At 46.7% G+C, this 115,343-nt stretch carries 119 protein-coding genes, 4 tRNA genes, 1 other RNA gene and 1 other annotated feature (2 of these 125 cut by a window edge); of the genes, 67 read left to right on the top strand and 57 right to left on the bottom strand.

Annotation, left to right across the window (positions count from 1 at the left end; translation table 11 throughout):
• On the top strand, positions 1-1,416 hold the 3' portion of the coding sequence (locus BMX22_RS00820) for a GGDEF domain-containing protein (protein ID WP_074740035.1). It extends 375 nt beyond the left edge of the window; 1,416 of the gene's 1,791 nt are visible here — the last part of the coding sequence; its start codon lies off the left edge, out of view; the stop codon is at positions 1,414-1,416.
• 34 nt (positions 1,417-1,450) lie between these two features.
• On the opposite strand, the gene BMX22_RS00815 is transcribed toward BMX22_RS00820, so the two are convergent.
• The 3 genes from BMX22_RS00815 to BMX22_RS00805 all read right to left on the bottom strand — a co-directional run bounded on the left by BMX22_RS00815 (position 1,451) and on the right by BMX22_RS00805 (position 3,166).
• Complete coding sequence (locus tag BMX22_RS00815; RefSeq protein ID WP_074740034.1) at positions 1,451-1,969, bottom strand: COG2426 family protein; 519 nt, start codon at positions 1,967-1,969, stop codon at positions 1,451-1,453.
• 118 nt (positions 1,970-2,087) lie between these two features.
• Positions 2,088-2,738: an orotate phosphoribosyltransferase gene (gene pyrE, locus BMX22_RS00810; protein WP_074740033.1), complete on the bottom strand. Its 651-nt coding sequence runs from the start codon at positions 2,736-2,738 to the stop codon at positions 2,088-2,090.
• Between the two features lie 83 nt (positions 2,739-2,821).
• Positions 2,822-3,166 carry a zinc ribbon domain-containing protein gene (locus BMX22_RS00805; RefSeq protein ID WP_074740032.1) on the bottom strand — a complete coding sequence of 115 codons (345 nt, stop codon included), beginning with the start codon at positions 3,164-3,166 and terminating at the stop codon, positions 2,822-2,824.
• Between the two features lie 216 nt (positions 3,167-3,382).
• Between BMX22_RS00805 and BMX22_RS00800 the strand changes: the two genes are divergently transcribed.
• The 3 genes from BMX22_RS00800 to nrdG all read left to right on the top strand — a co-directional run bounded on the left by BMX22_RS00800 (position 3,383) and on the right by nrdG (position 7,320).
• Positions 3,383-4,243, top strand: a complete 861-nt coding sequence (locus BMX22_RS00800) for a GDSL-type esterase/lipase family protein (protein ID WP_074740031.1) — start codon at positions 3,383-3,385, stop codon at positions 4,241-4,243.
• Between the two features lie 248 nt (positions 4,244-4,491).
• Positions 4,492-6,810, top strand: a complete 2,319-nt coding sequence (locus BMX22_RS00795; RefSeq protein WP_074740030.1) for an anaerobic ribonucleoside triphosphate reductase — start codon at positions 4,492-4,494, stop codon at positions 6,808-6,810.
• Positions 6,811-6,819: 9 nt separating this feature from the next.
• Complete coding sequence (nrdG, locus tag BMX22_RS00790) at positions 6,820-7,320, top strand: anaerobic ribonucleoside-triphosphate reductase activating protein (RefSeq protein ID WP_074740029.1); 501 nt, start codon at positions 6,820-6,822, stop codon at positions 7,318-7,320.
• Positions 7,321-7,372: 52 nt separating this feature from the next.
• On the opposite strand, the gene BMX22_RS00785 is transcribed toward nrdG, so the two are convergent.
• Together BMX22_RS00785 and BMX22_RS00780 are read right to left on the bottom strand one after the other, a co-directional pair.
• On the bottom strand, positions 7,373-8,224 hold the full coding sequence (locus tag BMX22_RS00785) for a prephenate dehydrogenase (protein WP_074740028.1): 852 nt from the start codon (positions 8,222-8,224) through the stop codon (positions 7,373-7,375).
• Between the two features lie 109 nt (positions 8,225-8,333).
• Complete coding sequence (locus tag BMX22_RS00780; RefSeq protein ID WP_074740027.1) at positions 8,334-10,241, bottom strand: leucine-rich repeat domain-containing protein; 1,908 nt, start codon at positions 10,239-10,241, stop codon at positions 8,334-8,336.
• A 351-nt stretch (positions 10,242-10,592) separates the two neighbouring features.
• Here BMX22_RS00780 and BMX22_RS00775 point away from each other — a divergent pair, with 351 nt between their 5' ends.
• From BMX22_RS00775 to BMX22_RS00715, 13 genes are all read left to right on the top strand, one after another.
• Positions 10,593-12,995 (top strand): ABC transporter substrate-binding protein, encoded by a 2,403-nt coding sequence (locus tag BMX22_RS00775; protein ID WP_074740026.1) that lies wholly within the window; start codon positions 10,593-10,595, stop codon positions 12,993-12,995.
• Positions 12,996-13,150: 155 nt separating this feature from the next.
• Complete coding sequence (locus BMX22_RS00770) at positions 13,151-16,306, top strand: HD domain-containing phosphohydrolase (protein ID WP_074740025.1); 3,156 nt, start codon at positions 13,151-13,153, stop codon at positions 16,304-16,306.
• Positions 16,307-16,441: 135 nt separating this feature from the next.
• The gene (locus BMX22_RS00765) at positions 16,442-17,308 is read left to right on the top strand and encodes an NAD(P)/FAD-dependent oxidoreductase (RefSeq protein ID WP_074740024.1); all 867 of its coding nucleotides are present in this window, start codon (positions 16,442-16,444) and stop codon (positions 17,306-17,308) included.
• Positions 17,309-17,311: 3 nt separating this feature from the next.
• Positions 17,312-17,620: a thioredoxin gene (gene trxA, locus BMX22_RS00760; protein ID WP_074740023.1), complete on the top strand. Its 309-nt coding sequence runs from the start codon at positions 17,312-17,314 to the stop codon at positions 17,618-17,620.
• Positions 17,617-18,072 carry a MarR family winged helix-turn-helix transcriptional regulator gene (locus BMX22_RS00755; protein WP_074740022.1) on the top strand — a complete coding sequence of 152 codons (456 nt, stop codon included), beginning with the start codon at positions 17,617-17,619 and terminating at the stop codon, positions 18,070-18,072. Before trxA ends, BMX22_RS00755 begins: the two co-directional genes overlap by 4 nt.
• 2 nt (positions 18,073-18,074) lie before the next feature.
• Entirely contained in the window at positions 18,075-18,617 is a 543-nt protein-coding gene (locus BMX22_RS00750; RefSeq protein WP_074740021.1) for a glutathione peroxidase, read from the top strand.
• A 192-nt stretch (positions 18,618-18,809) separates the two neighbouring features.
• A complete protein-coding gene (locus tag BMX22_RS00745) occupies positions 18,810-20,195 on the top strand; it encodes an MATE family efflux transporter (RefSeq protein ID WP_074740020.1) in 1,386 nt (461 codons plus the stop codon).
• Positions 20,192-21,019, top strand: a complete 828-nt coding sequence (gene nudC, locus BMX22_RS00740; RefSeq protein ID WP_074740019.1) for an NAD(+) diphosphatase — start codon at positions 20,192-20,194, stop codon at positions 21,017-21,019. The genes BMX22_RS00745 and nudC overlap by 4 nt, the downstream gene beginning before the upstream one ends.
• 64 nt (positions 21,020-21,083) lie before the next feature.
• Positions 21,084-21,158 (top strand) — tRNA-Gln (locus BMX22_RS00735).
• A 143-nt stretch (positions 21,159-21,301) separates the two neighbouring features.
• Entirely contained in the window at positions 21,302-21,784 is a 483-nt protein-coding gene (locus tag BMX22_RS00730; protein WP_074740018.1) for a deoxycytidylate deaminase, read from the top strand.
• Between the two features lie 192 nt (positions 21,785-21,976).
• Complete coding sequence (locus BMX22_RS00725) at positions 21,977-22,669, top strand: iron-sulfur cluster assembly scaffold protein (protein WP_074740017.1); 693 nt, start codon at positions 21,977-21,979, stop codon at positions 22,667-22,669.
• 14 nt (positions 22,670-22,683) lie between these two features.
• Complete coding sequence (locus BMX22_RS00720; protein WP_074740016.1) at positions 22,684-23,682, top strand: GGGtGRT protein; 999 nt, start codon at positions 22,684-22,686, stop codon at positions 23,680-23,682.
• 139 nt (positions 23,683-23,821) lie between these two features.
• Positions 23,822-24,553 carry a zinc ribbon domain-containing protein gene (locus tag BMX22_RS00715; RefSeq protein WP_074740015.1) on the top strand — a complete coding sequence of 244 codons (732 nt, stop codon included), beginning with the start codon at positions 23,822-23,824 and terminating at the stop codon, positions 24,551-24,553.
• 51 nt (positions 24,554-24,604) lie between these two features.
• Here the strand turns inward: BMX22_RS00715 and BMX22_RS00710 are convergent, their stop codons facing one another.
• The 5 genes from BMX22_RS00710 to BMX22_RS00690 all read right to left on the bottom strand — a co-directional run bounded on the left by BMX22_RS00710 (position 24,605) and on the right by BMX22_RS00690 (position 29,493).
• The gene (locus BMX22_RS00710) at positions 24,605-25,432 is read right to left on the bottom strand and encodes an Mrp/NBP35 family ATP-binding protein (protein ID WP_074740014.1); all 828 of its coding nucleotides are present in this window, start codon (positions 25,430-25,432) and stop codon (positions 24,605-24,607) included.
• A 123-nt stretch (positions 25,433-25,555) separates the two neighbouring features.
• A complete protein-coding gene (locus BMX22_RS00705; RefSeq protein ID WP_074740013.1) occupies positions 25,556-26,575 on the bottom strand; it encodes a rod shape-determining protein in 1,020 nt (339 codons plus the stop codon).
• 17 nt (positions 26,576-26,592) lie between these two features.
• Complete coding sequence (locus BMX22_RS00700; RefSeq protein WP_074740012.1) at positions 26,593-28,788, bottom strand: ATP-dependent RecD-like DNA helicase; 2,196 nt, start codon at positions 28,786-28,788, stop codon at positions 26,593-26,595.
• A gap of 66 nt (positions 28,789-28,854) precedes the next feature.
• Positions 28,855-29,181, bottom strand: a complete 327-nt coding sequence (locus BMX22_RS00695) for a hypothetical protein (protein WP_074740011.1) — start codon at positions 29,179-29,181, stop codon at positions 28,855-28,857.
• Between the two features lie 111 nt (positions 29,182-29,292).
• Entirely contained in the window at positions 29,293-29,493 is a 201-nt protein-coding gene (locus BMX22_RS00690) for an alpha/beta-type small acid-soluble spore protein (protein ID WP_074740010.1), read from the bottom strand.
• Positions 29,494-29,922: 429 nt separating this feature from the next.
• On the opposite strand from BMX22_RS00690, the gene BMX22_RS00685 reads away from it, so the two are divergent.
• Together BMX22_RS00685 and BMX22_RS00680 are read left to right on the top strand one after the other, a co-directional pair.
• Positions 29,923-30,279, top strand: coding sequence for a zinc ribbon domain-containing protein (locus tag BMX22_RS00685; RefSeq protein WP_074740009.1), 357 nt, complete (start codon positions 29,923-29,925; stop codon positions 30,277-30,279).
• A gap of 47 nt (positions 30,280-30,326) precedes the next feature.
• On the top strand, positions 30,327-30,704 hold the full coding sequence (locus BMX22_RS00680; RefSeq protein ID WP_074740008.1) for a zinc-ribbon domain-containing protein: 378 nt from the start codon (positions 30,327-30,329) through the stop codon (positions 30,702-30,704).
• Positions 30,705-30,795: 91 nt separating this feature from the next.
• Here BMX22_RS00680 and gap read toward each other — a convergent pair whose 3' ends face one another.
• Entirely contained in the window at positions 30,796-31,833 is a 1,038-nt protein-coding gene (gene gap / locus BMX22_RS00675; RefSeq protein WP_074740007.1) for a type I glyceraldehyde-3-phosphate dehydrogenase, read from the bottom strand.
• A 221-nt stretch (positions 31,834-32,054) separates the two neighbouring features.
• On the opposite strand from gap, the gene BMX22_RS00670 reads away from it, so the two are divergent.
• From BMX22_RS00670 to BMX22_RS00625, 11 genes are all read left to right on the top strand, one after another.
• Positions 32,055-32,801 (top strand): hypothetical protein, encoded by a 747-nt coding sequence (locus tag BMX22_RS00670; protein WP_143055450.1) that lies wholly within the window; start codon positions 32,055-32,057, stop codon positions 32,799-32,801.
• 194 nt (positions 32,802-32,995) lie between these two features.
• Positions 32,996-33,511 carry a hypothetical protein gene (locus tag BMX22_RS00665; protein ID WP_074740005.1) on the top strand — a complete coding sequence of 172 codons (516 nt, stop codon included), beginning with the start codon at positions 32,996-32,998 and terminating at the stop codon, positions 33,509-33,511.
• A complete protein-coding gene (locus BMX22_RS00660) occupies positions 33,511-34,479 on the top strand; it encodes a PhoH family protein (RefSeq protein ID WP_074740004.1) in 969 nt (322 codons plus the stop codon). The genes BMX22_RS00665 and BMX22_RS00660 overlap by 1 nt, the downstream gene beginning before the upstream one ends.
• The gene (gene ybeY, locus BMX22_RS00655) at positions 34,472-34,984 is read left to right on the top strand and encodes an rRNA maturation RNase YbeY (protein WP_074740003.1); all 513 of its coding nucleotides are present in this window, start codon (positions 34,472-34,474) and stop codon (positions 34,982-34,984) included. The genes BMX22_RS00660 and ybeY overlap by 8 nt, the downstream gene beginning before the upstream one ends.
• Positions 34,984-35,877: a GTPase Era gene (gene era / locus BMX22_RS00650; RefSeq protein ID WP_074740002.1), complete on the top strand. Its 894-nt coding sequence runs from the start codon at positions 34,984-34,986 to the stop codon at positions 35,875-35,877. The genes ybeY and era overlap by 1 nt, the downstream gene beginning before the upstream one ends.
• 54 nt (positions 35,878-35,931) lie before the next feature.
• Positions 35,932-36,066 (top strand): hypothetical protein, encoded by a 135-nt coding sequence (locus BMX22_RS16745; RefSeq protein ID WP_318259664.1) that lies wholly within the window; start codon positions 35,932-35,934, stop codon positions 36,064-36,066.
• Complete coding sequence (gene recO, locus BMX22_RS00645; protein WP_074740001.1) at positions 36,020-36,760, top strand: DNA repair protein RecO; 741 nt, start codon at positions 36,020-36,022, stop codon at positions 36,758-36,760. The genes BMX22_RS16745 and recO overlap by 47 nt, the downstream gene beginning before the upstream one ends.
• 9 nt (positions 36,761-36,769) lie before the next feature.
• Positions 36,770-37,687, top strand: coding sequence for a hypothetical protein (locus tag BMX22_RS00640; RefSeq protein WP_143055449.1), 918 nt, complete (start codon positions 36,770-36,772; stop codon positions 37,685-37,687).
• A 22-nt stretch (positions 37,688-37,709) separates the two neighbouring features.
• Complete coding sequence (locus tag BMX22_RS00635; protein ID WP_074740497.1) at positions 37,710-40,103, top strand: endonuclease MutS2; 2,394 nt, start codon at positions 37,710-37,712, stop codon at positions 40,101-40,103.
• A 22-nt stretch (positions 40,104-40,125) separates the two neighbouring features.
• Positions 40,126-42,033, top strand: coding sequence for a diguanylate cyclase (locus BMX22_RS00630; RefSeq protein ID WP_074739999.1), 1,908 nt, complete (start codon positions 40,126-40,128; stop codon positions 42,031-42,033).
• A 280-nt stretch (positions 42,034-42,313) separates the two neighbouring features.
• A complete protein-coding gene (locus BMX22_RS00625) occupies positions 42,314-42,811 on the top strand; it encodes a CarD family transcriptional regulator (RefSeq protein WP_074739998.1) in 498 nt (165 codons plus the stop codon).
• Between the two features lie 117 nt (positions 42,812-42,928).
• On the opposite strand, the gene BMX22_RS00620 is transcribed toward BMX22_RS00625, so the two are convergent.
• From BMX22_RS00620 to BMX22_RS00590, 7 genes are all read right to left on the bottom strand, one after another.
• Entirely contained in the window at positions 42,929-43,771 is an 843-nt protein-coding gene (locus BMX22_RS00620; protein WP_074739997.1) for a CPBP family intramembrane glutamic endopeptidase, read from the bottom strand.
• Positions 43,761-44,468 carry an ABC-2 transporter permease gene (locus tag BMX22_RS00615; protein ID WP_074739996.1) on the bottom strand — a complete coding sequence of 236 codons (708 nt, stop codon included), beginning with the start codon at positions 44,466-44,468 and terminating at the stop codon, positions 43,761-43,763. Before BMX22_RS00615 ends, BMX22_RS00620 begins: the two co-directional genes overlap by 11 nt.
• Positions 44,468-45,244, bottom strand: coding sequence for an ABC-2 transporter permease (locus tag BMX22_RS00610; protein ID WP_074739995.1), 777 nt, complete (start codon positions 45,242-45,244; stop codon positions 44,468-44,470). Before BMX22_RS00610 ends, BMX22_RS00615 begins: the two co-directional genes overlap by 1 nt.
• Positions 45,244-46,122 carry an ABC transporter ATP-binding protein gene (locus BMX22_RS00605; RefSeq protein ID WP_074739994.1) on the bottom strand — a complete coding sequence of 293 codons (879 nt, stop codon included), beginning with the start codon at positions 46,120-46,122 and terminating at the stop codon, positions 45,244-45,246. Before BMX22_RS00605 ends, BMX22_RS00610 begins: the two co-directional genes overlap by 1 nt.
• Positions 46,119-46,499 carry a GntR family transcriptional regulator gene (locus tag BMX22_RS00600; protein WP_074739993.1) on the bottom strand — a complete coding sequence of 127 codons (381 nt, stop codon included), beginning with the start codon at positions 46,497-46,499 and terminating at the stop codon, positions 46,119-46,121. Before BMX22_RS00600 ends, BMX22_RS00605 begins: the two co-directional genes overlap by 4 nt.
• 301 nt (positions 46,500-46,800) lie before the next feature.
• Positions 46,801-47,598 carry an MIP/aquaporin family protein gene (locus BMX22_RS00595; protein WP_074739992.1) on the bottom strand — a complete coding sequence of 266 codons (798 nt, stop codon included), beginning with the start codon at positions 47,596-47,598 and terminating at the stop codon, positions 46,801-46,803.
• Between the two features lie 302 nt (positions 47,599-47,900).
• On the bottom strand, positions 47,901-49,268 hold the full coding sequence (locus tag BMX22_RS00590) for an MATE family efflux transporter (RefSeq protein ID WP_074739991.1): 1,368 nt from the start codon (positions 49,266-49,268) through the stop codon (positions 47,901-47,903).
• Positions 49,269-49,468: 200 nt separating this feature from the next.
• Here BMX22_RS00590 and BMX22_RS00585 point away from each other — a divergent pair, with 200 nt between their 5' ends.
• Positions 49,469-50,710, top strand: a complete 1,242-nt coding sequence (locus BMX22_RS00585; protein WP_074739990.1) for a hypothetical protein — start codon at positions 49,469-49,471, stop codon at positions 50,708-50,710.
• Positions 50,711-50,747: 37 nt separating this feature from the next.
• Here the strand turns inward: BMX22_RS00585 and BMX22_RS00580 are convergent, their stop codons facing one another.
• The 3 genes from BMX22_RS00580 to BMX22_RS00570 all read right to left on the bottom strand — a co-directional run bounded on the left by BMX22_RS00580 (position 50,748) and on the right by BMX22_RS00570 (position 52,647).
• Positions 50,748-51,050 (bottom strand): DUF1292 domain-containing protein, encoded by a 303-nt coding sequence (locus BMX22_RS00580; RefSeq protein WP_074739989.1) that lies wholly within the window; start codon positions 51,048-51,050, stop codon positions 50,748-50,750.
• Positions 51,051-51,148: 98 nt separating this feature from the next.
• The gene (locus BMX22_RS00575) at positions 51,149-52,135 is read right to left on the bottom strand and encodes a tyrosine recombinase XerC (RefSeq protein WP_074739988.1); all 987 of its coding nucleotides are present in this window, start codon (positions 52,133-52,135) and stop codon (positions 51,149-51,151) included.
• Complete coding sequence (locus BMX22_RS00570; RefSeq protein WP_074739987.1) at positions 52,132-52,647, bottom strand: NUDIX domain-containing protein; 516 nt, start codon at positions 52,645-52,647, stop codon at positions 52,132-52,134. The genes BMX22_RS00575 and BMX22_RS00570 overlap by 4 nt, the downstream gene beginning before the upstream one ends.
• Positions 52,648-52,978: 331 nt before the next feature.
• On the opposite strand from BMX22_RS00570, the gene aroB reads away from it, so the two are divergent.
• From aroB to BMX22_RS00545, 5 genes are read left to right on the top strand one after another with little or no spacing between them, the layout of a single operon-like run.
• Entirely contained in the window at positions 52,979-54,022 is a 1,044-nt protein-coding gene (aroB, locus tag BMX22_RS00565) for a 3-dehydroquinate synthase (RefSeq protein WP_074739986.1), read from the top strand.
• 1 nt (position 54,023) lies between these two features.
• A complete protein-coding gene (gene aroA, locus BMX22_RS00560; RefSeq protein ID WP_074739985.1) occupies positions 54,024-55,250 on the top strand; it encodes a 3-phosphoshikimate 1-carboxyvinyltransferase in 1,227 nt (408 codons plus the stop codon).
• Positions 55,231-56,277 carry a chorismate synthase gene (gene aroC, locus BMX22_RS00555; RefSeq protein ID WP_074739984.1) on the top strand — a complete coding sequence of 349 codons (1,047 nt, stop codon included), beginning with the start codon at positions 55,231-55,233 and terminating at the stop codon, positions 56,275-56,277. The genes aroA and aroC overlap by 20 nt, the downstream gene beginning before the upstream one ends.
• Positions 56,278-56,286: 9 nt before the next feature.
• Complete coding sequence (locus BMX22_RS00550) at positions 56,287-56,883, top strand: DUF4364 family protein (protein ID WP_074739983.1); 597 nt, start codon at positions 56,287-56,289, stop codon at positions 56,881-56,883.
• Entirely contained in the window at positions 56,864-57,043 is a 180-nt protein-coding gene (locus tag BMX22_RS00545) for a hypothetical protein (RefSeq protein WP_074739982.1), read from the top strand. The genes BMX22_RS00550 and BMX22_RS00545 overlap by 20 nt, the downstream gene beginning before the upstream one ends.
• Positions 57,044-57,077: 34 nt before the next feature.
• Here BMX22_RS00545 and BMX22_RS15995 read toward each other — a convergent pair whose 3' ends face one another.
• Complete coding sequence (locus tag BMX22_RS15995) at positions 57,078-57,278, bottom strand: hypothetical protein (protein WP_143055448.1); 201 nt, start codon at positions 57,276-57,278, stop codon at positions 57,078-57,080.
• A 76-nt stretch (positions 57,279-57,354) separates the two neighbouring features.
• Between BMX22_RS15995 and BMX22_RS15740 the strand changes: the two genes are divergently transcribed.
• The 7 genes from BMX22_RS15740 (at position 57,355) to ssrS (ending at position 63,066) form a co-directional block, all read left to right on the top strand.
• Positions 57,355-58,197, top strand: coding sequence for a dockerin type I domain-containing protein (locus BMX22_RS15740; protein ID WP_081349002.1), 843 nt, complete (start codon positions 57,355-57,357; stop codon positions 58,195-58,197).
• Positions 58,198-58,289: 92 nt separating this feature from the next.
• Complete coding sequence (gene glyA, locus BMX22_RS00530) at positions 58,290-59,546, top strand: serine hydroxymethyltransferase (RefSeq protein WP_074739980.1); 1,257 nt, start codon at positions 58,290-58,292, stop codon at positions 59,544-59,546.
• 54 nt (positions 59,547-59,600) lie between these two features.
• On the top strand, positions 59,601-59,990 hold the full coding sequence (locus BMX22_RS00525) for a hypothetical protein (protein ID WP_074739979.1): 390 nt from the start codon (positions 59,601-59,603) through the stop codon (positions 59,988-59,990).
• Positions 59,981-60,346, top strand: a complete 366-nt coding sequence (locus BMX22_RS00520) for a hypothetical protein (RefSeq protein ID WP_074739978.1) — start codon at positions 59,981-59,983, stop codon at positions 60,344-60,346. Before BMX22_RS00525 ends, BMX22_RS00520 begins: the two co-directional genes overlap by 10 nt.
• Before the next feature lies 1 nt (position 60,347).
• The gene (locus tag BMX22_RS00515; protein ID WP_074739977.1) at positions 60,348-61,619 is read left to right on the top strand and encodes a replication-associated recombination protein A; all 1,272 of its coding nucleotides are present in this window, start codon (positions 60,348-60,350) and stop codon (positions 61,617-61,619) included.
• An 862-nt stretch (positions 61,620-62,481) separates the two neighbouring features.
• The gene (locus tag BMX22_RS00510) at positions 62,482-62,811 is read left to right on the top strand and encodes a DUF1292 domain-containing protein (RefSeq protein WP_074739976.1); all 330 of its coding nucleotides are present in this window, start codon (positions 62,482-62,484) and stop codon (positions 62,809-62,811) included.
• Positions 62,812-62,881: 70 nt separating this feature from the next.
• Positions 62,882-63,066: non-coding RNA, 6S RNA (gene ssrS / locus BMX22_RS00505), on the top strand.
• Between the two features lie 36 nt (positions 63,067-63,102).
• Here ssrS and BMX22_RS00500 read toward each other — a convergent pair.
• Both BMX22_RS00500 and BMX22_RS00495 read right to left on the bottom strand, forming a co-directional pair.
• Complete coding sequence (locus BMX22_RS00500) at positions 63,103-63,975, bottom strand: DegV family protein (protein WP_074739975.1); 873 nt, start codon at positions 63,973-63,975, stop codon at positions 63,103-63,105.
• A gap of 13 nt (positions 63,976-63,988) precedes the next feature.
• On the bottom strand, positions 63,989-64,486 hold the full coding sequence (locus BMX22_RS00495) for a tRNA (cytidine(34)-2'-O)-methyltransferase (protein WP_074739974.1): 498 nt from the start codon (positions 64,484-64,486) through the stop codon (positions 63,989-63,991).
• Between the two features lie 81 nt (positions 64,487-64,567).
• Between BMX22_RS00495 and BMX22_RS16305 the strand changes: the two genes are divergently transcribed.
• Positions 64,568-64,741: a hypothetical protein gene (locus BMX22_RS16305; RefSeq protein WP_177172944.1), complete on the top strand. Its 174-nt coding sequence runs from the start codon at positions 64,568-64,570 to the stop codon at positions 64,739-64,741.
• Positions 64,742-64,769: 28 nt separating this feature from the next.
• On the opposite strand, the gene ruvX is transcribed toward BMX22_RS16305, so the two are convergent.
• From ruvX to BMX22_RS00455, 7 genes are all read right to left on the bottom strand, one after another.
• Entirely contained in the window at positions 64,770-65,216 is a 447-nt protein-coding gene (gene ruvX, locus BMX22_RS00485) for a Holliday junction resolvase RuvX (RefSeq protein WP_074739972.1), read from the bottom strand.
• 4 nt (positions 65,217-65,220) lie between these two features.
• Complete coding sequence (locus BMX22_RS00480) at positions 65,221-66,132, bottom strand: dihydroorotate dehydrogenase (RefSeq protein WP_074739971.1); 912 nt, start codon at positions 66,130-66,132, stop codon at positions 65,221-65,223.
• A complete protein-coding gene (locus tag BMX22_RS00475; protein WP_074739970.1) occupies positions 66,132-66,902 on the bottom strand; it encodes a dihydroorotate dehydrogenase electron transfer subunit in 771 nt (256 codons plus the stop codon). Before BMX22_RS00475 ends, BMX22_RS00480 begins: the two co-directional genes overlap by 1 nt.
• A 10-nt stretch (positions 66,903-66,912) precedes the next feature.
• Positions 66,913-67,932 (bottom strand): leucine-rich repeat domain-containing protein, encoded by a 1,020-nt coding sequence (locus BMX22_RS00470; RefSeq protein WP_074739969.1) that lies wholly within the window; start codon positions 67,930-67,932, stop codon positions 66,913-66,915.
• Positions 67,933-67,948: 16 nt separating this feature from the next.
• Positions 67,949-68,722 (bottom strand): leucine-rich repeat domain-containing protein, encoded by a 774-nt coding sequence (locus BMX22_RS00465; protein ID WP_074739968.1) that lies wholly within the window; start codon positions 68,720-68,722, stop codon positions 67,949-67,951.
• A gap of 197 nt (positions 68,723-68,919) precedes the next feature.
• Complete coding sequence (locus BMX22_RS00460; protein ID WP_074739967.1) at positions 68,920-71,343, bottom strand: clostripain-related cysteine peptidase; 2,424 nt, start codon at positions 71,341-71,343, stop codon at positions 68,920-68,922.
• A gap of 99 nt (positions 71,344-71,442) precedes the next feature.
• Positions 71,443-72,330 (bottom strand): hypothetical protein, encoded by an 888-nt coding sequence (locus BMX22_RS00455; protein ID WP_074739966.1) that lies wholly within the window; start codon positions 72,328-72,330, stop codon positions 71,443-71,445.
• A gap of 149 nt (positions 72,331-72,479) precedes the next feature.
• On the opposite strand from BMX22_RS00455, the gene BMX22_RS15990 reads away from it, so the two are divergent.
• Both BMX22_RS15990 and BMX22_RS00450 read left to right on the top strand, forming a co-directional pair.
• Entirely contained in the window at positions 72,480-72,683 is a 204-nt protein-coding gene (locus tag BMX22_RS15990) for a hypothetical protein (RefSeq protein WP_143055447.1), read from the top strand.
• A 208-nt stretch (positions 72,684-72,891) separates the two neighbouring features.
• Positions 72,892-75,315, top strand: a complete 2,424-nt coding sequence (locus BMX22_RS00450; protein WP_074739965.1) for a glycoside hydrolase family 9 protein — start codon at positions 72,892-72,894, stop codon at positions 75,313-75,315.
• A gap of 133 nt (positions 75,316-75,448) precedes the next feature.
• Here BMX22_RS00450 and BMX22_RS00445 read toward each other — a convergent pair whose 3' ends face one another.
• Entirely contained in the window at positions 75,449-76,591 is a 1,143-nt protein-coding gene (locus BMX22_RS00445; protein WP_074739964.1) for a glycoside hydrolase family 10 protein, read from the bottom strand.
• A gap of 63 nt (positions 76,592-76,654) precedes the next feature.
• Between BMX22_RS00445 and BMX22_RS00440 the strand changes: the two genes are divergently transcribed.
• The 8 genes from BMX22_RS00440 to BMX22_RS00405 all read left to right on the top strand — a co-directional run bounded on the left by BMX22_RS00440 (position 76,655) and on the right by BMX22_RS00405 (position 83,548).
• A complete protein-coding gene (locus tag BMX22_RS00440; protein ID WP_081349001.1) occupies positions 76,655-77,518 on the top strand; it encodes a ComEC/Rec2 family competence protein in 864 nt (287 codons plus the stop codon).
• 153 nt (positions 77,519-77,671) lie between these two features.
• The gene (gene thyX, locus BMX22_RS00435; RefSeq protein WP_074739962.1) at positions 77,672-78,451 is read left to right on the top strand and encodes an FAD-dependent thymidylate synthase; all 780 of its coding nucleotides are present in this window, start codon (positions 77,672-77,674) and stop codon (positions 78,449-78,451) included.
• Complete coding sequence (locus tag BMX22_RS00430) at positions 78,452-79,339, top strand: DUF2156 domain-containing protein (protein ID WP_074739961.1); 888 nt, start codon at positions 78,452-78,454, stop codon at positions 79,337-79,339.
• A 61-nt stretch (positions 79,340-79,400) separates the two neighbouring features.
• Entirely contained in the window at positions 79,401-79,946 is a 546-nt protein-coding gene (locus BMX22_RS00425) for a DJ-1 family glyoxalase III (RefSeq protein WP_074739960.1), read from the top strand.
• A complete protein-coding gene (locus tag BMX22_RS00420) occupies positions 79,946-80,503 on the top strand; it encodes a 5-formyltetrahydrofolate cyclo-ligase (protein WP_074739959.1) in 558 nt (185 codons plus the stop codon). Before BMX22_RS00425 ends, BMX22_RS00420 begins: the two co-directional genes overlap by 1 nt.
• The gene (gene mltG, locus BMX22_RS00415; protein ID WP_074739958.1) at positions 80,496-81,866 is read left to right on the top strand and encodes an endolytic transglycosylase MltG; all 1,371 of its coding nucleotides are present in this window, start codon (positions 80,496-80,498) and stop codon (positions 81,864-81,866) included. The genes BMX22_RS00420 and mltG overlap by 8 nt, the downstream gene beginning before the upstream one ends.
• A gap of 9 nt (positions 81,867-81,875) precedes the next feature.
• On the top strand, positions 81,876-83,093 hold the full coding sequence (locus tag BMX22_RS00410; RefSeq protein WP_074739957.1) for a peptidase U32 family protein: 1,218 nt from the start codon (positions 81,876-81,878) through the stop codon (positions 83,091-83,093).
• Entirely contained in the window at positions 83,093-83,548 is a 456-nt protein-coding gene (locus tag BMX22_RS00405) for a GNAT family N-acetyltransferase (RefSeq protein WP_074739956.1), read from the top strand. The genes BMX22_RS00410 and BMX22_RS00405 overlap by 1 nt, the downstream gene beginning before the upstream one ends.
• A gap of 167 nt (positions 83,549-83,715) precedes the next feature.
• On the opposite strand, the gene BMX22_RS00400 is transcribed toward BMX22_RS00405, so the two are convergent.
• Positions 83,716-83,791, bottom strand: a tRNA-Thr gene (locus BMX22_RS00400).
• 122 nt (positions 83,792-83,913) lie between these two features.
• Positions 83,914-84,119 (top strand) — a binding site (T-box leader).
• Between the two features lie 42 nt (positions 84,120-84,161).
• Here BMX22_RS00400 and dcd point away from each other — a divergent pair.
• The 3 genes from dcd to tyrS all read left to right on the top strand — a co-directional run bounded on the left by dcd (position 84,162) and on the right by tyrS (position 86,477).
• Positions 84,162-84,695, top strand: a complete 534-nt coding sequence (gene dcd / locus BMX22_RS00395) for a dCTP deaminase (protein WP_074739955.1) — start codon at positions 84,162-84,164, stop codon at positions 84,693-84,695.
• Positions 84,696-84,760: 65 nt separating this feature from the next.
• The gene (locus tag BMX22_RS00390; protein WP_074739954.1) at positions 84,761-85,273 is read left to right on the top strand and encodes a hypothetical protein; all 513 of its coding nucleotides are present in this window, start codon (positions 84,761-84,763) and stop codon (positions 85,271-85,273) included.
• Positions 85,260-86,477 (top strand): tyrosine--tRNA ligase, encoded by a 1,218-nt coding sequence (gene tyrS / locus BMX22_RS00385; protein WP_074739953.1) that lies wholly within the window; start codon positions 85,260-85,262, stop codon positions 86,475-86,477. The genes BMX22_RS00390 and tyrS overlap by 14 nt, the downstream gene beginning before the upstream one ends.
• Before the next feature lie 109 nt (positions 86,478-86,586).
• Here tyrS and BMX22_RS00380 read toward each other — a convergent pair.
• The 4 genes from BMX22_RS00380 to smpB form a co-directional block, all read right to left on the bottom strand.
• Positions 86,587-86,662: transfer RNA gene (locus BMX22_RS00380), tRNA-Pro, on the bottom strand.
• Positions 86,663-86,750: 88 nt separating this feature from the next.
• Positions 86,751-88,424, bottom strand: coding sequence for a DUF6311 domain-containing protein (locus BMX22_RS00375; RefSeq protein ID WP_074739952.1), 1,674 nt, complete (start codon positions 88,422-88,424; stop codon positions 86,751-86,753).
• A 412-nt stretch (positions 88,425-88,836) separates the two neighbouring features.
• On the bottom strand, positions 88,837-89,835 hold the full coding sequence (locus tag BMX22_RS00370) for an SGNH/GDSL hydrolase family protein (protein WP_074739951.1): 999 nt from the start codon (positions 89,833-89,835) through the stop codon (positions 88,837-88,839).
• Positions 89,836-89,890: 55 nt separating this feature from the next.
• Positions 89,891-90,355, bottom strand: coding sequence for an SsrA-binding protein SmpB (smpB, locus tag BMX22_RS00365; protein ID WP_074739950.1), 465 nt, complete (start codon positions 90,353-90,355; stop codon positions 89,891-89,893).
• A 153-nt stretch (positions 90,356-90,508) separates the two neighbouring features.
• Here smpB and BMX22_RS00360 point away from each other — a divergent pair.
• A tRNA-Ser gene (locus BMX22_RS00360) sits at positions 90,509-90,597 on the top strand.
• A gap of 71 nt (positions 90,598-90,668) precedes the next feature.
• Positions 90,669-91,202 carry a hypothetical protein gene (locus BMX22_RS00355; RefSeq protein ID WP_074739949.1) on the top strand — a complete coding sequence of 178 codons (534 nt, stop codon included), beginning with the start codon at positions 90,669-90,671 and terminating at the stop codon, positions 91,200-91,202.
• 46 nt (positions 91,203-91,248) lie between these two features.
• On the opposite strand, the gene BMX22_RS00350 is transcribed toward BMX22_RS00355, so the two are convergent.
• The 5 genes from BMX22_RS00350 to BMX22_RS00335 form a co-directional block, all read right to left on the bottom strand.
• Positions 91,249-92,436, bottom strand: coding sequence for a tyrosine-type recombinase/integrase (locus BMX22_RS00350; RefSeq protein ID WP_074739948.1), 1,188 nt, complete (start codon positions 92,434-92,436; stop codon positions 91,249-91,251).
• A 95-nt stretch (positions 92,437-92,531) separates the two neighbouring features.
• Positions 92,532-92,747, bottom strand: coding sequence for a helix-turn-helix domain-containing protein (locus BMX22_RS00345; protein WP_074739947.1), 216 nt, complete (start codon positions 92,745-92,747; stop codon positions 92,532-92,534).
• Positions 92,748-92,911: 164 nt separating this feature from the next.
• Positions 92,912-93,190, bottom strand: coding sequence for a DUF6809 family protein (locus tag BMX22_RS00340; RefSeq protein WP_074739946.1), 279 nt, complete (start codon positions 93,188-93,190; stop codon positions 92,912-92,914).
• A 439-nt stretch (positions 93,191-93,629) separates the two neighbouring features.
• Complete coding sequence (locus BMX22_RS16740; RefSeq protein ID WP_318259663.1) at positions 93,630-93,758, bottom strand: hypothetical protein; 129 nt, start codon at positions 93,756-93,758, stop codon at positions 93,630-93,632.
• Positions 93,746-94,786 (bottom strand): relaxase/mobilization nuclease domain-containing protein, encoded by a 1,041-nt coding sequence (locus BMX22_RS00335; RefSeq protein ID WP_074739945.1) that lies wholly within the window; start codon positions 94,784-94,786, stop codon positions 93,746-93,748. Before BMX22_RS00335 ends, BMX22_RS16740 begins: the two co-directional genes overlap by 13 nt.
• A 392-nt stretch (positions 94,787-95,178) precedes the next feature.
• Here BMX22_RS00335 and BMX22_RS16300 point away from each other — a divergent pair, with 392 nt between their 5' ends.
• Entirely contained in the window at positions 95,179-95,337 is a 159-nt protein-coding gene (locus tag BMX22_RS16300; RefSeq protein WP_177172943.1) for a hypothetical protein, read from the top strand.
• A 5-nt stretch (positions 95,338-95,342) separates the two neighbouring features.
• Here BMX22_RS16300 and BMX22_RS00330 read toward each other — a convergent pair whose 3' ends face one another.
• Both BMX22_RS00330 and BMX22_RS16295 read right to left on the bottom strand, forming a co-directional pair.
• Positions 95,343-95,582 (bottom strand): hypothetical protein, encoded by a 240-nt coding sequence (locus BMX22_RS00330; RefSeq protein WP_074739944.1) that lies wholly within the window; start codon positions 95,580-95,582, stop codon positions 95,343-95,345.
• A 120-nt stretch (positions 95,583-95,702) separates the two neighbouring features.
• Positions 95,703-95,858, bottom strand: coding sequence for a hypothetical protein (locus BMX22_RS16295; RefSeq protein WP_177172942.1), 156 nt, complete (start codon positions 95,856-95,858; stop codon positions 95,703-95,705).
• 543 nt (positions 95,859-96,401) lie between these two features.
• Here BMX22_RS16295 and BMX22_RS00325 point away from each other — a divergent pair.
• Entirely contained in the window at positions 96,402-96,845 is a 444-nt protein-coding gene (locus tag BMX22_RS00325; protein WP_074739943.1) for an Hsp20/alpha crystallin family protein, read from the top strand.
• 278 nt (positions 96,846-97,123) lie between these two features.
• On the opposite strand, the gene BMX22_RS00320 is transcribed toward BMX22_RS00325, so the two are convergent.
• Genes BMX22_RS00320 through BMX22_RS00310 form a run of 3 tightly spaced genes read right to left on the bottom strand, consistent with a single transcriptional unit; the run spans position 97,124 to position 98,569 of the window.
• Positions 97,124-97,351, bottom strand: coding sequence for a hypothetical protein (locus BMX22_RS00320; protein WP_143055446.1), 228 nt, complete (start codon positions 97,349-97,351; stop codon positions 97,124-97,126).
• Complete coding sequence (locus BMX22_RS00315) at positions 97,348-97,704, bottom strand: hypothetical protein (RefSeq protein WP_074739941.1); 357 nt, start codon at positions 97,702-97,704, stop codon at positions 97,348-97,350. The genes BMX22_RS00320 and BMX22_RS00315 overlap by 4 nt, the downstream gene beginning before the upstream one ends.
• The gene (locus BMX22_RS00310; protein WP_074739940.1) at positions 97,673-98,569 is read right to left on the bottom strand and encodes a hypothetical protein; all 897 of its coding nucleotides are present in this window, start codon (positions 98,567-98,569) and stop codon (positions 97,673-97,675) included. Before BMX22_RS00310 ends, BMX22_RS00315 begins: the two co-directional genes overlap by 32 nt.
• A 243-nt stretch (positions 98,570-98,812) precedes the next feature.
• Between BMX22_RS00310 and BMX22_RS00305 the strand changes: the two genes are divergently transcribed.
• Entirely contained in the window at positions 98,813-99,730 is a 918-nt protein-coding gene (locus BMX22_RS00305; protein ID WP_074739939.1) for a hypothetical protein, read from the top strand.
• A 224-nt stretch (positions 99,731-99,954) separates the two neighbouring features.
• Here the strand turns inward: BMX22_RS00305 and BMX22_RS00300 are convergent, their stop codons facing one another.
• From BMX22_RS00300 to BMX22_RS00280, 5 genes are all read right to left on the bottom strand, one after another.
• Positions 99,955-101,160 (bottom strand): hypothetical protein, encoded by a 1,206-nt coding sequence (locus BMX22_RS00300; protein ID WP_074739938.1) that lies wholly within the window; start codon positions 101,158-101,160, stop codon positions 99,955-99,957.
• Positions 101,161-101,352: 192 nt separating this feature from the next.
• Positions 101,353-101,997, bottom strand: a complete 645-nt coding sequence (locus BMX22_RS00295) for a zinc ribbon domain-containing protein (protein ID WP_074739937.1) — start codon at positions 101,995-101,997, stop codon at positions 101,353-101,355.
• Positions 101,998-102,001: 4 nt separating this feature from the next.
• A complete protein-coding gene (locus BMX22_RS00290) occupies positions 102,002-103,204 on the bottom strand; it encodes a dockerin type I repeat-containing protein (RefSeq protein WP_074739936.1) in 1,203 nt (400 codons plus the stop codon).
• Between the two features lie 120 nt (positions 103,205-103,324).
• On the bottom strand, positions 103,325-104,167 hold the full coding sequence (locus BMX22_RS00285; RefSeq protein ID WP_143055445.1) for a zf-HC2 domain-containing protein: 843 nt from the start codon (positions 104,165-104,167) through the stop codon (positions 103,325-103,327).
• Positions 104,168-104,172: 5 nt separating this feature from the next.
• Complete coding sequence (locus BMX22_RS00280) at positions 104,173-104,652, bottom strand: RNA polymerase sigma factor (protein ID WP_318259662.1); 480 nt, start codon at positions 104,650-104,652, stop codon at positions 104,173-104,175.
• A gap of 244 nt (positions 104,653-104,896) precedes the next feature.
• Between BMX22_RS00280 and BMX22_RS00275 the strand changes: the two genes are divergently transcribed.
• Genes BMX22_RS00275 through BMX22_RS00265 form a run of 3 tightly spaced genes read left to right on the top strand, consistent with a single transcriptional unit; the run spans position 104,897 to position 107,258 of the window.
• Entirely contained in the window at positions 104,897-105,709 is an 813-nt protein-coding gene (locus tag BMX22_RS00275) for a hypothetical protein (protein ID WP_074739934.1), read from the top strand.
• A gap of 1 nt (position 105,710) precedes the next feature.
• Positions 105,711-106,388, top strand: coding sequence for a class D sortase (locus BMX22_RS00270; protein ID WP_074739933.1), 678 nt, complete (start codon positions 105,711-105,713; stop codon positions 106,386-106,388).
• Entirely contained in the window at positions 106,389-107,258 is an 870-nt protein-coding gene (locus BMX22_RS00265) for a hypothetical protein (RefSeq protein ID WP_074739932.1), read from the top strand.
• A 375-nt stretch (positions 107,259-107,633) separates the two neighbouring features.
• Here the strand turns inward: BMX22_RS00265 and BMX22_RS00260 are convergent, their stop codons facing one another.
• Positions 107,634-108,038 (bottom strand): hypothetical protein, encoded by a 405-nt coding sequence (locus tag BMX22_RS00260; RefSeq protein ID WP_074739931.1) that lies wholly within the window; start codon positions 108,036-108,038, stop codon positions 107,634-107,636.
• Between the two features lies 1 nt (position 108,039).
• Positions 108,040-108,453, bottom strand: coding sequence for an HIT family protein (locus BMX22_RS00255; RefSeq protein ID WP_074739930.1), 414 nt, complete (start codon positions 108,451-108,453; stop codon positions 108,040-108,042).
• Positions 108,454-108,773: 320 nt separating this feature from the next.
• Between BMX22_RS00255 and BMX22_RS00250 the strand changes: the two genes are divergently transcribed.
• The gene (locus BMX22_RS00250; protein WP_074739929.1) at positions 108,774-111,206 is read left to right on the top strand and encodes a glycoside hydrolase family 11 protein; all 2,433 of its coding nucleotides are present in this window, start codon (positions 108,774-108,776) and stop codon (positions 111,204-111,206) included.
• Between the two features lie 46 nt (positions 111,207-111,252).
• On the opposite strand, the gene BMX22_RS00245 is transcribed toward BMX22_RS00250, so the two are convergent.
• Together BMX22_RS00245 and BMX22_RS00240 are read right to left on the bottom strand one after the other, a co-directional pair.
• Entirely contained in the window at positions 111,253-112,266 is a 1,014-nt protein-coding gene (locus tag BMX22_RS00245; RefSeq protein WP_074739928.1) for a hypothetical protein, read from the bottom strand.
• On the bottom strand, positions 112,263-112,823 hold the full coding sequence (locus BMX22_RS00240; protein ID WP_074739927.1) for an RNA polymerase sigma factor: 561 nt from the start codon (positions 112,821-112,823) through the stop codon (positions 112,263-112,265). Before BMX22_RS00240 ends, BMX22_RS00245 begins: the two co-directional genes overlap by 4 nt.
• A gap of 427 nt (positions 112,824-113,250) precedes the next feature.
• Here BMX22_RS00240 and BMX22_RS15735 point away from each other — a divergent pair, with 427 nt between their 5' ends.
• Positions 113,251-114,210 carry a dockerin type I domain-containing protein gene (locus tag BMX22_RS15735; protein WP_081348998.1) on the top strand — a complete coding sequence of 320 codons (960 nt, stop codon included), beginning with the start codon at positions 113,251-113,253 and terminating at the stop codon, positions 114,208-114,210.
• Positions 114,211-114,334: 124 nt separating this feature from the next.
• On the opposite strand, the gene BMX22_RS00230 is transcribed toward BMX22_RS15735, so the two are convergent.
• Positions 114,335-115,343, bottom strand: partial view of an MBG domain-containing protein gene (locus BMX22_RS00230; protein ID WP_177172940.1) — the 3' portion only. 4,094 nt of this gene lie beyond the right edge of the window; the window shows 1,009 of its 5,103 coding nt (coding positions 4,095-5,103); its start codon lies off the right edge, out of view — the gene reads right to left on this strand; its stop codon occupies positions 114,335-114,337.

Here is a 115,343-nt window from a genome sequence, read left to right as displayed (position 1 = left end):
TACAGATACGTCCTGAGTCTCGGAAGCGACCTCGCATTTGAGTACAGCTTTGAGACCCGTCATATCCGCATATATATGTTCGACTGCTGCCGTGAGATAGTTCTTGCGGACGAGGAACTTGAAAAGTGGCAGTCCGAAGCAATAGACCGCGGCTGGGTGCTCTCACGGTATATCGAAGCTTTCAATACGCTCTGCCGTGATATCAAGAACGGAGTATACCGTTTCGATTATGAATTCGAGTCCTCGCTCCTCACGGGAGGCAGGAACCGTGAAATGTGCCTTTTCAGAGGCATCACACGCTATGATGCTCCCGACTCAAAAAAGGTCAGCGGTATCATATCTGTTATAAATTCGCGCCAAAAAACCAAAGAAACCAATCTTGCTCTCGAAACCAACAAAGACTCTCTTTCGGGTCTGCTGAACAAGCGGACAGTAACAGCTTTTGCCAAGGGCATACTCTCATCCAAGCCCTCGCACAGCGTAAATATCGTTATCCTTGACATTGACAATTTCACAGACATCAATTCTGGCTACGGACACCTTTTCGGAGATGAGGTCATTTACACTGTAGCAAACATAATCAAACGGCAAATCGGTATTCGCGGAATTGCAGGACGTATCAGCGGAGGCGGATTCTTGATAGTCCTTGAAAATACAAAGGACGAGGAGGATCTTCGCGGAGTTCTTCGCGCGATAAGAACAAACATCGAACTTGCATTCGGCGACCGCTTTGAGAGTTTCCGCGTGACCTGCTCGATGGGAGTATCTACTTATCCGTCGGACAGCTCGGACTATGATGAACTCTTTATGCAGGCTGATAAAGCATTGTATATCGCGCAGCAAAAGGGTCAGAACCGCTACGTGATCTATGACGTCGAGAAGCACGGTCCCGTCGATAAGGACGCAGACAAAAAAACAGTCTACCTTACAGCACAGAAGGACACTTCGGAGAAGCTCGCCTTCGCGCAGAGTTTATCCGAGAGCCTTGTATTAGGCAGGGTCCCCGATATCTCAGTCCTTCTCGAGCAGATACGCTCAGCATTTGACCTTGATGATATCTGTGTATTTGCAGGCAATAAAATGGACCTGATACTGAGCTGCTCCAATGCCTCTTCGAGAAATGCCGCATATCTGCTGAAAGGGGAGTATACTTCTCATTTTTCCGGTGACGGTCTACTCGCGATAGATAATGTCAACGAACTTGAAGGGCGTGAGGACGAGGCTTTCAAACAGCTAGCCGAAGAAAACATCGGCGGCGCAGTACAATATCTTATGACTGACGAAAGCGTGATAAAGGGCATGGTATCTTTCTGCTACGTCGGACGCTTCAAGAAATGGTCAGTATCGGATATGAATTATTTTGCCGTCCTCGGCAGGCTGATAACGTCCATACTCAAAAAACAAGCATTCATATAAAAATCAAGGAGTACCCGACGGTACTCCTTATTCTTTAACCAAACATTTTAGCGAATACCTCGGGGAAACCGTAGCACAGCGTACACATTATCGCAGATGCAAGGCAGAGTCCGAGGAATATAGCGGGAACGCTCTTCTTGAGCGGTATGCGGCGAAGTACAGCTATAAGCGAGCCTGTCCACGCTCCTGTGCCCGGAAGAGGTATCCCTACGAAGAACAAAAGGAAGAAGAACTCGCCACGCTCCATTTTTTCACTTTTGTTGAGAGCCTTGTTTTCAAGGAATCTGACAAAAGGACAGAGCAGAGGTATCTCGTGCTTCTTGATGAATTCAAAGATTTTGTCGATAAACAGCAGTATAAACGGTATGGGTATGATATTGCCTATCATACAAGCCCATATAGCCTTCCAAAGCTCAAGGTCAAGAAGTCGGGCGGCGATTATACCTCCGCGAAGTTCAACTATGGGGAACAGTGATACAAGGAGTGGGATGAGCCACTCGGGTATTCCGTGCTGCGCGAGCCATTCTGTCATTGTCTCGGTGATTTCTCTCATATTTGTTATCCTTTCTTTTTAACGTCTTTTCTATTATGGCATATTTTCGGGAAATAGTCAAGTACCAAAACAAAAAAGAGCGAGAATATATTTTATCCTCGCTCAGCATTTGTAATGTTCACACTCCGTAAGCAGCTCTGTATTCGAGCATTTTGTCAAGGTACTCCTTGCCTGGGACTATGTCGCTGCGGATAGCTTCGATGATATCCTCCATGGTTACGATAGGATATACAGTAACGCCGAAATCACGCTTTACTTCCTGTACGGCTGAAAGCTCGCCCGTTCCCTTCTCCATGCGGTCAACAGTGATGACCATACCTGTAACATCAACATCAGCCGCACCCTTGAGCTTAGGCATTGATTCGCGAAGCGCCTTGCCCGAAGTCATAACATCGTCAATGATAACGACCTTCTCGCCGTCAACGAGGGTCTTGCCGACGAACATTCCGCCCTCTCCGTGGTCCTTAGCCTCCTTGCGGTCGAAACAGTAGTTGACATCGATGCCGAACTTGTTGCTGAGAGCCACAACAGCCGAAACAGCAAGCGGTATACCCTTATAGGCAGGTCCGAAAAGAGTTTCTACAGGGATATTGTTAGCGTGTATGCACTCGGCATAGTACTCGCCGAGCTTTGCAAGCTGAGCGCCTGTCTTGTAGTTGCCGCAGTTGATGAAGTATGGAGCTTTTCTGCCGCTTTTCAGCGTGAATTCGCCGAATGTGAGTACTCCGCACTCAACCATGAATTTGATGAAGCTTTCTTTGTAAGTCATTGAATCTACCTCCGTTTATTTTACGCTGTTTTATAAGCGGTTTTACCGATTTGTATTTTTACGCACTCCGCGGGACAGACGTTTCAGAAAACGTAACCGCACTCGGGACAGCGCGGATAATCTATGTCGAGCTCTGTATGACACTCGGGACAGTTCTTCTTCGGGAGCTTGTCGATATTGTCGTCGATATCGTAGTCGTAATCTTTGGTGAAGCCTACCTGCCGCACGCGGAGGAATACTCCCGCAACGACACCGCAGTCCTGACAGAAGAAGCCCGTTGTCTCGGACTTATCTGTTTCCGCAACAAGTTTATCGCCCTCGTACCATGATATTTTCGGGTATGCATAGCTGCTCATAGCTCCGACACCGTGAACCCCCACAACAAATTTCCCTATTTTCATACGTTTACCGCAGCTGCCGCATATCATTTGCTCACCTCCGAAAGATGGTATATAATAGTATAACACAAAAAAGAAAAGAATGCAAGATTTTACAGCCGAAACCATACAAATAAAAAAATATCCTCAGATTGCAAAATTATACTTGAAAAATTCATTCGGACAGGTTATAATAATAAGGTAATGCTTTTTATAACGGTGTGCCGCGTACCGTAAACGGGCAGCCACGTAAGGCTTGGAGTGAAAATGGGAAAAAAACGTGTAGTACAGCATAAATCAAAGAAAAAAAAGGACAAACCCTTTATAAAATTCAGTGCGGGAATGCTTATATTCCTCTTTCTGTTGTCATTTACAGCCTGTTTTGTGCTGTATATGCTCGCCGCTAACTTCAACAGCAATTTCTTTGCAGACGAATTCGGAACCTCCGAGATCGTGACCGAAGAGGCATCAGATACCACGGAATCCGCCACGGACAGCACAGAAAGTGAAGAGGTCGAGGACGTTCCCGCGCCCGACGGTCTTACCAATCCAGTGCCGCAGTCCTCTGCGATGAGTGCGGACTATCTTGGCGACTGCTGCCTGATAACAGACTCGACTCTTATTCAAATGGCAGACTTCGGAAGCTTTAACAAGGATAACATATTCGGCAGCACGGAACTCACGACCGCAAACTGCGGTACGACAAAGGTCGACAGCAATTTCGGAAACGCTACCGTTTACGATATTGTAAAGAACAAGAAACCGAACGTCGTATACATCATGCTCGGCAGCGACCTCGGAACATCTTCAACTGATGACATGATAGCAAGCTATACGACGCTTGTAAATAATCTCCACGGCTCACTTCCGACTATGGAGATATACGTTATGCAGATACCTCCTGTCATCTACGATTCCGATGTCAAATCCAACGAGAAAGTGAACGACTTCAATAAGAGGCTCCTTGCAATGTGTAATACGATAGGCGTTCACTGCATCGACACAAACACCGCTCTCAAGAATGAGAGTGGGGCTCTCAAGGAAGATTACTGGTCGTATGACACTCTCGCGCTCTCAAAAGAGGCGTATTCGGCTATTTGCGAGTACATACTTACACATACTGCATAATTTCACAGTCCCGAACACAATATATTGTGCTCGGGACTTTACACTCAGTATACAAATACAAGATGACGATATATAGCCAAATTATGGATTTTGACGCATTTTATTGTCGAACAGTACCAGTTTTATCCAACTTTCCACACCTCTGATTTGCTATAACGTACACTTGACATTAGCTTCCTTATGTTTTATACTAATATACATAGACAAGTTTGGAGACACAACATATAGTGATTCAGGAGGTTAAGGAAATGATAATCCATATTATTAAAAGAGACGGCCGAAAAGTCCCTTTTAATATTGAAAAGATCGCTAACGCTATTTTCAAGGCTGCCCAGTCATGCGGCGGCACAGATTTCAGCGTAGCGATGGACACTGCCGCGGAAGTCTGCAAGATATATGAAGACGAAAATCCCGGCAAGGTTCCCACGGTTGAAGAGATCCAGGACCTCGTTGAGAAGACCCTTATCGAAAAAGGCCACGCAAAGACGGCTAAGGCTTACATTCTCTACCGTTACGAGCGCACACGCTCACGCGAGATGAAGACTAACCTGATGTGCGTACTCAACGAACTGACCTTCAGTGCCGCTAAAGACAGCGACATAAAACGTGAGAACGCCAATATAGACGGCGATACCGCTATGGGCACCATGCTCAAGTACGGTTCGGTATCCGCTAAGGAATACTACGGGATGTATGTTCTCGAGCCAAGACACGCCAAGGCTCACCGTGAGGGCGATATCCACATCCATGATCTCGATTTCTATACGCTCACAACTACCTGCACACAGATAGACCTCAAGAAGCTCTTCACCAACGGTTTTTCCACAGGTCACGGCTTCCTGAGAGAGCCTAACGACATATCGAGCTACTCTGCTCTCGCTTGTATAGCGATACAGTCCAACCAGAATGACCAGCACGGCGGTCAGAGCGTCCCCACCTTCGACTACGCTATGGCGGACGGTGTAAGAAAGACTTATGTAAGCCGCTATATCGCAAATGTGGGAAGAGCTCTCCAGCTCCTCGCGGGCAAAGATGACGGAAACAGCATCGCCAAAGAGATCAAAAAGGAAATACTCGAAAAATACGGACTCGTACCTGTCCTTGCGAACGACAACGGCTACAGCGATAAAGAGTTCGAGCTTCTCCTCAAGCAGACCGACGAGGACACTGCAAAGAGAATACAGGAATTCTCACGCAAGAACGCTGAAAGCGAAACTGACCGAGCTACATATCAGGCTATGGAAGCACTTATCCACAACCTGAATACCATGAACAGCCGTGCAGGCGCTCAGACTCCGTTCAGCTCGATAAACTACGGTACAGATACTACTCCCGAAGGCAGAATGGTCATCAAGAACGTTCTCCTCGCACAGGAAGCAGGTCTCGGAAACGGCGAGACACCTATCTTCCCGATTCATATTTTCAAGATAAAGGATGGCATAAACTACAATCCGACCGATCCGAACTATGACTTATTCAAGCTCGCTTGCAGAGTATCTGCAAAGCGTCTGTTCCCTAACTTCTCATTTATAGATGCTCCCTATAATCTCCAGTATTATAAGGAGGGCAATCCCGATACCGAGATCGCGTACATGGGCTGCCGTACAAGAGTTATCGGCAACAATTACGACCCCACGCGTGAAATAGTTACAGGCAGAGGAAACCTCAGCTTTACATCTATCAATCTTCCGCGTCTTGCTATCAAGTCAGACCATAACGTCGGTCTGTTCTTCGACAAGCTCGATGAGATGATGGATCTCGCTATCGAACAGCTCATGCACCGCTTCCGCATCCAGTGCCAGAAGCACGTAAGGAACTTCCCGTTCCTCATGGGGCAGGGTATTTGGATAGACTCCGACAAGCTCGGTCCCGATGACACTGTTGAGGAGGTGCTCAAGCACGGTACTCTCTCCGTCGGATTCATCGGACTCGCTGAGACACTCAAGGCGCTCATCGGCGCTCACCACGGCGAGAGCGAAGAAGCCCGTGAGCTCGGACTTGAGATTGTCGGTGCTATGCGTAAACGCCTCGACGAGGAGGCAAAGCGCACAGGTCTCAACTTCTCGCTGCTTGCAACTCCCGCAGAGGGACTCTCCGGACGCTTCGTTCGTATGGACGCAAAAAAGTACGGCATAATCGAAGGCGTCACCGACCGCGACTACTACACAAACTCATTCCATGTACCCGTATACTATCCTATCAGCGCTTTTGAGAAGATAAAGATAGAGGCTCCCTACCACGCTCTGACGAACGCAGGTCACATAAGCTATATCGAGCTTGACGGCGACCCGCTCGAGAACCTCGCAGCTTTTGAAAAGATCGTACGCTGCATGAAGGAATCAGGTATCGGTTACGGCGCTATCAACCACCCTGTTGACCGTGACCCGTGCTGCGGCTACACAGGTATAATCGGCGATGTATGCCCGTGCTGCGGACGAAAGGAGCACTCAAACGATGTTGCCTTCGACCGCATCAGACGTATCACAGGCTACCTCGTAGGCACGCTCGACCGCTTCAACGACGGCAAACGCGCCGAGGAGCACGACAGAGTTAAGCACAGTGTTTAAGGTGATAGAATGGAACTGAGGATCGCGGGAACTGTCAACGACTCGATCGTTGACGGTCCCGGAATAAGATTTACGATATTCACTCAGGGCTGCCCGCATAACTGCAAGGGCTGCCATAATCCGCAGACTCATGACTTCAACGGTGGTGAGGTCGTGGATACCGCCGAACTGCTTGAAAAAGCAAAAGGTAATCCGCTGCTGGACGGCGTTACATTCAGCGGCGGTGAACCATTCTGTCAGGCGGAGGCGCTCGCAGAGCTCGGGGAGCAGCTTAAAACTCTCGGGCTGAACATAATCACTTATACAGGCTACACCTTCGAGCATCTCTATGAACACCGTGCCGAGAATGGCTGGGGCAGACTGCTCGGAGTGACCGACTACCTCATTGACGGTCCCTTTATCCTTGAACAGAAGGACTGGGAGATAAAGTTCAGAGGCAGCAGTAATCAGCGGTATATCGACTGCAAGGCAAGCATGGAGCAGGGCAGGGCAGTGGAGTGTGAACCGTAAGACTTAAAAGATAAAAGGTATCGTTATGAAAACGATACCTTTTTTAATTATATCAGTTAGGCTGACCAACTCTGTGACGGAGATTATCCTCCTTGAGTTTACGCCCCTCGGCAATAAGAGCAAGCATTTCTTCGGCATCACCAAAACGAAGAGCATGGCTGTACTTGTTGAGATTCTCAATAAGAGTATCAAGCTCGAATATAAGGTTGTCTCGGTTCTGCATGAACAGGTCGGTCCACATCTTCTCGTTCATAGTTGCGATACGGGTCATATCCTGAAAACTTCCACCGCTGAAGCCGCACTCAAGACCAAGCTCAGGGCTCTTTACATATGCGCTCGAAACGATATGTGCAAGCTGTGAGGTATAAGCTATCATCTTATCATGGTTTTCAGGGGAAGTAACGACTATCTTTCCCGCACCGAGTTCCGAAGCAAGACCTTTTAAAAGCTCAACATCAGCGTCATTACTGTCCTCAAAAGGAGCAATTATAAAATTTGCACGCTGAAAGAGGTCGGCGTTGCTGTTAGCGTAGCCTCCGAATTCCTTGCCTGCCATAGGGTGGATACCGATATAGCGCATACCGTTTTCATCAGCAAGCTCCTTAACGCGTTCGGAAAAGCTGCCTTTTATGCCGCACACATCGGTAATAAGTGTAGATTTGTCAAAACGCGAAATGTTTTCTTTCAGATATTTCTCGGTCTGCTCAGGAAAGAGCGACATTATCACAAGGTCAAATCCTGAAAAATCACCGCTGAACTCTTCATCAATCGCAACATCTCGCAAAGCTGCAAACTCGATATCATGCTTGATATCACAGCCGACAACATAATGTGTGGAGTATTTTTTTAAAGCCTTGCAAATAGAACCTCCGATAAGTCCCAAACCAACAACAAGTATTTTCATATTATGCAGCACCTTTCTGTCGTGTTTTTTACAGTATAGCACTTTAAACAAAAAAAGTCAAGAGACAGAAAACAGGGTGGTCAAACGACCACCCTGACTTTATATATATTTAGAGGAAAAGTGTACTCATACCGTGGTCGGTGGCATAGCGTTCAGCCTTCTTGCGGTTTATCTGCTTCAATATCCTGATGACCTGCTTGTGACACTTCTTTACTTCGTTCATCGAAATATTATTATTGTCAAACTCTGCAATATGTACATCGAAAACGTTTTCACACCCGCTGAATGCATCATCCTTGATGTCTTTGGTGAGCACACTCAACTTTACGTTCGTAAGCTTCTGACAACCATAGAATGCCCAGCTTCCGACAGACTTGACAGTAGGCGGAATAGTGATCTCCTCCAAGGAACGGCACCAAGAGAATGCACTCTCACCAATAGAAGTAACAGAATCTGAGATGAATATCTTTTTCAGACCATAACACTCGGAAAATGCAGCATTTCCAATAGATTCAACCGAACCCGAAATAATAACGCGATTAAGGTTCCTGCACGAATAGAAGCTCAGGTCGTTTATTTTCTTGATACCTGACGGGATAACGAGCTTGCGGATAGAACTGCAGCGTCCGAAAGCACCCTTACCGATGGACTTGAGCGAATTCGGGAGGTCAAGTTCCTTGATGCGCTGACATTTAAGGAAGGCATTTTCGCCGATAGATTCAAGGTTTTTGGAGAATACTATCTCCTCAAGATGAACACAGTGAGCGAACGCAAACTTGTCAATGACCTTAACACTGTCCGACATAATTATACGCTTAGCAGACTCATTTCCGCGGAAAGCGTACTTACCGATAGTTGTTATATTGCTCGGTATCTTGATCTCCTCGTTAGTGCCGATATACTTGATAAGGAGAGTACCGTCCTTGCCGAGAGCCATATTGTTGACATCATCTATACGAGCAGTCTCGTCGCGCTCGATGTCCTCGTCCTTGTAAAGCTCAGCGATACGCTCGCTGGAAAAATGCATTTTTTCATTCTTGGCCGACTTGCTCTTTGAGTGTCTTTCACCGAAAGCCTCGAGCTTTGCCGCGTAATCCATAGGCTTCTTCGCTTCTGGAGCCTTTGGGGGTGTGGGAGTATCAGTTTTCAGGTCGCGTGCAAGCGGCGCACGGGTCTGCCCTGGTTTGAACTCGGAATAAGTTATCTTTACACCACCGACATCATGCACCTTGGCAGCCTCAGGAAGGACTTCGTTGCGAAGAGCAGGCTTAACTCCTGCCTCTTTTGCAAATGTCGAGATATTGACCTTAGGCTTATTCTGCACAGCAGCAGAAGCAGCTTTACTCTCACTTTCTTTCTTGATATCTTTCGACTTTTCAGGTGCCTTGCTGGTCACAGGCTTTTGGATCTGGGAAGACTTATTCTTTGCAAGCAGCTGATCGATATCCGAAGCCTTGACCTCATTTGGCTTATAATGCTCCTCAACAGGATGAAAATCTGCATCATAAATTATCTGGTTATCGTAAAGAGACTTCTTGACAGGCTTCTTGATAGGGGAGTCCTCAATGGTCATGATCGACTTAGGTGAAGAAGATGTCTTCTTCTCCTCAACCTTCTTCTCCTCCTTAACGGGAGCGGGAGCGGGCTTCGCCTCAACCTTCTTCTCCTCCTTAACGGGAGCGGGAGCGGGCTTCGCCTCAGCCTTCTTCTCCTCCTTAACGGGAGCGGGTGCGGGCATATCCTCAGCCTTTTTCTCCGCCTTAACAGAAGTGGGAGCAGACTTCTCCTCAGCCTTCTTCTCCTCCTTAACAGGAGCGGGAGCGGGCTTCTCTTCAGCCTTTTTCTCCTCCTTAACGGGAGCAGGAGAATCTGTTATATCTTTCTTACTGTGCTTGTGAGCCTTCACCTTTACGACTTTTGCTTTGCGTACGCCGTTTTTTGATTTTGCACATATAGGGCAGATGTCGAACATTTCGGCGTCGTAGCCGTGTCCTTCCGGACATTTTGTTAGTTTCATGTATATCACTCCGGATAAATTTTAAGAAATAATGAATACATCATAAGAATTATACCACATTTCTTCCAAAAAATCAAGAAATCTTTGCCTTTAAAAACAAATTTTGTTAAAACCGCCAAGCCCATCGCAATTTTCGACCTGTCTGAATCGGTTTTGCATTAATTTCGGTCATCGGTTTTGTCGCTTTTGCACAAAGGAAGGTTTTCTTTTAATTTAACTCAACCTGATAGTTTGGCTATCAACATCAAAGTATTTTCAAATGCAAAAATAATGCAAATTATTTGCAAAAATCATTGTTTCTGTGTGAAAACGATGATATAATGAACTAAAGAACATGCACGGAGGCACAATATGAATACAAGAAAAATAATAGCATTAACACTTGCTCTGACGCTGAGCTCATCGCTCTCTTCCTGCTCTGAGACCAAGAAGAGCGGCGAGAACTCCGACAACTCTTCAACCGAGCAGACTACCGCGGCAGAGCTTGAACTGATTTCCGATTTTGATACTGCTTTCAAGCTCACTGACTACGATATCCCTTTAAGCTTCGAGGATATCAGCGTAGCTGCAGAGCTGACCGATACAAACGAGCTCATAGTTACGGTTTCTGATAACAGGGAATCTCACGACTACTCCTTCAAATACTACCGCACAGACAGAGAGCTCACCAAATTTACGGAGCTGAATATCTCGGATCCCGAGGAAGCCAAAGCTGCCGATCACCACTACTCCAACTACTACTTTAACACCGACGGCAGTATGATCGCCATAATAGTGCTCGAAGACCACGGCGGCGTAAAAATGCCCGAGGAGTACGACGAGACATTTGATTACTCCACTTACTACGACGACTACAGCACTTCTTATATGCTTGCAGTCTACGACAAGGATATGAATGTCGTCTCCACTGCAAAGCTCGAATATCCCGAGGAATTCTATGACGAGTGGGGGAACATCCGCTACGGATGCATCATCGCCGATGGTGAAAGCCTGCTCTGCAGCAATGATGACGGCTCACTGTGGCGGATAGGCACAGACGGCACTTTCAGGCAGCTCGTCCCGCCTACTGAAGATGCTCCCGCTTACAATCAGCTCAGCTATCAGCTTTACCGCGACCGCGACGGCAAACTCATTGCGAGAGTCCCGAATTTCGTTGAAGTCAAAAACGAAGATGACGCCCCGTATTACAGGACGGAATACAATTACTGCGACATCGACGAGAACGGTAAACTCTCCGAGCCTATATACCATTGCTCCGACATGGACTTTATGGAGACCGATTCAATTTCCACGGGTGGCTACAGCGATTACCGCCTGCTCATTCCCGAAACTGATTTTCTTGTCGGTATCACCGACAGCGGCGAAGTACAGGAGATAATCAACTGGATGGATTCGGACACAGAGTCGATGAACGTCATAGCTCTCGGCAAGGACGAATTTCTCGGTCTGCAACGAAAAATGGGTGAAGTGTACTCTACTGTTTCTGTAAAGAAGCTTACCCGCCGCGCCCCTGCTGAGTTCGCTAACATCAAGGCAGTCACGATAGGTTGTCCGAGCGGCAGTCAGTGGGGAGTACCCCGCGAGCTCATCAACGACTTCAACGCCTCACAGAGTGAGTACCGCGTAAAGATAAAGAAGATAGAGGAGACAAGTGACGTCCTCAACTCGCTCGGGATGAGCCTTATAAAAGGTGAAGCTCCCGATATCATCTTCGACATTCAGCCGAGCGACTTCTTCAACCTCCGCAATAAGGGAAGCTTTGACGACTTATATCAGTACATGGATGCTGATGCGGACTACCCGCGCAGTGCGTATATGTCCAATATCCTCACGGCTATGGAAAGTTCCGATGGCAAACTATACGGACTTCCCGCCTCATTTTACGTGGATACTCTCGTCACAAAGACTGAGGTATGGGACAAGCAGAACTGGACATTCGACGAAATGCTTGCCCTCTACGACGACCCGCCGATACCTGTTGATAAAATATACGTCTACGACAGCAAAGAAGAAGTTCTCGACTATATGCTCCGTCCCATGAGCGACCTCATCGACTACGAAAAAGGAGAATGCCATTTCGACTCACCCGACTTCGTAAAAATGCTCGAATTCTGCAACCGATTTGTCAGCGAGGTTGATAAGCCAAGTAAAGAGTATGACGGAGGCTATGCAAATCAGGAATGGTGGACTAGTAAATTCAACAGACTTAAAAATAATGAAGCTCTGACCGACCGTCTCAATCTCGCAGGTCCAATGTCAGGCTACAGTTTTGAGAAGAATCTCACCGCAGGCGGAGCCGACCTTACTCTCGCAGGCTATCCGTCGAGCAACGGTAAAGGCGGAAGACTCACGCCCGAATACATAATGTGTATCAACGCCAAGGCAAAGGAGAAGCAGGGCGCATGGAAGTTTATCTCCTATGCGACCGACCGAGGCACGAAAGTTCAGAGCTACCTCCTCAACAGCTCTACTCCTACGCTTGAGAAGAATTTCGACTATATGCTCGAAAACGAAGCTTCCATAGGTACTCATTCAGCGAGCGGAACTAAATTTCCCGCGCTGACAAAGGAAGAGAAGACAATGCTGAAGGACTATATCCTCAAATGTGATTCCCTGAGCACTCCGCTCGACGATGATATGTACAACATCTGCCTTGAGGAGGCAGAGGCTTACTTCAACGGTGAGATAACCGCCGAAACAGCCGCAGAACATATACAAAACAGAGTTTCTATACTTGTCAGTGAAAGAAGCTGAGATACAAAACGGCGCAGCTGCCAGCGTGATACAGTTGCGCCGTTTCTTTTTATGTTACTGTTGATTTTTTTATTTCATTGTGTTATAATAAAATTGTTGAATATCACAAATCCGTGTGCAGGAATCCCAACGAGAATACATCTCAAGGAGATAATATGAGCTTCAGTGACAAAATAAAGCGTATCGCTGCACTCGCTGCTGCTTGTGCAGCTCTGTCCGCCTTTTCGTTAATACGCGTTTCAAACGATATGCCGTTCTGCGGAGCATATGCGGCAGATGAATCAACACTGCCCGATGAGCCCTCTGTCGACCCGATAGGCAAGTCGGACGGCTATTCTGCCGTACTTTATAACAACATGAACGGACTCCCTACTTCCGAGGCCAACGCCATAGCCGAGACACTTGAGGGGTTCATATGGATAGGCAGCTACAGCGGTCTTATCCGCTACGACGGCAACAACTTCGACCGCGTTGATTCCACAACAGGCATCGCAAGCGTTGTCAGTTTATATGCTGATTCAAAGAACCGCCTGTGGGTCGGGACAAATGACAGCGGCGCCGCCGTTATGGAAAACGGTAAATTCCGTATGTATAATAAATCGGACGGACTGCAATCGCTCTCTATCCGTTCGATAACAGAGGACAGCGAAGGAAATATCTACCTTGCAACAACGCACGGCATGGCCTTTGTGGACGAAAATATGGAACTCCACTGTATCGACGAACCCAAGATAAACGACGAATACATCCGCACTGTAAAAACAGGAAGTGACGGCATTATCTACGGCGTGACCATGAACGACGCAGTTTTCACCCTCAGCAGCGGCAAGCTGCAAAGCTTCTATAATGCGAACCGTCTCGGTATAAGCAATGTGCTGTCAATTCTGCCCGACCCCGTCGAAGCGGGCAAGGTCTACATCGGAACAAAGCAATCACTGATATACCACGGAGAGCTCTCAAAAGGCTTTCGCAACACAATTCCGATAAACACTGCTCCGCTCGAATATATCAACTCCGTTGAATACATAAACGACACACTGTGGGTATGCAGCGATAAAGGCATCGGCGCATACAAGAACGGAGAGTTTTTCCCGCTTGAGAACGTACCGCTGACGACATCGCTCGAGAATCTTATGATGGATTATCAGGGCAACCTGTGGTTCGTATCTTCTCAGCAGGGCGTCATGAAGATAGTCCCCAACAGGTTCACTGATATATTCGATAAGTACGGGCTATCGCCTCAGGTGGTATACTCGACCTGCCGCCTTAACGATATGCTCTTCATCGGTACTAAAAACGACGGTCTGAAAATACTGAGAAACGGCAGGGTGATCAATGAACTTCCGATAACGAGCTCTGTTTCCGCCTCGGGGACGAAATATAACGATAACGACCTTGTTAAGATGCTCAGCGGATGCAAGATACGCTCGATAATCCGCGACAGCCGAAACAGGATATGGATATCAACATTTGGCGAGCAGGGACTTATCCGCTACGACAACGGCAGTGTCACAAAGTTCAAGCAGGCAAACGGACTGCCATCCGAGCGTGTGAGAACTGTCTATGAACGCTCAGACGGCAGTATACTCGTCGCCTGTACAGGCGGTGTCGTGGTGATAGACGGTGACGAAGTCAAGGACGTTTATGACGAATCATCGGGTATTAACAACACCGAGATACTGACTGTCACGGAGGGAGCAAACGGCGATATCATTGCAGGCACCGACGGTGACGGCATATATATCGTCCGCGGAACAGACACGCTCCACATCGGCACAGATGATGGTCTGCACTCAGATGTCGTGATGCGAATCAAACGCGATATAGAACGAGATATCTACTGGATTGTCACAAGCAATTCCATTGCATATATGGACTCCGACTACAAAGTGACAACTATTAATAATTTCCCGTACCCCAACAATTTCGACCTATACGAGAGTACCCTCGATGAGATGTGGGTACTCAGCAGCAGCGGTATATATGTCGTTCCTGTCGAGGAGCTTCTCGCCAATGAAGAAATTGACCCTGTTTTTTACGGCAAGGACAACGGTCTGACCTGTATCGCGACATCAAATTCGTACAGCGAACTGACCTCTGACGGAGAGCTCTACATCTCAGGTACAACAGGTATTGCCAAGGTCAATATCGAAACTCCATTTGAGAATGTGAGCGACCTGAAAATATCCGTTCCCTATATCGAAGCTGACGGAAAACGCATTTATCCGAACAGGAACGGAAACTTCAGTATTCCGTCAAATGTCAGAAAACTCACGATCTTCAGCTTTGTATACAACTACTCGCTTATTAATCCACAGGTCACTTATCACCTCGACGGCTTTGAGAATATAAAGACGACTGTCAAGCGCAGTGAGCTCACGCAAGTTGACTATACAAACCTCAAAGGCGGAAAGTACAACTTTGAAATAAGCATCAGAGACCCGCAGGGACAAGGCCACAAAAAGCTGACAGTAAGCATCTATAAGCGCAAAGCGCTCTACGAAACCGTATGGTTCAAAATAGTATGTGCGGTACTGCTCACCGCTGTTATCGCGGGTATCGCCGCACTAATAATACGCCGCAGGATAGCCAAATTCCAGAAAAAAGAGCAGGAGCAGAAACTTCTCATCCGTGAGATTGTTGAGGCGTTCGCAAAAGTCATAGATATGAAGGATAAATACACGAACGGCCACTCCACACGTGTTGCGGAATACACAGCAATGCTCACAAAGGAACTCGGCTATGACGAAGATACGGTAGAGAAATACTACGATATCGCCCTCCTTCATGATATAGGCAAGGTTGGAGTTCCGCCCGAAGTCCTGAATAAGCCCGGAAAACTCACCGATACCGAGTTCAACATAATCAAATCCCACTCAGCTCTCGGTTTCAATACGCTGAAAGATATCAGCATTATGCCCGAGCTTTCAATCGGAGCAGGAGCTCACCACGAGCGTCCCGACGGAAAGGGGTATCCCAAGGGCTTAAAGGGTGATGAAATCCCACGGGTTGCTCAAATAATCGCAGTCGCGGACACGTTCGACGCTATGTACTCGGACCGTCCTTACCGTAAGCGTATGAACTTCTATAAGGCAGTGTCTATAATGAAAGAAGTAAGCGGCACACAACTCACAAGCGATGTCGTCGATGCTTTTCTGAGACTTGTCGAGAAGGGAGAATTCAGAGCTCCCGATGACGACGGCGGAGGAACTGTTGAGGATATCGACAATATCCGAAAGAAACAGCAAACGGAACAGTCTCAAAAAGACATTTCCGTAAAAGAGCCGCCTGAATCCGAGAAAAAAATGTAATGAGCAGTCCTGTCAACAGATGATGTGAATAAAATGTAAATTCACACAAAACCTATTGACAGGACTGCTTTTTTATGTTATATTGGTATTGTAAAATTAAGTTGTATACAACTTACTTGATAAGGAGGTGATTCTTTGAACAGATATGACATAGCCGTTATCGGTACAGGTCCGGCGGGGATCTCTGCTGCTATAACCGCTAAAATCCGCAATAAGAATGTGCTGCTGCTCGGGAGCAGAGATCTAAGCGCCAAAATCAGCAAAGCTCACAGGATAGACAATTACGTCGGGCTTCCCGCTGTCAGCGGCAGCGAACTCGCAGAACGTTTGAGAGGTCATCTCGACAATGTCGGAGTAAATATAACCGAACGACAAGTCGGCGCTGTCTACTCTATGGGAGACTACTTTGCTCTGCAAATCGGTGAAGAAATGCTTGAAGCGACTTCAGTCATAGTCGCTACAGGTGTAGTACAGGCAAAAGCCCTTGAAGGAGAGGAAAAGTTTCTCGGTCGGGGAGTAAGCTACTGCGCGACCTGTGACGGGCGTCTCTATAAAGGTAAAACTGTTGCAGTTCTCGGATACAGCGCAGAATCGGCAGAAGAGGCGTTATACCTTTCGGAGATAGTCGACACTGTTATTTATTTCCCTATGAACGATGAACTGCCCGAAGAACGAAGCAATATAAAAATCATACGTGAGAAGCCGCTCGCTATCGTCGGAGACAACACTGTTACCGCACTAAAGACCGAAGCAGGTGAACACAAAACATCCTGCGTATTCGTGCTCAGAGATGCTATAATGCCGGATAAGCTGATACCCGGTGTCGAGACTGACGGTGCCCATATCAAGGTCGACATAAATATGAAAACAAATATAAACGGGCTTTTTGCCTGCGGGGATATAGCAGGAAAGCCTTATCAGTATATCAAAGCCGCAGGGCAGGGGAATATCGCCGCACTTTCAGCGATAACCTACCTGAATTCAATAAAGAAAGAGGTATGAATTATGATAAACGAGATCAAAAACAACGATTTTGATGCAGTTGCAAAAGCTCAGACAGCTGTCGTTGACTTCAATGCAGCATGGTGCGGACCTTGCAGGATGCTTGCCCCTATTTTAGAGGAACTTTCGCAGGAGTACAGCGATATTCCTTTCTACGCCTGCGACGTTGACGAGAATATGGAGCTTGCAGTGAAATATGGCATACAGAGTATCCCCGCTGTTGGATTATTCAAGAACGGACAGCTCGTGAATATGGCAGTAGGTTTCCGTCCAAAAGACGCTATGAAAGCGCTCATAGAGTCAGTAAAATGAGCGGAAAAGACTACGAATGCCTGAAGCTGAGCAATCAGCTCTGCTTCCCGCTGTATGCCGCGGCAAGAAGCGTGACCTCAATGTATACGCCATATCTGGCTCCTCTCGGACTTACCTACACACGCTACATCGTATTTCTTGTACTATGGGAAAATGACGGTTTGACTGTCGGTGAGATATGCAGAAGGCTTATGCTCGACAGCGGTACAGTCTCGCCTATACTCAAAAAAATGCGCGAGCAGGGCTATATCGAGAAGCGGCAAAGCAGTGATGACGAGCGCACATTCATCATCAATCTGACCGAAAAGGGACAGGCTCTCCAACAGCAGGCAAAAGACATACCACAGAAGGTCGGAGGCTGTATGAAGCTCAGTCCCGAAAAGGCAAAACAGCTTTACGATCTGTTGTATGAACTGTTAGACAATGAGACTACCGATACGAAAGGGGAATAACTGTGAATATTTACGATTTTACCGTGAAGGACAGAATGGGAAATGACGTAAAACTTAGTGAGTATCAGGGAAAAGTGCTGCTTATAGTCAACACTGCAACAGGCTGCGGCTTCACTCCGCATTACGAGCCTCTTGAGGCTATGTACCGCGACCTCCGCGATAAAGGCTTCGAGATACTCGACTTTCCCTGCAACCAGTTCGCAAATCAGGCTCCGGGGAGTGAGGATGAGATCCATCAGTTCTGTAAACTTAAATTCGGAACCGAGTTTCCTCAATTCGCAAAGATAGACGTTAACGGAGAGAATGCCGCTCCGCTGTTTGCTTATCTCGCCGCCGAGAAACCATTTGAAGGATTCGGCAAGGGCATCAAAAATGTCGCGCTGAACAAGTTCGCTGAGATGAACAACAAGAAATTCGGCGATCAAGCTTATATCAAGTGGAATTTCACTAAGTTCCTCATCGCCAGGGACGGCAGTGTAATTGCCCGTTTTGAGCCGACAACAGAGATGGATGACGTCAGAAAGGCTGTTGAAGCAGCATTATAATCAATATGACCTCAATAACGCTCTCAGGCGCTCATTGCCTCTAAATAAAATCATCGGCAGCAATTCTAAAAGTATTGCTGCCGATTTTTATGGTCTTCATTCAGAAACTTTTGCTTGATTTTTACTCTAAAATGGTGTATAATAGATTAATTGGTGTAAGTTAAAACTGCTTTCAAGAAAAGAAGGATGATAATGGAAAAAGAAAACCAGAATCCGCTGGGATACGCTTCTGTTACGAGGTTAATGCTCAAATTCGCTATCCCCAGCATTATCGGTATGCTCGTGAGTGCTCTCTACAACATCGTAGACCAGCTTTTCATCGGACAAGGCGTCGGCACAAACGGAAACGCCGCAACGAACATAGCGTTCCCGTTCTCAACGGCGTGCATGGCGTTAGCATTGCTGCTCGGCATCGGCGGAGCTTCGTGCTTCAACCTTACCCTCGGGCGCGGTGACAAAAAACGTGCGGGATTTTTCGCAGGGAATGCAATAACAATGCTCATCCTCAGCGGTATTGTCCTTTCGGCAATAACCCTTGTATTTCTCACACCTCTGCTCAAATTCTTCGGTTCGCCAGACGATGTACTTCCATACGCTCAGGAATATGTCAGAGTTACAGCATTGGGCTTCCCGTTCCTCATTCTCACAACAGGCGGCGGACACATAGTCCGCGCAGACGGCAGCCCAACGATCACGATGATTTGTAACCTGACAGGTGCAGTGATAAACACTGTCCTTGATGCGTTGTTTGTGCTTGGCTTCAAATGGGGGATGAACGGTGCAGCCGCAGCTACTGTTATCGGACAAGTAGTATCTGCTGTGATCGTGCTTGTGTATCTGCGTCACTTCAAGACTGTAAAGCTTACGACTGATCATTTCAAGCCGCATTTCCCGACAGTAAAACGCATCGCTACTATAGGCATGGCTTCGTGCTTCAATCAGCTTGCTATCGCAATCGTGCAGATAGTCCTCAACAATTCACTCAAACATTACGGTGCACTTTCAATATACGGCGAAAAAGAACCTCTTGCAGTCGCAGGTATCGTTATGAAGGTCAATATGATTGTATTTTCGATAGTTATCGGACTTGCACAGGGAACACAGCCGATAGAAAGCTTCAACTACGGCGCGCGCAAATACAGCCGCGTGAAAAAGGCGTACATTCTTGCCATAGTCACAGGCGGAGCTATCTCCCTCATTGCGTTTGTGATGTTCCAGCTCTTCCCGCGCCGGATACTCTCAGTCTTTGGTGAAGGCAGCGAGACATATTTCGAGTTCGGAGTCAAATTCTTCCGCATATTCCTGTTCTTTACGTGGGCTAACTGCCTGCAGCCGATCACCTCAACTTTCTTCACATCAATAGGCAAACCGATAAAAGGCGTATTCCTCTCTATGACGAGGCAAATGATTTTCTTTATGCCGTTTCTTGTTATAATGCCAATGATTTTCGGGATCGAAGGGATCGTGTATACAGGCCCCATCGCCGATGTATTATCAGCAATAGTCGCGATAACAATGGCTCTGTTCGACTTCAGGGCAATGAATAAGCTCGAAGCAAAGGAAGGAGTTCCCGCATGATACAGGATATCACTGAAAAACTTGATAATTCCTATGTCCCCGATGCAGTCCCGTCTGTGAACGATACTCTGTTTTGCTTCCGCGGCATGGATGTCCTTGCGAGCGATGATATGAACTGTCCTTTTCCGACTATCGGTAAAGTCGAATGCTCTGACCAGCCTATCTATCTTTTTTCGATAGGCAGCAGACGCTTTTTCCTCACACTTGATGACGATGCACAAGCACCGGATAAATACCGCTATGTCAGCGTCCGGGCGCTCCGCAGACATCCTGATGCTTTAAAAAAAGAGCTCTACGCCTTGTTTACTGCATTCCACCTTTACAAGTGGTACTCCTCAGGCAGATTCTGCGGCTCGTGCGGAGCTCCCACAGCCCCCGACAGCAATGAACGCGCCCTGCGCTGCACGAAATGCAGCGCAATAGAATATCCGAGAATAGCTCCTGCCGTTATAGTCGGCGTAACTAACGGCGACAAGCTCCTTGTGACCCGCTATGCAAAGGGCAGGGGAGTCGGCTTTGACGCCCTTGTTGCAGGTTTCTCCGAGATCGGCGAAACACTTGAACAGACCGCAGAGCGCGAGGTAATGGAAGAAGTGGGATTACACGTGAAGAATCTCCGCTACTACAAATCGCAGCCGTGGGGACTTTCGGGAACTATGCTCGCGGGTTTCTACTGCGACGTGGACGGTGATGATACGATAACCCTCGATGAGACAGAACTGAGTTCCGCAATTTGGACCAAACGAGAGGATATCGTCGGGCAGCCCGACGATATGAGCCTTACCAGCGAAATGATGAAGATTTTCCGCGACGGAAAAGATTGAACAGTTTTTTTCGTCGCAGATATTGCATTTTGTCCGAACTTATGTTATAATATTATTTGTTTACTGGGGTATAGCCAAGCGGTAAGGCAACAGACTTTGACTCTGTCACGCGTGGGTTCAAATCCCGCTGCCCCAACCAGCGTCAATCGGGCATCACAGCTCGCAAAGCTGCTCGAAAGCTCGCTTATTATTGATCGTTTGCTCTCGCGAGCCTGAGTCACAATACGTTTTGACTTTTTTATCCTTAATTCTATATCCTCATTTGATCGGGAGGTTACCTAAATGAAGCGCAAGGACTATATAACTTGGGACGAATACTTCATGGGCATCGCTACACTCTCCGCGGAGCGAAGCAAGGACAACAATACTCAGGTCGGCGCGTGTATCGTCAACGACGAACACAAGATCGTTTCCGTCGGATATAACGGTATGCCAACAGGTTGCGACGATGATGATATGCCATGGGAACGCGAAGGTGACTCTGTCCTTGATACGAAGTATCCGTTTGTATGCCATGCGGAGTTAAACGCCATCCTTAACAGCAGTGCAAGCTCTCTGAACGGCTGTACGCTTTATGTTACGCTTTTCCCGTGCAATGAGTGCGCAAAAGCCATTATACAGTCAGGGATAAAAAGAGTGGTATACTACAGCAATAAATATGACGGTACAGACAGCGTAACTGCCTCCGCGATGCTTTTTGACAAGTGCGGAGTAAAGGCTGAACAGTACGAACCAACAGGAAAGAAAATCGAACTTGATATGTAACAGCCTTATGGCTGTTACTTTTTATTTATATCAAAGTTAGTGTGATATAACAAAAGATTGATGTACTTTTGTCAAAACACCTTGATTCAAAGGCTTAAATGTTGTATAATAAATTTGTATGTGAGAGAACGGCTGGACGGCGTTTGGCGTTAGGACAGGCTTCTCTTATAATATCTGAAAGGAGTATTTATAATGATCTATTCTCACGAAGTTGAAACAATGTGCCCTATCGCACAGGGCGTTGCTCACGGCGCTGCTCCCATTCCTGAGGAAGCAAAGTGGGTCAAGGCTAAGGAGATAAAGGATATCTCAGGCTTCACACACGGTATAGGCTGGTGCGCACCCCAGCAGGGTACCTGCAAGCTCACTCTCAATGTTAAGGAGGGCATTATCCAGGAAGCTCTCGTTGAGACTATCGGCTGCTCGGGTATGACACACTCCGCAGCTATGGCTGCTGAGATACTCCCAGGCAGAACTATCCTCGAAGCTCTTAACACCGACCTCGTTTGTGACGCTATCAACACAGCTATGAGAGAGCTTTTCCTCCAGATAGTTTACGGTCGTTCACAGTCTGCATTCTCTGAGGGCGGTCTCGTTATCGGCGCAGGTCTTGAGGATCTTGGTAAGGGTCTCCGTTCACAGATCGGTACTACATACGGCACACTCGCTAAGGGTCCCCGCTACCTCGAGCTCACAGACGGCTACATCACAGGCGTGGCTCTCAACGAGGACAACGAGATAATCGGCTACAAGTTCGTAAACTTCGGCAAGATGATGGACTTCATCAAGGGCGGCGACGACGCAAATACTGCCTTCGAGAAGGCACAGGGTCAGTACGGCAGAGTTGACGACGCTGTTAAGATCGTTGACCCCAGAAAAGAATAAGGAGGACTTGTACAATGGCTTTATTTGAATCATATGAGAGACGTGAGAAGCAGATTCTCGCTGTTATCAAGGAATATGGCATCAACTCTATCGAAGAGTGTGCTGAAGTTTGCAAGGCTAAGGGTCTTGACATCTACAAGCTTGTTGAAGGCATCCAGCCTATCTGCTTCGAGAATGCTAAGTGGGCTTACACTGTAGGCTGTGCTATCGCTATCAAGAAGGGCTGCACAAGAGCTGCTGACGCTGCTGCTGCTATCGGAGAGGGCCTTCAGGCATTCTGCATTCCCGGTTCCGTTGCTGACCAGCGTAAGGTTGGTCTCGGTCACGGCAACCTCGGCAAGATGCTCCTCGAAGAGGACACAGAGTGCTTCGCATTCCTCGCAGGACACGAGTCATTCGCTGCTGCTGAGGGTGCTATCGGTATCGCTGAAAAGGCAAACAAGGTTCGTCAGAAGCCCCTCCGCGTTATCCTCAACGGTCTCGGCAAGGACGCTGCTCAGATCATCGCTCGTATCAACGGCTTCACATACATCGAGACAGAGATGGACTACGCTACAGGCGAAGTTAAAGAAGTATTCCGTAAGGCTTATTCCGACGGTCTCCGCGCAAAGGTAAACTGCTACGGTGCAAATGACGTTCGCGAGGGCGTTGCTATCATGTGGAAGGAAAACGTTGATGTTTCCATCACAGGTAACTCCACTAACCCCACGCGTTTCCAGCACCCCGTTGCAGGCACCTACAAGAAGGAGCGCGTTGACGCAGGCAAGAAGTACTTCTCGGTTGCTTCCGGCGGCGGTACAGGACGTACCCTCCACCCCGACAACATGGCAGCAGGTCCTGCTTCCTACGGTATGACTGATACTCTTGGACGTATGCACTCCGACGCTCAGTTCGCAGGTTCTTCATCCGTTCCTGCTCACGTAGAGATGATGGGTCTCATCGGTATGGGCAACAACCCCATGGTTGGTGCAACAGTTGCTTGCGCAGTTGCTGTTGAAGAGGCTATGAAGTAAGATATATCATATAAAAAAGGGCAATGATTAATTCATTGCCCTTTTTTATATGCATTATGGGATAGTTCCGATATTGACATTTATAGGTATTCATGGTACAATAAACTCAGTAATTTGTATTATTAGGAGGCAAAATACAATGTATTGTCACAAATGCGGGTATAAACTACCCGATGGCTCCAACTTCTGCAACAATTGCGGCACTGCGTTGAACGGTAATGAATCTGCTAATTATTTGCAAGCACATTCTTCTCGTTCAATTGAAGATGAAAAAAAGCAGCTTATGGTCAATATAAAAGGCAGCTTTTCAGTAATGTCCGCAATAAAAGAACAGGAAATAAAAATACAAAAGTACTCACATAAGGCAGGCAAAGCAGGAAAATATTGCAGATTTAGGTGTTTTTTCTTTTTTAGCCTGATTGGATTCTTTACAGGCTATATTTATGGTGCAAGCAGAGCAAAACTTGATTGTAGTTTTAATTGGATTCGATTTTTCTTATGTGTATGGATAGGGTCAATTATCTTCGGCATTCTTTTTGTATCGTTTTTTAATAGAATCAAGAAGATAAATCTTAAAAAATGCAATGAAGAGACAGAAGTGCTTGAACAATTGAAAAGCGACATTGCTCTTTCGTGGCTTCCGTATGATTATCGCGACAGTGAATCCTTTGCATATATCTATTTGTATATCCGTAATCTACGTGCTCATACGCTGACTGAGGCAATAAATCTGTACGAAACTGAAAAGCATCAGCATCGCTTAGAGCAAATAAACCATATGGTTGCAAAATATACAGCGGAAGCAGCAAGAGCTGCAAACAGAGCAGCCACTGAGGCGTCTGATGTTGCATTTTTCATGCTATTTAAATGATTTTTTCATAGATTAAAAAAGGCAGTAAGTCATCAACTTACTGCCTTTCGTTTATTTTTCAGCGGCTATCTTCTCAACAGCTTCATCGAGCCAGTTGCCCTCAAAGAGCTCGATTGTACCGTTGTCACAGTGTTTTGCGAGGTCGGTGCATATAGGGAGCTGCGCCAGCACAGGGATATCGTGCTCCTTGGCGATCTCCTCAATGTGGCTGTCGCCATAGATCTTGTGGCGCTTGCCGCAGTCGGGACATTCAAAATAGCTCATATTCTCGATGATCCCGAGAATAGGGATATTCATCAGCTTAGCCATTTTCACTGCCTTCTCTACTATCATAGAAACGAGCTCCTGCGGAGAAGTTACGATGACTATACCGTCAACAGGTATGGACTGGAACACCGTAAGCGGAACGTCGCCTGTTCCGGGAGGCATATCCACGAAGAGATAGTCGATATCCTTCCAGATAACGTCAGTCCAGAACTGCTTTACTACTCCCGCAATGACAGGCCCGCGCCATACGACAGGGTCGCTCTCGTTCTCAAGGAGGAGGTTGATGGACATAACGTCGATACCCATTTTGCTCTTCTGGGGGATTATTCCGAACTCGCAGGCATCAGCCTTCTCGTGTATGCCGAAAGCCTTCGGCACAGACGGACCTGTGATATCAGCATCGAGTATACCTACATTCTTGCCGAGCCTCTGCATTGATACAGCAAGCAACGACGAGACCATTGTCTTACCTACGCCCCCCTTACCGCTGACAACACCGATGACTTTGCCGATATTACTCATCTGATTGGGCTTTTCGATGAGGCTCTGAGGCTCTTTTCTGCTTGAGCAGTCGCTGCCGCAGGTAGAGCAGTCGTGTGTACATTCACTCATTTGAATTACTCCTTTAAATGTGATGATATTATTATACCACAATAATGTAGAAAAAGCAACATCCACCGTAATAAACCGCTGTTTTATCAAGAGATGATGCTATAACAGCAGCACACCGCAGTGTTATCTGTACTTGTATACAGTTGCTGTCTCGAAGCCGTCAAGCAGGGTAGTCATGCTGCCGAACGCCATACCCGTTCCCTTTGCTACACAGTTTATCGCGTCCTTGGCAATATTGCAGTTGATACCGAGAGTACGCTTGATGAGCTGCGGCAGACCTCCGAGCAGAGCGCCTCCTCCTGTGAGCAGCAGACCGTTATCATAGATATCGCCTACAAGCTCCGGCGGAGCATCCTCGAGCACCTTGCGTATAGCTTCCATAATGGCGAAGGTGTCGTCCTCAATAGCCTTGAAGAGGTCTATTTCACTGAGCTGAACCTGTGCAGGCAAGCCCTTCAGCAGGCTTCTTCCCTTGACCGTATATGTTACCTCATCGTTAGGGTCATAGAGGTTGCAGAGCTCTATCTTGACTTTCTCGGCAGTGCGCTCGCCGATGAGGAGCTTGAACTTGTTCTGCATATACTTTATGATGGAGCGGTCGATGGCGTTGCCAGCAGTCTTTATCGTGTGAGATGTAACTACACCGTTCATGGAAACGATAGCTACATCCGTGGTTCCTCCGCCGATATCAACAATCATGTGCCCCTTTGCTTTTGTGATGTTCACTCCCGCACCTATCATAGCAGCGATAGGCTCCTGTATGAGATAGACCTGCCGTGAACCTGCGCTCTTTGCAGCATCGACTACAGCACGGCTCTCAATGTCGGTGATGAACGAGGGGATACAAATGATTATTCTCGGCTTGAGGAGCTGATGTCCCGTGACTTTGAGTATAAACTCGCGTATCATACTGTGAGCAAGGTCATCGTCCGAGATAACTCCGTCGCACACAGGCCGTGCAACGCATATGTATTCGGGATTCCGTCCTATCATTTCATAGGCTTCCCTGCCGACAGCAAGCACGCGTTCAGTCCGCGTATTATAGGCGATAACTGACGGCTCACTGAGCACGACGCCCTTCTTGCCCATAGTCATAACGATATTCGAGGTACCGAGGTCGATACCGATATCAGTATTTGCCATATCATCTATCCTTTCTTTCAGTTGCTTTTCAGCATATCTCTCAGGCAGGTATACCGCCTTGTTCTCTTATTGTTGTCCACCATCTGCTGTATCTTTTCTTCCGAGCCGATTAGTATAAGGAGCTTTTTAGCACGTGTGACCGCCGTATACAGCAGATTACGATAACTGAGTTTCTCAAAACCGCTCATGACGGGGATTATCACCGCCTCGAACTCGCAGCCCTGACTCTTGTGTACGGTAATAGCATATGCGAGGTCAAGCTGAGAGAGCGTATCGAATGGATAAGAAGCGATACGTCCGTCGAAATCCACACTCGCAGACTGGGTAGGGTAGTCGATAGCCACAATCTTGCCGATATCGCCGTTGAAGATGCCTGCTCCTTGTTCGTCGCCTTTTTTCCACACGATGTCGTAGTTGTTGCGGGTCTGCATCACCTTGTCTCCCGTACGGTATATGTAAACAAAGCCGCGGTACTCATTCTTGCCGTTTTCTGCGGGATTGAGCTTGTCCTGCAATATCTTGTTCAGCTCAACGGTACCCACGGCACTTTTCCGCGACGGCGTAATTATCTGTATATCGTCAACAGGGGAGTAGTTGTACGCCTTAGGGAGCCTGCGCTTTGCAAGGTCGACAATTAGGTCGACCGCCTGACCGTAGTCATCACGCTTCATAAAGAAGAAGTCGCTATCCTTTCGGGTAAGGTCAGGATACTCGCCCGATACTATTTTGTGTGCGTTTGTGATGATACAGCTCTTTTTGGCTTGGCGGAATATCTCTGTAAGCTGTACCACAGGAACAACCCCACTGTAAATGATGTCCTCAAGAAGATTGCCTGCTCCGACAGAGGGGAGCTGGTGATAATCACCTACCATTATGAGCTTGCAGCCGAGTCTTACAGCGCGCAGCAGCTTCTCAAACAATACCGAATCGACCATTGACATCTCATCTATGACGAGCACATCACAGTCGAGAGGATTGTTCTCGTTATGGGCGAAAACAGGTATATCCGAATTGTCGTACACAACTTCAAGCAGGCGGTGTATCGTCTTTGCCTCGTAGCCGGTGAGGTCAGACATTCGCTTCGCTGCTCTTCCTGTCGGAGCAGCGAGCAGGACTTTGTCCCCGCGCTTCTCGAATATTGAGATTATCGCATTGAGCGTGGTAGTCTTACCTGTACCCGGACCTCCCGTCAGGACCATTAATCCGCGGGATATAGCAGTCGTTATAGCCTGCCTCTGGAGCATTTCATAGTTTATGCCCTTTTCCTCCTCCTCGATATCTATAAGAGAATCGTAGTTGAAGTCCTCGGGCGAGGTGAAGTCCTTGAGCACGTGTATCCTGTCTGCGATGAACTGTTCAGCGTAGTAGTAGTCAGGAAGATAGACATATTCACGCTCATTTTTCTTGTATTCAAACAGCTCGTTATCATCGAGAGCCGAATTATATGACTTGTAAAAATCCTTTTCGGAAATATCGAGAGCGGGAGTAGTCAGCTTCACGAGCACGTCGAGCGGCAGACACGAATGACCGTTGGCGGCATTTGCCTTGAGTATATGCTGAACGCCCGCAATAACACGGTTATCCGCATTCTTGTCGATATGCATATCGTGAGCAATTGAATCGGCTTTGTTGAAATCAAGCCCGACCGCATCATTGCAGAGGACGTATGGGTCGTGCTGAATCAGCTCTATAGCGTCTGGACCGAAATGTCTGAACGTTTTCATCGCGAATGAGGATTTGACGTCATACTGCGAAAGGAACGACATTATCAGTCTCAGTGAGAAGAGCTTGCGTGCCTCATCGGATATTTCGGCACATTTGCTTCGGGAGATACCCTTGACGGTAGCAAGCCTGTACGGGTCATTTTCTATAACATCAAGCGTATCCTCACCGAAAACGCCGACTATTCTCTTCGCAAGCGCAGGACCTATGCCTTTGATAGCTCCCGAGGCAAGGTACTTTTCTATGTTTATCACGGTATCAGGGAGCTTGTGCTCACAGTATTCCGCACGAAACTGCGTGCCGAACTTTCGGTGTGTCTCATAGCTTCCCTCGAGAATAAGTATCTCTCCCTCTTCTACTTCACCAAGTGCCCCGACAACAGTTATCAGCTCACCGCCCGCGTCGAGGTCAAGCACAGCATATCCGTTCGCACTGTTCTTATAGAGCACAGTCTCGACTGAGCCTTCGATATGCAGTACTTCCCCTGCCATTACGATTCTCCTTCCGTGGATTCATACATTATCAATTATATCATACAACAAAAAAAATTGCAACAGTTAACGACCGAATATACCGATGAAAAATATTTCCAGTTCGGAACAGGGGATATATACCGCGTCAGGCGAGCTGTGTACAAAACTGTTACAAAGCTCTGCCTGTCGCGGAGTCGCCGAATAATCCACAAGAACGACTCGTCTTCGGCCGCAGCCTTTCATCGAGAGGTATTCGAGACGCTCGGCTAACTTATCGTCCTCAGCAAATACCGGAAGGACAGATATGTACGCAGGAGCAGAGCTCGAAGGGACTGAAAGAAAAAAAGTGACAACTTCGATAAGAGATATTACCGCAAGAATGACAGCGGCTGTGATTATTATACCGTCCATATGTGACCTCCAAAGTTTTTTATATTGTATGCTTACATCGCAACAAATGACACAGAAAAGCCGAAGGCGTTTTACGCCTTCGGCTTATGAGGGTGCGTCGGACCGAATCCGTTACTGCATCTTATAAGAGTTGATCATCTTCTGGACCATACGTCCGCCGATAGAGCCAGCCTCACGAGATGTGAGGTCACCGTTGTAACCCTGCTTGAGGTTTACACCAAGCTCACTTGCAGACTCCATCTTGAATCTTTCGAGGGCTTCTCTGCCCTTCTGTGTCATTTCGCCGTTATTATTGCTATTGTTATTGCTCATTTCATTTATCTCCTTCGAGTAGAATTGTTGATGCCGTGATAGTATTATAACTCGAACGATCTGTAATATAACTGGAAATTGTCTCCTTACCGATATGATAAAGAAAAAGATGCCGCTTACTTGTTTTTAGGCAAACAGAAAAAAATGTGTTTAGCTTTTGTGTAAAAATACTCTTGATAATGATGTATAATTATGATAAAATATTTATATGAGGGGATGATATACCTTAAAAAGGCGTATCAATTAATGATCTAATATGGATATCAAAAACAGCCGTTTATGCGGCTGTTTTTGATTATCAGCAATTATCATACAAGCAAGTTCTTGTTTCACTGTCCGAACACTGACGCAACACACAATTATCACAGAATAAAGATAAAATGTTACAAAGTTATTTTTAAATCGCCACAGGTTAAAGGAGAAAACAATATGATATGTCCAAACTGCGGAAACGTTGTTGATGACAACGCTGCGATCTGCGTTCATTGCGGAACGGCAACTCCTAAAGGAATATCCCTCGGCATCGGGAAAACGCCGGAGCCTCCTGTCGACCCGAATGAACCCGCAAGCAAGGGAATGACAGCGCTCAGTTTTTTCATACCGATGTTCGGTATAATATACGGCGCTATCGAATCCGGAAAAGGTAAGAAGAAAGCCGGAAAAGCTTACCTGATCGGAGCAGTTCTCGGAATGGTATTCTGGGTAGTTGTCATAACGATTTTCACTATTCTTATGTGTGCGCTTCCGTTCATCATACTTCTTCTTTTCGGTACCACACCACAGTGACCATATTGGAGGTTTCTCCATATGATATATAATTCAGGAGGTTTATTATGATTTGTCCCAATTGTAACCACGAGGTATCAGACCTCGCAGTAGTATGCCCGAACTGTGGTGCATCTCTTAACAACAACTCATACAATACGCCCGAGACCGAACAGAAAGCTAACGGAGGTTTTATTGCTCTTTCGATATTTTTCCCGATAGTGGGCATCATACTCGGTATCATCGAGATCAACAAAGGCAACAAGTCAGTCGGCAAGAAATACCTGTGGGCAGGTATAATCGCATGGGCAGTATGGTTCCTTCTCGGATGCTGTATCAGTATTATACCCTTATTCTTCAGGTCACATTGGTATAATACGGGCTATTCGCAAGGATTTGAATATGGACTTGGAAACAATAATGCAATAGTCTCTTTATTGTTCTGAATTACAAAGCGCTCCTAAATTTCGGAGCGCTTTTTCGTATAAAAAAGGACGTTCCCGAAGGAACGCCCTTATTTTTTCATTGTTTCAGCTATTAGCCGAGCTCTGCGAAGTACTTGATAGTTCTTACCATCTGAGATGTATAAGAATTCTCGTTGTCGTACCAAGAAACGACCTGAACCTCGTAGAGACCATCACCGATCTCAGCAACCATTGTCTGAGTAGCATCGAAGAGAGAACCGAATCTCATGCCGATAACATCGGAAGAAACGATCTGATCCTCGTTGTAGCCGAAGCTCTCGGAAGCAGCAGCCTTCATAGCAGCGTTGATGCCTTCCTTAGTTATGTTAGCACCCTTTACAACAGCTGTAAGGATAGTTGTGGAACCTGTGGGAACAGGAACTCTCTGAGCAGAGCCGATGAGCTTGCCGTTGAGCTCGGGGATAACAAGGCCGATAGCCTTAGCAGCACCTGTGCTGTTGGGAACGATGTTAGCAGCGCCTGCACGAGCTCTTCTGAAATCGCCCTTTCTGTGAGGACCGTCAAGGATCATCTGATCGCCTGTGTAAGCGTGGATAGTGCTCATGATACCGCTCTGGATGGGAGCATAGTCATTGAGAGCCTTAGCCATGGGAGCAAGGCAGTTTGTTGTGCATGATGCAGCAGAGATGATCTTGTCATCCTTTGTGAGAGTCTTCTCGTTTACGCTGTAAACGATTGTAGGAAGATCGTTGCCTGCGGGAGCAGAGATAACGACCTTCTTAGCACCTGCATCGATGTGAGCCTGAGACTTGTCCTTAGAGCAGTAGAAGCCTGTGCACTCGAGAACAACGTCAACACCGAGTGTACCCCAAGGGCAGTTTACAGCGTCCTTCTCAGCATAGATCTTGAGAGTCTTGCCGTCAACTGTGATAGTACCTGCCTCGTCATCAGCAGTTACAGTGTGGAGATTCTCACCGATCTTACCGCAATAGCCGCCCTGAGCTGTATCATACTTGAGGAGCTGAGCGAGCATAGAGGGCTTTGTAAGGTCGTTGATAGCAACTACCTCGTAACCTTCAGCATCAAACATCTGTCTGAATGCAAGACGGCCGATACGACCGAAACCATTAATAGCAACTTTAACTGACATGGGAAAATACCTCCTAAAAAATTTATATTTATATTATAACTCACTCAGGATAATTTTGCAAGTGGTTAGATAAAAAATTATCAGGAAATCTTATAAACTTGCAGTTTGCACAAAAAGAGCTTTGATTTGTTGTTAATTATTACGTCATAATAATTGCCAGAAAAGCTATTCCATTTTGTGAAAAAATGTTGTATAATACTATAATGAGGGAGGTGTTGAAATTGAGCGATAACCAACTGACCGATTTATTTAACAATCCATTGATCAAAGATTATTTAGCTATGAACGATGAGCTCATACGGCTTGTTGCTACCACCATTTCAGCGGAAAGCGAGCTTATCAATAATAAGGCGACCGAAGGTGCTGCGCTTGAAAAAGAGACAGAAACAATAATCGCCATGTGCGGACGTCTTATGCAGATATCCGAACTGTATTCCATGCTCACAGGCGTTATCAAGGGGACACCCTCGCTTTGTACGGTTGAGTTAAACGAATTTCTCAACAGCTTTATTAAGAAATGCGGCGACATACTTGACGGATTGTGCATATTTGAATCAGTATCATCTGATATACATTTTATTAACACCTCAAAGGATATTCTTACCTATATTCTGCTCTCGTATATCAGGACAGCCATTCTCAACGGAGCGAAAAAGATACGGCTCGAATACGGAGTTTCAAACGGAATGGTCTGTGTAATCGCAAATGTTATAGACAGCAAAAGACAAAATCATATTTGTTACGGCGATTTTTCATACTCTTACAACGATGATATCCTAAAATTCCTTGCAGAGCGTATCAGCGCAGAATATAGCGGTTCAGAGAGCGGAATGACGCTTTCGTTTATCGAGAACATTGTCTCCTCGGATTCCGAACTCCATTCCATCGAACTCGGATACGAATCGCAGCTTTTCTCCCAATACAGAATCATGCTCGGAGACCTCCCGACAAGTTTTGATGATAAGTGACCTATATAATTGTTGAAATAATGTTGAAATATAGCGCTATATAAAAAAACTATGAACAATTATCATTTTGTTCATGGGGTAGTAGCATTTTTTTGTTGACATTATGCAAAAACTGTTGTATAATGTATTTGTAAGCTTATGTCTGTAGGGCTGATCACGCCCTTTTTGAGACATTATCTATCATTTTTTGGAGTGTGAAAAAAACGGAACACTTAGAGATCGAAAGAAAATTTCTTGTTGAATACCCTGATACCGATATCCTCGACGTCAGGCGCAGCGCCTCAATATTACAGACCTATCTTTCAAATGGCGAGGGCGATTCTCAGCGTCGTGTAAGAAGGATCATCGAGAACGGCTTTATCACCTATAAGTATACAGAAAAGCACTTCTGTTCTGCGTCGGTACGTGTGGAAAACGAACGTACCATCTCTGCCGACGAATACGCTGAGCTTTTAAAACAATCAAAGGGCGTTCCTGTCGACAAGACACGCTATGCTTTTGATTATATGGGGCAAATGTTTGAGCTTGACTGCTATTCCTTCTCCGACAGATTCGCTATTCTGGAACTTGAACTGCTCCGTGAAAAGCAGCGTATACTTTTTCCCGATAACATCAATGTGCTGCGTGAAGTAACCTCCGACCATGCCTACTCTAATGCGGCACTCGCTGACGCAGGCGCATTTCCCGATGAACGAAAGGTGGAGTGCTGATGGCTGAGAAGATAGTAACAGTCGAAAGCAACGAGCAGCTTTCTGCGCTGTTCGGTCAGCTTGACGGCAATGTTGCCAATATAAAGAAACAGTATGACGTCAACATCGTCAGCAGGGACGGCAATATCAAGGTCATAGGCGATGAACCTTCCGCAACCGATGCCGCTAAGGCTGTTGAAGCTTTGCTTAAAATGAGCGGACGCGGACAGCCCCTGAGCGAACAGACTATACGCTACGTCACTTCTATGGTCGCGGACGGTATCGAGCAGCAGCTCGAGGAGCTCGGCGGCGACGGTGTTTGTATGACTTCCTCGGGCAAGATAGTTCGTCCGAGAACAGTAGGACAGAAACGCTACCTCGATTCAATAAAGAATAATACGATCGTGCTCGGAATAGGGCCCGCAGGTACAGGTAAAACATATCTTGCCGTGGCAATGGCTGTCAAAGCTTTTCGCGAGCACAAGGTCAAGAAAATTATACTTACACGTCCTGCTGTGGAAGCAGGCGAGAAGCTCGGCTTCCTCCCGGGCGATATGCAGGACAAGGTTGATCCGTACCTCCGCCCGCTGTATGACGCGCTTTTCGATATGTTCGGAGCTGAAAGCTTTGCACGATATATGGAAAAGGGCATTATTGAGGTCGCACCGCTCGCCTATATGCGCGGACGTACCCTCGATGAGGCATTCATCATTCTCGACGAAGCGCAGAATACCACTTCTGAACAGATTAAAATGTTCCTGACGCGTCTCGGCAGCGACAGCCGAATGGTGATCACAGGCGATATTACGCAGATCGACCTTCCCGATGCGCGAAAATCAGGACTTGTAGAAGCTATGAAGATACTCAAGGGTATCGAAGACATAGATATTCACAGATTCACTGAAAAGGATGTTGTACGTCATAAACTCGTACAAGACATCATCAAGGCATATGAAAAATTTAACGAAGGGAGAAAAAATCATGCCTAAGCTTAAGGTATACGTTAGAAACAATCAGTCAGAGGTGAAAGTCCCCGTCGGCATCCGTCTTCTTATAAGAAGATGCTGTCAGGCTGTCCTTACGACTGAGAACTTCGGCAAGGATGCCGAGGTCAGCGTTTCCTTTGTAAGCAACAATGAGATCAAGAACCTTAACAAGATCTACCGAAATAAGGATAGTGTTACCGACGTCCTTTCCTTCCCGCTCACTGGTGAGGACGGAACTGTCGAGGTCAATCCCGAAACAGGAGCGGTACAGCTCGGAGATGTTGTTATATCGCTCGAAACAGCTGTTAAGCAGGCTCAGAACTTCGGCCATTCGCTCGAACGCGAGATAGGATTCCTCACAGTTCATTCAATGCTCCATCTGCTCGGTTACGACCACGAAACAAGCCAGCTCGACCAGCGCATAATGAGAGAAAAAGAAGAATCTGTCCTCGAGAAACTCGGTATTTCACGCGACGTCACTTTCGTTACACAGGGAGAAAACGACTAATGCCGAGAACAGCTTTCGTTACTATCGCAGGACGCACCAACGCAGGAAAGTCTTCACTTCTTAACGCTATGGTAGGCGAGAAGATAGCCTCCGTCAGCAGTAAGCCACAGACTACCCGCACCCGTATCACAGGCATACGCAACATAGACGATGTTCAGCTTGTATTCTTTGATACCCCCGGACTCCACAAGCCCGTGAACAAGCTCAGTGAGCATATGCTCAATACGGTCAAAGAATCGGTAAGCGACATTGACGCCGTCATATTCGTGCAGGACTGCACCAAAAAGATAAATGAGCAGGAGCTCGCTCTTCTGAATTCTCTCAATGTCTCGAAGATGCCTGTCATACTCGTCCTCAATAAGATAGACCTTCTGAAGAATATGGACGAGCTCGCACCCGTTATCGCGGAGCTGACTTCAAAGTGCGACTTCAAAGCTGTCATTCCCGTAAGCGTCACCGAAAACAACGGTGTCGACATCGTACTTGATGAGCTCATCGGACTTTCAGAAGAATCAGTTCATTTTTTTCCCGATGATATGATAACCGACCAGCCCGAGAAGGTGCTCGCCGCAGAGATGATACGCGAGAAACTCCTTGAACTCCTGAAAGACGAAGTCCCACACGGCATAGCTGTCGGTGTAGAGGAGATGACCGAGCGCGATGACAAGGATATCCTCGATATCTCGGCAGTGATCTACTGTGAGCGGGAATCACATAAAGGTATAGTCATCGGCAAAGGCGGAGCGATGCTGAAAAAGGCTTCGACTGCCGCAAGAATAGAGCTCGAAGACTTCTTCCAGATAAAGGTCAATCTGAAATGCTGGGTAAAAGTCAAAGAAGATTGGCGCAACCGTGAAGGTCTTATCCGAAGCTTCGGACTTTCAGACAAATAATTACTCGTATAGCTGCCCTCACGAAGCAGATAATAGCTTCGCGGAGGTGCTCGTATGACTGAAGATATACTTTGGAACAAATTCGCAGAGACAGGCAGAGTCAGTGACTATCTGCGCTATTCTGCGCAGAGGGATACGCTCCATGATGATAATAGAGGGGATAGTCCTGAAGGAACGTCCCATAGGTGAACAGGACAGATTCGTTGATGTTCTGACAAAAGAAAAAGGCGTGATAGAGCTGTCAGTGAAGGGAGCCTGCAAGATAAACGGTAAGTCAGGAAGCTCCACGCAGCTTTTTGCATATTCACGCTTCTGCTGCGATAAGCGAAAGGACAGGCTCTACCTTAACAGTGCAGAGCCTATACATATTTTTTACGACCTGCGCAGCTCGCTCACAGCGCTGTCACTCGCGAGCTATTTTTCGGAAGTGCTGCGCTACTGCATATCCGAGCGCACTGACAGTGGAAATGTTCTGCGGCTGACGCTTAACACCCTCCACTGCCTTGAGAAGAAACTTCGCAGTGAACAGCTTCTCAAAAGCATATTCGAGCTTCGGTTGATGTCCGAGATAGGCTATATGCCCGATGTGCTCGCGTGCAAAAGCTGCGGAGTGTTTGAACCTGAAGAATTGTACTTCTCGGTAGAGGACGGAGGTTTCCTGTGCTCTGACTGCTTCGATGACAACGGCGGCAAATGGACGAAGCTTCGGCTTCCCGAACTTTCGGCGATACGTCATATCGTGCTCGCAGACTTCGACAGGCTGTTCAATTTCCGCGTATCAGACAGGGCAGGGGATAAGCTCGCCGCATTCACGGAGGATTACCTCCTCACCCACCTTGAGAGGAACTTCAAAACTCTCGACTTTTACCACGGTCTCTTTTGAAATGTTGTTATGAAAAGAATAGTTTTTGCTCTTATCTGTGCGGCGTCACTTGTGTCTTGCGCTTCTGAAGCAAGAAGCAGTTCGGTGAATGAACCCACCACTGCGATGACAGCCGAAACCGCGACAGAACCTTCCACTGAAACAGAGACAGAATATGATGACGAGCAAAAGGGATACTCCTTAGAATCTGCTGAGGAAGCAATATCCATGTCGGATAGTTTACTTCAAAAAATAGCTGAGGAAAGTATCAATAGGACCAATTATGATGATATAGAACTTTTTGATATTTCTCTCATTGATAAGCCTGACTGTCATGAGTGGGTATCATATGTTGTACCGACATCCAACTATGCAGATGACCTCAAAGGATTCATCGGAAATCATCTTGCCGCTCAAACAGACGGTCACGAGAATATACAGGGAGATGTCAGCTACGTCGTTGCGTACAATGAATACAGTGATGTTGAAAGTTTATTCTGCGGAGAAAACGACGATTACTCCGAATACTCACTTCGCTATACTCTGACAACAAAATGGAAAAATGACGAAGATGAGTACTCGAACGTCTCTCATAAAGCAATACGCTTCGTTTACCCGAAAATCATTCTTCTTGATGATGGAAAATACATATACACAGGTGAGATGACAGCAGAAGGGGTCAGAAAGGCAATGTCTCTTTTCCGCCATATTATCTCACCTTCACATGAGATCGTCGTTTATCCCGAGGTCATCGACTTGGACGACTGTATACGCTTCTCATACTATGAGGTCGGACACTGCGGCGGTGACTACAACATCAACGATACCGCTTTTCTCAGCCGCCGAGTATATGAGATTGACAAGTCAAGCGGTGTTATAAGCACCGTGACAGAATATGAGTATCTTCGTGAATTCGAAATACCCGATACTGCATTAAAGTATGAATAACATAAAGGCTGAAATTACTGAAATGAACAAATACCTGAAAACACTTGAACTCGATAAAATACTTGAAATGCTCGTGGAGCTTGCCTCCAATGACGAGACAAGGCGTATGGCTCTTGAAGTGCGCCCCGACAGCGACCTCGAACGCGTCCGCTATGAGAACACCAAGACCAATCAGGCGTTGGAGCTCTCAATACAATTCGGACTTCCTCCGTTCACGAATTTCAAGGACATATCCACTGCGGCAAAGCGCGCGAAATCGGGAGCGGTGATTTCTCTCCGCGACCTCATGGACATCGCCGCGATGCTCCGTCAGATAAAGAGCCTTTTCGACTGGTATCGCTCCTGCGAGAACGTCGAGACCGAGCTCAGCTATCTTTTCTCGCAGCTCGCACCGAACGACTGGCTTCTCGAGAAGCTTGACCGCTCAATAATCTCCGAGAACGAGATCGCCGACGCCGCAAGTCCTGAGCTTGCCGCTATCCGTCGCAAGATAAACAAGGCTGGAATGCAGCTCCGCGAAACGCTCGACAAGATGGTCAAAAACAAGACTACCCAGCAGTATTTGCAGGAGAGCAATGTCACTATCCGCGACGGACGCTTCGTGCTGCCTGTCAAATCGGAATACCGCGGACAGGTCAGTGGTCTTGTGCATGACACCTCCGCCACAGGACAGACAATCTTCATCGAGCCAATGGCTGTTGTGGAGGCTAACAATGATATACGCATCCTCCAAGGCAAGGAACAGGAGGAGATAGAGCGCATTATCCGTGAACTCTGCCGTGAGTGCGGGGACTATGCGGACGTCCTTTGTGAAAACTATAAGATTTGCGCCGAGCTCGACCTCTACTTCGCAAAGTCGGAGCTTGCCGCAAAAATGCGAGCTTCCATGCCTGTCATCACAGACGACGGCATTATAAGTCTGAAAAATGCACGCCACCCTCTGCTCGACAGCAAAAAGGCAGTGCCAATAGACCTGTCGCTTGGCGAGGATTATCAGGCACTCATCATAACAGGTCCGAACACGGGCGGTAAAACTGTTGCGCTGAAAACAGCAGGGCTACTCGCCGCCATGACGATGTGCGGGCTTCTCATACCTGTCTCTGACGGCAGCAGGATATCTGTATTCGAGAATATCCTCGTTGACATTGGTGACAGTCAGAGCATCGAACAAAATCTGTCAACATTCTCATCGCACACGAATAAGGTCATCGAAATTCTCGGCACAGCAGATGAGCACTCACTCGTACTGCTCGACGAGCTTGGCTCGGGCACCGACCCTGTCGAGGGAGCGGCGCTCGCCGTTTCCATAATCAAGCGACTTATCTGCAACGGTGCGCGGCTTATGGTGACTACTCATTATCAAGAGTTGAAGGTATTCGCGATTGATACCCCGAACGTAGAAAATGCGTCGTGTGAGTTCAGTATTGAAACGCTAAAGCCCACTTACAGGCTTATTGTAGGCTCACCGGGCAAGTCCAACGCATTCGCTATATCCGAGAGCCTCGGTATGCCCGCGGACATAATCGCTGAGGCGAGGGGACTCGTCAGCGACGCTAATACCCGCCTTGAAGATGTCATAGGCAAGCTCGAAGCCTCGCGTATAGAACTTGAGCGCGAGCGGGAGCAGGCTGAGATGCTCCGAAAAGAAGCTGCCGAATATACAGCGAAAATTCGCGCCGACAAGGAAGAGCTCGAGAAAAACAAAGCCGATCTTCTCGAAAAGGCGCGTTTGCAGGCGATGACTATCATCGAGCAGACGAAAGCTGAATCCAATGAGCTCATCGACGAGCTCGAAAAGCTCCGCAAGGAGAAGGACAAAAAGGATTTCAGTGTCAATGTATCGGGCATGAAATCACGCTCCAAGCAGAGTTTCAATAAGATGTACGACACTGCTAATCCCATCACGGGAGGTGACCCGAACGAGGGCTATGTTCTTCCGCGCAAGCTAAAAAGGGGAGACACCGTCTTCGTTGTTGACCTCGGACGCAAGGGTATCGTCTCAGGCGACCCTGACGGAAGTGATTTTGTCTTCGTGCAAATGGGAGTAATGAAAACTAAAATGAACATCTCGCGTCTTCGTCTGGAAGAACCGCCGAAAGTCACTGTCGGCAGCAAGCCTGTAAAGAATCAGCGCAAGACAGGCAGAGTCGGCGTGATAAAATCAGAACGGCACGGCAAAATGGAACTTGATATACGCGGCTGTGCCTGTGACGACGGTATCTATCAGCTCGATCAGTTCATTGATCAGGCCGTTATGTCAAATATATCAATGATATCAATAATTCACGGAAAAGGCACGGGACTTCTTCGCGCCGCAGTCCATAAGCGGCTGAAAAATCACCCATCCGTCAAGAGCTTCCGTCTCGGAGTTTTTGGTGAAGGAGAAGACGGTGTAACTATTGCTGAACTAAAGTAAAAAGAAGGCGGTGAGCGCATATATGCATAAGAGGAAACGCATAGCAGTCCTTGCGGCTGATATCGCAAATGACTATATGAACAGGATATGCGCCGGGATCGAAGCTCAGACAAAGGCTTTGGGCTATGATGCTATAGTTCTTCTGATGTCGTTCAACATCAATACTTCGCCCATCATTGAAGCGGGTGAAGAGAATATTTACCGTTTGCTTACCTCCGATAATATCGACGGAGTTATCTTCCTTACCGGGAATATTTCAAGCCATACTCTTATCAACTGGCTGACAATGCACATAGAGAAGCTTGGCATACCAACTATAGCCATTGACAATGACTATCGCTCATTCAAGAGCATTTATGCAGATGATACCGATATCTTCGAGAAGATCACAGACCACTTCATCGAGCATCACAACTGTAAGAAGGTTATCTGCCTGACAGGTTTTCAGGGGATGTCTCCGTCGGAGACACGCGCCGCCGGATATAGACGCTCAATGGAAAAACATGGTCTCACTGTCGCTCCCAACGACATCATATACGGCGATTTCTGGAAGAATTCGGCTGAGGCTCTTGCAGACGAGATCGGAAGCGGCAAGCGTCCTAAGCCTGACGCTGTTGTATGTGCTAACGATGCAATGGGTATTTTCCTATGTCAGGAACTTTCAAGGCACAACATCAGAGTACCCGAGGATATCCTCGTATCAGGCTATGACGGCTCACGCGAGGCTATCGAGAGCATACCGTCACTTACGACCATCTTTCCCGAGAACAGCACTCTCGGGGCACGCGCCGTCTGCGCTCTGTACAAAATGATAACCGGTGAGGAAGCCGAGCTCGTAGACTGCGGTGAAAGCTCACTCATTCTCGCAGGCAGCTGCGGCTGCAACGAAGCCAAGCAGGACCTCATCGAACGCCGCATAGCATTAACCCATAAAATGGGACATTACGAGCTTTACTTCAACAACAGCGGTATGGCGGAAGGTCTTATGCAGTCCGAAAATCTCGACCACCTGCTCCATCAGCTTTCAAACTATGTGTACATTATAGATAATATCGAGGTATTCATGATAAATCTGTGCCACGAATGGGATAGCTTTGAAAACCTCGACGAAACGGATTATCTTCGCAAAGGGTATTCCGAGGTCATGGATACAAAGCTCATCTACCACAACACTAAATATGACTATACCGTACACAGGTTCAAATCACGCAATATTATTCCGGAGTATATGTACGAAATATCAGATGAACCTTCAATGTACATACTCCTCCCGCTCCACTTTATGGACAGATGCTTCGGATACACTATATTCAAGTTCTTTGATATAAACACCACTGTAAGCAAGGTCTTTGCACTGTGGAACCGCAACATAAACATTGCGCTCGAATTCCTGCGTGTCAGAACTAAGCTGACTGCTATAAACCAGCGAATATCGCTAAACTCGCTGCGTGATACTCTCACGGGCGTTTACAACCGCCAAGGCTTCAGCAGGTTCTCTGAAACTCTGTTCAACCGTGCAAAGACTGAGCAGAAGAAGCTGCTCATCATCATTGCAGACCTTGACCTTCTCAAGCATATAAACGATAACTTCGGACACGTCGAAGGAGACAACGCTATTATTGTAGTTGCAAACGGACTTACTACCTGCTGTGAAAATAACGAGATATGTGCTCGTATCGGCGGCGATGAATACGCAATCGTCGGCTGCTACGACTATACCGACAAGATCGTTAACTCGTACGCAAACTATATCAATGACTTCTTCGACAGGTACAATGCATCCTCAGACAAGCCTTATGATGTAAATGCAAGTATCGGAGTATTCTGCGGTATACCCGACAAAGGCAACGAATTCTCATACTACATGGACATAGCTGACAAACGAATGTATGACAATAAAGCGCTCCGTAAAAAAATGAGAACTGACTAAAAGGTCCAGCTAAATACAGTACGCTGATATAGAGGGCTTATTCCAACTACTATATGCAAGACCTTTACAGCAGACTATGAAAAGAACAGCCGGATATACTCCAAAATATCAGGCTGTTTATTACTATATGAGATAAGCATATAGACTTGTTTTTTGTGCAAAACTGCCTTTGCTTTTCATCTTAAAAACTGATATAATTGAATTAGAGAACGTGTAGCAGTTACTGCGTAAGTCCGGTTACTTGCTTCACGTTCTCTATTATTTTTATGAGGTGATACTTATGTATAGCATAGGCGATATGGTGATGTACGGGACATTCGGAATATGTAAGGTCACAGCGATAGAAAAGCGTGATTTTACGGGAGAACAACAGGAATACTACATTCTAAAGCATATAAACTCGGATAAAAACATCTTCTATGTACCTACAAACAACGAAGCGGCTTTAAATAAGATGCACTCGATATGCTCAAAGGCTGAGGTCGATGAGCTTATCTCCCATATGAACTCCGAGGAGCTCATATGGATAGACAACGACATCAAGCGTAAGGAAGAATACAGCCGCATCATTAAAGAGGCTGACAAGCATGAGATCATAAGACTGATCAAAACACTGTATCTGCGTCGTAAAGAACTTGCCAAAAGCGGAAAGAAGCTGCGTTCAGCGGACGAGAATTATCTTAGTCTTGCAGAGAATATGCTGTTTGAGGAGTTCGCTTTTTCTCTTAACATTGACAGAAGCGAAGTTGTTGAATATATCGAAAAGCATATCGCCTGAAATTTGTGAAATGAAAAATTTGAAGAATTCAAAAAATCGGTATGTGTTTACGTCAATGAGTTTCATTCGGCTATACTATCCCTTAAAACTGCAAACGCTCCCTGAGCGTTATTATCGTTATACAGTTTTTGAAGTCCTGTTCTTATCACTCAGGAGCATTACCATAAACACCGCCGCTACCACGAACATTGGCAGAAACTCAAATACATCTGCAATCACTCCGAGATCGGCATTTTCGGGGATATTGCCCTGATATAAGAGGTTTGCCAGCGCCCCCTGACTTTCATTGAACATATAATGTCCGATCACCGCGGGGAATACGCTGTCTGTCTTTTTCGTCATCCACATCAGGAACACGCCGAAAAGCGTGAGCTGTATCATTCTTCCGCCGCACATAGCAAAAGCATCGGAAATTGCGCCGTCACAGCCGAAAATATCCATTGGCAGATGCCACAGACCCCATACGATTCCGCCCACTATACAAGTTCCGACCCTGCCAAGCAGCGGTTCCATTTTCCGGTTCATATACCCACGCCAGCCAAGTTCTTCACCAAGGATTCCTATCGACATCACTGCCGACATTGCTGCAAGTGTGAACAAGTTTGAGAGCACATTCTGAGCCGTAAAACCGCCGAGCCAGTCAGCATGACCGCTGAGAATGACGGGTAGCAGGAATTTAGCGGAGAAGCAGATCAACGGAAGCCCGAAAGCCAGCAGATACCATTTGAAATTGCCGCTGAGTTTCAGATGCAGCTTCATATCACGGAAGCCCTCTTTAGTGACGGCTCTTGTGATAAGGCTTGCGATGGCAGGGGAGAATGAAAATATCATGTATATGATGTAGAACACAGTATTTGACGCATTCATAGGCTTTATACAAAGAACGAATAGCAGCATGAACGCAAACACGGTCAGCAGATAAATTCCGAGCGGCTTTGCACACTTATTTTTAGTGGTCATACTGCTCCACCCCTTTCAGATACAGCCTGCAAGTGATACGGTAGGAAAGATAGTACAGGGCAAGACATACCACCAGCCCCACCGACAGGAGCAGAGAACTGTTCTGCACGTTTATCACCTTTTTGCAGCTTTCGATGATATTATCGGAATGCTCTATATTTAATATCAGAAACGTCAGCATAATGATAACAAGCACTATCAGGCATATCAGTTTTACAAAGCTGCCCTTTTTGCTGCCGAAGCGGTAGACGAACGGTATGTCAATGGCACGAAGAAGTATCTGCACAAAGCAGAGCGGAAGTGCGATTCCGCTGATCTGGACAGCATCTGCCTTTCCCATATCGGCAGCCACCGCACAGTATCCCATATCAACGAACTGCACCGAGAACATCAAAAGCACGATCATTCCGAAGATCATCTCATATTTCACACGGAGAAAGCCCTTGTATCCGTCGGGAGTTGCGGTGATCCAGTAGCCCCACAGCTTGCGGTCGTCGCCACGCAGAACAAGCATCTGCAAAGCCCCTGCTGCAAGAAATCCGGCGATAAGTCCACCGATACGAAGTGCGATATTATTCACGCTTGTTATCTGCTCACGTAAAAGCAGCAGCGCAAGAAGTGGAGCGAAGCCGCAAGGTATCATAGAGAGAATAAACCAACGGTTTTGCTTCCATTCCTTGTAAACAAGTCCAGTCATTACGACTCTCTCCTTTCATGCGACCTCCACATTGCAAGGAAGAATAATACACATAATACAACAAAAACGGCTAATATGCAAAGTGTTGTTTTCCCAGAACTCAAAAAAGTTTCAAATTTGTTGATCGCTTCTTCCGAAATCATAGTACCGTCCTCAACAGGCTTCTCAGTTTTATTCATTCCAGGAAAAAAGCCAAAAACTTTAAACACAGCTCCCGCGCCTACAAAAGCAAGTGCGCTTATCAGCTTCAACTGATTCTTATCGTTTGCAAACATCATGATATAGCTGTATGCAATATCGACAAGCATCACAGCACAGACAGCTCCAAGATAAATATTCAGCATCCGGCAGATAGGATCAATTCCCTCTACTGCAGTGTTGATACCCGATACGATTTTGCAAACCATTAAAAAAGCAACTGATAACAGTCCGAAGAACAGGATATAGCATAGCTTTGTCAGCAAATCGGACAACGCCTGCTGTTTCGCAGTCGGTGGGAGGATAAAGGAATACCGCTTCCACCCTGAATTTATATCCGCTTTCTGTAAGCCGTTGTTTGTGCCTGCCAAGAACCCGCCTGTCAGTGCGACAATACCAGAAGCAAGCCATACTATACTAAGCAGATCCTCTTCCATTTCTGAATCCCCTGATAGTCCACCAATCATTATTGGAATCAGCATCAGCAGCGACAGCAGAAGAAACAGTATCAGCATAAGGATGCAGCGCTTACGAGTCAGCTTCAATTCACGATATATAAGCGATCTGTAAAGTTTCATTATGACCACTCCTTTGTGTCACGGTGTACATAGTAGAGCATGATATCGTCAAGGCTTGCAGGGTCTATCACGCAGTCACTGTATTTGTAGGACGCATTTTCACGGTCATGCACCATGACCTCTGCGCCGAAATTGTTCAGGCGTATGCTGACGATATCCTCACTGTCGATATCTTGCAGCTTTTCTTGGTCGCACTTGAGAATACCGTGCTGCTCGATTATTTCGTCCTTGTAACCCGAAAGCAGTATCTTCCCCTTGTCGATGAACGTCACCATATCGGCTATCTTTTCAAGGTCTGAGGTGATATGCGAGGACATGAGTATCGAGCGCTCGCCGTTTTGCAGATATTCCATGAAGATGTGCAGTATCTCGTCACGAACAACGGGGTCAAGACCTGTTGTAGCCTCGTCCATTATAAGCAGCTCGGCATTGTGAGACAGCGCACAGGCGATCTGCAATTTCATCTTCATGCCCTTGGAAAACTGCCCGATCTTCTTTTTGACAGGGAGCTGAAAACGCTCCAAATACTGCTGATACACAGTATTGTCCCATTCGGGGTACATTCCCTCAAAGATGCGAGCCATATCCTTTGCGGTGAACACATCATGGAACGGCAGCTCGTCAAATACCACAGCGATACGCTTTTTGATCGCTGTTTCGTCCTTGATATGGTCAAGACCGAGCAGACGTATCTCGCCGCTGTCAATGTCTGTGATATGCAAAAGACTGCGGATCGTTGTGGTCTTGCCTGCACCGTTCTGTCCGATAAATCCCATAATACAGCCCTTAGGCACTTCAAAACTGATATTATCCAGCGTGAAGCCGTCGTAACGCTTTGTCACGCCCTTGATCTCAATCGCATTATCAAATGCGGTCATAGTTGATCCCCTCCGTTTACAAGGTCAAGAAGTTCATGGAGCTCCTCCATCGTGACGCCTGCCTTGCGTGCCGTATCGCCTGCCTCAATGAGCAGGGACTCGATACGCTTGATCTGCTCCTCACGATAAAGCTCAATATTCTGTGCCTTTACAAAAGAGCCCTTGCCAGTATAGCTTTCAATAAAGCCGTCACGCTCAAGTTCCTCGTAGGCACGCTTCGTTGTCATAAAGCTGATACGAAGTTCTGTGGCTAAAATGCGCATAGAAGGCAGAGCTTCGCCCTCTTTTAGCTTTCCCTCCAGTATCAGCGTCTTGATCTGGTTTGCGATCTGCAAATAGATCGGTTCGCCGGATGCGTTGCTGATGTTGATATTCATAATTCGTGTACACTCCTTTAGGGTCAAAGCTCTCAAAGCATTTGCAACTACCTTGAAAGTCTAAATTGTATAACCTCTATGTATACAATTATAGCAGGTGCTTTACTGTTTGTCAAGGGTAGGATGAAATTTTTTGCAAAAGCATAAAAACGATGTAATACCAACAGCCGTTACGACTGCTTTTGCTGATGGTATGAAGAATGACAAAAAAAGGCTGCGTAACCGAATAGGTTACGCAGCCTGATTTTCAAATCTAAAAACTTCTTTATCAACGCACCTCTAAACCGAGGCACCTTCAGTTTTACTTCTTCTTTTTCTTTGAGTTATTGGGCTTGGAAGCAACTGACTTTACCGGCTTCTCAGCTTCGACCTCAGCTTTGGGAGCCTTGACTCCTGCCTCAAACCACTTGTAAAGAAATGCAGCGATCGCAGCACCTGCAAGCGGTCCAACGATGAATACCCATACATACTTGAGACTGTCACCACCTGCGAAAACAGCGGGAGCAATGCTTCTTGCAGGGTTCACGGAAGTGCCTGTGAGACCGATTCCGAAAATGTGTACGAGTGTGAGTGTGAGACCGATGATGAGTCCGCCGAATGAGCCATGATTGAACTTCTTGGAAGTAACTCCGAGGATAGTAAGCACAAAAATAAAGGTAAGTATACACTCGATGAGCAGACCTGCCATAACGCTCTTAGCGGTTATATCACCCGGAACCTCTGTAAGGCTGCCAAGACCGTTAGCACCAAAGCCTCCTGTCATGTCCTGAATATCGCCAAGGTCAAAGATAGCACCGAGAGTTGCTGAAGCTGCAAATGCTCCAAGGATTTGCGAAATAACGTAGCCGCAGAAGTCTGTTCCCGATATACCGCCGGTGATAAGCACTCCGAGCGACACAGCGGGGTTAATGTGACAGCCGGAAATGTTGCCGATACAGTAAGCCATACCTACGATCACAAGACCAAATGCGAGCGCCGTAAGCAGATAGCCGCAGCCGCTTGTTGCGTCACAACCAACGAGCATCGCTGTTCCGCAGCCGAGAAAAACGAGTACAAACGTTCCGAAAAACTCAGCTACATACTTTCTGAATGAATCCATAAAATTTGCCTCCTTTAAAATAATAATATAATGGGTTTATGGTATTTTAATTATATCACACATTATTAAAAAAAGCAATACCAACAAATAAAATCTATAATGTTTTTTCAAAGAATCTAACCAGTTTGAAGCTAACGGTAACTGTTACGGCTTCTGTAATACTCCTGATATACGGAGGGTACTTCCTTGTGACATACTTATGCAGCAAGAGCATAATCAAAGGAAAAAGGTGATAAATAAAGGGCGTGGTATTAGGCTGCTCTCCTTAACGGAAAGTCAGCTGCTCTCCACGTCCTTGATTTTTATGATATACGAGCTGTACCTTTTTGGCTCATTTTTCTGAGCATGAGCCAGAATACAACAAATTCTACAGCAAAAGTAACCGACCACGATATCATATATGACGAATAGAGTATCTCCAGCGAATGATACTGCGGCAATCGGAATACCGTGTATATCCAAAGTATACGTAATCCGCATACACCTGCCACGGTTATGAACATCGGAGCGATACTGCTGCCGATCCCTCGCAGCATTCCCGTGGCTACATCCATGATTCCGCACAGAAAGTAGGGGAGACATATGAATAACAGTCGGACTACTCCGTACTTTACCGCCTCATCCGAGTCGGTAATATATATTGACAGCAGGGGACGCGCCAACAGAACTGACATTCCTCCAAGCGAGACACCTGCTCCGAATGCAAGTCCAAGGCAGCCAAACATTATCTTCTTCAAGCGGTCAAATTTTCCTGCTCCGTGGTTCTGACCGGCATAGTTGAGCGCAGTCTGACTTACGGAATTCATGGAAATATAGACAAATCCCTCGATATTCTGTGCCGCAGCATTGCCCGACATTACGACCGAGCCAAAAGAATTGACCGATGATTGTATGATAACATTGGATATCGAGAACAGCGAACCCTGTATTCCCGCAGGAAAGCCTATCCTTATGATTTTCCAGAGCTGCCGCCCATATATCCTCATTTCCCGCAGTTTCAGCCTGCACGCATCCTCACGCTTCATCAGAGCACGAATAACAAGCACCGCCGACAATGTCTGAGAGAGCGCTGTAGCAAGGGCAACTCCGGCTACATCCATTTTTATGACAATGACAAAGAACAGATTCAGCAGTACATTCATTATACCCGCCGAAGTGAGAAAATACAGCGGTGATTTGGTATCACCGGCAGCACGGAGGATAGCTCCGCCGAAGTTGTAGAGAGTGCTTGCGACGATTCCCGAGAAATATATTCGCATATATGTAGCAGACAATCCGATAACATTATCGGGAGTTCCCATAAGCGTGAGTATCATTTTCGCACCTGCGATACCCACCACTGTGAGCGCTGCTCCGCATATGAATGCAAGCGGTATCGCTGTATGAACTGTACGCCTCACATCCTCGTCCTTGCCCGCACCTATACCGTGAGCAACGGTAACGCCGGCTCCGACGGAGAGTCCGATGAACAGGTTGACAAGAAGATTGATAACTGCACCGCAGGCTCCGACCGCTGCAACGGAGATACTTCCGCAGAATCGTCCGACGACAACAAGGTCAGCTGCATTGAAAAGGAGCTGTAATACACCTGTAAGTATGATCGGTATAGTGTATGATATAAGTCCTTTTAGTAGCGGTCCTTCGGTAAGGTCCGCAGATTTATTGTGCACGTCAGATAACTCCTTTCAATCAATATATCAATATATTATATTCCTGATAAAGTGTTTTGTCAATAGACAAAATATGAACTCCGAGCACAATAAATGTGACAGAACGGAAAAAATTTTCAAATATCTATGGACAAACCAAAAAATATAGTGTATAATAGTATGGTATATGAAATTTTTACAAACCCGGAGGCTTAATCAAAATGGATAACTTTAGAAAAATTGCGGCAGCTGGTCTCTCAGTCGCTCTTTCGGCATCGATGTTCGGATGTACACCGGCTATAGGTGCAGGCTCAAAGAACGCTATGACCATCGATGGCTATGATGTTCCCGCAGGACTTTTCATTTACTATACATTACAGGGATACGGTGAGGCTGCCAGTGAATATCAGAACAAAAACGGTTCGGCTCCTACGGTTGATGACGTAAAAAAGACGAACATCGACTCTACCGACTCTACCGACTGGATACAGAACAAGGCTACCAAGTACTGCAAGGACTTTGTTGCTGTTCAGAGAGAGTTCGAGCTCATCGGCGGCGAACTGACAGATGACGAAAAGGATGAAGCTGTCGAAATGGCGGAGTATTACTACTCTTCAGACCCGAGTCTCGCAGATAACGGCGTGGGTATGGAAACAATGAAGCTCATGGCTGAAAGCTCATATAAGGAAAAGAAGATATTCCAGCATTACTATGGCTTCGACGGCGAGAAGGGCTGCTCTGAGGATGAGCTTAAAGAGTACTTCAACGACAACTTTGCAAGAGTAAAATATGTTTCTATCAGCCTTCTTGACGCTGACGGCAACAAGGTCACTGCCGACCAGGAGAGAAGTCTCCGCAAAAAGGCTGAAGATTACGCCAAGCAGATAAACGACAAGGCAAGGGAAATAGACAAGATGCACGAGGTAGATGCTGTACAGGAGAAGCATGATGAGTACGTTGAATCTCTTCAGACCACACTTGCAGCACCTACTGTTGGTGAGGAAACTACAACTACTGTTGCGGAAACCACAACCGAATCCACCGAGTCGACCACAACTACTACAGACCAGTTCGCAAACGAGTACATAATCCAGAAAAACACGACCACTACAGCTTCCGCAGACAGCACTGAGGATACCGAGACATCGGCTGTTGATACAGAAAGTGCTGATTACAAGTACAAGGAGTTCGTTTTCAACAAGCTTGAAATGGACAAAGCTACTGTTTACGATTATGACGAAAACACGATTTATGTCATTATCCGCGGCGACCTCCACGAACGTATGACCGAAGATGACTACTGGAATGAAAGCTATATTGAATATCTCCAGTCTATGAGATATTCCGGCGAATTCAAGGATTACCTCGAAGAAAAGGCTGATGCTTTATCGTTTGAAAAGAACAAATCAGCATACAGACGTTATGCTCCGTTCAAGCTTGAGCTTGAAGAAAAGTCAAAATAAAAAAGCAACCGCAGGTCACTGACCTGCGGTTTTCATTTTATTCAAATTCGTATTCGCCTTTGTAATTCTTCTTGAACTCGGTATACACCTCTTCAAGAAGCGCATCGTCCTCTACAGCCACAAAATCGTCAAATTCTTCGTCATCGCCCTCAATAATCTCAAGAATGACTATTCCGTCGTCCTCTTCATCAAAGGGGAGAAGCACTGCAAACAAGCGTTCCTTATACTCGACAGTATCAAGTATCTCGAAGGAAACCTCATTACCGTTGTCATCAGTAAGTGTGATGTAGTTCTCGTTTTCCTCGAGCTCTTCGCTGTTGTTTTCAATAATATCGCTCATAGTATGACCTCCTTAACAGATCTGATAATAGTATTATACTGATTTTTTTACGATTTGTCAATCTTTCGTTTCAGCAGGTGAGGGGAGAGGGGAGCACGCTATTTTTTGCTCTTGTCAGACTTAACATTCGCAAGCGGATTGCTCTCTACTGCACTGCGAACATTATCATCACTGAGATGTGTATATATCTCAGTCGTTGAAACGCTCGCGTGTCCGAGCAGCTCTTTCAATGTGAGAACATCAGCGTCGCCGTACTGATACATCAGAGTAGCTGCTGTGTGGCGAAGCTTATGCGTAGTTATCCCTTTACCGTCAAGCCCTGCTTCTTGCAGCGAGTTTTCGACTATCTGCTGTACACGCCGCTTGGAAATACGCTTATTCTGATTGCTGATAAACAGTGCAGGCTCGGCAGCAGCTTTTTTGTTAGCTGTCCTTTCCTCAAGATAGCTGTTAAGAGCGTCCATACAAGCTGAATTCAGATAGACCATACGCTCTTTATTGCCTTTTCCGAGGACTTTGAGCCGCTTTTCGGTAAAGTCAATATCACGTATGTCTATCCCGACAAGCTCACTGAGTCTCATTCCGCAGTTCAAAAACAGAGTCAGTATGCAGTAATCACGCTTTGAATCCGTGCTGTCGGCAGATGCAAGAAGCCTAAGACTTTCATTAAGTGAAAGGAACTTCGGTAATGCCTGCTTTGGAACAGGGACTTCTATATCCTTGGTCGGGTCTTCGGACAGTATATGCGTTGATTTGGTCAGGTACTTGAAGAAGCTCCTGAGTGCGGAAAGCTTTCGATAGCGTGCTTTGTCAGCATTATGACGCTCGTCGGCTGTATAAAATATGAAATTGTAGATGTCAGAAAGGGTTATCTGACGCAGATCGGCAGTTGTCATACCTGAAATATCGACGTCTTCAATGTTATCGGAAGAATTGTTCTTCAAATTGCAGTAGTATTTCAGAAACAGCCGCGTATCAAGATAGTATTCCTGTATAGTGCGTTCTGAAAGCATTTTTACGACCTTTATATGAACAAGGTAATCGTTCAGAAATTCAGGATTCTCACTATTGTTATAATTTTTCATAAAATCCTCTTGTCAAGTAAATATTCAAGTACCAGAGCCTCGCGTTCAATGAGCATAGCATCGTAGTCAGAATGCTCATGAGTACGGTTGATCTCGATCGCTTTTTCAGGCTGAACGAATTCAAGCCGAAATCCTTCCTCCGATTCATATTCATCAAGTGACTGTGTCGCTACCGAATCAGATACATTGCACGTGTAATAATAGTTTTCCTGTTCAAATATCTCATTGGAATTTGTGCGGCTTCGCTGTACACGCAGGACTGAACCAAGTTCAGTTACAGATTCCGGTATAATGCTGAGACCGGTTTCTTCACTGACCTCACGCATAAGCGTTTGAATATGGGATTCGTTTTTCTCGATACCTCCGCCGGGAAATTTATAATAATCATATTTAGGACTGTAAACCATTGCAACCTTAGAACCTCGTATTATAACAGCTCTCACGGACGGACGTCTGAATCTCTGCATCGTTTCATCATAATCCTTCAGGTCTATAGTGATTATGCGTTCCATAGTATCTCCTCACTCATCTCTGTCAAAAGTTGCACCAAACTTTGATTTGGTGCAACTTTATCTATTTCACCTTATAGACTAATTATACCACTTTTTCTGAGGAATTGCAACCTATGGCTTCTTCAATAATATCACACTGATCAAATATAAGCGTTCGTAACAGTAAAGCATTCAACTATTGTTTGTGATACTTCATCCTGAACTTTCTGCTAAGTGAGTTTTTGTGTATATTCCTTGACAAAGTCTATTTAATATGGTATAATTATTAGGAATAATACTATGAGGAATCACTCACTGTTAACAGCGTTTTTCTCGAAAGGCGGAAACTCTCTTGAAAACTATTCACATCTCTACAAGCACGCCATATGACGTAATAATTGAACGCGGCAGCATAACAAAATGCGGCAGTTACATCTCCGGATGCACCAAGTCGAAAAAAGCTGCCATAATCACTGATGATATCGTTGGCAAGCTCTATGCCGATACGGTCGTATCTTCTCTTTGTGCTTGCGGTTTTGAGGTCAGAGTTTTCACTTTTCCCAACGGCGAATCCTCAAAGAATCTTGATACATTAGGTAAAATTTATAATTTTCTTTGTGAGTACGGAATTACACGCAGCGACTTACTTATCGCTCTCGGCGGAGGTGTTGTCGGGGACATTACAGGTCTTGCGGCAGCTACTTTCCTGCGTGGCATTGATTTTATGCAGATCCCTACTACCCTGCTCGCTCAGGTAGATTCCTCAGTCGGCGGAAAGACTGCTGTTGATATCCCCGGAGGCAAAAACCTCGTCGGAGCTTTCAAGCAGCCTGTTCTTGTACTCTGCGACAGCAATACACTCTCTACCCTGCCCGAAAGCGAACTCGCGTGCGGTATGGCTGAAGCTGTAAAATACGGAATGATTCGTGACAAGCAGCTCTTTGAGCTTATTGAATCACACGATCTATCCAATGTCAGCGAAGTCATCGACGATATTGTTTTTGCCAGCATCGATATCAAGCGTGACGTTGTTGAACATGACGAGTTCGACAAGGGAGAGCGTTTTATACTCAATTTCGGGCACACTCTCGGACACGCTATCGAGGGGTGGCATAACTACTCGAACTATACTCACGGAATGGGTGTTTCCGCAGGAATGTGTATGATAACGGAAAGATTTGCTTCTCCCGATCTGGCGGAGAGATTGCGCAAATGTGTCACTGCGTATAAACTGCCGGTCGGCACCGAAGCGCCTATGAAAGAACTCCTCCCCTTCTGCTCGGTCGACAAGAAACGTGACCTTGATTCCATAAGCTTCGTTGTATGCATGGAAGTCGGGAAAGCCGAAATAAGGCGAGTTTCATTAGATGAGTTCTACCGTCTTATGGAGGTCTGACATGGATATTCGTATTAGTCCTTCACGTCTTGCAGGAACTGTAGATATACCTTCCTCCAAAAGCTGTGCTCACCGTGCGCTCATATGTGCGGCTCTCTGCTGCGGCGTATCGCATATCAGCGGCATTACTTTTTCAAAGGATATAGAAGCTACAATTGATGCTATGACCGCTCTCGGAGCTTCTTTTGAGATTGACGGCAACAGTATTACAGTACACGGTATTACCGATATACCTTCGGATGCGGACATTGACTGCAACGAAAGCGGCTCTACGCTGCGATTCATTATGCCTGTCGCCGCAGCGCTCGGAGTCCACTCCGTTTTTCATGGCAAAGGCAGACTTCCGGAACGTCCTATCGACATCTATAAGCGTGAACTAAGCAAAAACGGTGTGCGCTTTATCTCCGAGACTATGCCATATGCACTTACAGGCAGGCTTGAGGGCGGAAGATTCGAGATAGAGGGAAATTTGTCCTCACAGTTCATTACAGGACTCCTCTTCGCACTGCCGCTTGCAGAAAAAGACTCAGAGATAATTCTGACTTCGCACCTTGAGTCTCGTCCGTATGTTGATATCACGCTCAATATACTAAAACGTTTTGGTATTGAGATCACTGAAAACGAAAATGTTTTTTTTGTAAAAGGCAATCAACGATATATCCCGCACGATGAAATGGTAGAAGGTGACTATTCACAGGCGGCTTTCTACTATGTTGCTAATGCTATCGGCTCGGGTGTAATGATGAATAATCTTCTCCCAGACAGTGTTCAGGGGGATAAACGAATTATTGATATTATTTCGCGAGCCTGTAAAAATGCTGAAATAATCGGATTTGAAGAGGATTGCTCCGATATTCCCGACCTCGTGCCCATCCTTTCAGTCCTCGGAGCATACGGCAGGCAGCGCTCCGTCATCTATAATGCCGAGAGACTTCGTATCAAGGAAAGTGACCGCCTTGCTGCGTGTGCGGATATGCTCGGCAAACTCGGCGGTAATGTGACCGTTACTTCCGACGGACTCATTATCGAACCTACAGGACGGCTCCACGGCGGCGAGATAGACAGCTTCGGCGACCACAGGATAGTTATGGCAGCTGCCATTGCAGCTCTCGGAGCTACAGACGATGTCGTTATCCACGGTGCAGAAGCTGCTGAAAAATCATACCCCGACTTCTTCAGAGATTACACTTTACTTGGAGGAATAGCAAATGTCATCGATCTGGAATAACAGGATCTCCATATCATTCTTCGGTGAAGCCGAAGGACCTGCAATTGGTGTAACGATAGACGGTCTTCCCGCAGGCGAATTCATCGACCCCGAGGAAATCCGCCGCTATATGGACAGAAGAACTCCCAATTCATACAAGGATGGGAATTCGCGAAGAACTCCCCTGCCCCGGATCATGTCGGGCGTTACAGGCGACCGTACAACAGGCAGTCCTCTGTGTGCGTTCATTCAAAATGCAGACAGGCGTCCGCGCGAAGAAAAAAGAGACGATGCTTCAAAGCTCATGCGTGCAGGCAATGCCGACTATACGGGCACTGTACGCTACCGCGGCTATAACGACGTAATGGACAAGAGTTCACGTGCTGAAAAGCTCACAGCCCCTCTCTGCTTTGCGGGTGCTGTATGCGCTCAGATACTCGAACGCCGCGGCATCTTTACAGGAGCTCACATCGCTCAGATACACAATATCAAGGACAATCCCTATGATAAGGTCAAGCTCGACCGCGATGCTGTAATAAGCGTCAGATACAAGGACTTCCCCGTCATAAACGACCGCAAGGGCTGGCTCATGCTCGAGGATATCGCAAAGGCATTTGGAGCGGGCGAATCCCTCGGCGGCATTATAGAGTGCGCCGCAGTGAATGTCCCTGCGGGTGTCGGCTCGCCGATATTTGACGGTCTTGAGAATAATATCGCTCAGCTCGTATTCGGTATCCCCTCTGTGAAAGGTCTTGAATTCGGTGCTGGATTCAGTACCGCAAAAATGGTCGGAAGTCAGAGCAGTGACGACTTTTATATGGACGAGCACGGTCATGTTGTAACACGCACAAACAATCACGGCGGTATTCTCGGTGGAATATCATCGGGTATGCCTATCATACTCAATGTTGCATTCAAGCCTGTTCAGAATGAAGGCAGCGGCGGTCTTGAGGATACCTGTATCGTCCCCAAGGCTGTTCCATGTGTTGAAGCTGCCGTTAATATCGCTCTTCTCTCGAATATGCTCGATTTTCCGAGCTTCTGCTGAGGTGATATCATGCATGACGAAAACATCTTCAAAATGTCGGAAAAGGCGGACACCGAGATAAAGGATGTCCCTACGCTGAATATCCTTATCTGCTACCTCATCTATAAGATAGGCAAACCTGTAGGCGTAGAACACCTCTACGACATCGTCATTAATACCGGCGTTATCAATTATTTCTATTATCAGGACTCTATCGACTACCTTCTCACCAATGGTCTCATTACCGAGGAGCAGGATGATAAGGGCGTCAACTGCTATGTGCTCCAGCCAAAGGGCACTGTATGTGCCAGAGAACTGAAAAAATACGCTCCTAAAGCGTATAGGGATAAACTCGTACTTGCAGCTCTTCGCTATTTTGCACGTCTTAAATATGAGCAGGAGATAAAGATAGAATATATCCCGCTTGAGAGCGGCGGCGTATACACGCGTGTTCGCTGCCTTGACGCAAAAAACGACCTTATGGACCTTAAGCTTTTTGCTCCCGATATGGGACAGGCTAAGCTTATCGGCGAAAAAATAATGCTCAATCCTGCCGGCTTCTATGGTAAGGTCATCGAGCTTGCACTCTCCAACGAGGAGGACCCTTATGACCTCAGCGATAATTAATTCGATTGCTTCACTTCCTCTGCCAACATGGCTTTTTGTTCTGATTCTTGTTGGCGTTTTTATCGCTGTATCAGCTGCCACCGGCTATCTGACATTCAAGCTTCGCATAAAAAAATCAAAAGGAGTGCGGAAGATAGATGGACATAAATCTGCTGAATAGAATAATGACTGACGGTTTGCATCGAGATACAGCGCTATACGAGGATTCGCACTTCATTGCTTTTATACAGTCGTATGAGGTCGATGAAAGAATAGAAGAATGCCGCGAGGAAGCACTCGAACTTGCCGAAGAACTGACCTGCGACAAGGTCGTGATTTATGCTGTTCTTGAATACGACGATGTTAGAAGTACGCTCATTTCCGCGGACCTTATGTGCAGATGTGTTCCCTATCAAAAATATACCGAGCTGGCGTCAAAGCTTTTGCATAGCTGTCGCCTTTTCTTTTTCAGAGGAAGAAAGGAGTTAAACGATGATTAAGAGAAAAGCGCTGTCTTTGCTTTTGTCAGCGGCTGTTTTGCACTCTGTAGGAGCGTTTACTACAGCCAGTGCCGCAGAAACATCATCTCATACGGTGACCGTCTACGACTTTGACGGCAATATCATGACTACCATATCTGTTAATGACGGAGCTGTCCTTGACCTGAACGGAGTAGACACTACCAAGCTCGAAAAGCACCTTGACGTATACACACAAATAGGTTTCGATTCGTGGAGCACATATCCCGAAAAGATAACATCTGATACAGCTGTTTATGCGCTATACAAAAAGATGACGATATCACTTGACGACAAGCCTAAAAAAACAGAGTATTACTCCAAAGACGGAAATATTGACCTCAACGGATTAAAAGTTACTATCACTGCCGAAAAACAACTCCCCGAAAAGGATAAGCAGGGAAAATTCAAGATAGCCAAAGAAGTAATAGGTATAGAATCCAAATGTACGGCGATTCCTGCTACGCTCAGTGAAGCATTTGTAAACGGAAATACGGCAAACGTAAAAGTTTACCCCATAGACAGTGAAAAAGAGATACTATCCTACGATATAAACTTCTTTCCTGAAATAGGTGACGCCGATATGAACGGCTCTGTAAACGCCTCTGATGCTTCACAGATACTCATGTTCTACTCTTTCGCTTCTACAGGCAAAACTCCCGTTTATAAGGACGGTCAGCAGCAGCGCGCTGACGTTAATAAAGACGGTATGGTCGATTCCAATGATGCAACTATTGTAATGGTCTACTACGCAGCAGCATCTACAGGAAATGACACCAACTGGGACAAAATGCTCGCAGGGAAACAAAAATTGTGATTTTTTTGTTTTTTCTATTGCAATACATCAGAAAATGATGTATAATGATTTTGTAATGCTTTTTGCAACTATTATTAAGGAGAATGATGATAATGTATAACGACCTTATGGATTCTATCGGATTCGTTTCAAAGTATGACCCTGCCGTAGGTGAGGCTATGGGCAAGGAGCTTGCTCGTCAGCAGAGAAATCTCGAGCTCATCGCAAGCGAAAATATAGTTTCCCCTGCTGTTATGGCTGCTATGGGAAGCGTCCTCACTAACAAGTATGCTGAGGGTTACCCCGGAAAGCGCTACTACGGCGGCTGCCAGTGTGTAGACGAGGTCGAGGCTATCGCTATCCAGCGTGCTTGCGAGCTTTTCGGTGCCAAGTACGCAAACGTTCAGCCCCATTCAGGCGCTCAGGCTAACACAGCTGCTTACTTTGCTGTTTTACAGCCCGGTGACACCGTCCTCGGTATGAGCCTTGCGGACGGTGGTCATCTCACACACGGTTCACCCGTTAACCTTTCGGGTAAATACTTCAACTTCGTTTCCTACGGTCTCGACGACGAGACAGAAACAATAAACTATGATGAGGTATACAAGCTCGCTAACAAGCACAAGCCCCGTCTTATCGTTGCAGGAGCTTCTGCTTATCCCCGCGCTCTAGACTTCAAGCGTCTCTCCGAGATAGCAAGAGCAGTCGGCGCTCTCCTCATGGTAGATATGGCTCACATTGCAGGTCTTGTTGCAGCAGGCTGCCACGAGTCCCCTGTCCCCTACGCTGACATTGTTACCACAACTACTCACAAAACTCTTCGTGGACCCAGAGGCGGACTTATCCTCACAAACAACGAATTCCTCGCTAAGAAGATAAACTCTGCTATATTCCCCGGCACACAGGGCGGTCCTCTGATGCATACTATTGCTGCTAAGGCTGTTTGCTTCGGTGAGGCTCTCAAGCCCGAGTTCAAAGACTACCAGAAGCGTATCGTTGAGAATGCAAAGGCTCTCTCCGAAGGTCTTCTCAAGAGAGGCTTCAACCTCGTTTCAGGCGGTACTGACAATCACCTCATGCTCGTTGACCTCCGCCCCTTCAACATCACCGGTAAGGAGCTCGAGCACAGACTTGATGAGGTCTACATCACAGTAAATAAGAACGCTATCCATAACGATCCCGAGAAGCCTTTCGTAACAAGCGGTATCCGTATCGGTACTCCTGCTGTTACTACAAGAGGTCTCGGTGTTGAGGAAATGGAGAAGATCGCTGAGTACATCTACCTCTGTGCTACAGATTTCGAGAACAAGGCTGACGAAATACGTGCAGGCGTAAACGCTATCTGCGAGAAGTTCCCCCTCTACAAGTAAGAACAGAACAAAGGGACGGACAAGCTGTCCGTCCCTGTTTTTATGGAGGAATTTATGACAGAGTGTGATATTCAGAAAGAAATAACGGCTTCTGAAAACAAAACCTATGCGTATTTCAATTCCGTGATGTGCAGTCTGGCATCAGGTAATTTCCTGATTTTTTTGCTGTCCTGTATCGGTACGCTGATGCGTTCATCGAATATTGATGATGTGACAGGAATGCCCGTTGACCCTGACTTCATGGACAGCGTCATACTATTTGGCTTTATTGCATTCGTGTGCCTTATGCTTAATGCTTTCTTCGCCTGCAAATGGTTCAGACGTATCCGCTCTCTTGAAAAGAAGGCAACGACTATCTTGATATCACTCGCGGTCTACATCGCTCTGACGCCCTTACTCGGCTATATCTCACTGTTGATCTATGGGTTGATACTATGGAAATAAAATATATACACGAGCCGACCGACCTCCAGTGCGGTCAGGCTGTACTTGCAATGATACTGGGCACTACTCCAGAGCGCATCTGCTCCATGCTCGGCAACGACCGCGAGACTACTCTCGCCGAGATGAAGCAAGTCCTGCGCGGGAACGGATTTACAGTCTCGGATGAGCGTGTGCAGGTCACGGACAAGGTGGAGCTCCCGCCGCTGTGTATGCTCAGCCTGGAGACGCCGCGCTGCTGGCACTGGTCACTGTTCTGCGACGGAACGTTCTACGATCCCGAACATGGTGTTATGGATGACTTCCCTGCCTCAAATCGCCGATATTACTGGAAAATCTCACGTAAGGAGGACGACTGATATGTCTGCACCTTTAGCTGATAAGATACGTCCAAAGTCACTTGCCGACGTCGTTGGACAAGAGCATATCCTCGGTGAAGGCAAGCCGCTCCGCCGAATAATAGAAAGCGGAAAAGTCCCGAATATGATTTTTTACGGTCCGTCAGGTGTTGGAAAGACAACTGTTGCCCGAATCATAGCCGAAAACTGCGGTATGTCTCTATACAAACTCAACGGTACTAACGCCTCGCTGTCCGATATCAAAGATGTGGTCGCCGATATAGGCACATTCGGCTCCGAAAACGGTATTCTCCTCTATCTCGACGAGATACAGTACCTTAACAAAAAACAGCAGCAGAGCCTGCTCGAATACATAGAAAACGGTGATATCACACTTATCGCGTCTACGACCGAGAATCCATACTTTGCGATCTTCAATGCCGTTATAAGCCGAAGCACTGTTTTTGAATTCAAGCCTGTGACTGCTGAACAGCTCAAACCCGCAATACACCGCGCTTTTGCAGCTCTCGCAGAAGAAAACGGCTGCGAAGTCGATATCACGGACGAACTGGTTGAGAAGATAGCTTTCAGCTGCGGAGGCGATGTCCGTAAAGCTATAAATACAGCCGAACTTGCTGTAATGTGCGGTAATATCTCGGACGGTAAGGTCGTTATCACCGAGGATTCGCTTGATATACTTGCTCAGCGAAGCAATATGCGCTACGACCGCGACGGTGACCAACACTATGATATCCTTTCTGCTTTCCATAAATCTGTGCGCGGCTCGGACGAAAATGCTGCTCTTCACTATGCCGCTCGCCTTATCGCTGCCGGAGATATTATCTCACTGTGCAGACGTATGCTCTGTATAGCGAGCGAAGATGTGGGTCTCGCCTACCCTATGGCTGTTCCGATAGTCAAGGCTTGCGTAGATTCGGCTCTTCAACTCGGACTTCCCGAAGCAAAGCTTCCAATAGCAGAAGCAATAATACTTATGGCGACTGCTCCGAAATCTAACAGCGCGTGTTTGGCGATAGACGCGGCTTTAGCTGATGTTGAATCCTCGGATGCTCTCGACTTTCCTCGGCACCTTCAGAACAAACACTTCGACGGCAAGGGAGCAGCTGTAGTTGGTCAGCACTATCTTTACCCACACGATTTTCCGAATCATTATGTCGCTCAGCAGTATCTGCCCGATGCGCTCAAAGACCGAGTTTACTACGAATTCGGAGATAACAAACAGGAACAAGCCGCTCTGCAATACAGGAAAATGTTACTTGAAAAACTTAAATAGCAACAAAAAGCCCCGAGAGACCTTCGGGGCTATGTATTATTCAGTTGTCATTTTAAGCGACTTTCATCACTTAGCTAAATTACCTGTTGGACTCACTCCTTCAGTCTAAATCTTGAATGAATACCTCATTTTCATAGAACATCATTCCTTCATTGAAGAATCAAGATCTTAATTTGTAATCAAGCAGTGTTAAGCTGTCACTCCATTGGACTATACCTCCAGAAGATTTTTTGAGGACGTTTAAAACAGTCCGTATAGATAGCCTATCGGCTAAAATTCAACTTCTCATTGGACTCAACCTTTACAATAAGATTCTTGACAATATATCTAAAGACTTATCGTCGAAGTTTCAGGATAACCTGTATCCAAATCGAGTAAGCCTGAAGCCGTATTTCTCTTTCAGCAATGCGTCCGCGTTGTGCTCGGCAATGATTTGTAGCTTCAAAACTATGGAACAAGTCTCAAGGACCTATATTCCCTCTTTCAGAATACCGATCACTCAGCGAGCCCGCCGGCTTCACGCTGTGATCCTATACTTACTTCCATTGGACTCACGCTCCTTCCAGCCATTAATAATCCACATTGAGGAAACCCTCAGACCAAGTAGATTCGGCTTGGTAGTGACCCTTTCGGGTCATTCCCTTTCCTTGATTATATATTACCATACTCGTTGTAGAAAGTCAATAGATTTCTTCAAGTTTTTCAAATTTTATGATACATTTTGTATATTTGCACAAAACATTGTGTTCCACATCATCATTCTGACTAAATACTGTGAAGTTTTTATTTTCCACTTGAAATAATATACTATATAGTGTATAATATTTATATCAAACAGGCGAAAGCCGGAACGGAGATAACCATGTCTGAAATGAACGAATACACACCTGAGCTTTTCGAGCTTATTGATCAGGACGGTAACAAAAAGCAGTTTGAGCTCATTGATGCTGCCGAGATACGAGGCGAGCAGTATTACGCAATGCTCCCGGCAGTGGAGGACGAGGACTTCCTCAATGCTGACTGCGACCTCGTAATACTAAAATCCATTGATGAGAACGGCGAGGAGATACTCGCCTCAATAGATGACGACGACGAATTTGAAGTCGTTTCCGCTTTTTTCCTTGAACGTATGGAAGAGGCTCTCAATGCCTTTGACGATGATGACGAGAATGAAATTGAGGCTGACGAATAATTTTCCTCAACTTTTCATAAAAAAGGTATTGATTTTTTGAAACACGTATGATATAATATACATAGCAAAAGAATTTCTGCCTTGTTCGAGAAAATATAGTTTTTTATAATCCAACACATTTTATAAGGGAATTCAGCTCCGTGTGTGGACTGCAGACCTCCCGCTTGCGGACGAAGGGAGCGAGAAGCACTCGGGCGTTTACCCACCTGCTTAGTGCGGGTTTTATTCGCTATATCACGGCAAGGCGGATCCGAAAAAAACGGCGGCAAATCTCTCGATTTGCCGCTTTTTTCATACATCTGTCTTGCGTCTGATCATTATCCCTACGAGATCAGGACCTATACTCGAAGCAGTAACTCCGCCGATACGTGCTATCATCTCAGGCTTCCGTCCCGAGTGCTTAGTGAGTTCGCGCTCTATTTCCTTTATAGGAGCCACCTCGCTGCCGTATACGAGTACATAAGGAGTCTGCGGAGTCATCTTCTTTTCAACGTGTTCAAGCAGCTTTGGTACGATATTCTTCACTCCGCGTATCTTCTCGGCAGTGATCGCGTTTCCGTCTGCAAATTCGATGATCGGCCGCATTCCAAGAAGTTCACCCGCAAATGCACGTGTTTCATCAATGCTGCCCGATCTGCGTGCGAATTTGAGTGTATACGGCACAACATATCCTCCTCCGACATTGAACCAGTCCTGTATATATGCAACAAGTGCATCTGCCGAAGCTCCGCGGAGTGCCTTCTTTGCCGCCTTCATTACCGGATACCCGTAAAAGAGTGAATAGCACCTGGAATCAAGATTAAATATACGGAGTTTCCCGTTTGCTTCATTGTTTTCTTTAAAAAAGCGCTTGTTTGCAGAAACAGCATTATCATACGTCTTTGAAGCAAGACTGCTCATGGAAACACATATGATATCAGTACACCCGCTCTTATAGAGCTTGGAGTAATACTGAACGAACGTATCCTCTGAAACAGGGATATGACGCGGAGTATCCTCCGATATACTCATCATGCGGTAGAATTCCTCGGGAGATCTTTCTGTATCCTTGTATATTTTACCGTTTATTTTCAGCTCAATGGGTATCACGTGAATACCAAGCTCGGCGACAACTTCTTTCGGGAGATCGCAGCAGCTGTCGGTAAGTATCGCTATTTTTGCCATATCTGATTCTCCTTTACCATGTATATTTTGTGAGCTTCCCCTCCCGCGAGAGGTCGGGATAGTCCCATTTTCTTAGTACTTCATATAACGCTATAGCCACAGAATTCGACAGATTCAGGCTTCTTAGCTCGTTTCTCATAGGTATGCGTATGCACGAATCGGGATTGTCATGCAGGAGCTCCTCGGGGAGTCCCATGTCCTCACGTCCAAATACGAGGAAGCAGTTATCCGGATATTCCTGCTCGCTGTGTACTTTACGTCCCTTAGTTGTAAAATAGAAAAAATTACCGTTGGGATTACGCGCAAAAAAGTCAGCGAGGCTGTCATAATAAGCTATATCAAGCTTATCCCAGTAGTCAAGTCCAGCACGCTTGAGATGCTTGTCCGTGACCTCGAAGCCGAGCGGTCTGACAAGGTGCAGCTTAGCGCCCGTAACGGCACAGGTGCGTGAGATGTTCCCAGTGTTCTGCGGTATCTGAGGTTCTACAAGGACGATGTTAAGTTCATGCATTTTTGTGCCTCACGAATAAAGAATGTTCAGTATCATAAAATAGATACAGCTGCTTTTGCAGCAAATGAAAGGACTGAAATTATGAATATGAAGGCTATTATGAAGGGGATGGGTGCGGGTGCTGCCGTAGGTCTTGCTTACTACGCACTCTCATCGGCGAGCCCAATGAAAAAGCACAGTATAAAACGCGACGCCACAAAAACTATGCGCGCTGCCGAGAACCTGATACAGGACATTACGTCCGTATTCTCATAATCACTATCGGGCGGATCGTATCCGCCCTTTAGTTTTGGTCGGGCTGATTCGGCTGATACTTGCTGTTGCGTCTGAAAGCAAGGTAACTTTCAAGGATTATAACTGCGGCAACGGCGTCGATGACTGCCTTGCGCTTTTTGCCCCGAGTGTTTGTTTCATTCAGGAAGTTATGTGCAGAAACGGTCGTGCAGCGCTCGTCCCAGAGCTTGGTGGGGATACCGGTCATAGCCTCAAGCTTCTGCGCAAAAAGGGTGCATTTCTCGCACCTCTCCCCTATCGTACCGTTCATATTCTTCGGGTAGCCGACGACTATCTCCTCCGCGTGCTGCTCCTTTGCAAGAGCAGCGGTCTTTTCTATACATTTCTCGAAGTACTTCTCCTGTATTACTGTCACGGGTGAAGCGATGAGCTCACTCTTGCCGCAGACAGCTATACCTGTTCGGGAGTCTCCGAAATCGACTGACATTATTATCATATTCTCACCACGGCTTGACAGTACCGATAATATCCTTAACCGACTTGATACCCTTGCTGTCGAGCCATTCATTCATCTCCTCGACAATTCGTATCGGAGCATACGGGTCAGTGAAGATAGCGGCTCCGACCTGTACTGCGGAGGCACCCGCCATCATCAGCTCGATAGCGTCGCGTCCCGATGAAACTCCGCCCATACCGATGACCGGTATCTTTACAGCATTTGCGACCTGCCATACCATACGGACAGCTATCGGGAACACCGCAGGACCACTCATGCCTCCGACATTGTTATGAAGTATCGGGCGTCCCGTGTTTATGTCTATCCTCATACCGAGAAGTGTATTTATCAGTGATACCGCGTCCGCACCCGCCGCTTCGACCGACTTTGCGATGTCGGCGATGCTCGTGACGTTGGGCGACAGCTTGACTACGAGCGGTTTGGTTGTAGCTGCTCTAACCTTACGCGTTACCTCAGCCGCCATGTCACAGCTCGTGCCGAACGCCGCTCCGCCCTGCTTTACGTTGGGACAGGAGATGTTCAGCTCTATCATATGAACATTGGTCGATTCGAGCTTTGCGGCTACTTCTGCACATTCATCGGGCGTCGAGCCTGCTATATTCGCAAGGACTACAAGATCTTTCGTCAAAAGATAAGGAAGCTCCGTCTCGATGAAGTGGTCGATTCCCGGATTCTGGAGTCCCACGGAATTGAGCATACCTGCGGGAGTCTCGGCGATTCGCGGCGCAAGATTGCCCGTGCGCAAGTGAAGCGTTGTACCCTTTGTGGCGATCCCGCCGAGCTTATCAAGTGGAAAAAGCTCCTCATATTCGCGTCCGTAGCCGAAAACGCCTGACGCGGGAATGATAGGGTTCTTGAAGTCAACACCGCATACTTTTACTGAAAGATCCGCCATTACCAGAGCACCTCCTCTGCTTTGAATACGGGACCGTCCTTGCAGACGTGAGCAAAATATTCTTCATCGTTGCGAACTGTCCTGCACGCACATCCGAGACAGGCTCCGATCCCGCAAGCCATTCGCTCCTCGAGTGAAATCTCACAGCGTATACCGTTTTCCTTGCATATTGCCGCAACACCCTTGAGCATCGGCATAGGTCCGCAGGCGTATACCATGTCGATACCGCCTGCCGTTACGATGTCGGTCAAAGGCTGAGTCACAAAGCCGTGAATGCCTGCCGAGCCGTCGTCTGTGCAAAGAATGGTCTCCGCTCCCGCAGACTTGAAATCGTCCTGCAAGATAGCCGCCGCACTGCTGCGGAATCCGCTTATTGCGGTTGCCTTTTTGCCGTATATCTTCGCAAGCGGCAGCATGGGAGGAGTACCGATACCGCCTCCAACGAGCACTACTTTGCGGAACGTCTCGTCAACAGTAAAGCCGTGTCCGAGAGGAGCAAGCATATCAACGAGGTCCCCCTTGTTGAGTTTGGCTATCTCGGCTGTTCCCTCTCCACGTATCTCAAACACTATTCGGAGAGTGCCCTTTTCCTTGTCTATGCCGCAGATCGAGATAGGTCTGCGGAGCGTGAAGCCGTTAGCACGGATGTGTACGAACTGACCTGCCGAAGCGACTTCCGCTACTTCGGGGCAGGCTATTGTGAAACTGTAGATCTCGCGTGCTATAGCCTTTTTTTCGATTATTATGTATTGACCCTGTGTGTATTTCATTTTTACTCCTTTATTTTAAAAATATCAAGTTATTATTTACGATATTATATGACTTTTTTGCACCACATTCTTTACAATTTCCAAACCAAACACTAAAGCTACCACCGCAATAGGAACATTTTCCATATTTTGCAAGTATTATTTCAAGAGCCCTCTTATTAACACTAAATGGATTCTTTGTAATTAAAGGAGGTTTAAACAACACAGACGAACTATATCCAACATCTTTGTATACAAGTGTTTCTTTTCCTGTTAATCCAACAATTCTGATTTGTGGATTGCCTACTACAACTGTAGTTAGGTTTGGAGTATTATTCAGATGAACCGTTTTAGTATTTGGTGGAATAACCACATTTTTTAGTTTTTTCATTGAAGAAAGACAAACAGATTCTACATTAGGTGGAATAGTTAGATTATCTAAATTGTTGCATCCGACAAAAGCGTCCTCAATTATACTTAATGAATTAGGAAGAAGCAAATTTGATAATGAACTACAATTCCAAAATGTTCCTTTTTGTAGTTTTGTTACTGTACTCGGAATCCTCAAATCTTTAATTGAAGAACAACCTTCGAAATAAACAAACTTCAATCCTTCATGCAGTTCAATTTTTTCAAGACTGCTGCAATTCTTCAAACCAATATTAATTACACTTTCAGGCAATACTAATTCTTTAAGGAATTTGCAAGAAGAAAGATATACTTCTTTTATTCCTTCGGGCAACTTCAGAGAAGTGATATTTGTCTCGTGAAATGCTGAATACGATATTGTTGTTACATTTTCGGGAATTACAACTTCTGTTGCTTCACCGTTGTATTTTTTTAGGTTTCCAGCAGTAACCTCAAAATCTTTTTGCGAATCACTAAAAATATTAACAGTCGAAGCGCTGATATTATTAGTTACATTATAATTATTTATAGCCTTTTCAACAATGAACGGAGTGTTGCAGTACGGGCAGACCCACGCGTCCTTTTCATTGTCCACGGCGAGAGTTCCGCCGCAGTTTGGACAGTTTCCCTGTACAAACGGCATATAATCACCTCATTACTCAATATTCCTTCTTCTTTCCGCAGTTCTTGCACTTATTGAACATACCGAATTTGCTTCCGCAGTTGGTACATAGTCCCTCACTGCGAAGGTACGTATAAAGGCTGCCATGCTTGAATACATCGGCAGCATTAAAACTCTGTCCTTTGAAGAATATTCGACTGACGCCATTAGCCTTGCCCTTCTTTACCCAGAAAGACGGGTTGGCATATTCATTTTCAGCCTCCCAAGTGGTGTAGCTGCTCTCAAAGGCTATCTCATCGAGTCCGCAGCACATAGCATTATATACTATCTGTTCAACGCTTGCGGGAATAGTTATCTTTTTCAATGAATCGCAGCCGTTGAAGGTTTTGTAATTGATTTTTTTTAATGTTGCGGGGAGACGAACGCTTACAAGTGATATACAGTCCTCAAATACAGAATCGGCTATCTCCATGCAATTATCGGGGATAACTATAGAACGAAGTGTCTTGTTGCCTTTGAATGCTCCGGTTGCAATAGAGGAAATATATTCGGGTACCTCTACGTCCTCATAGTCTCCGACGAATTTGTAAAGAACGCTTCCTTCGCATTGAAAAGTCTCTCCTGTAAGAACAGGTTCAGGCTTCTTCTTTACTTCGGGCTTAGCATTTCTTACCTCATTCACATTAAGCTTCTCGCCGCAGTGTCCGCAGTGCCAGAATTCCATGTCCTTGTCAGCCATGAGAAGCGCCTTGCATTTCGGACACACCACCTGTACAAAATCCTTGATATCAATATAATCCTTAAAAAGCATTTGTTCCCTCCTGAATAAGTCCGTTATAGCAAACGTTTGACTGCACAGTGGAATACAGTCCAACACACTATTTACATTATATCACAAATCAATCATAAAAGCAATATCTACAAAAAATATTTTTAAAACATCAACGATTGCCGTATTTTCAACAAATTAAGGCTGCTATCGGATCTATCTCCGATAACAGCCTTTTGTCACCTGATTATTGGTTCAGACCAATACTCCTGATTGTAAATATCAGTGAAATGGTACATGAGGCGTACTTCTCCCTTGCCGACATCGGTGTTGCTTATCTTCATATCCTTGGAATATGTGAGCGAATCACCGAGGTAGTAGGTGTCAATGTACTCGCCGTCATAAGTGTAGTAATCACAGATGAAATCTATCTTATCGCCTTCATTGATGTCGCTTATTCCCTTACCGACAGTATCGGTCTCCTCATTTACATATGCCGGCTCTGCACCTGCAATGTAACCGTTAGGATTTTCATTGTCGAAAATGAGGATGAGGTTTACACGCTCATTGTTGAGATATGCGGGAACATAACCTGTTATAGTAAATTCACCGTCTTCGTTCTCGACAGTGTCTGTATGGTAATAAGCAATAGTGTGACCGTCTATCGCGAGCCAGTTCCTTGAAGTATCAGCGATGAGATCTCCGTTGTCGAACGAGTATACGCTGTCGAGCCCCAGATCAAGGTAGCCCTCACCGTCATCGTAGAACATATTGAGGTCAAGACTGTGAACAAGAGCCCACTGCTCGTCGGGAAGAGTCATTCTGTACTCGCTGCCATTCTTTGTCCAGTAAAGGTTCTCGACATCAAAGTGATTGAGAGCAATGAAGTCAGCAGCACTCTTATCGGAAACAGTGTTTTCAGACATAAAGTTGATATTCGACTTGTCAAGACCGTCTATCATCACTGAACGACCGCCGCTAAGAAATGCTCCGAGCAGCGAGGTTATTGCGTCAGAACCACCCGAAACACCTGTCGAACCCGAACCGCCTGTGCTGAACAGCGAAGCAAACGGAGATGCCGAGCCGCCTGCTGCGATCTGTCCGCTCGTCTCAAGCTTGGCAAACTGACGAATGCACTTTGAATATGCATCGTCCATTCCTATCTGCGAGTAAGTCGAACACGCAGAATCAACATAAGATGTGCGCTTGTACGGGAAATAAATAGAAACACCGTGTGCATCACTTATATTTGACGAGGTGCGGTTATACTTGACAGCGCCCTTTATCGCAGAAGCAAGCTCGGCGCCTTCTTGTGTCGCCATATTCTCAGCAAGGTCATAGAGGTCCACCTGGTCTATCTTGTTCTTTTGAGCAAACTCACGCGCACCGTATCTTGCGTCTGATACCTTCTCATATTCCTTGTTGGTAATAAGCGTACTAACGCCGTTCGCGAACTTGTTGAGCTTATTGGGAACAGTTGCCGAGAACTCAGCAAGGTCGATAACGGAGAGCGTTGTTTTCTGGCCCTTGCACTTCGTCGCGCAGGTCGCTACGAAATCATCGACTATATTCTTTCCTATTTCAAGTGTTGGCATAGATGTATTGCTGCCGAGGGCAGATACCCAGTTGGTATAGAACCAGCCGACACCCGGCTCGGTTTCTTCGGAAGCTATAAGATAATCGGCGTAATCGTCAAGCATGAGGGCATTCTCGGCTGTAGCCATAAGGCAGGCATCAAAACCGATAAAGTCAAATTTGACGCCGCCGCTCTCGAGAGCCTTCCTTATGCCCGCAAGAGTCATAGAACCGCTGCCGCTCTTTTCATCGTATCCGTAACCGCTTACCGAACCGCCGCCGTGGTCCCAGAGGATAAGTTCATTTCTGTTTGCAGGATAATTAGTATTGCAGTATTTGATGAACCCTGCAAGCGTTTCGGGAGAGGTCATAGGCTTATTGCCGTCGTCTGCAACAAGCTGTCTGAGACCGCCGTCCTTTATCTGGTAAATCTGATTTGTTTTATTACTGATGCCTTGGGTCTTCCAGCCTTTGCAGCCGCCTGTATAAACGAGGATGGTTACATTGTCGCCGTACTTGGCAGCAGCGATCTCACCCATATCGGACGAGCCCATTCCATATTTGGATTCGAGGTCGGTACCGCACATATAGAGCATGATCGTGACCTTATCGTTATTATTTCCGATAATACGTGTCCTCTTGGCACGGGCACCTGATACTACGGTTTCGTCGACCTCGGTAGGCGTGTCTTCGTAGGTTCCGCCTGTATTGATGTCATCATTACTGAAGCTAAAGCCTGAGGGAGCCTCTCCGCTTCCGCCTGCAAGCATACCGTTTACAAGGTCGTTGATATCGGCAGAGCCTCCGCCGCCTACGCCGCCTCCAAAAAGCTTGGGAAGAAGGAACAATGCAACAAGCATAAGTATCAGACCGATACCGCCGCCTCCGCCTATGGCAGCGCGCTTAACAGTGCTGCTCGAGTGATGCTGAGGACTGCCTACGGGGCGATTTCCCGACGGCTTTGCCGCTGAATGATCTGCTGAACCGACCTGACCTGTTCCCAGCCCGTCGCCTCTTTTATAAGCTCCGCTACCACCCGATGTGACATTTTTCTGACGTCCGCGGGGTCTGTTCTGATTAGGATCCATTATATTCCTCCTGTAAAGATTCTTATATGATTTACATAATGTTTACTTCTTTTTCATTTTACACTAATACGGTAAGCTTGTCAAGTACAAACCGTAATGTCAGGCAGCAGTAGTTGTTGTTTCGGCAGAGACTGTAGTCGGCTCCGACGTCGGCTCTGTATCGGATGTCGACGTGACATCAGCCTCTCTCTCCTGTTTAAGACTGCAAAGATAATAATGAAAATCCTTCTCGTCATCCGATTTGCAGTTGACGAAGAGATATGTATTCAGCGGATATGTTTTGCCTCCTTCGGTATATTCGCCGTGGATAAAGTATAAACCATTCAGGAAGGAGCCGTCTGTGAGATCAGCCTCGAGTGTTCCCTTCTTTGTGTCGGCTTTGTAACTTATTTCTGCATATTTATCATTATTGGATACTATCTTCAGCTCTGTGCACTCACCGCCGAAGCTCTTGACAGCAAGAGTCTTCCCGTCCTTTATTTCCGCGGAAATACCGATGTCAGACTTGCTTTCTGTTACATATTCGCTGTTTATATACTTATTAAATGAAGATGCGTCCTTGTCCTTGCTGACGGAAGCAACGGAACTGTCTCTAAAATCACTGACAGTCCATCTGTCACCGTTGTAAATGTGCAGAATGTCACCGCTGTCTTCGGAGGAAAGTATATACTTTATATCGGAATTATTCTCCGTTATCGTCTCGTTGAAGCCATGATACTCAAGCCTGCTTATTTTCACTGTCGAAGCAGTAGTTGTTGTTGCAGCAGTAGCAGTAGTAGTTGTCATCGAGCTGACAGTCGCAGTCACAGAAGTTACAGCAGAAGAAGTCTCTGTAGTCGTTAATGCTTTCGGAGCAGAAGCCGGCTTTGCTTCGTGCTCAGCCTCATGGAAATATGCATAACCGCCTATGCAGACAAGTGTTCCGATAAGCAGAAGTACGAGCACTAAGAATATCAGATTGATACCTACTCCCGATTTTTTACTCATATTACATCCTCCATCTTAAAAATCCATTAAGCAATACCGCAGAAAGACCGCCTTACGGCTTTGCACAGAATCTGCTTGGATATTGTACGTCATTTTGCACAGAAATCTCTTGACATACGTGTTTTCCACCCGATCGGGGGGAGGTTTCAGTGAAACTGAAAGACCGATGTGCCAGCGATCTATCTATACGATCTGACGAAAAATCTCACTGTGCAGATTCAGCACGATCTTTGTTAAGTGTTGCCTTTAGTTTTATTTTACGACACGTTAGTGAAAATGTCAAGATTACCGAGAAAAAAATCAGAGAAACACCTCACAAGGCTTTTGCTGAAGATGCAGCTGAAAATCTTTGACGGATTGTATAAAGATTGTTTTAAGAATATAAGAATATAATATTAGGCATAGTATGACTATTCTCGCAAAAAACGGTCAGACTTTATATATAAAACGCTTGACGTTTTGTTGAAAATGTGCTACAATAAATTGTGTATGGGAGCTTGCTGCACTGTCAAAGCTTCCCAATGATGTTTCGACTATATTTTTGAGAGGAGAAAACCAACAATGATCAAAAAAATGATCTCGGGAGTTATGTCCGCGGCTGTTGCTGCAACGTGCCTGACATTCACTGCCCCTGCTGCTCCCGCAGGCGCAAATGCCGCATCGGAGCAGAACTACGCAGACGCACTTGACAAGTCTCTGTTTTTCTACGAGGTACAGCAGGCAGGTCCGCTCCCCGAGTGGAACAGAGTCGAGTGGAAGACCGATTCCACTATGTCCGACGAAATACTCGGCGGCTGGTACGACGCGGGCGACCACGTTAAATTCAACCTTCCTATGGCTTACTCGGCTTCTATGCTTGCCTGGGGTATGTACCAGTATCCTGACGGACTTGAAAAAACGGGTCTTATGAAGCAGTACGCCAACAATGTTGAATTCGTAATGGATTATCTTGCTGCCTGTGATCTCGGTGATGAAGTGGTGTATCAGGTCGGTATCGGAAAGGACGACCATACTTGGTGGGGCCCCGTCGGTCTTATAGAGTACGGTATGGAAGACAATGGTCACAGCGTTGCAGATGCACGTGCTATACTCAAGTCATCAAAGGGCTGCTCCGCTGTATTCGGCGAAATGGCTGCCGCTCTGGCAGCAGGCTATGCGGCTCTTGACGGTCACACCGACGACGCAAAACGTGCAGGCTACCTCAAGCACGCTCAGAACATCTACAAGATAGCAAAAACAAATCCGAGTGACTCCTATTATAACGACTCTGACGCACAGGGCTTCTACCAGTCCAGCCACTTCTATGATGAGCTCTTCTATGCCGCTAACTGGCTCTATATTGCTACGGGCGATGATGCCTACCTTGCTGACGCAAAAGGTTATATCCCGAATCTGAGCAAGATGCTCGGCGAAGGTGACACTCTCGCATACGGCTGGAGTCACTGCTGGGACGACAATATGCAGGGTGCTATGCTGCTCTATGCTATAAACACCGAAGATTCCACATACATCGCACACGTTAAAAAGCACCTTGACCGCTGGGTCAACGGTGACGAAGCCAAGATACTCCCCGGCGGATTCCGCTGGCTTACCGACTGGGGCTGCCTCAGATATGCCAACACAACCGCTTTCCTCGCAGAAGTTGCAAGCGATACCATATTCAAGGGACAGGATAACTCCAAGTATCAGGAATTCGCTGAGACTCAGGTCAATTACGCTCTCGGTGACAACCCTGATAATTTCAGCTATCTCTGCGGTTACGGCAGCGACTATCCCAAGAATCCTCACCACCGTACAGCCCACGGCTCGTGGAAAAACGACCTTGCTATCCCCGCAACGAACCGTCATATCCTTTACGGCGCACTCGTTGGCGGTCCCACACAGACCGGCGCATATGAGGACGACAGACAGAACTATATCAACAACGAGGTAGCGACAGACTACAACGCAGGCTTCACAGCTATGCTTTGCAAAATGGTTGACAAATACGGCGGTACCAAGGACCCTGACTTCCCACAGAAGGAAGCTCACGACGGTCCCGAGTTCTACGTTGAGACTCTTTCCAAGGGGGCTGATTCCAGCGGACAGACTGTCAGCTTCAAGATAACGAACCACTCCGCTTGGCCCGCAAGAGTTCAGGACAACATCTCTTTCCGCTACTATATGGACCTCAGCGAAGTTATCGCACTTGGCAAAAAGCCCGAAGACCTTGTTATCCGCTGCGACCGCGACCAGTCAAAGATGTACAGCGGCGTTACTCCCGCTGAGATATCCAAGCCTGTCCAGTATAGCGGTGATATCTACTACATCGAAGTTACCCTTCCCGATGGAAGAGCTGTTCTTCCTATCTCCGAAGGTATGCAGCAGTGCGAGATACTTCTCGCGCTCGTTATGCCCGATTACGGCAGCGGCTGGGATTCTACCAATGACTTCTCCGCCAAAGACCTCGGCAAGACCACTAAAGGCGATGACGGTTCATCTAAGGGCGTTGTTTCCCCTTATGTTCCTGTTTACATCAACGGCGAGCTCTACTTCGGTGAAGAGCCTGACGGCACCAAGGCTGACGGTATGGGCGGTACAGGTGATATAAAGCCCATAACCACAACTACCTCCACTACAAAGACAACCTCTGCGACAACGACTGCCGTTTCGACCACAACTACTACAGGAGAGCCTCTCTCTCCTCCCGTCAGTACAACATCAGAAGCTGCGTCCACCACTACCGATAAGAATAGCGGCTCCGCTTCCGACGCTACTCTTTACGGCGATGCGAACGTTGACAACAAAGTAAGTATCGCGGATGCAGTTGCGATACTCCAGCATCTCGGCAATAAGGACAAGTACGGTCTGAAGCCGCAGGGTCTCGTGAATGCTGATATATTCGACAACGGTGATGGCGTAACTGCAAAGGACGCATACACTATCCAGCAGGTCGATTCGGGCATTTATAAGGCATCTGACCTGCCTGTATCCTACAAGAAATAAAGTAATAAACGAAGTGAGAGGAGCCCCCTCGGGCAGTTTCGTGGGCTACCGAATACGTAACGCATAATTACGGCTCGGTAGCCCACTTTTCCGTTAAGGGAAGCGCACAGATCACTCCACTTTTTGAAACAGATCATCTGTAAAAAGCATAACCATCGGCGGACGAAGTCTTGACAAGTTCGACCTGTCGCTCAAGTATATCGGACGAAGTGAGCCATTCATCGCGTCCGCTCTCCCCTGCCCAGATGTCCTCCTTGCCGAGTTTGTACTCTGCAAGCCCGACTATAAGTGATACGCCGCTGTCAGCTGTAAGCTCCTCCCAACGCCGAAGAGTAGGTTCAAACGGACAGGTCTCGTTCTTGAAGCCGAAATATAGCTGAGGGACGATATAGTCGCAATAGGCTGTATCACTGCTCCACAGCTCAACATCTGCGTACAGCTTGTCGCGATTCGAGCTTATATTGCCCTGAGGACTTATGCCGAATTTATAACGGCTGCCGTGCGAATGAACGGTCTCTCGCATAGACCTGACCATCTCGGTCACGTTGTCACGCCGCCACTGTGCAAGGTCTGACGCTCCGCTTGCAGCAAAAGCCTCCTCGTCGAAAGAAGCATCGGAAGTCGGATAAAAATAATCGTCGATATGTATGCCGTCTACCTCATAATCAGCGAGTATCTCCTCGGCGGCAGAATTTATCAAGCTTCGCACTTCTTCGTACACAGGTACAAGATACCAGCGTTCACCCACGAGGCGTATATAGCCGTTCCCGGAATCCGCCCACTGCTTTGGAATAAAACTGTCCGACAGTTCTGACATCTGCTCCTCCGTTTGCATTCGCAGCGGATTCAGCCATGCATGGAGCGATATTCCGCGTGAGTGAGCCTCCCCGACAGCTATAGCGAGAGGGTCATACTCTCCGTCCCAATAGGTGCCCCGCGGAAAAATATCAGACCTGTAGTATGAATCACCGTTCGGATGCACGTGGAAATAAACCGTATTTATCCCCTGTTTTACAGCATCATCCAGGAGCAATGACAGTTCCTTCCGATATTCTTCCTCACTCTTGCCTTGTAATATGTCTGCAAAACGCATATATGGTATCCATAATGCAGTTTGATTTGTATAATTCAGCGGTATATAGCCTTTTGTCCCTTTATCGGGAGCATCGCTCTCATAAACAAGAGGTGTTTCCGAGCCGGAGTCCATCTCATTTGTCTGCGGCATACAGCCCGTCAAAGCATAAACTGCCGCCAGCAGCACCATAATTCTTTTCATTCATTTCCCTCCCAGAGAAATTATATGCTCAGAACGGGAGGATAATTCATTAAGGTCGGTGATATGATGTTCACTAAAAAAATCATCCCGCTGCTCTCAGCAGCGCTAATGCTTACAGCAGTCGCCTGCGATAAAGAGGCTCCATCATCCTCTGTGAGTTCAGAGCCAGCTACTTACGGTGAAGTCTCAGGCCTTGAAGTGACATTCCTCAATGTCGGAAAGGCTGACGCTATCGTTCTTCTAAGTGAAAACAGCACGGTTCTCATCGACTGCGGCGAAAAAGGTGACGCCAAGCAGATAATCTCATTCCTTGAAGAAAGAGAACGTGATACCGTTGACTACCTCATCATTACTCACTACGACAAAGACCATGTCGGAGGAGCAGGGAAGGTCATTAAGAATCTCAATGTCAAAAACATTCTCGGCCCCGACCATAACCAGCAAAGCGAAGAAGTCGACAAGTATATCGCCGCTATGAAGGAAAAAGAAATAACTCCTCAGCTCGTCACTGAGGATATGTCCTTCGAGCTCGACGGGATAGAATTCACTGTCGATGCTCCGGATAAGAAAAACTACGGTGTAAACAACGACAACGACTTCTCACTTGTGACAAAGGTGGTCGACAATGACATCACAATGCTTTTCACAGGCGATGCAATGGAAGCGAGGCTCGGCGAGATAATGGATATCGGTGACTGTGATCTGCTGAAGGTCCCATACCACGGAAGGAAATTAGCAAACCTCGGTGACTTTCTCGATGCTGTTACTCCGGAATATGCGGTCGTGTGTACTGCAAAGGAGGACTTCGCCGGAACTGTGCAAAAACAGCTTAACAATCGTAATATAACCTTTTTTTCGACCTGCTTCAACGGCAGGATCACCGCTGTGAGTGACGGAAAAACAATTGCCGTAACTCCCGAAAAGTAATTATAATGAACAGGGACAGTATCAGTAGCACGACATTTCCGTTAGAGAGAGCAGCCTGAATCTGTCCCTGTTTTATTATTTTTTGCTTTTTCCTTGACTTCAAGCCTAAAAAATGATAAAATAATAATATATGCGTTTAAGAAGGTGTTATAAATGAAGGTAATCCTTTTGGCACATACTCCCGAGCCTGAAAAACTGGTAGCAACTGCCGCGAAGCTCTGCTATTCAAGCAGCGATATAGGCTCACTGAGGGACGGACTTACAGAAGAAAAGACCGCGAGCTTCATTGAAATGCTCGCTTCCATAGGTCACGAAAGCGTTATGGAGCACACAAGCTTCACCTTCGGTATAGAAGGTATCTCACGAGCTTGTTCACACCAGCTCGTTCGTCACCGTATAGCTTCATATAGTCAGAAAAGCCAGCGTTACGTCAACGAAAACGGGTTTGAGTTCATCACTCCTCCCGAAATAGAGGCTCTGCCCGAAGCCAAGGCTGAATTCGACCGCACGATGCAGGAGCTCACAGCAAGTTATGATAAAATCGCCGACCTCCTCACTGCAAGCCATACAGCTCGCTTTATCAGCGAGGGTATGGACGAAAAGTCAGCCGCCTCCAAGGCTCGGAAGCTTGCAAACGAGGACGCAAGATTCGTCCTGCCGAACGCTTGTGAAACAAAAATAGTCGTGACTATGAATGTTCGCTCGCTTTTCAATTTCTTTGAGCACAGGTGCTGTAACCGTGCTCAATGGGAAATAAGGGCAGTTGCGGAAGAAATGCTGCGTCTTTGTCTTGAGGTAGCCCCCCATATCTTTGCGTATGCGGGACCGTCATGCGTTGCCAAGGGAAAATGTCCCGAGGGCAAGATGACCTGCGGTAAGATGAAAGAGGTACAGGCTCACTACAAGGCTCTTGCAGACAAATCGGAGGCGTAAATGCTCGAATTCAGAGAAATTGCCATTTCAGACAAGGAACGTATAAACAAAGCACTTGAGATATCCGATTTCATGGGCTGCGAGTACAGCTTTGCCAATAATCTCGCTTGGCGCAGACTTGCAAACTCCAAGATTGCATTTTACAAGAACTTCTACATCTGCGCTTCGTTCAATGACAACACCAAACCTCCGTGCTATATCCTCCCCGCAGGCCGAGGTGACTACCGCGAAGTTATAGACGAAATGCGGAGGCACTCCGAATCTCTCGGTTTTCCGCTCGTTATGTTCGGCCTCACAGATAAGACTCTGCCGCTTCTCACTGAGCTCTACCCCGACCAATTCACAGCTGAGCTCGACCGTGACAACTCCGATTACATTTATCTTCGCTCAGACCTTGCCGAGCTTGCGGGAAAGAAATTTCACGCTAAGAGGAATCATCTCGCCCGATTTAAGGAGCTTGACTACGAGTATTCCCCTATCACCGAGCACGACTTCGACGACTGCATTTACTTTTTGACTGAGCAGTACAACTCAAAAAACTTGATTGACCACAGCTTCATAGCTGAACAATTCGCTATAAACACCTATTTCTCACATTTTGAGGAGCTCGGGCTCAAAGGCGGTATAATACGAATCGACGGTAAGATATGTGCGCTTACAATTGGTGAGCATCTCAATTCGGAGACCTTCTGTGTCCACATTGAAAAAGCAGATACGTCCTACAACGGTATATACGCAGGTATCAACAATTTGTTTGTCTGCTCCGCCACAGAGGGGCATAAATATATCAACCGCGAAGAGGACCTCGGGCTCGAGGGGCTTCGCAAAGCAAAACTATCGTATAATCCCGCTTTTATCCTGAATAAATACGAGATCGTCTTCAAATGACGTTCTCTCGGACGGCTCGTCCCTTGATCCCATGCTATCGAATAAAGAAAGGAAAGATTCTATGATATACGTTTTTCTTGCAGAAGGTTTTGAAGAAATAGAGGCTCTCACACCTGTAGACCTACTCAGACGTGCCGGCAAAAAGGTCGTTACAGTTGGCGTAGGTGACAGCGTTATCGTCGGCTCACACGGTATCCCTGTAGTCCCCGATACTATTGCTCAGGAAGCCGTGCTCGGTGACGAGCTTGAAATGATCGTCCTTCCCGGCGGTATGCCCGGTACGCTCAACCTCGAGAGCTCACCTTATGTTCAGGCAGCTATCGACTACTGTATGGATAAAAACATTATTATCGGCGCAATATGTGCAGCTCCATCCATTCTCGGACACAAAGGGCTCCTCAGAAATAAGACCGCCGTCTGCTACGAAGGCTTTGAAACTCAGCTCGACGGTGCCAAAATCGGTGAAGGCTCCGTCGCTGTTGACGGCAATATCGTCACCGCGCGCGGCGCAGGTGTTGCAACGCAGTTTGCGCTCAAGCTCGTTGAGCTTTCAGTTTCCAAAGCAGAGAGCGACCGCCTGTTCAGGGCTATACTTTGTGAGGAATAATGCAGGATAAAAAGGAACTCAGAAGGCACTTCGCCGGGGTGCGCAAAGTGGCAAAATCAGAGGCTAAGGATGTTGTGATAACCGCAAATGTCATCGCACTGAACGAGATCTCCGAGGCAGACATCGTTCTGATGTTCGCTTCGTTCGGTTCGGAAGTAAATACCTGGGATCTGGCACGAAAGCTGCTTTCCCAAAACAAGGTGCTTGCTTACCCCAAATGCGGTCGATCCGGGAACATGACGTTCCACATCGTAAACGATACTGCCGCGCTTAAAGACGACGCGTACGGCATCCCCGCACCCGACAGCTCACTGCCCTCCCCTGAGATAACCGAGCGCACTGTATGTATAGTCCCCGGACTCGCTTTCACGGAGAACGGCGAGCGGCTTGGCTACGGCGGCGGCTATTACGACCGATTCCTCGAGCGTTATCCGCACATCAGAACAGTTGCTCTCGCATATGAAGCAATGATCACCGACAGTCTGCCTGTGCAGAAGCACGATGCAGCTGTAAAACTTATTGTAACAGAAGAAAGGACGGTGCTCTGTAATGAGTGATAACAGAGACGCTATAAACGACATTTTGAACGAGCTGGACAGAAAAAACGAACAGCCTCAGCCTGCTCCCGAGCAGAGCGAGGTCAGGCCCGAGCCTGTCCATGATACTCCCGTTCGAGAGACTGTATCCGCACCCGTTCGGGAACAACCTTCTCCTTCGCCTGTACAGCCCCCTGTGTACGGTCAGGCACCGCGTATGCAGCAGCCAAACGGTGGCGCTCCATATCGTTCAAGCGTAACGCAGCCTCATAAAAAACACAGAAAGAAAAAGAGACAGCGCAGCAGACTGCCCGGCGTTATCATCTATACGACATTTATCTTCGGCGTGTCTGTAATACTTTCTCTCGTCATCATAAGCTTCGGCAAGGATATGCTCGGCATCGGCAAGAGCGACAAGACCCAGCTCGTTGTTATCCCCGACGGTGCAAGCACTCAAGAGATATCCGTACTCCTCCAAGAAGAAGGAATCATAAGGTCGTCCAAAGCCTTCCAATTCTTCACTAAGCTAAGGAATGACAACTCCTACTACATCGCAGGTCAGCACTTCCTGCGCCCGAATATGGCTTACGAGGCTATCATAGATGAACTCACAAAGATACCCACAGAAGAGAAGGGCGAGTCTATACAAGTTACTTTCACAGAAGGTATCACACTCATCGACGCCGCTGAAAAACTCGAAGAGGAAGGCGTATGCTCCGCCGATGATTTCATCTTCTATTTCAATTCAGGCGGTTTCGGTTTTGAATTTGAAGACCAGCTCCCGCTTGACTCAACAATGAAATTCGAGAAAATGGAGGGCTACCTCTTCCCCGATACCTACTACTTCTACCAGAACAGCGAGCCTGAGGAAGTTTGCCAGAAGATATACTACAATTTCAACGAGAAGATGACTCCCGAACGTATGAAAAAGATGAAGGAAAACAACCTCTCTCTCGACCAGCTCGTAACGTTCGCTTCTATCGTTCAGAAGGAAGCTCCCTCTACCGAGGATATGATCAAGGTTGCATCTGTTTTCTGGAACCGTCTCGAGCACTCCGATGAATTTCCGAAGCTCGAATCCGACCCGACATCCAACTATGCAAACGATGTTGTTCGTCCGAATATGGAATACTTCGACGAAGCATTCGTCAGCGCATATGACACATACAAGACTCCCGGTCTCCCGCCCGGAGCTATCTGCAACCCCGGTATAGATGCTATCGACGCTGTTCTTGCACACGAAAAGAGCGATTACTATTACTTCTGCGCTAATATCTACACCAAGGAGACTTTCTTCGCAGAGACTCTTGAACAGCACAACGCTAACCTTGCTGAGAGAGACCGTCAGTATGAGGAAATGAAGGCTGCCGAAGCTGAGGAATAAGGAGACATTATGAACAAACTTGAAGTCCTTGCTCCCGCGGGAGACGAAGAGAGACTTGCAGCGGCACTCAATTACGGTGCCAACGCTGTCTATCTCGGACGCAAACAGTTCGGTATGCGTTCTTCACCGATGAATTTTGAGTTTGAGCAGCTCGTCAAGGCTGTTGAGCAGGCTCACGCCAAAGGCGTGAAAGTTTACCTCACCTGCAATACGCTTCCGAGAAATAACGAGATACCGTTCTTTGAACGATTTGTTAAGGAAGCCGTCGAGGCTAAAGTCGATGCACTCATAGTCGCCGATATCGGATTGCTCATGCTTGTAAAGAGGTATGCTCCCGACATGGAGATACACATCTCCACACAGACAGGTATCGTCAACTACGTCACAGCGCGTGAACTCCACAATATGGGTGCGAAAAGAGTTGTGCTCGCAAGAGAGCTCAGCCTTGATGAGATAGCCGAGATACGTGCAAAGACAAGCTCAGACCTCGATATAGAGTGCTTCGTTCACGGAGCTATGTGCGTGTCCTTCTCGGGTAGATGTCTGCTCTCGCAGTACCTCGTAGGACGTGACGCCAACCGAGGTGAATGTGCTCAGCCTTGCCGATGGGGATACCATCTTGTCGAGGAAAAGCGCCCGAACGAGTTCTACCCAATATTCGAGGACGAGAAGGGCACATATATCCTCAATGCGAAGGATATGTGCATGATAGAACATATAGACAAACTCGCGGATGCAGGCGTGTACAGCCTCAAAATAGAGGGGCGTGCCAAGTCAGCGTACTACGTCACTGTTGTCACGAACGCCTACAGGCTCGCAGTTGACGAATACTACAAAGATCCGTATAATTTCAAGCTCCCTGACTGGATACGCGAAGAGGTGTACAAGGTAAGCCACCGACAATACTGCGAAGGCTTCTTCTTCGGCAGACCCGATAACTCCCAGTACTATGAAAACAGCGGCTATATCCGCAATTATGACGTTATTGCTGTAGTCGACGAGTGCAGAGACGGCATGGTGTTCTGCACCCAGCGCAACCGCTTCTTTGCTGGCGATACGGTGGAGCTCCTTGCTCCGTCAAGCAAGCCAGTCGAGATGAAGCTCGATACTCTCTTCAATGAGAACGGCGAGCAGATAGAAACTGCTAACCACGCTATGATGAGTTTCAGCTTTCCGTCAGAGATGTCCTTCCCTGCAGGTACCGTTATACGCAAGGCGGTGGACTGATGAACGATCTGGAGTTCGGTCAGCTTCGCGAGGATGAGCTGGAAGAGACTTATGAGCTTTGTTCACGCACATTTGGCGAGTTCGTTACGCTTGAAAATGTCCGCGAGACGTACATAAAATGCAAGGATAATAAGGACTACCACTTCATTGTCGGCAGATGTGATCAAAAAATCGTTGCTTATGCGACAATGGCTCTCGTCTACAATCTCTTCGACGGAACCTACCCTGTAGCGTATGTGTGGTACGTTTGTGTCCGTGAAGACTACAGACGTCAAGGCGTCGCAAAGGCGCTGTTCCGCGAGATTGACCGCATAGCCGCTGAAAAAAATGTGGAGATAATCTCCCTCAGCTGCAAGAAAGATAACGCGCCTGCGGTGAAATTCTACAGGTCACTCGGATTTACCGTAGATGAGGATATCCCATTCGTGAAGAATATCTATGAGCAGTGGGAATAAAACAGTAAAGGCTTCCTGATGTCAGGAAGCCTTCTTTGTATACTAAAAACGGGATCCAGTTTCCTGAATCCCGTTAGTGTATGTGTTACAAATCAAATACTCCGCAGAGCGCAAAAAAATTCGCGGCTCAGAAAACTGAACCGCGAACCTGCGCGCCTGCTCGGCGCTGGAGCTGATGATCGGACTTGAACCGACGACCTACGCCTTACCAAGGCGTTGCGCTACCGACTGTGCCACATCAGCACCAACGATATATATTATACACTATCTATACGCTCTTGTCAAGCAATCACAAATATATTTCATTATATTAACTTTATATCGGACTTGACAATTCCCCTGTGATATGTTATCATATTCTTGTGTTAAAGGCAATGAACGGACTAAACCCGTACTTTCCCCTGTTCAGAGAGCTGTCGGTCGGTGTGAGGCAGATAGGGCGTGCGGAGATCTACTTCCGCGAGTCGCTGTGCTGAGTTGTGTAGGCACAGACGGGTATGCCCGTTATAGCTCAATGAGGTCGGAGCTTCCGACGAATCAGGGTGGTAACACGAGTGAATTCGTCCCTGTACAGTTTTGCTGTACAGGGGTTTTTTATTTGGGAGGTTATTTGATGATACTTTCTGACAAGACGATAACTAAAATGCTCGGGGAGCAGACACTGAAGATAGATCCCATGACGCAGGAGCAAATTCAGCCTGCAAGCTTTGATATTAGGCTCGGAAATACGTTCAGCGTCGTCGAGGATACACCTTCCGGCATAATAACTCTTGGAGAGGCGATAAAGTACAGGACTATCACTGCCGACACTTATCTTATCCTCCCCGGACAGTTCGTGCTTGCAACAACGATGGAATACTTCGAGCTCCCCGATGACCTCACTGCTTTCGTAGAGGGAAGGAGCTCACTCGGACGAATGGGGCTCTTCATTCAGAATGCCGGCTGGGTAGACCCCGGATTCAAGGGGGAGATAACACTTGAGCTGTACAACGCGAACAGGTGTGCTATAGAGCTCAGAGCGGGTCGAAGAGTCGGACAGCTCGTTTTCGCGAAAATGGACTCCCCTGCCCTGAATCCGTATAACGGAAAGTATCAGGGACAGATAGGTGCAACAGGCTCAAGGGTATTCCTTGATAAAGACAAATGATCGCAGTTCAAGGCTGTTTTGAAAGGATGTGATAGAAGTGAAAACGACCGACGTTTTCATTCTTTATGACCATAGGAGGCATTAAGTTGAATTTTGGCTTTTCTTACACAGGGCTTATATTCCTGATAATGCTTTTCATACCGAATATACTATGGGCGAAGCGGAAGCCGAAGGACTATGAAAAGTTTGCAGCTAACGAGAACAAGCTGCTGCTTGCATTTGAAAGGACAGGCGAATTCCTTGTAAGCGGTCTGTGTCTTATATTCAAGGACTTCAACATAGGAAAAATATCAGTATGGAGCAGCTTTTTAGCAGCAGGTGTACTTCTTATGTTTCTTTACGAGTTTTACTGGTTAAGATACTTCATGAGCAAACGGACTATGTCCGATATGTACAGCAGTATTCTCGGAATTCCTATTGCTGGTGCGTCTCTTCCGGTCGGGGCTTTCATGCTCCTTGGAATTTACGGAAAGAATATACCTCTTATAGTTTCCGTTATCATTCTTGGTATAGGACATATAGGTATACACTATAATCACAAAAAAGAAATAAAGGAGAATTATTATGACAATTTTTGAAGAACTCAAACGAAGAGGTCTTCTCGCTCAGCTTACTGACGAGAAGGAGATCGAGGAGCTCATAAACGCGGGCAAGGCTACGTTTTACATCGGCTTTGACCCCACCGCCGACTCCCTGCACGTCGGACATTTCATGGCTCTCTGCCTGATGAAGCGCCTCCAGGAAGCAGGCAATAAGCCTATTGTCCTCATCGGCGGCGGTACCGCTATGATCGGCGACCCCTCTGGCAAGACCGATATGCGCAAAATGATGACTCCCGAAACGATACAGCACAACGTTGGCTGCTTCAAAAAGCAGATGAGCCGCTTCATCGACTTCTCGGACGATAAAGCTATCATCGTCAATAATGCTGACTGGCTCATGAATCTCAACTACATTGAGGTGCTCCGTGAGGTGGGCGCTCATTTCAGCGTCAACCGTATGCTCTCGCATGAGTGCTACAAGCAGCGTATGGAGCGCGGTCTCACGTTCCTTGAGTTCAATTACATGATAATGCAGAGCTACGACTTCTACAAGCTCTATCAGGACTACAACTGCAATATGCAGTTCGGCGGTGACGACCAGTGGGCTAATATGCTCGGCGGTACAGAGCTCATACGCCGCAAGCTCGGCAAGGACGCATACGCTATGACTATCACTCTGCTCCTCAACTCCGAGGGCAAAAAAATGGGCAAGACCGAGAAAGGTGCTGTATGGCTTGATCCCGAAAAGACCTCTCCGTACGACTTCTTCCAGTACTGGAGGAACGTCGACGATGCCGATGTTATCAAATGCCTGAAAATGCTCACTTTCGTACCTGTTGAGCAGATAGAGGAAATGGAAAAAACTATGGAGGGCGCCCAGTTCAACGCGGCTAAGGAGCTTCTCGCTTACGAGCTGACAAAGCTTGTACACGGTGAGGAAGAAGCTGAAAAAGCCAAGGCTGCTGCAAAGGCTCTCTTCGGCGGAAACGGCGACAACGAGAATATGCCTGTTGCAGAAATAAGCGCCGCAGACCTCACCGACGGAGCTATGGGCATACTCAATATCCTCGTCAAGGCGGAGCTCGCTCCCTCTATATCGGAAGCACGCAGACTCGTTCAGCAGGGCGGTATCACTGTTGACGATGTGAAGGTGTCCGACCCGAAGGCTATGATAACTCTGGATAAGGATATCATCGTCCGCAAAGGAAAGAAAGCGTTCAAGAAGGTAACAGTAAAATAAAACTCAAAAAAGACGTATACATCGATGTATACGTCTTTTTTTAATTTATTGGCAAAAGAAAAACTCCGCAGCTATTGCCACGGAGCTTTATGGGGTTGCTGATCGCAACTGGTCTGAGTGACGGGACTTGAACCCACGGCCTCTACCACCCCAAGGTAGCGCGCTACCAACTGCGCCACACCCAGTCAGTGTATTGAATACTCTGCAATCAACAATATAAATTATATCACTAACTTGATGAGATGTCAAGGCTTTTATCTATATTTTTTTTATTTAACTATAGTTCACCGCTACATTATATCCGTCAAGCGAATAAACAGTGAAATTGTCGTTTGACTCAGGGATATCTGCTTCATCAAAGAAAACGATAATATAGTTCTCCTCGCTTGTTCCGTCAACCACCTGCTGAAGCTTCTCATCGGAATCATCGCGCATCGATGAATAATTGCCTCTTGCTACGGCAAAGCAATTGAGTTCGATATCGTTTTCGTTTGCGTATTCTCCGAATGCATAGAAAAGCTCATAATACGCAAGATAATCCACAGGAAGCGGGGCAAATACTATCTCGTCAGCTTTTTCGGCAAGTTCGTCCCACTTGGGGTCAACAAGAGTATCCTCGTACTGTTTTTTTACAGCTCCGCGCATATTTTCGTTTTTTATCATCACACGAAGGTCAAGGAGCTGAACTGTCGCGATAAGAGCTACACAGAACAATGCTGTACGCTTTCCCGAAAGCTTTGATATAGCGAAAAGCACCGAAACATATACGATGTACTCTGACACCCATGCAAATCTGCCTGTAGCTCTGAAAATGCTCATAGCGCCGAAGAGCTTTTCGGGAAGCTGTATATCATAGATAACACGTCCGTTGAAAGTTCCGCGAGGACTTGCCGCATAAATATAGCTTATAATAAAAATGGCAAGCATACATATTATTTCCGCTTTTCTTATACGCGAAAACCGAGAAAAACATTTCAGCGGGTTCCTGCCCTCACTGCTTGCTATCACAAATACGAGCGCTATTGCACCGCCGAGGATGATCCCAAGTCCGAGATACGCAAAGCCCTCGTACTGTCCGTCAAGATAATTGAGGGGCGCGATATACTTAGCCTTTCCCTGGCTGTTGAAAAGAGTATTGTAATTTGCGCTGTATTTTCCAAGGCCGCCTGCCCTATAGCTTCCTCCGCCCGAGAAGGCTCCGAGGATGAACATAGTGCCGATAGCACAGACTGTCGTGGAGATAAAGCAGGCAATAGGTCTCAGCAGTTTCTTTCTGCCAAAAATGTCAGTCGCAATGTAGCCGAGCATTACCATATATATCATTGGGATAAAGTAGATGTGAACAAGAACTGCAAGTATGCCGTTCACAGACCATAATATCACAGGAGAAGCCTTGAAACGCCATTTTCTGCCCTGACACACCCACGAGAGCAGTGCTATGAGCAGCACCCATTGTCCCGCAAGTGCCTCATGACCGTACATACGGTGCATTACAGGCGGACAAACTATAAACACTGTACAGCCTATGAGACTGAATATCGGGCGCTTGCTGAGCCTGTAGAGGATGAGCGAGGATATACCTCCCTGCATCGAATACGTAAATATGCCCCAGAACCCCCAATACTGGAAAGTCTCCGGAAGCACAGGTGACAATGCCTTGAAGAACAGCGCAAACAGCGGAATCGAGTCTGTGAACATACAAGATACTGACTGACCTGAGATCATGCCGTCAGTCAGACCGAGCGGAAAATGCCAAGGTGTATCACGGAAGAATTCCCAGCCGATGTAATGCTGGGTTATGTCTCCGCCGTAATTGAGTATCCAGCCCTCATTTGTAGGGTCGAGTATACCTATACCATAGATATTAATGAAAAAGAGCGCACCGATGAGTGCTCCGAGCAGGAAAACAACTCCCCAGCTGACATTCTTTTTTTCTTTTTTTTCCATTTTTGCCTCCTTGTTTTATCCTGTTATAACAGCTAACTTTCTAATTATATCATATATAAGTAAGACTGTCAATTAATATTTGCCGGCTTCGCTTTTATTATCTTGACTCGGATAGATCTTCATTTGGCGAAATCATGGCATAAAATTACCGAGCCCATGATTTCAGGCTCGGTAACCGAGTATGCTTGTTAAGGTATTGCCGCCCTCTGTGCACTTCCCTTAACAGAAAAAGCGGGCTACCGTGTAATAAAGTTACGCCTCATATTCGGTATATTGCGAAACAGCCCGAGGGGGCTCCCCTCTGTGCACTTCCCTTAACGGAAAAAGCGGGCTGCCGAGCCGTATTCTTGCGTTACGTATTCGGTAGCCCACGAAAATGCCCGAGGGGGCTCTCCTCTCGCTCCCCTATTTGTTACTCTTCCTTTTCTTTTTTGACTGTTCGTCCTACTATAAAAACAGGAGCACTCAGTGCAATGGCTCCAAGCACAACACCTGCTATTATGGCGGCATATCCTGTACGCGTAAGGTATTGTTCGCCGTATTCCTCTGTAGTATAACTGAAGCCCGTCACACGGAATGCTTCGTCTATCTCGTCGGCTATCAGCTGGTGTCCGAGATAATTGGGATGAATATCGAAGTCCTTAATATTTGTGACGATGTCCGCCTGCCCCTCAAATCTCTCTGCAACATCGACGACACTGTACACTCCGACAGAATGCTCCCTGATAATATCATTGAGCTTTCCTATCTTCTGTGCCGAAAACTCGGGTATCTTCGGGATATTAGAGTAGTATTCGAGAGGGTCGTACAAAGTTTGAACATAAAGGACCGCATCAGTACGTGAGGATATCGCATCCGTTATCTTCGGGAGATTGGTTTCAAAACCCGCAAGTGCGTCATCAGCCTTCCCGCTCATCGACGCGAGTTTGTCTGCCGCACCAAGAATGTCTATTTTCTTATAGTCAAAAGAACCGCTGTCGGGTGAATAACCAATTTCATTAAACAGGTCAAAAATCAGTCCAAGAAGGTCGTTTCCGCCTATGGATATGACAATAGCATCACAGTCTGACAGGTCGTCGTCTAATGTGCCGCTGTTCACAAGTTCAAGCAGGTCGTATGATGTGGCTCCCGAAACAGCCTTATTCGTCATTTCGTGACCACATTCACTTCCTATCTCCTTCTCGTACTTTTCAGCAAGAATATTCGGATACGAACGACATTGGTACAGGTCATCCTTTGAGTAGCCGTCAAGTCCGTAACCCGCGGGTATCGAGTCACCGAGAAACAGCATTTTCGGAGGGACCTCTGTCCTGTGCGTGACCTCATGAATATCACGTGCAGTAAGACTACAGGCTGTCAGTGTTATTGCCGATAAAAACGTGGCAGCCACTGTAAAAACTCGTTTGATCATAGTATTCTCCTTGAATATAAAGAAGCTGAACAGTCATTGCTGTTCAGCTGAGATGTCATTGATTGCGGATCTTGATGTTTCTGTCTATCTCGCGCTTTGCATCGCGCTTTGCAGCATCTGCACGCTTGTCATACAGCTTTTTGCCCTTGCACAGCCCGACCTGCATTTTTACACGGGAGTCCTTGAAGTATATGCTCAACGGTATCAGTGACAGACCATCCTGCTTCACCGTCCCGAAAAGCTTGTTTATCTCTCTCTTATGCATAAGGAGCTTGCGCACGCGCATGGGGTCACGGTTGAAGATGTTACCCTTTTCATACGGCGAGATGTGCATTCCGCGAACGAACAGCTCTCCCCTGTCTATCGAGCACCATGCGTCCTTTAGATTAACGCTCCCCTGCCGAATAGATTTCACTTCTGTACCGACAAGATCTATACCTGCCTCATAGGTCTCCAGCACGAAATATTCATGGCGTGCCTGACGGTTCTCAGCAATAGTTTTTATTCCTTTTGAACGCATTTTCTCATCTCCTATCCTGTTAATTATACATCAGAGCGGCGATATTGTCAATAAACGAATAAGAAAAATCATGACGGATTTTGTTATATTTTTATTTTTTATAAAAAGACTTGATTTTTTTTTTTAGAGATGATATAATATATAAGTAATTTTGCAGTGGTATCGAAGTGGTCATAACGGACATGACTCGAAATCATGATGCCCCTTGAGGGACGTGGGTTCGAATCCCACCCACTGCGCCAAGCCAAATGCGGAGTATTCCGCGTAGTTCCGCCTTTTTGAGAGGCGGAACTTTTTATTAGGTGGTGATTTTATGTCGAATTATGTTTGGAGTAAAATAATATGCAGTCAAGAAGTCTTTGATAAGATCGTAATGGATAGTCCAACGAACCCGTCGCATTCAATTATATCGTTCCATAAAATCTTGGACGTTGATTATGATGATCGTGAAGCTCGAAATGTTTTGGTTGCAAAGATTGCAGACGATACTTATGAGCTGAAGTACTGTCAAAGGTGGTTTTATCCAATTACCTGCATTACCCGTCTTATTGAAAATTTTCATGATGTTATATGGTATCTTGTAGAAGAAAATCACATTTACGTCTCGAAGTTTTATTGGGATAATGGCGTTAAAGAAGATATAATGGATATCGAATACCAGTATTATGATTGGTTAGATGAAAATCCAATATTTGGTGACTCACTTGATCTCTCAGATGATGATGTATGGTATTTTCTCGAAACGCTGGAAGAAAACTGGATCAATTGGGAGAGTACTGATAATTTCGCAAGATACCTTGATGTTCGTGCCGACAGTGCTGAACATCCATTTAAGAATCGACCATAGTTTTCTGTATTAGCCACTGAACATCACTGTTCAGTGGCTTTTACTTTTACGCTCCGAGCGCTCTTTCTATCGCCTCCGCACTCAGCTTCTTGCTTTCGCTGTCCACATGGCTGTACACGTTGCTGGTCGTACCTATGTCGCTGTGACCCAGCCACTCCTGTATCAGCTTCATCTGCACTCCGTTTGCAAGGAGCAGACTGGCACAACTATGCCGCAGGTCATGGAATCGTATCTTCCGCAGACCGTTCTTACGAAGCACTATCGGGAAGTGGTCCGACACATAGTTGGGACGTATCAGCTCTCCAACAGCGTCTACGCAGATGTAGTCCTCGTACTTCTTGCAGTATCCTCTGCCGAATGCCTTCTTCATCTCAGCCTGATGCTCACGCTCGGCGATGAGAGCCTGCTCGACTACGGGTATCAGCGGAAGCGTTCTGTACGACGATTTCGTTTTCATAACATCGTAGCCTGCCACTCCGTCCTCGTCCTGCAAGACTTTGTGCTTGATGCTTATGGTCTTGCCTACGAAGTCCACCGCTGACCACTTAAGTCCGATGACCTCGCTGCGGCGGAGTCCGTAATAGGCAGCTATAATGATGACGATGTGCAGCGGATCGTCCTTTGTGCAGTCGATGAGCTGCTTTATCTCCTCAGCGTTATAGTAGTTTCCGATGAACTGCACCGACTTCGGGCGGTCAGCCTGATCGACGGGATTTGTCGGAATGATACGTCTTTTCATAGCAGACTTGAATGCAAGGTGCAGGAGCGAATGGTGCCGCTGACAGCTTGTGCCTTTCAGACCTTTGGCTCTGAGGTAAGCGTAGTACTCGTTTATCTCGTCGCCGGTTATCTCCTTGACCTTTATCTTCAGCTTTTTGAAGAATGGTATCATGTGTACGTCCATGTACCGCTTGTAGCTTGTGTATGTGGACTTCGTGATGTTGCCCTTGTAGGACTCCAGCCACTCCGCAAGGTAGTCCTCAACTCGCATATCAGCTATGCGGTTGCGCTCCTTGTCGGCTCTCGACATTCCTTCGTGCAGGTACTGGTCACCGAGATTGTACTGCTCCAGCACCTCGTTCAGACGGTGGTTGGCTTCGGTCTTGGTGCCTTTCTTTGCGTCCAGTCCGAGGGAGCGCCACTTTTCGTGGCGCTTGCCGTCGGCATCGTATAAGTTTATAACGGCATACCATTTGCCGCTTTTCTCAGCCAAATGTCCTGTGGTTATTTTCATTGGCATCCTCCTTTCAATTCCCAAATCGTTCCTTATCGTGACTTTCGTCACGACAACAATACCACACTTCTCCCGAAAAATCCATACCTTTCACCTCATTTCGGCAGAAGCACTAAATAGTTTCTCTCGTTTCGGCAGAAGTCAACAAGAGCGGGCTTCGGAATAATTATCTTCTTGCCCAGCCTTATTGCTCCGAGACTTCCATTTTTCACGAGCTCGTAAGCCTGATTCTTTCCAATGCGGAGCAGCTTTGCCGCCTCTGGGACAGTCAGCACGTCTGGTTCGTTTCTGAACATTTCTGTATATCTCATTCGTTCCTCCTGTTATTCTTTCGCTTGTGTTTCTCGTATGATCTGCATTGTTCATTTTACATTTCTCCTTTTGAATAATTAAGAGAGCGGTGGTTAGCCGCCCCCTTTGATACGAAAATGGGTACGGTGTTTTACCGTACCCTCTCCATTTGATTGTTATGTTGTTATTTCAGGTTCTCACTACTGCCGAACATCACATCTATGACAAGCTCGGCGCAGTCTCGAAAACCTTGTATGTAGCTCTCCGCTGCCATCGTTTCGGACAGCATTCCCTGCATATCCGTTATCTCGTTCAGCAGCTTCTTATCGTCAGCCGACAGCCGTTTCTCCAGTCTGTCGCACATCTCGAGGAGCTCCAGACTTCGCTTTGCGTAGTCGGAGTCCTTCCTCACATCGTGCTGACACGGTATGACGTTCCCGTAGTATAAATCCTGCAACTTCATCGCCGCGGTCACCTCCTGACCAACAATCATACCACAGCTCTCGGACGAAGTCTATTCATCAGACTGGACGAATGTTGGCTGTTGATACCGAGCACAACCACTACAAGGGTATCAGCTTTCACGATACCCTTATTACAAAGGCTGTCACGTTTTGGGACACCCTTTGGTGATTGAGATGCCGTCACGTTTTGTTACTTCGTCTACTGACCGAACGAGTCGTTCACACCTGCCCCGAATCAGTGCGAGTGCAGCACGGTGAACATTTCGTTCAGCGTTCATTTCAAAGGGGTGTCCATTTCGGAAACTCGCTCCCGAGGTAGGACTGAGTGCACTCCTGTTTTGAGACTTCAAGTACCGTTACGGTATTCGAGCTCTGAATAATAACTCACGGGCGTTTTACCTCTGAGTTAGTTGAGTCCCTGATTCAGGGAGTCATAGCTTATCCCATGTGTATTCCGTGAGCTTCCTTTCGCTCTCGTTCCTCGGCGAGAGCCTTGCGGTCAACGTGCTCACGTGCGTATTCGGTATCGTTAGTAGGCTCAGGCTCGTCCTCAATTATCGAAGCCATAGCAGCAATGCCACCGACGATATCAGGTGCAGAAACTCTATCAGCACCACCAGTCGGAGCAGTCTGAAGCCGTGACTTCTGCTCTGCTCTTCGGAGCATTTCAGCTGCGATAAGGTCTGCTCGTTCAGCCTCCCAGCCTGTGAGACGAGGTCCTTCGCCGCCTGATCCAGCTTCGATACCTCTGCCGTCACGTTCTGTGACGTCTGCTCCTGAATCTCCTTTCCCTGTTCCAGCAGCTGATTGTTATCGTCCGCTGATTTTGCAGGTACTGTTTCATCTGTGCATATGTCATTGTCTCGTCTGTCTGAGCCTTGATATCGAACATTGTATCTGTCAGAAGTTTCAACTGCGAGATCAGCGCCAGCCAGTTGTGTTCCTGGACGCAGACCATAGTTGGTATGTCCTGTGTCTCCTGCATATTCTGCTTGGAGGCTTCTTTCGCTTCTTCGTATTTCGAATTCATATTCCATATTCTCCTTCCTGTATTTCGCTTCGTGCAATTTATTGTCGCGGCATCTTCTGCCGTTTGGACAAGTATATGTGATGTACTTTCGGCTGTCTTCCCATTTGACATCGTAGCCACACTGCTTCATGTAGAAGCGGAATTGTTTCTTGGACTTTGCTCTTTTCATGACCGTATCTATTGTATTTATGAGATTCATTTTCCAGCTCTCACCTCGCATTGCAACACGATACTCTCCGTTGGTTATACCGTTGCTCTGCTTGTGTATCTCAGGTTTGCTGAGAGTTGTCACTCCGTACTTCTGACAAATTTCATCGCTGAGATGCCGAAGGTCTTGCAGTGTGAACTTGTTAGAGTGGTACTTCAAACCTGTGTCAGCATTGACTGCATTGAGTACGAAGTGCGAATGGATATGGTCAGCGTCGATGTGAGTTGCCACTACAACTTCGTGACCGGGGAAGGCTCGCTCCGCAAACTCAACAGCTATCTTATGAGCAAGTGCAGGCTCTATTTTGTAGCCGCTTGCCAGCCATGACTTAACGATCACATCAATGTATCCTTGCATGGTATGCCTCCTAACAATGAGAACAAATGTTTTTTATATATTATATCACACATATGTTCTGCTTGCAATAGTCAAACCGAACAAAATTTCTTGTACTGCATTATGAATATGTGATAAAACTCATATTACGATATATCGGCAAGAAAAAATGTCTCCGAAAACGAAAAATAAATGTCTCCACATTTTATGCAAATGAAAAAAAGTTCCCATAATATATATTAGAGGGACATGAACGCCGCAGTTGTTAATTCAGCTGCGGCGCTTTTGTTTCACTGTAGAAGGAGGTGACGAATTGCCCGACACAGCCCATACAAATAGTTTGCACGAGCAGTTGCCCGTAACGAAAAAAGCTGTTGGCTGTGTCGGGGATCTTATGAGAAAGGAGGAATGCTATGAGTAATGTGTTACAGACGAAAACCGCAGAAGAAATACTGTCTACAGTATTCAAACCGAAGGAGTTCATCATTGATGGACTTCTTACGCAGGGATTGTACGTCCTTGCAGGTGCGCAGAAGGTAGGCAAGCCACACGCTGTTTTTGATGATATGTAATTGTATCAGTCGAGATAAGAGCCGACAGGAGCAGCGTTGTGCTGCTTGATGATCTTCATGATAACAGAGCCGTCAGGCTGTTCTGTTTCCTCAACGATCTTGTACTTAGTCTTGTTTTTATCAAGTCCCGCCTTGTACTTTTCAATCTCGTCTTTAACGAGCTTTACGGCGTAGTCATGGCCGACATCTTCTTTCAGCATAAAATGAAGTGTCTGGCAGATACACGCTTCTTTGATCCTTTTCACTATGATCTACCTCCATAATAAAACGAGCAGCAATAACCGGACTTACGCAGGATCGCTACTCGTTATATATTGATTATATCAGATTTTCAGCTTTTTTGCAAAGGACATTTTGCACAAAGTTTACGCCTTTACAGCCTGAGCTGTTTCGGCTTTTCTTCTGAACACCGCCTTGAAACAAGTCCTGATCAGCGGCTGGATAAAGAAAAGCTGAGAGAAGAATGCGAACGGGAAATTAAAGCAGACGAGCTTTATCCAGTTGGCAAGGAACGTCAACACATTGAAGCCTGCATACCGAACGGAAACAATTCTTGAAGAGTTTCATAATTCATGCATAAATAATGACGCTAAATCTTACTTGAATTATTATTAATACCGCTGCAACTGCTGAGACTGAATATAAAACAAATACTCAACATCAATATTACTATTCTTTTCATAACTGATCATATTCCTTGTGTATTGTTATACTAAGAGGACAGCTTTGAGTAAGCTAGACCTTTGTCTGTCCGTTAGTATGCTTTTAAAAGCTACTGCCACTATGTTAATTCTAACACGATCTGCATAATAGTCAATCAGCACAGGACGCATTTCTCCATTCTCACTGAGTGTAATTATCAGTTGGCTAATGTGACATTTCTGTCAAAAATATGAAACCTGTGTGAAAATTAGCACTCTCCCCTTGACAGTGCTAATTTGGAGTGCTATAATATAATCAGAACAAAGGAACAGAGAAGCACCAAAGGATCCGTGTGCTGAACCCTCCGTCCCCTTGCTCGAAGCAATGGAAACAATGTGACGAGTAAAAAGGAGGACTGACCTATGTTGTATCCAAGCATTTTCGGTGAAAATTTATTCGATGATTTCTTCAGATTCCCTGATTTTGGCAGAGATGTGGAGAAGAAGCTGTACGGCAAACACGCCGCACAGGTAATGAAGACCGATGTCCATGAACTCGACGACCATTATGAGATCGTTATCGACCTGCCGGGCTTCAAGAAAGACCAGATCAATCTTGAGCTTCAGAACGGTTATCTGACTGTCAGTGCCGCAAAGGGACTTGACAAAGACGAAAAGTCCAAGAAGGGCAAGCTGATCCGTCAGGAGCGTTATGCAGGCGCAATGCAGAGGAGCTTCTACATCGGTGATACTGTTACCGAAGCCGATGTAAAGGCTAAATTTGAGGACGGTGTTCTTAACATCTGCGTTCCGAAGGCAGAGCCAAAGAAGCTGGAAAATCACAAGTATATTGCCATTGAGGGATAATACCTCGCTAAGTTATGATCCCCAAATGATGCTCCCCGGAGCTGTTCATATGAGCAGTTCCGGGGATTATTTTATTTACGTATAATTGTGTAGTCAAGGTCGGTTCAGTTCACAAGATAGTTATCTGCAAAGAATTTTTCGATATTGTAGAGTCAATCCCAAATTCTGTGTAAACGCAAAATAGTGCAATAGAAGGGTGTATGATGAGACCGATTGTGAAAGCAGTCGGTCTTATCTGCATATTAGCACATGATTATTTGATTGTCAAGATGGAAATGTTATTCAGGTATCCTGTCGCCGTAGTAGATCACAAGCTGAGCGTAGATGCTGCTCCAGTCCTGACGGCGACCGGTCCATTTTTTCGTGATGTCCTTCATAGCCAGATAAGAATTATAGGGCAGCGTTATTCTGGCTATTCCACTGATAATGTCGCGGACTTCCATTTCTTTTTTTCTTTCCCCCCGGTATTTGCCCACGCTCATCTCACGCTCCATTTCATCAATCAAAGAATAATGACACCACCCAATGATGCCATTTCAGAAGAAGTTCTGTATCTCTTAGTGTAAACATCTTCTCCTGTTTCTCTCATTTTTTCGGTATATGCCGGATTAATGAAATCCAGCTTTTCAAGGCTAATCTCCTTGAGCTTATTCTTAGGGGCAGGACCTTCTTCGAGCGTACGTGCGATATCCCTGATCGAATATGCACCTCTGTCATTGCCAAGCTGCTGATACGCCGTGTTCAGTACATTATAATTCGTTTTCAGGAACTTGTTGACAGTCCGTGCATATTCAATACGTCTCTTTCCGTCACCTATATGCAGCCCCTTAAGCTTTTGTTGCTTTCTCAAGGTTGTCAAGTGCTTTCACTACCTCGTCATAGGTGCTGTCGTTCGGCGACAGTGCCGTCACCTTTGCCAGCGCGTCCTCCATGGCATTGAAATACTTTGAACGCTTGTGCGCGCTTCCCTTTACTTCATCAAGTTCTCTTGCGAGTATACTTGCTTTTCTGCTTATTTCGGCAACATCTTTCTTGGCTCTGTTGATAAATTCGTATTCATCGAGCAGACCGACAAACACTCCGTTCTCCAGCGTCTTGTTCTGCTCCTCGAGCATTTTCGGGACTATATTGTTACGCTCTATCTTGCCTTCAAACATTTTGACATAGGGTTCGTTAGCTTCTTTTGAAAGGTTCTCACTTAGCGCATTATTTGCCGCGATGAAGTTGTTATTTGCCGTGATAATCTCATCACGCAGTATTTCAGCTTCTTCGGCATCTTTCACTCCTTCATTCAGACGCTTCTCTGCATCTATCCTATCCTGCAAGGCGCTCCAGATAGCAGCAAAGCCAAGATCATTTATGCATTTATCAAGCTCATTTGGCGAGTACATCTCCCTATTCAAGGGCTCGATCTCCTTGATAGGTGCATGAAAATAGCTGGCAAAAAGCCACTCTTTTCCCTTCTCCATCTGTGTGGGAGCTTTCTCTTTCTCGTTTTCAACAGCAGCCTCTACGATAAACTTTGTATGGTCTATAAATGCCTTCAGACCAATCAAGCCTTTATTTTCGAGGTTATCAGATATACCCCAAAGTATTGTGCTGAATTCGTTAAGGCTCTCGGAGATACCTTGTTCATCGTTATTATCGAGCGCACTTTTCAGAGTCTTCTGAACACTCTCAAGTTTTTCGGAATCGATCCCATCAACTACAGAAATACTTTCCATCAGGAGAATGTACCTTCTGCATTATTATAAAGTTTATCGAAACTAAATACATTGAGCATTTATTAAGCAATTGTTATTTTTTTGGCAAAGTGTAGCTTTATTTACATTCCCGCACGAAAATGTAGTTTAAGCTACATTTTGTCGATATATTATATGTTGCAATTTCTGAAGTGTAGTGGTATGATATAGTCATGGGAAACAAAAGCGCGCAAAAAAATGCGCAGAATTATCAGGAGGATAAAAATGAACAACTTAAACACAAAGAACAAGAGATTTGCAGCAATGCTGGCTGCCGCTGTAATAACAATTTCAGGAGCAGCCGCAATGCTGACGGGCTGCGGCTCCGACACGGAACCTGCTTCATCAAACACTCCCTCAACAAGCAGTTCTGCTGCTAAGGAGACAACAACAGGAACTGTAACATCAGGCACTGATACAACCGACAAGAAGTCAGGCTCGACCGCCGCACAGAAGGCAGATAATACTCAAGCGGCAGGTGGTACTACTGCTGCAAATGCAGATACTTCCTCGCAGAGCACTGCTTCCGGCAATACTGATGATATCAAGGTAGGTATAGACCGTGAAACAGCTATAAGCAATGTTAAAACACAGGCAGGCTCGGGTGCTGAGATCATCAGCTGCACAAAGGGTTATGCGCCCGACGGAATAAGCTGCTGGATCGTTGTTGTAGCTCCCGTAACGAACGGCAGCACTCCCGAGCAGATCACATACTACTCCGGCTATCAGTTCTGCTATCCCGACAGAAACAATCCTGAGCCGGCTGCAACACCGAGCGACGGTCAGAACCCGATGATGAACTTCATCGGTACATATACTAACGGCCGCGCAACTATGACAGTTTCATGCATCGGCATGGATCAGGCTTCAATAAATATATCATGGAGCGGCAACGTTGCCGAAAGCAGTGTATGGACTATGAGCGGACCTGTTACAGTTTCCGATGATGGCGTTTCGGTTACATACACCAATTGTATCAAGCAGTCTTTCACCTACTCATCAGACGGCGAGCTTATCAGCAGCACTACTGATTACGAAAACGGAAACGGTTCTTTTGACTTCTCATCTTCCGATTATAATGCATATTGGTACGATGCAATGGAAAATGCAGGTTCCGGCAGCTCATTCTGGTTTGCGAGCTGATAATGCCGATATCCCCCAAATAACTATACCATAACATCAGAACAGGCGTGTCTCCGGATACGCCTGTAATTCTGTCAAAGCCGTATCACAGCAAAAAAACGCTCTCCTCTGTGCGCTTCCCTTAACGAAAAAGTGGGCTACCGAGCCGTAATCTTGCGTTACGTATTCGGTAGCCCACTAAACTGCCCGAGGGGACTCCCCTCTTTGTCCGCTCGGAGCGAAGCTCATTCTATTCCCGCTGCTTTGTTCAGATAATCAAGCTGATAATCAAAGGCAGCCTTTAAAAGAGTTCTGTATTCTTCGGGTGCGTCCTCACAGCCGCCGAGATATACGTCAATATCCTTATGGAAGCCATTAAGCTTTTTAGGTTCATACCAACTGTAATCCCAATCGGGGTACAGGATTACGGAATTGAACAGCATCATAAGAAACATTATCTTGGTGGCAGAAACGGCACTTTTTGCGGCAGATATCTCTCCGTTATCTTTTGGCTGACCGAAGCTCCCGAATGAACGTCCCCTGTCAAAAAGCGGAGCAGGACGAAATTTAAGAGTTTTTAAGTCTCTTATAAAGCCGAAGTTGTCCGAGTGGCTGTCTCCTGCAAGGGTAAGGTCAAATACCGCACCGAGCTTTGCATAGTATGCAGTTATGTTTTCTACCCCCATTTTTATAAGTGCTTCGGTAAAGGTGTTCAGATGGTTTTTATCCTTTGATATTGCCTTGAAGCTGTAGCAGTCATTTGGCAGTTCCAACATTTCAAGTATGTGTGCTGCCGGGACAAATTCTTCATAGTTATTTATCATTCCACGGCAGGCTAAGTAGCTTTCACCTTCAAAGTCAATATGCTTGTAAGCAACGTAGTCTTTTTCATCAAGCAGTCTTTCGGTGAGCCTTGATGAAAGAAGCTCTGCCTGCTCGACGATGCTTGCCTGCCCCGCTTCAGACTTCAGAAGCATAGGCGCACTGTCTGTTTTTATCCACGCTTTTTTTGATATACCCCCAAGAGTCAGGTCGGGTGTGAACGGGTCGGCTTTCTTTAACGCAGGATAGTCACAGCGAAGAATAGCATTACCCATAGATGTGTCATAGTCTCTGTCAAAGCAGTTTACATCCTGCCAATTGAGGGGCGAGCCCTCAGGTCTGTACCAATAGCAATCGGTAAGCGAAAGCCCGAGTGAATATACGGAAAGCTCAAGCTCATTGTTTAAAGACAAGGCATTTATTATGTCGGCTGTATCCCGACGCATTACACTTAATGTCCTGCCGCAAAGCAAACTGTAAAGCGAATGCTTTATATCATCGCTCCCATTAAAATAAACAGGAGCATATTGAAGCTCCTTGACTTCACCGATCTCATTTATTATCCTGTTTTCAAGGTCGATATCAAAATCAATGACCTCGTGCTCCGCATTCATTAGTGTATAGCGCATTATTTCTCCTTGTTGTTTTGCAGACCTGCAAATTGTTGATTTATTTTATCGTTTCAACAACTAACCCCTGCCATACAGTTTCATTCTTTATAACGATAAATAAACACTATGCCCCAAAGCACTTTGAAACGCTTCGGGGCAAAAGTATGTATAGGTACCCTTTTATTCAAAACGGTCTCATTTATTCTATTATCAGAGCTTTGCTCCACACTCGATGCAGAATTTCTGTCCGTCAACTCTTTTAGCTCCGCAATTAGTACAGAACTTTGGAGCACTCTGCTGCATCGGTCGGTTCATGTCAGGCACTATATTCGGAGGTGCAGGCTGGTTCATATTCGGATTCATAGCCTGATTCATCATCGCCATACCATAAAGCATAGCAGGATTCATACCCTGTAATCCCTGCGGCGAGCCGTTTTCATTGTCGGCTTTTTCTTCCTTTTTGTTAAGCTCCGCTCTCATTTTACCGAGCCTGTCCTTTGACTCTTCGGTTATGTCAAAGTGTAAAGTATCAACATAAACACTGTCGTTCGCATATGCAAACTCTTTTTCTATTTCCTGTTTCAGAGCTGAACCCGAGCCGATCATATTCATGAAAGACTCGTTGTTTATTGCAGCATCCATGGTCATTTTAGACAAGCACTTATTGATCACAGCTCCGAGCACTGCTCCGAATTCTGCTCTTACATCGGATACTCCGTCATAGTGCCCCGAAGCAGCATCAACAAGCGTTGCTGTTCCCGAGATCGTTGCCTCCATAAGACAGTTCTTTCCCTCTACGCTCTCATTGAATTGGAATTTATTTCCTGAACCGAAATTAACTGTTATTGGATTCATTGTTTTACTCCTTATATTTTTTATTTGCATATTTAAGATAGTTTTCAAACTCAAGGTCAAGCCCTGGATAATCCACGTAATCCTTTTTCAGGAGCTCATTCACATAGTCCTGCACAATTTCATTTTCAAGGCATGAATCAGATCCAAGAAGAGTTGCAAGCTTCGCAAAATGAGCCTTATCGTCTGACTCGTTTATAAGATATATCGACATCGTGCTGCCGTCGAGCCAATGCGGTACAGTATCGAGCCACTTTTCTTCGCTGTACCTGACCGCGTCCTTCGACATCTGCTTTGTAAGTGAAAGGGTGCCATCGTCCATAAACTTATCGTAATAGCGTGCTTCTGGCTTTGAAATAATACTCTCGAGAGCTTCGTACCAGCCTTCTCCGCCAAACCTTATGAGCTCAGCATCTTCCTCGATATACGGTACGTCATATTGACCGTAATGAGCTTTGCCGTCTGAAATGTATACGTGATAAGCGGTGCCGTTCTCATCATAGACCAGAATGTCCTGCCGCCCTTTCCACGTTGCTTCAGTAGTGACCACAAGGACGGGAGCGGCCTCATCGCTGAGAGATATATCAGCTAAAACAAGCTTTTTCCTCAGCATTACAAGGTCAAAACTATCTAGCTTATTGTCGGTACACAAGTCAGCAGCTCTCCAGTCGAAGTCAACGTCGATATGTGGATCGAGCAGCCATCTCTGGAGCAGAACAGCGTCTGCGATGCCTACAGAGCCGTCGTTATTGACATCCCCTGTTATGTTCAGCTTTGTCCTGAAGACTAAATCAAGCGCCCCGTTTTCAAATCTTGTGATCTCAGGCCTGTCATCACAAATGAAGCTGAACTCATCAGCAGTATAGAAGAGCTTTGCGAGCTCGCCGTCAACATACTCGGTATTATTATTGATAATGAAAACAGGTCCCGTGTGCATATCGCCTATTCGTATATCCGTACCGAACATAAACGGGTGGTTTTTCAGTATCTCGTCGGGGAATGGCTCTCCCGTATCCTTGTCGAGAACGGTTATACGCGTCTGCCCCGCAAGCGGTACAGACTTAGTGTGATCGAAGTCTGTACGATCATCGTCGGCTTCATACCCAGAGTATAACTTTTCATTTGCGAAAACCGTCTGTCCGCTTGAGAACGTCGTCCCGACTGCGGTCATTGCAGCAAAAGAAGCAGCTATAAACTTCGTATACTTCATCGTGTTCACCTGCCATTCGTCATATTTGCGGTACTACCGCTTTCCCATATTATAACATCGAACCTCCGAAAATGCAATAGCACAGGCAAATTTTATCAAAAATTCAACGGATACCTCTTTTTAGTCCTTTCGCATTCTGATCTCATAAGGATTATCCGACGCAGCATCAAATCCGAGCGGCAGATACTCCGAAGGGATGTATTCCTTATAATCGAGGTCGTAAGCGTAGTTGCAGAAAATCAGTTCTACGTAAGTTATCGTATTCTTCTTTTCGGGAGTGTGTATCGCATATACAAATCCCTGATAGTCGTCAGCATTCATCGCTATCGGGTCTTCTTCATCCGAAAAACCGGTAACTCCGTAATAGTCCTTATATGGTGTGATACCGCAGTCAGCAAGCCTGTCAAGCTCGGCTTCATAGTCCGACTGAGAATATGTGACAGTCAGATAACTGAGGAACTGTGCATCCCACGGATTATAGTAGACCATTTTGTATTCGAGGACCTGCATATCGTCGGTCAGCTCGTCAGGGAAAATCGACTCGTCCATCCCCCATTTATTCCTGTATTCATTTTCAGCCTCCTCGCCCATATATCTCGAATAATGGGACGCGTCGGTATCCACTTTGACCTGTGAAAAAGCTCCGTCAAGCAGAATGAACCCGATAACGCCAAGGAGAAGAGCTATATGCATTATGAAATAAGCTGCGACAGCAGCGGCTGTTATGAGTGCGATAGTAACCGCAAGCTTGCGCTTTTTCTTCTTTTCGTATTTTACGAATCCCTGTGCTGTATCCATTCGGAACTGTACATCAGGCACAGGCGCTCCCATAGCCTCGGATGCTGCACGGCAGGAAGCACACTCCGCAAGATGTTCTTCGATAAGTCTGCGGCTCTCGTCACTTACCATATCCTCTGCAAACAGGGGAAGCAGGTCGCGTACGACCTCACACGGCAATCTCATCATTATCACTCCTTTATACCATTTTGTATCATTGACTTTGCGCGATGAAAAGTAACGCAGGCCCAATGCTCGCTCTTGTCAAAGATTTCGCCTATCTCGCGGAAAGAAAGCTCTCCGAAGACCCTGAGCGAAAACACTTCTTTATAGGGCTCGCGTATGGTGTGGAGAACTCTGTGCAGGAGACGTGCAACTTCCTTATCGGCGATGAGCTCAGTGAAGTCTGCTCCGTCAGCTATATGATCCTCAGGCACATCATCACCTGTCAGGTGCTTTTCCTTTCGGCAATGTGAATAATACAGGTTGCGCGCTATAGAGCAGAGCCATACTCTCAGCTCGGATTCTCCACGATATTCATTTATCGAACGAAATGCGCGAAAAAATGTCTCCTGCGTCAGTTCCTCTGCAAGCGTTTCGCTCGCGGACAGTCCGCGCAGGAATCTGAACACGTCGTCGTAATATGCGCGAAATGCAGCTTCAAAATCCACTATGGCTCTCCCCCCTTCCGAGAAATCTTTCTGCGTTCTCATATATAAGACGCACGAAAAAAAGAAATATCACAAAAAACTTTCCAAAAAACTATTTTTATCATATACCAGTTCCGACAATGTGTCAAGATAAAAGCAGAAACTAACAGAATTTTTTTAACGAATTATAAACATTTTCCGCCCGACTTGCTATTTTCATAAATATGTGTTATAATAATTCATTATAGATGAAGGAGGAACCCAAATGAAACACTTTTTCGCTAAAACACTGGCAGCAGGTGCGGTTATCTGTGCGCTGATGTCAGCTCCGATATATACAAATGCGGCTACTCCCGAGGAAGCCGCCGAACTTGCACGTCAGTTAGGCTATTCCGAGGACCTTATACTCCAGGGCTGGAACGAATACTATGCTAACCCCGAGCTCTATCCGCCCGAGGTCATCGACCAGTATATGGAGCAGCTCAGAGAATCGGGCAGCAAGGTAGTTACAAATGTTCCCCATGACCCCCAAGCTACCGTTCCGCCCGCAGCCACTCAGGCAGCTCCTGCTACGACAACAGCAGCAGGTAATCAGACAACTCCCGTTCAGTCGGACGAGATAACTCTCACGATGCCCGACGGCTCTGTCTTCACGCGTATCGGCAGAGCCGCGTTCATTGCTCTTTCCTATGATGACAAAATGGCATATCTTGCGACCTTCACCGACGAGCAGCAGACTGTATTCATCAATGACCTCTCACCCGAGGAGCGCAGAAGTCTCCTGAAGCAGCTCCCTACGGAAAAGAAAATGGAAGTCATCGACGATATGAAAAGCATAACCGATGATATGAACCTCACTCTCAATGTCGAGGAGGTCAGCGATGACAACGTCGTTATCTCCATGAAAAACGACAAGGGCGAACTCGTCGCGGTAAGTCATGCAAAGGACGTTGTTGAGAACACGGGCTATGATCGTCGCGGCATCTTCGCAGCCGCAGGAGCTCTCCTGCTCACATCGCTTGCAGGAATGTACATCGTAGTAAAAAAGTGCTTCGGCAGAGAGGACAGAAGTATCTGATATGAGCACAAAAAAGAAAAACAGTGTCGTCCCGCATATCTTTGCTCCTTTCTTTGTGACAGCAATATGCATATCAATAGTGTCTGTAGCACTGATAAAGCCCTATGATAAGCTAAAAATGTATGCAGACATCGCTTTTATGGACAAGCTCAAGTCGTCTCCCTCCGATGATTCGGGGCTCGTTATCAGGGACAACACCATTATTTCCGAGTATACAGGCGAGACCTCTGAAACAGGTGAGGTCGTCCGTCCGCAGTTCGGCGAATTATACGCCACTATAAAGTGCAGTGGGTTCGATATTGATGTCCCCGTATATTGGGGCAGCAAACAGGAGCTCCTTGAAAAGGGTGCCTGTCAGTCCTCGGGCTCGGCTGTCATCGGTACCGAAGGGAATGCCGTCATCAGCGCTCATGTTGACACATTTTTCACAGATCTGTCTAAGCTCAAAAAGGGTGATATCATCACTGTAAATACAAACTACGGCGAGTTCACCTATAAAGTCACCGAACTGATCTCATTCAGTGCTTCCGACCGTAAATACGTCGTTCCGTCCAAAGAGACAAAGCTCACACTTTATACCTGCAAGAAGGATATCCTCGGCAATACGAACGAACGAGTCGGCGTTATCTGTCAGCAGGAAAAAAGCGCCTTCTATGCTAAAGCAAAGGAGGCTGAATAAATGAAAAACGCATTTTCTTATATAGCCTCCGTATTCGTCTCTGTAATACTGGTATTCTCTGTTCTCGCAGGTACAGGCGCAGGGATCGTAAAATACTGTGCGACAGAGCAGCAGTTTAAAACTATATCCGAAAAACACGATATTGACGATAAGGTCCGTTCGGAACTTGAAAAATACTTCCATGAGCGATCATCCGTAACGGGTATCCCGGAAGAAGTCTACATGGACGCTATTGACAGCGAATACATTCACGGTATTATCGAGCAGACCATTGATAACGGATTTCAGAGACTTCGCGGCGGCAACGCTTCGATCGAAACAAAGAATGAAAAACTTGAAGCATCTATCGACGCTTTCTTCAACGATTACGCTGATAAAACAGGCTACAAAAAAGACGACAAGTTTGAGAAAAAGCTCACAGCTACGAAAAACAGTGCGTACAGCATAATCCGTGAATACAGCGATGTCTACAAGTTCGGCGCGCTCGACAGTCACGGAGTCATCACAAAGCTCTCGAAAATATATACACGCATAGACCTGATAATGATAACTTCGGCTTCTGCGGTACTGATACTCATCATCGTTCTCCTGCTCATAAATATGAGTGCGAAAGCTGAAACTGTATACTGGACAGGAGTTTCCGCTCTCATCGCGGGTGTTATCGGAACCGCTCCATGTGCGTATCTTCTCGCAACGAATTATTTCAGCTCGTTCTCGATAAAACAGGCGCAGATATACACGTCTTATACTGAAACTATGAAACTCTTTACAAACACATTTATGTATGCAAGCATAGGCATAGCTGTACTTGGCTTACTGCTCATAATCATCTATGCTGTTTTTAGACCTAAAAAAACACAGGCTGCATAATACAATGATATATGCTTTTATGCTCTCGACTTCCATGTCGGGAGTTTTTTTGTCTACAGGCAAATCTCGCGCAGTCAAGCGTATATAACGAAAAAACAGGAGCCCCGATATAGCGGCTCCTGTTTTGCTGTAATCTACGTGATAAAACCCTGATGTACTTTTCAAAGCTATAGATCGTGTTGTTTTCCTCCATAGGATATACGATATGACCCGCAGGGCTCTGATGGAAAGTGCGGCTATCCGATATGCGGGATATCAAGCCGCTCTTTAGAGTGCTTCCCTTAGCAGAATTTGTGGGCTACCGAGCCGTAAATTTACGGTACATATTCGGTATCCTGCGAAACCGCCAAAGGGGGCTCCCCTTCGTCGCCTTTTTTATGCGCCCTTATCAGCTTTCTTGTAAGTCGCGACAACGTACATACCAAGACTTTCGTTGCGCCTGTCATATATCACGTTGTTGATAACGGGCACAAGGTGGAAATAGCTGACCCTGTTGGTCACGAACACACAGTATGCTCCGCCCGAAAAATCGAGGTCCTTGAGCTGAGTGTTGTTGTTGTAGTCGCGCTCCTTGTAAATCCCGTTCTGCGACATATACTCCTCGAACACGCTCTGGTCATTATAGGTCTCGAAGCCCGATCTTTCGGCAAGCTTCTTGAGCTCCTGCTTGACCGTCGAATAATCCCTGCCGACAAGCTTGGTCATCGTTCTGACAACACAGCTCTGCTTGTCATCGCTGGGGTCGTACAGCTCAAATGTGAGCTTACATTCTTCTGACATATTATTCCCCTTCCATCATGGAGAGCTCCCTGAACAGCTCTTCCGCGGCACGGCTCGCTCCCTTAAATACGGGCCATGCATCAATATTATCATTACTCCTTCTCGGTATCAAGTGGATATGAAAATGCTGTACGGACTGTCCTGCACTCTCCCCGCTCGCGTTCAGAAGATTCACACCTTCATATCCGCAGTTCTCTGCAAGGTGGAGCGACACCCGCCTGACTGCTGACATGAGATGTGAGAGCGTCTCATCGTCACAGTCGAGTATGCTCACCATATGCTTCTTCGGTATCACAAGGATGTGCCCTTCAACGTCGTTCGCAACATCCATGAAAGCGAGTGTATGCTCGTCCTCGAATACCTTCATGCACGGCAGATCTCCGCTGATGAGCTTACAGAACACACAATCGTCCATAAAAGCCTCCCAAACCATTGATAGACCACAAATAATTATAGATGAAATATGTCTGAAAGTCAATAAAATCCAAAGATTTTAAACCTTTTTAGTGACATTGTCGACCTTCTATGATTTGTATTTAGCGAAATATAACAAAAATAAAAGCAACAATCGGAGAGATACAATACAAATCAGCAATAATTGACTTGCATAATTCACAAAAATGTAATATTATAAGGTAGGGTTATAGGAATTGGGCGGATATAAATATAAAGAACACTTGACCGCATTAATCTATTCATCTTTAATTTATATCAGGAAAGTGAGGAGTGATACACATGAGATTCAATGGTATCAAAAAACTCGTTAGCAGCGTTGTTGCGGGCATGGTTTGTATGTCCTCTGTCAGCCTCGGCGGATTTATGAGCGCACACGCCGACAAGGTACTCCAGACAAGCCCGAGCCATACTCAGGAGACAGGTTCCTACAACGGCTATCACCACGAGATATGGCAGGCTGATACGCCGAATTCGTCAACAATGACGCTCTATGACAACGGCGGCGGTTTCGGTACAAGCTGGAAGTGCGGTCCTAACGGCTCGAGAGGAAACTTCCTCGCTCGCCGCGGACTTTTCTACGGTCTCAACAACCCCAACCACTGGCAGGATTACGGTGGATTCACCTGCGATTTCGATTGCAGCTGGTCGGCGGGTTCCTCCGGTAACTCACGTATTTGTATCTACGGCTGGACACAGAATCCTCTCGTTGAGTTCTACATCATCGAGGACTGGAAAAACTGGCGTCCGACTTCAAACAACGCTAAACAGGTAACTATCGACGGCAGTGTTTACGATGTATTCACGAACCCCATGAACTCGTATACTATCGAGGGAAACAAGGCTTTCACCCAGTACATCAGTGTTCGCCGCGATACAAGAACCAAGGGTACTATCAGTGTTTCCGAGCATTTCAAGGCTTGGGAAAATCTCGGCATGAAGATGGGCGGTCTTTATGAGGTAGCCTTCAACGTTGAGGGCTGGGAGAGCGACGGTCAGGCCGATGTTAAGTCGCTCAGTATCGAAGAAAAAGCCCCCATTCCGGGCTCGACAACCACTACTAAGCCTGTCGATCCCGATACCGACGGATCATACATCAAATACGACTTTGACAGCTCGTTCGCAGGGTTCAGCGGAAGGGGCAGTGCTAAGGTCTCTAAGGATTCCGAGAATTACTACGACGGCGGCAGCTCAATGTTCGTTTCGGGTCGTTCCGAAAACTGGCACGGCGCTGCGATCGAACTGCCTTCAAATATTTTCAAGGCAGGCGAGACTTACAGCTTCAGTGCGGCTGCTCTTCAGAAGAGCGGTGCTTCCACTGACATTAAAATGACGCTCCAGTATAACGACGGTTCAAAGGAAAACTACGACGAGATAGCTCTCGTAACCGCTAAGAGCGACGAGTGGACTAAGCTCGAGAATGTTTCCTACACACTTCCCTCCGGTGCTACGGATATGACCCTTTATTTCGAGGCTCCCGACGACCTAACCGACTTCTATATTGACAATTTCGTTGCCGCAGTCAAGGGCACGAAATCAGAAGTTGTCACAGGAAATGGCACTGTTGAGGGCGGCTCCATAGCTCCTCCCGCTCCGACGGGTCAGCTCAAGGGCGACTTCTACGCAGATAAGGTCATCAACACTTTTGACCTCGTCGCTGCAAGACAGGCTCTTCTCGCCTATATGGCAGGCACAAATAAAAACATATCCATGGAAGTCGCTGACGTAGACGGTGACGGTGCATTCGCTGTCAATGACCTTGTTGTACTTTCCAAGTTCGTTCTCGGACAGATAAAGGAGTTCCCGAAATCATCGGTTTCCACCACAGCAGTGACCACAAAGACACAGAATTCGGAGACAACTACTTCAAAGAATAACCCATCATCAGGAAGCTTCAATATGGCAACTATTGCAAACGATATGGTAAACAGCTCGCCCGGTAACTTCAACACGAAGCGCGGCGGAGTTGACTACGGCAAGGTGGAGAAAGTCTCCTACCAGTCCAAGGACGGCGGCGGTCAGAAGAGCATGAACGTTATCCTGCCCGCAGGCTACTCCACAAACAAGAAATATCCCGTATTCTACGTTCTCCACGGCATCGGCGGAAACGAGGATTCAATGGTCCAGATGGGTATGCAGACCATGCTCGGCAATCTCCTTGCCGACGGTCTCTGCGAGCCTATGATCATCGTAAGCCTTAATATGGTTACAGGCGGCAGCGGCGGAAATATGTTCTCGCAGGAGTTCATGCGTCACAACGACCTCATCCGCGAGGATATCAAGAACAGCGTTATGCCCTATATGGAGGAGCACTACTCAGTTGCTACAGGAAGAGAGAATACCGCTATCTCGGGCTTTTCTCTCGGCGGACGTGAAGCTCTCTACACAGGTATAACCGATTCTGAGAATTACGGCTATGTGGGCGGCGCGTGTCCTGCTCCCGGCATATTCCCAACAAGAGATATGTACATGGAGCACGAAGGCTCACTCAAGCAGGAGAGCCAGTTCAAGCCCTCTGCAATGCCCTACCTCATCCTCATATCAGCTGCGGCAAACGACGGCGTTGTCGGCAACTACCCCGAAAGCTACCATAAGGCGCTCCAGAACAACAACGTTGAGCATATCTGGAACGTTATCCCGAGCGGCGACCACGGCAATGCTACAGTTGACCCGCATATGTACAACTTTATGAGATACCTATTCAAGGCGTCATAACATCACACTCCTTAAAAAGACAGTCCCATTATAGGGACTGTCTTTTTTATTTCAGCGGGAATGTGACTTGCCAGTCGCCGCTTCTGTAGTCGAGAGCTGTGTAGAATTCGCCGAAGAGAGTGCAGTCAGCGAGCCTGTCGTACTCTACGGGCATCACGTACTCGCAGCACATATCCGTGCGCTCCTCGTCGTACCAATAGGAGAAGGAGATACTCTCTTTTTCTGATACGACTTCGTCCCCTTCCCTGTCAACAAGTCTGACCCAACCGTGGCTGTCGGTATGACCGACGTCCTCGAAACGCATAAGGATGTGCAGTGCGCCGTCTACGTAGCCTACGGCGTCGAGGCAGGCATTATCAGCAGGACGGCAAACAGGCTCGTCTTCGGGAAGAAGGAAGCGATAATCGTCGGGATCTGGCAGATAGTCGTATGCACTCCCGCCCGTGATATCACTGCGGTGTATCGCTTCGGGCTCGTTCTGTATTGCCGACATATCAATCTCAAGGTCACACTTTGTTTCCTTCCTGCCGAGGAGGAGCTCCCGCACCGAGAAAGTCACCTTCTTCTTCGGCATATCCTTTCCGTTCATCGTCTCGAGCTCGACCACAAAATAAGCTGTATTCGAGTCAGCGTCGTACTCCGAGAACCTACAATGACCATTCATATCATAAGGGAAGTTTAACATATAGCTGTCGTACAAGTCCCAGTAATCGTAGGAGGTCTCCCCTGTCAGGTCGCGCATTGCAAGGCAGACTTGTGCCGTACTGCCGTCGCATTTTTCTGAGATGACAGTCATCTCGATCCCGTCGTCAGTGCAAGACTTGCGGACAGGCTTGAATGTCTGAGCCACCGACGGAGCGAGCTCATACAACACGCTGTATGCTCCGTCCGAGCCGAGAGCTGTCATCGCGGGCAGCGGACACGCTATCAGAAGCAGTGCCGCAGCTGCTCCCGCGACCCACTTTGTCCATTTACGGTGTATTTTTCGTTCGGGCACTTCTACGTTGAGGAAGCGCTCATCTATATTTCCCATTGCTTTTATAAATGTATCTGCTTTCATATCAGATCCTCCTTTTCAAGCTTTGTACGCAGTCTTTTCCTCAGCCGCATAAGCATTGACTTGACCTTGTTCTCCGTAAAGCCATTCGCGCGAGCAATCTCCGATACAGGTTGAAAATATGTATAACGGCACACGAATACCCTGCATTCGATATCGGAAAGGTCTGCGAGAAAGTCGTTCAGCGCGTCAGTGAGAAGACGCTCGTTCACGCTGTCCTCGACGTCGTCTTTGTCGGATACGAGCCAGTCGGCTACCTCGTCGAGCACGACGGCCGCATCGCCTGAGCCGCGCTTCCGTGCGGTGCTGCGCTCGAGCATATTCACGCTGATATTGCGTGTGAGCCGTGAAAGATACGTCCGCAGACACTTCGGTTCGTGCGGAGGTATCGACCTCCACGCCGCAAGCCACGTATCGCTCAGCGCCTCCTCAGCGTCAGAGCTGTCACGGAGTATACGGCTCGCTACAGCCCCGCAGTAAGCAGAATACTTCTGCCTGACTTCGACTATAGTGGTCTCGTCCCTCTCGCGGAAGAGAGCGAGTATTTTTTCGTCGTCCATTCAGCACCTCCAAAATTGAAATAGAAGCTTCTGCAATACTACTAAGGAAAGCGACTGCCCGCGTTGCATAAAAAAGGAACTTTTAATATTATACTATCCATTTGGAGGTAAGTCAAACGCAGCAGCTTATTGATATTACTACCTGTATTTTTTCTTGCAACATTCTCCAACTTGTTATAGAGATTTGATTTAAAATATCACGTGCTGTAAATATGACTGAATGTATAAACCGCTAAAAATCAACTATTAATCATCATTTTTAGGTTGTTCCGATAATATTTGATTCACAATTTGTGCATATCAAACAAATCTGTACCTTGCATTTTGTTATTTGCAATCTGTATAATTATCCGTTTTGTATTGATTTTTCAGGAAATCTATGGTATAATAATATCAACAAAAGGAAATCCGATCGGGAGGTGCTCTTATGAAAAAGAATCAGATGATCGCTGCTATAATAACAGCTGTAATGACAATCACATCAGCTACCGCTACTGCTATAACTGCTTTTGCGGGCTCAGCCGCAGGCACAACAGGTCCTTACTCGGAATACGACCTCAACGGGCTCGATCCCAGCACGGCAGAGACAAAGCCTACGATGTCCCTCAGCCGCATAGAGCTCCCGATAAATGTAGCTCAGAATAATCCCGTTCAGACTATTGAGCTCACAGTTTCAGGCGCTAAGCTCAAGTACGCATCCACAGGTATCCACGTAAGCTACGACAACAGACTTGACGTTGTTCCCGATGAGTTCGGCTCTTACGCTGACACAGGCCGCGCAGGCTCTAAGCTCGGCAAAAACGTCAGAAAAGGCATACAGAACGACCTGTTCCTCGCTACAATGTGCGGCGAGAACTACGGCATCGACGGCGTTCTCTGGACATTCCAGCTCCGTCTTCCCGAAGAGCTCAATGTTGGAGACGAGTTCCCGATAGAGATACTCTACAGAAATGCAGACGGTACAGCAGACCTCTTCGCGAGCGTTGAAAACGACGAAGCAAGCCGCCTTATGGAAGCTTGGTTATTCACAAACGGTATCGAGCAGGGCTACATCAGAATAACTGAGGCTGAGGCTGAGACCGAGGCACAGGAAGAGACTCCCGAAGAGCCCGCTATCGAAGAAGAGACTCCCATCGAGGAAGAGATCATGGTCGGCGACATCAACGGTGACTCCATCATAAACGCCTCTGATTCCTCCTGCATACTCTCTACATACGCTCTCCTCCAGACAGGTCAGAACATCGAGCTGTCAGAGGCTCAGATGAAGGCTGCCGACATCAACAACGACAGCAGAGTTGACTCCAAGGACGCTACAGACGCTCTTCGCTACTACTCCTACCTCTCCACAGGCGGCACACTGAGCATCACGGATTTCCTCGCAGAATAATTTCCAATCATAGTGAAAGTTCCAACCTCCTCTAACAAAAATCGGAAGGCTATAAAAAGCCTTCCGATTTTTCATTGCAGAAGGCTGCCCGATTTTGAGCAGCCTGTCTGTTTATGATAGTTTTTCATGCTTTTGCGAGAAGGAAGTCCTTGAAGCTGTCACTGCCTCCGACCGAGAGATATGCGTAGTAGCCGAGGATATACGAGGCGTCCTTTGCATTCAGCTGTCCGTCTTCATTGACGTCTGCCGCCGCAAACAGCTCATCCGTCATATCTTCGGGGATATCGCCTGTCGAATATATCGCGTATATCGCAAGCACCTTCGATGCGTCCTTTGCGTCGACCTTTCCATCGCCCGAAGGGTCGCCGAATCCATAGATTCCAACAGGTTCGGTCTGAGTTGTCGTTACAGGCTCTGTTTCCGTTGTTGAAGCAGTTGTAGTTTCTGTCGATGAGGTGGTGGATTCTGTTGCAGTTGCAGTCTCGGTCGTTGCAGTGGATTCTGTTGTAGTTGTGGTCTCTGACGTTGTTGTAGATTCGGTTGTAGTTGCAGTCTCGGTCGTTGTTGTAGATTCGGTTGTAGTCGCAGTCTCTGACGTTGTTGCAGTGGATTCTGTTGTAGTTGTGGTCTCGGTCGTTGTAGTAGATTCGGTTGTAGTTGCGGTCTCGGTCGTTGTAGTAGATTCTGTTGTAGTTGCGGTCTCGGTCGTTGTAGTAGATTCGGTTGTAGTTGCAGTCTCGGTCGTTGTAGTAGATTCTGTTGTAGTTGCAGTCTCGGTTATTGTTGTAGATTCGGTTGTAGTTGCAGTCTCTGACGTTGTTGTGGATTCTGTTGTAGTTGCAGTCTCTGACGTTGTTGCAGTGGATTCTGTTGTAGTAACAGGCGGTACTGCCGTCGTTGTTGTGACTGTTGCTGTAGCTGTACCGTCCGTCGACGCCGTTGTGGTCTCTGTTGTCGTAGATGACGATGTCGTTCCCGTCGGCGCTGTATTCGACGTCGTTTCAGTTGTCGATGATGTCGTTTCTGTGGACGTAGTCACTTCGGTAGTAGTTACGGGAGCTGTCGTCGTCGTTGTTGCTGTTGTAGTTGTTGTGACGGTAGTTGTCGTCGTTGTAGCCGAAGTAGTTGTCGTG

Origin of the sequence: Ruminococcus sp. YRD2003 (genome assembly GCA_900109435.1) — a bacterium.
Taxonomy (GTDB): Bacteria; Bacillota; Clostridia; order Oscillospirales; family Ruminococcaceae; genus Ruminococcus; species Ruminococcus flavefaciens_G.
This window is presented reverse-complemented; position numbering and strand designations above follow the sequence as displayed.

Bases quoted from the DNA above. Each gene is read 5' to 3' on its own strand.
- BMX22_RS00815 (WP_074740034.1), bottom strand. From the start codon at position 1,969: ATGAGAGAAATCACCGAGACAATGACAGAATGGCTCGCGCAGCACGGA.
- pyrE (WP_074740033.1), bottom strand. From the start codon at position 2,738: ATGACTTACAAAGAAAGCTTCATCAAATTCATGGTTGAGTGCGGAGTA.
- BMX22_RS00805 (WP_074740032.1), bottom strand. From the start codon at position 3,166: ATGATATGCGGCAGCTGCGGTAAACGTATGAAAATAGGGAAATTTGTT.
- BMX22_RS00800 (WP_074740031.1), top strand. From the start codon at position 3,383: ATGGGAAAAAAACGTGTAGTACAGCATAAATCAAAGAAAAAAAAGGAC.
- BMX22_RS00795 (WP_074740030.1), top strand. From the start codon at position 4,492: ATGATAATCCATATTATTAAAAGAGACGGCCGAAAAGTCCCTTTTAAT.
- nrdG (WP_074740029.1), top strand. From the start codon at position 6,820: ATGGAACTGAGGATCGCGGGAACTGTCAACGACTCGATCGTTGACGGT.
- BMX22_RS00785 (WP_074740028.1), bottom strand. From the start codon at position 8,224: ATGAAAATACTTGTTGTTGGTTTGGGACTTATCGGAGGTTCTATTTGC.
- BMX22_RS00780 (WP_074740027.1), bottom strand. From the start codon at position 10,241: ATGAAACTAACAAAATGTCCGGAAGGACACGGCTACGACGCCGAAATG.
- BMX22_RS00775 (WP_074740026.1), top strand. From the start codon at position 10,593: ATGAATACAAGAAAAATAATAGCATTAACACTTGCTCTGACGCTGAGC.
- BMX22_RS00770 (WP_074740025.1), top strand. From the start codon at position 13,151: ATGAGCTTCAGTGACAAAATAAAGCGTATCGCTGCACTCGCTGCTGCT.
- trxA (WP_074740023.1), top strand. From the start codon at position 17,312: ATGATAAACGAGATCAAAAACAACGATTTTGATGCAGTTGCAAAAGCT.
- BMX22_RS00755 (WP_074740022.1), top strand. From the start codon at position 17,617: ATGAGCGGAAAAGACTACGAATGCCTGAAGCTGAGCAATCAGCTCTGC.
- BMX22_RS00745 (WP_074740020.1), top strand. From the start codon at position 18,810: ATGGAAAAAGAAAACCAGAATCCGCTGGGATACGCTTCTGTTACGAGG.
- nudC (WP_074740019.1), top strand. From the start codon at position 20,192: ATGATACAGGATATCACTGAAAAACTTGATAATTCCTATGTCCCCGAT.
- BMX22_RS00730 (WP_074740018.1), top strand. From the start codon at position 21,302: ATGAAGCGCAAGGACTATATAACTTGGGACGAATACTTCATGGGCATC.
- BMX22_RS00725 (WP_074740017.1), top strand. From the start codon at position 21,977: ATGATCTATTCTCACGAAGTTGAAACAATGTGCCCTATCGCACAGGGC.
- BMX22_RS00720 (WP_074740016.1), top strand. From the start codon at position 22,684: ATGGCTTTATTTGAATCATATGAGAGACGTGAGAAGCAGATTCTCGCT.
- BMX22_RS00715 (WP_074740015.1), top strand. From the start codon at position 23,822: ATGTATTGTCACAAATGCGGGTATAAACTACCCGATGGCTCCAACTTC.
- BMX22_RS00710 (WP_074740014.1), bottom strand. From the start codon at position 25,432: ATGAGTGAATGTACACACGACTGCTCTACCTGCGGCAGCGACTGCTCA.
- BMX22_RS00705 (WP_074740013.1), bottom strand. From the start codon at position 26,575: ATGGCAAATACTGATATCGGTATCGACCTCGGTACCTCGAATATCGTT.
- BMX22_RS00700 (WP_074740012.1), bottom strand. From the start codon at position 28,788: ATGGCAGGGGAAGTACTGCATATCGAAGGCTCAGTCGAGACTGTGCTC.
- BMX22_RS00695 (WP_074740011.1), bottom strand. From the start codon at position 29,181: ATGGACGGTATAATAATCACAGCCGCTGTCATTCTTGCGGTAATATCT.
- BMX22_RS00690 (WP_074740010.1), bottom strand. From the start codon at position 29,493: ATGAGCAATAACAATAGCAATAATAACGGCGAAATGACACAGAAGGGC.
- BMX22_RS00685 (WP_074740009.1), top strand. From the start codon at position 29,923: ATGATATGTCCAAACTGCGGAAACGTTGTTGATGACAACGCTGCGATC.
- BMX22_RS00680 (WP_074740008.1), top strand. From the start codon at position 30,327: ATGATTTGTCCCAATTGTAACCACGAGGTATCAGACCTCGCAGTAGTA.
- gap (WP_074740007.1), bottom strand. From the start codon at position 31,833: ATGTCAGTTAAAGTTGCTATTAATGGTTTCGGTCGTATCGGCCGTCTT.
- BMX22_RS00660 (WP_074740004.1), top strand. From the start codon at position 33,511: ATGGCTGAGAAGATAGTAACAGTCGAAAGCAACGAGCAGCTTTCTGCG.
- ybeY (WP_074740003.1), top strand. From the start codon at position 34,472: ATGCCTAAGCTTAAGGTATACGTTAGAAACAATCAGTCAGAGGTGAAA.
- era (WP_074740002.1), top strand. From the start codon at position 34,984: ATGCCGAGAACAGCTTTCGTTACTATCGCAGGACGCACCAACGCAGGA.
- BMX22_RS16745 (WP_318259664.1), top strand. From the start codon at position 35,932: ATGACTGAAGATATACTTTGGAACAAATTCGCAGAGACAGGCAGAGTC.
- recO (WP_074740001.1), top strand. From the start codon at position 36,020: ATGATGATAATAGAGGGGATAGTCCTGAAGGAACGTCCCATAGGTGAA.
- BMX22_RS00640 (WP_143055449.1), top strand. From the start codon at position 36,770: ATGAAAAGAATAGTTTTTGCTCTTATCTGTGCGGCGTCACTTGTGTCT.
- BMX22_RS00635 (WP_074740497.1), top strand. From the start codon at position 37,710: ATGAACAAATACCTGAAAACACTTGAACTCGATAAAATACTTGAAATG.
- BMX22_RS00630 (WP_074739999.1), top strand. From the start codon at position 40,126: ATGCATAAGAGGAAACGCATAGCAGTCCTTGCGGCTGATATCGCAAAT.
- BMX22_RS00625 (WP_074739998.1), top strand. From the start codon at position 42,314: ATGTATAGCATAGGCGATATGGTGATGTACGGGACATTCGGAATATGT.
- BMX22_RS00620 (WP_074739997.1), bottom strand. From the start codon at position 43,771: ATGACCACTAAAAATAAGTGTGCAAAGCCGCTCGGAATTTATCTGCTG.
- BMX22_RS00615 (WP_074739996.1), bottom strand. From the start codon at position 44,468: ATGACTGGACTTGTTTACAAGGAATGGAAGCAAAACCGTTGGTTTATT.
- BMX22_RS00610 (WP_074739995.1), bottom strand. From the start codon at position 45,244: ATGAAACTTTACAGATCGCTTATATATCGTGAATTGAAGCTGACTCGT.
- BMX22_RS00605 (WP_074739994.1), bottom strand. From the start codon at position 46,122: ATGACCGCATTTGATAATGCGATTGAGATCAAGGGCGTGACAAAGCGT.
- BMX22_RS00600 (WP_074739993.1), bottom strand. From the start codon at position 46,499: ATGAATATCAACATCAGCAACGCATCCGGCGAACCGATCTATTTGCAG.
- BMX22_RS00595 (WP_074739992.1), bottom strand. From the start codon at position 47,598: ATGGATTCATTCAGAAAGTATGTAGCTGAGTTTTTCGGAACGTTTGTA.
- BMX22_RS00585 (WP_074739990.1), top strand. From the start codon at position 49,469: ATGGATAACTTTAGAAAAATTGCGGCAGCTGGTCTCTCAGTCGCTCTT.
- BMX22_RS00580 (WP_074739989.1), bottom strand. From the start codon at position 51,050: ATGAGCGATATTATTGAAAACAACAGCGAAGAGCTCGAGGAAAACGAG.
- BMX22_RS00575 (WP_074739988.1), bottom strand. From the start codon at position 52,135: ATGAAAAATTATAACAATAGTGAGAATCCTGAATTTCTGAACGATTAC.
- BMX22_RS00570 (WP_074739987.1), bottom strand. From the start codon at position 52,647: ATGGAACGCATAATCACTATAGACCTGAAGGATTATGATGAAACGATG.
- aroA (WP_074739985.1), top strand. From the start codon at position 54,024: ATGGATATTCGTATTAGTCCTTCACGTCTTGCAGGAACTGTAGATATA.
- aroC (WP_074739984.1), top strand. From the start codon at position 55,231: ATGTCATCGATCTGGAATAACAGGATCTCCATATCATTCTTCGGTGAA.
- BMX22_RS00550 (WP_074739983.1), top strand. From the start codon at position 56,287: ATGCATGACGAAAACATCTTCAAAATGTCGGAAAAGGCGGACACCGAG.
- BMX22_RS00545 (WP_074739982.1), top strand. From the start codon at position 56,864: ATGACCTCAGCGATAATTAATTCGATTGCTTCACTTCCTCTGCCAACA.
- BMX22_RS15740 (WP_081349002.1), top strand. From the start codon at position 57,355: ATGATTAAGAGAAAAGCGCTGTCTTTGCTTTTGTCAGCGGCTGTTTTG.
- glyA (WP_074739980.1), top strand. From the start codon at position 58,290: ATGTATAACGACCTTATGGATTCTATCGGATTCGTTTCAAAGTATGAC.
- BMX22_RS00525 (WP_074739979.1), top strand. From the start codon at position 59,601: ATGACAGAGTGTGATATTCAGAAAGAAATAACGGCTTCTGAAAACAAA.
- BMX22_RS00520 (WP_074739978.1), top strand. From the start codon at position 59,981: ATGGAAATAAAATATATACACGAGCCGACCGACCTCCAGTGCGGTCAG.
- BMX22_RS00515 (WP_074739977.1), top strand. From the start codon at position 60,348: ATGTCTGCACCTTTAGCTGATAAGATACGTCCAAAGTCACTTGCCGAC.
- BMX22_RS00510 (WP_074739976.1), top strand. From the start codon at position 62,482: ATGTCTGAAATGAACGAATACACACCTGAGCTTTTCGAGCTTATTGAT.
- BMX22_RS00500 (WP_074739975.1), bottom strand. From the start codon at position 63,975: ATGGCAAAAATAGCGATACTTACCGACAGCTGCTGCGATCTCCCGAAA.
- BMX22_RS00495 (WP_074739974.1), bottom strand. From the start codon at position 64,486: ATGCATGAACTTAACATCGTCCTTGTAGAACCTCAGATACCGCAGAAC.
- BMX22_RS16305 (WP_177172944.1), top strand. From the start codon at position 64,568: ATGAATATGAAGGCTATTATGAAGGGGATGGGTGCGGGTGCTGCCGTA.
- ruvX (WP_074739972.1), bottom strand. From the start codon at position 65,216: ATGATAATAATGTCAGTCGATTTCGGAGACTCCCGAACAGGTATAGCT.
- BMX22_RS00480 (WP_074739971.1), bottom strand. From the start codon at position 66,132: ATGGCGGATCTTTCAGTAAAAGTATGCGGTGTTGACTTCAAGAACCCT.
- BMX22_RS00475 (WP_074739970.1), bottom strand. From the start codon at position 66,902: ATGAAATACACACAGGGTCAATACATAATAATCGAAAAAAAGGCTATA.
- BMX22_RS00470 (WP_074739969.1), bottom strand. From the start codon at position 67,932: ATGCCGTTTGTACAGGGAAACTGTCCAAACTGCGGCGGAACTCTCGCC.
- BMX22_RS00465 (WP_074739968.1), bottom strand. From the start codon at position 68,722: ATGCTTTTTAAGGATTATATTGATATCAAGGATTTTGTACAGGTGGTG.
- BMX22_RS00460 (WP_074739967.1), bottom strand. From the start codon at position 71,343: ATGGATCCTAATCAGAACAGACCCCGCGGACGTCAGAAAAATGTCACA.
- BMX22_RS00455 (WP_074739966.1), bottom strand. From the start codon at position 72,330: ATGAGTAAAAAATCGGGAGTAGGTATCAATCTGATATTCTTAGTGCTC.
- BMX22_RS00450 (WP_074739965.1), top strand. From the start codon at position 72,892: ATGATCAAAAAAATGATCTCGGGAGTTATGTCCGCGGCTGTTGCTGCA.
- BMX22_RS00445 (WP_074739964.1), bottom strand. From the start codon at position 76,591: ATGAAAAGAATTATGGTGCTGCTGGCGGCAGTTTATGCTTTGACGGGC.
- BMX22_RS00440 (WP_081349001.1), top strand. From the start codon at position 76,655: ATGATGTTCACTAAAAAAATCATCCCGCTGCTCTCAGCAGCGCTAATG.
- thyX (WP_074739962.1), top strand. From the start codon at position 77,672: ATGAAGGTAATCCTTTTGGCACATACTCCCGAGCCTGAAAAACTGGTA.
- BMX22_RS00430 (WP_074739961.1), top strand. From the start codon at position 78,452: ATGCTCGAATTCAGAGAAATTGCCATTTCAGACAAGGAACGTATAAAC.
- BMX22_RS00425 (WP_074739960.1), top strand. From the start codon at position 79,401: ATGATATACGTTTTTCTTGCAGAAGGTTTTGAAGAAATAGAGGCTCTC.
- BMX22_RS00420 (WP_074739959.1), top strand. From the start codon at position 79,946: ATGCAGGATAAAAAGGAACTCAGAAGGCACTTCGCCGGGGTGCGCAAA.
- mltG (WP_074739958.1), top strand. From the start codon at position 80,496: ATGAGTGATAACAGAGACGCTATAAACGACATTTTGAACGAGCTGGAC.
- BMX22_RS00410 (WP_074739957.1), top strand. From the start codon at position 81,876: ATGAACAAACTTGAAGTCCTTGCTCCCGCGGGAGACGAAGAGAGACTT.
- BMX22_RS00405 (WP_074739956.1), top strand. From the start codon at position 83,093: ATGAACGATCTGGAGTTCGGTCAGCTTCGCGAGGATGAGCTGGAAGAG.
- dcd (WP_074739955.1), top strand. From the start codon at position 84,162: ATGATACTTTCTGACAAGACGATAACTAAAATGCTCGGGGAGCAGACA.
- BMX22_RS00390 (WP_074739954.1), top strand. From the start codon at position 84,761: ATGACCATAGGAGGCATTAAGTTGAATTTTGGCTTTTCTTACACAGGG.
- tyrS (WP_074739953.1), top strand. From the start codon at position 85,260: ATGACAATTTTTGAAGAACTCAAACGAAGAGGTCTTCTCGCTCAGCTT.
- BMX22_RS00375 (WP_074739952.1), bottom strand. From the start codon at position 88,424: ATGGAAAAAAAAGAAAAAAAGAATGTCAGCTGGGGAGTTGTTTTCCTG.
- BMX22_RS00370 (WP_074739951.1), bottom strand. From the start codon at position 89,835: ATGATCAAACGAGTTTTTACAGTGGCTGCCACGTTTTTATCGGCAATA.
- smpB (WP_074739950.1), bottom strand. From the start codon at position 90,355: ATGCGTTCAAAAGGAATAAAAACTATTGCTGAGAACCGTCAGGCACGC.
- BMX22_RS00355 (WP_074739949.1), top strand. From the start codon at position 90,669: ATGTCGAATTATGTTTGGAGTAAAATAATATGCAGTCAAGAAGTCTTT.
- BMX22_RS00350 (WP_074739948.1), bottom strand. From the start codon at position 92,436: ATGAAAATAACCACAGGACATTTGGCTGAGAAAAGCGGCAAATGGTAT.
- BMX22_RS00345 (WP_074739947.1), bottom strand. From the start codon at position 92,747: ATGAGATATACAGAAATGTTCAGAAACGAACCAGACGTGCTGACTGTC.
- BMX22_RS00340 (WP_074739946.1), bottom strand. From the start codon at position 93,190: ATGAAGTTGCAGGATTTATACTACGGGAACGTCATACCGTGTCAGCAC.
- BMX22_RS16740 (WP_318259663.1), bottom strand. From the start codon at position 93,758: ATGGCTTCGATAATTGAGGACGAGCCTGAGCCTACTAACGATACCGAA.
- BMX22_RS00335 (WP_074739945.1), bottom strand. From the start codon at position 94,786: ATGCAAGGATACATTGATGTGATCGTTAAGTCATGGCTGGCAAGCGGC.
- BMX22_RS16300 (WP_177172943.1), top strand. From the start codon at position 95,179: ATGAGTAATGTGTTACAGACGAAAACCGCAGAAGAAATACTGTCTACA.
- BMX22_RS00325 (WP_074739943.1), top strand. From the start codon at position 96,402: ATGTTGTATCCAAGCATTTTCGGTGAAAATTTATTCGATGATTTCTTC.
- BMX22_RS00310 (WP_074739940.1), bottom strand. From the start codon at position 98,569: ATGGAAAGTATTTCTGTAGTTGATGGGATCGATTCCGAAAAACTTGAG.
- BMX22_RS00305 (WP_074739939.1), top strand. From the start codon at position 98,813: ATGAACAACTTAAACACAAAGAACAAGAGATTTGCAGCAATGCTGGCT.
- BMX22_RS00300 (WP_074739938.1), bottom strand. From the start codon at position 101,160: ATGCGCTATACACTAATGAATGCGGAGCACGAGGTCATTGATTTTGAT.
- BMX22_RS00295 (WP_074739937.1), bottom strand. From the start codon at position 101,997: ATGAATCCAATAACAGTTAATTTCGGTTCAGGAAATAAATTCCAATTC.
- BMX22_RS00290 (WP_074739936.1), bottom strand. From the start codon at position 103,204: ATGAAGTATACGAAGTTTATAGCTGCTTCTTTTGCTGCAATGACCGCA.
- BMX22_RS00285 (WP_143055445.1), bottom strand. From the start codon at position 104,167: ATGAGATTGCCGTGTGAGGTCGTACGCGACCTGCTTCCCCTGTTTGCA.
- BMX22_RS00275 (WP_074739934.1), top strand. From the start codon at position 104,897: ATGAAACACTTTTTCGCTAAAACACTGGCAGCAGGTGCGGTTATCTGT.
- BMX22_RS00270 (WP_074739933.1), top strand. From the start codon at position 105,711: ATGAGCACAAAAAAGAAAAACAGTGTCGTCCCGCATATCTTTGCTCCT.
- BMX22_RS00265 (WP_074739932.1), top strand. From the start codon at position 106,389: ATGAAAAACGCATTTTCTTATATAGCCTCCGTATTCGTCTCTGTAATA.
- BMX22_RS00260 (WP_074739931.1), bottom strand. From the start codon at position 108,038: ATGTCAGAAGAATGTAAGCTCACATTTGAGCTGTACGACCCCAGCGAT.
- BMX22_RS00255 (WP_074739930.1), bottom strand. From the start codon at position 108,453: ATGGACGATTGTGTGTTCTGTAAGCTCATCAGCGGAGATCTGCCGTGC.
- BMX22_RS00250 (WP_074739929.1), top strand. From the start codon at position 108,774: ATGAGATTCAATGGTATCAAAAAACTCGTTAGCAGCGTTGTTGCGGGC.
- BMX22_RS00245 (WP_074739928.1), bottom strand. From the start codon at position 112,266: ATGAAAGCAGATACATTTATAAAAGCAATGGGAAATATAGATGAGCGC.
- BMX22_RS00240 (WP_074739927.1), bottom strand. From the start codon at position 112,823: ATGGACGACGAAAAAATACTCGCTCTCTTCCGCGAGAGGGACGAGACC.
- BMX22_RS15735 (WP_081348998.1), top strand. From the start codon at position 113,251: ATGAAAAAGAATCAGATGATCGCTGCTATAATAACAGCTGTAATGACA.